The sequence below is a fragment of the Terrimonas ginsenosidimutans genome, from assembly GCF_022012415.1.
Lineage (GTDB): Bacteria > Bacteroidota > Bacteroidia > Chitinophagales > Chitinophagaceae > Terrimonas_A > Terrimonas_A ginsenosidimutans.
In genome coordinates this window covers 403,701-519,043 of the sequence record NZ_JAKLTR010000003.1, presented here as the reverse complement: position 1 = coordinate 519,043, position 115,343 = coordinate 403,701, and the positions used below count along the sequence as shown (strand labels likewise).

The window sequence follows — 115,343 nt, the reverse complement described above, 5'->3', positions numbered from 1 at the left end:
TTTTTTGTAAATGCCTCCCCTCCCAAAACTCCCAATGATCTATATTTGGTAAAACTCATCCTGACGCATGAAAAAAGGCATGGTATTTATTCTGATGTTTGCTTTGTCCATATCCAGTGGCGCTCAACAGAAAATAACTTCCCCTGGTCAGTTCAGAACCTATCCGGTGACTTCCGACAGCAACTCTGCATTTCTCCCATTCAAAGACATATTCGCGGCAAAAGATATCATCGGCCTTGGCGAGGCAACTCATGGCACGCAGGAATTCATGACACTGCGCATCCAGCTATTAAAGTTCCTGATCACAGAATGCGGATACAGGAACATCGTACTGGAAGCTTCTTTCGGCAATATGTTGTTTATCGACAGGTATTGCACTACTGCTGACGGCAACGCAGATTCATTATTTCATCAATTGGGTTACTGGGCATTTCATACTGAGGAATTCAAAGACTTTATCGAATGGGTGAAGAAATTCAATCGGAATATTACGGAAGAAAAACAAGTACATCTGTCAGGTATGGATATCCATAATCTCATGGATGGGATAGACTACCTGTACTCCAATTTATCCCAGCTATCGATCGATAAAAAAGAAAAGCTTGAGTCTATACTTCTACCCGCGATTGAAAAATTCGGCCGCGGTAAAACTATTGTCAGCGGCAGCGCATCGCCGGAAACACTCGAAGCATTCTCCATTATCAGCAAAGAATTGAAAGAGTTTTTAAGGCAGGACACGTCACTCAGCAGCAGACTGACGACCCGGGAATTCGGCATCTGGAAAATGTGCTCAGACAATCTTGCGTATGCAATAGATCTTCCACGCAACGGTATGTTCTACCGCGACAGTTGCATGTTTGAGAACACCCGCCAACTGATCTCATTAAACCATCAAAAGACAGTTATATGGGGACACAATCATCATATCGGACGTTATGATTCGCTGACCAGAGATCCAAATTTGCGTATGATGATCGGCGAAAGATTGCATCTTGCATATAAAGATCAATATTACCCTATTGGATTTCTATTCAACAGCGGATCATTTCTTGCGCTGGAAGAAAAGCTGACAGACAAGGGGCGGAGATATCCTTACCTGAGCACCTTCACCTTCCCACCGAACAAGTCCCATAAGGTTTCCAATGCGCTGGCAACTGTTTCGAAATACCCCATTTTTGTCAGGTCTGAAGAGAACGTGCATTCTACATTAAGTAAACCTCAACCGTTTTACGTTTCAGGTTCTATTTACGGTAATAAATGGGTGAGAACGGCTTATCTGACCCCTACTATTGTATTCAGCGCGTTCATTTTCGTTCCACAAACCAGCGCAATCAAACAACTTGATGACGCATTGCACGCGACAAAGAAATAGCGTCGGCAATAGGTTCTTTGAACAGATGGTGGTAAAATACTGTAATGAATAAACGGAGGAAGGAAGCAGGCCTAAAGATAGGGATGCCTGAAACCGGGGAATTTCCGCTTACGGTCATTTAATTCCTGCATTTTCTTCTCGTCATTTGATGAATCATATTGCCTGTCGCGACCAAAGAAAAATTCATTCTCATGAAAATAAAAAAGGCACCAGTTAAGCGTTCTGTCAAATACAACAATATCATACCCGGGGAAGATGAATGAGGAATAACGCATGACCATTTTCCAGGAAGTAACGATTGCATGCCGGCTATGCTCCAGCAAGAATACCGGGCTTGAAAAAGGAATGCCTCTATGATATAACCATTTTTTTAACGCCTTACGACCTTCTTCTGTCGGGGAGAATCCGCGAACATTCTCGACCGACTTAAAATTCTTTTTTTCGAAGGGATCCCATCCGCCGCCGGTAATGAGCCCGGCATCATGAATAAGAGAAAACAGATAATCAGTGGCCTCATTATTCAGGAAATGCACCTGATCTCTCACTTCATCCGGCAGGGCACTAAATTCCGCAGCATTGCCAAACGCTGTCCAGTCCTCAGGAAGCGGTACGGTAAATTTCAATATGTTATCAAGATCGACCAATTGTGATCACCAAGATAGTACGATCGGTTCAGTTTTCAGGCCAACAACTGGTCTAAAAAGTTTTTTCATCAGCAGATGGGCCATATATAGAGGGAACCGCAAGATCATTCAACCGCATATACACGGTCAGCTGGCCGCGATGGTGAACCCAGTGATTGATGTCTTCTCCGAGACTTTGCAGTTTGGGAGCGGTATAAAGTAGCTGGCCATTATTTTTCAACGTAAAATCAGTTTTCAGCTGTTCCTCAGTCACGTTTTCCAGTGCATCCGTTGCTTTCTTTATATTCTCGTCATAATAGGCCAATAATGCCGCAGTATCGCTTAACGGAAATTGTTTATGCGTCGCAAAATCAATATTGGAGTCGACGATAGTGATTGCGATCCAATTGGGAATATCGGCAACCAGCAAAGCGAGGTATCCCATTTCCATGGATTTCGGATGTGGTTTGAACTTGTAGGTTGATTCCGGGATCCTTTCAAGGCATTTGCGGGTTGCTGTATTTTCAGCCTTGATCTCCTGGATATAGTGCTGAATGATTGATTTATGGTCCATGTTAAGTTGATTGATTTGATTTTGAAGGACAATCCTCATGCCAACACAGCCAGACAACCAAATGACTAAATCCTCAACTCAGGCTCATAACTGACCCAAATGGATTCATCGTGCGCCCCGGGGCCAGGCACGACAGGGCGCGCTACGCCCCATTCACCGCCGCGCGCGACGGCCAGAAATGGGCATACGACAGCAACCGCATTGCTGCGTTTGACTGTCGTCGCCCACTTTTCATCTGTATAATTCCACAATTCCTATCTCACTATCCCTTTTTTGATCATACTAATAAATGAAAAAAAACGCACCGCCCTTTTCAGGACTGCCCTCCTCCACCAGTCCTGAAAATGACGGTGACTAAGAAATTTCTCTGTTGTAAATATCGCTTTATACAAAAGCGAATCCATGGGAAAAACACAACATCTCGCGGGAAAATAACTGAAGCATAGCGATGAATAAACGATTGATAACACACGCTGAAAAACCAAGATCCCAACTTTTCAATTTGATCCAAACTCGTTGTGAACTGGAAGGATTCGCAAAAATGAATAATATCTCCTATCGGCCTGATCAGGTAGAAGCATTAAGCCGATAACAATCAGGCTAACACAACAGGTTATTCCCCAGGAATAATAATTTTCCCCGGCATTGACCAGCCAGCAAAACAAAAAACCCCGTCGGTGACGGGGCTTCAATTTCTTCCAGTTTGGTGGTCTGGTTTTTCATAGTGTACTGGAAGCGGTTTCAAAGGATTTGGATTGGATTTCAAGGATACGGATCAAAACTGCTTGCTATAAGAAAACTGAAAAAAGAACTAAGTGGCTTTTCGGGAACTGGATCTCTCGGCTTTAAAAGGATATTGGATTGATACCTGTTTATAAGAACAAAGTAACGAAGAACCTGAGCGCTTAAAAATAGTCTGACTTATGATTAGATTGTAGGAACAACGCTACACATAAGTAGATCTTCCTCCCGTATCGGTTCAAACAATTATAACACGAGCGATGACGGTCTTTCCATCAGCAGACAGATCCGAAAATCAAAAAGCCCCGTTAATAACGGGGCTTTAATTTCTTCCAGTGTGGTGGTTTGGTTTTTCATAGTGCTGGAAGCGGCTTCAAAGGATTTGGATTGGATTTCAAGGATACGGATCAAAACTGCTTGCTATAAGAAAACTGAAAAAAGAACTGATGGTTTTTCGGGATCTGGATCTTTCGGTTTTAAAAGAATATTGGATTGATACCTGTTTATAAGAACAAAGTAACGACGATTTGAAGCGCTTAAAAATAGTCTGCCTTATGATTAGAATGTAGCGGCTAAGCCACACCTGCGTAAATCTTCCACCCGTATAAGCTCAATGACCCTGTCTAACACAGAACAGGATATTTCGACAGCAACCAGTTGCGCGCGCCGGCAATAAAAAACCCCGTCGGTGACGGGGCTTCAATTTCTTCCAGTTTGGTGGTCTGGTTTTTCATAGTGTGCTGGAAGCGGTTTCAAAGGATTTGGATTGGATTTCAAGGATACGGATCAAAACTGCTTGCTATAAGAAAACTGAAAAAAGAACTAGTGGTTTTTCGGATCTGGATCTTTCGGTTTTAAAAGGATATTAGCTCGGTGCCTGTTTATAAGATCAAAGTAACGAAGAACCGAAGCGCATAAAAATAGTTTGACTTATGATTGGAGTGTAGCGGCAACGCTACAGCTGCGTAAATCATCCACCCGAATGCGGTCAAACCGCTTCTGCCCGATAGATTTTGAATAAGTTAGGGTGCATCCATGCCCGAACCGGATCTCGCCATTTCAAGAATATGCGAAAACGTTCATTCTTCCGGCGCAATTATTTTCAGAAATCCAGCTATTAATCTTATTTCCTGCCGCAGGGCACTTCCATTCTTCTGAGACCGGACATGAACCCCTATTCCAGCCTGTTTGTCCCCGGATTCCGTGGCCAGCAGAGGAGGTTTCGGGAAGGGAATGAGGAAGCAAAGGAAAGAAATCGGGGAGAAAAGGTGTTCCCGGCTCCACGGTGAGGGTGACCAAACTCCGGTCATTCCGCCCCTTTTTATATAAACTCCTAATAATTATGCTCAGATTGATCGCAACGCAGCCAAAGTATAGATTTAATACCGGATGAGCAGCGTTATTTACGAAACTTTCATATATTTACGAACATCTCGTAACTAAAATGGAAAGACTTACAGAACACGAAGAAAAAGCAATGATCGCGATCTGGTTGACAGGCCCTGGCTTTATCAAAGACTTCATGAACAATATGCCTAAGCCGTTGCCGGTATACACCACGTTCGCTTCAACCATAAAGAACCTGGAGAAGAAAGGATATCTTAAAAGTGAAAAATTCGGAACAGCCATTCGGTACAGCTCCAAAGTAAAAGAAGCGGATTATAAAAAGAAATTTATGACAACCGTTGTAAATGACTTTTTCAAAAGTTCTTACAAAGATGTTGTCGCCTTTTTTGCGAAGGAGAAGAAAGTTAGTGCCGATGAGTTGAAGGAAATTATCAACCTGATCGAAAACCCGGAAAAATAATATGCAAGCCCTGCTGATAATATTGCTTAAGATCAACATCGCCTTACTGCTCTTCGCAGCAGCCTATTATTTTGTTCTGAGGCGTCTTACTTTCTATTCCCTCAACAGGAGCTTTCTAATGTTTGGGATCATCTTCTCATCGATCTATCCATTCATAGACCTGACTGAACTTTTTTATCAGCAAAAGAAAATACCAGTTGCCGTAACAAAATGGATCCCTGCAATAAATCCGCAGGTAACTGAAGACGTTTACTGGAAATGGATGATCGGTGCCTTCTGCATCGGCGCGGTGGTAATGGCGATCCGCCTTACCCGCCAGTTCATTTCACTGTATCTGCTTCACAAAAGATCCGTAAAAGACGTGATCAATAATACGGAAGTAAGAATTGTTAAGGAGCAATTAAGCCCCTTCTCTTTTTGGAAGAACATCTACATCAATCCCACATTGCACAAAACAGACGAACTTGAACACATTATAGCTCACGAGAACATTCATGTCGGACAACTCCATACCGCCGATATCATTCTTGCTGAGATCAGTGTGGTCTTTTACTGGTTCAACCCCGGGGTATGGCTTATGAAAAAAGCCATCAAAGAAAATCTTGAATTTATTACAGACGAAAAAGTGCTGAAAACGGGGACGGATAAAAAAAGTTACCAATACAGCCTTCTCGATGTTGGACAACTTAAACCAGCCAGCACTATCACAAACAGCTTCAATCTTTCCGATCTTAAAAAACGGATCAGAATGATGAATGCAAGACGTTCATCAAAACTGACGTTGGGACGTTATGTATTTATACTTCCATTACTCATCTTCATTTCGCTCGCATTTACTATCGCTAAAAAGGAGATCAGCCAATCGGAAGCAGCTAAAGAATCGTTGCGATCAGTTCCGGTATTAACAACCGCCATCGCTCCTGAGCCCGAAAAAAATATTCCTCCTGCACTTCCTGAGCGCCCGCGTGCTAAACAGCAGGTGACAGCAAAAGAAACCTCGTCTGTTGCTGCCCAAAACAGGGAAGGCGGGTCAATACGCATCACCTCCACTACCCTGCATGAACGCCTTAATACCCCGGCTTCTGTGCCTGCTGTTCGCCAGACTGTAATAGGGCATCGTTTATCGGATACGGCACACACGCAAAATATGATGCTTAGAGCCGATCCACCGGTAAATGACAATGTGATCACCGTTCAGGGTCACCCACTCGAACCGAAGGCGGCCGCAATACAGGAAACTTCAAGATCAAAAGATTCGACATCCGGCAATCCATCGAACGCAAATAACAATGTTGAAAGGGTCGTGATCGGTTATAAAACTCCCAAAAGAAACAACTAAACGTATAGCCATGCTGTATGTCAGGGAAGTTCTCCCCGAAGCATATGCCCGGTAGGACTATATCCATATAGATACCGTCCATCCTGAGTGATCATAAAAGAGGATATATAAGCACTCAGAGTGATCTTCCTGACCGGATTTCCTTTCCAGTCGTAAACATAGAGGCACCGTCCATTATCGCTTAGCCTGTCTTCATGCAGATGCCCGGCATATAACAAATACAGATACTGCTGCGTTGCGAATCCATTCACAAATGCAAACCGGGTTGAGTCTATACGTTCCATTGCCCAAATATTACCCGTTTTAATAGGACGAAAGACAACATCGAAATTCTCCGGACCACTTATTATCCTGCTTGTTTCTTTTTCCCTGTCGAAAAATTCAACGCGATCGGTAAACCGGCAGGCTAACGCAATAACATCGCCTCCCGGCCTCGTATACAAAAATGATTGATACGCCAACCGCCAGGAGTTAAAGGGGATCTCCGCCGGAGCTGTGCCATAAGAGCCGTAGCGCTTCACCACTTTACCTGTAGACAATTCGAGCTCATACACCTTATCCGGTTGATCGTCCACACCAGTTCCTGCAACATAGCCGCTATCTATCATTCCTACCCAATAAAAATCTAACGGAAGCTTATGTTCGTGAACACGGATATTTCCGTCAACAGGCGTTCTATCAAAGCCGGCTGCGATCACGATCTTATTAGTCAGAATATCATGCACCCACATCCTGCTTCCCCCGAGAAATCCGGATGACATCGCCCCTGCAACTTCATTGACCTCCATCCCCTGCCTTATATATTCCTTCCCTGTTTTCTTTCCTTTTGCAGAATACCCGGTAAGATAATAAGCAGACGAGCCGTTCTTGTTACGAATATAAAAAGTTGAATCGACCAGGAAGATATTGCGGGCTGCCACCTTCCCCAAGCCAAATACAGGTTGCAGATCCAGATGCATCTCCTCCGGAAACCTCGTGAAAGTTGAAACGACTGAGGAATCCTGAGCCATCGCAAAATTTCCTAACGTAAGCAGTACACAGAAACAGAAAGATCTTTTCATAATTGATATATAGCTGACGATTTAAAAAAAGAAAGTAGCTTTCAGCATTGCCATTCGCCCCCTGATATTAAATGAATTTGCAGCAAACCTGTTTGACAGAAGTGAAAAATATTCGTACCGTCTGATATTCCCAAGATTGGTCAGATCCATTTCAAAATCGGTTTTCCATTTAACCATCTTGTATCGAAGGTTCGCATCAACAAAAACGTAATGTATATTCCTTAAGCCCGGGCGCTGATTATAGGTTTCCCATCCCTTTACGGTCAAAAAAAGGCTTTTCACAGGAGAGTACCCCAATGTAACCCTTTGAGTAAGCCGAAGTGCTTTGCTTGCCAGGGGCGATCCCTGGGAAGATTTTGACGATAAACGACTGTCGCTCCACACCGCAAAGCCATTGTAAGCAAACGTCAGCCTGTTCCAGAATTTCGCATCCATGCCTCCGGTCAATTGGATAGTGTTATTGACAAACGGAAGTCTTTCCCCGTTGAGGAACTGGTCATACCAGTTTTTCTGGAACAGTAACCCCATTGACACTTTTGTCTTCAATGAAAAAATATACTTACTGCCGCCACCGTATGCCGAAAAACTGCTTTGGTCATTTTCATATGGAAGCAATATGGTTCGCTGCACGTTATCGGTGATAATCCCTGATAAGATCGAGTTTGCCTTTACCCGGTTGTATTTCACCTCACCATTCAGAAAGAACATAGTGATCGATCGTTGAAAATGGTAGTTGAGCTTTGCTCCCGAGCTGGACCTTTCCTGCAATTCCGCATCATTTGCCTGAAGGTTCCTGTAACTTGACAGGATCGCACCCCGATACACACCGGCAATGTTGCCAAGATTATTGGTATGGTTCAGACTAAGTTCAATATGATCCTCCGCAGCAACCGACACCTTTAGCTTTGCTGTGGGATTTACAAAAAACCGGTTGATACCCTCATCAAGTTTGTATTCTTGCTGCATATACCGGATCGACTGCCAGTTTGCAGGAACCGATAAACTCACCTGCCAGTTTTTCTTGGTTAAATAATAGCTTGAATTCAGGTAAATACGGCTTCTACGCCAGCCTAATGCGTTTCCCGGATCATGAGTGTATTCGGTAAATACGTTATTTACTTGCTGTAGCAATAATAAAGAGTTAAGATCCTGCTGCTCGTTCATTAGCCCGGCCTGTAATGCGGCATTTACTGTTGATTTTGATGGCCGGTAAGTTATCGACGCATGACTAAACCAGGTGGGAATGCTTGCCGTTTGCAGTATGCCGTTGAAGGTCTTTCCTTCATTCAACACATCTGCATTTAAGCCCTCATCAACAGCTAATGTTTGGGGACTATTATAGTAATTGACATACCAGTTGAATCCCCATACACCTTTTCTGCTGGCTGGTATCCATGCTAGCGTATTGGTGATATCTGTCACATTTCCCCGAAGCTGCTGGCCAAAACCGAGGCCATTCAGATCCATCTGGCTATTGTTTCTGTCTTTGTTAAAATTGACGCGCAAGACATTATCAAAGAGATATTTCGTCCTATTTGCCCTTACACTCAGAACCGTACTTATTGCATTTTTCTTCCGGATGGCGTTTTGAATTTCCGAGTAACGGATCGTATCGTTTTGAAAATAATTTTCAACGAAGCCGGTATAGGCAAGCTTGTTACGGTCCAAATGCCCCAGGAAATTCAACCGCCATTGCCATTCATTTTTTGTATTGAAAAGAATATTTGCCGTTGCGGCTCCTGAACGATTGATAAAATAATTACTGCGTGGAATATCAGGGTCTCCCACTGTGCCTGCTGAAAGTAAGGGAGATGGGCGCGTATTCCCTTCTGTTTCCAATATGGAAGCCGCCCCGAACTGTGTTGATTCACCGGAATAATCTACTCCGCTGTTATTTCCCTTTAAAGTATTCAGCATTTTGAACTTCCTGTTGAACATCATTGTATTCGCAACTCCCTCCCATTGCGCCGGCAGGCCCGCACCCAGCATCGCCTGCCCTGAAAGATGGGTACTGTTCTCGTCTTTCAGTACAAGGTTGATAACAACATTATCAGACATCACACGGTCTTTTAAAACCTTAACTGCCTGGTGATGCTGGATCACTTCAATGGACTTGATCATGTTCTTATTGATCGCTTTTGTTGCAATCTGATAGCGGCCTGCCATCAGGTTATCACCATCAATATAGAGGTCCGAGATAGGTTTGTCATTGAAATAGATCATTCCATCTTCTCCAATACTTAAACCAGGTAAACGTGCGATCACTTCACCAATATTCCTGTCTTCATCCCGTGCAAAGAAATTTACATTATAAGCAGTAGTATCTCCCACACGGGTTACGGGCCTGTTCATTGCCTTTACCTCAGGAAGCGAGATCACTTTATCTGACAGATTGAAATCGTATACATCCTTATCCGGTTGCAATAGCTGTTTTGAGACATGATACTGCAGGTTACTGATTTCAACTCCGGCATTATACAGATCCATTGTGTCAGCAACGGGTATACGATAATACCCGTTGACATCTGTATAAGCAAAAGCCAGGATCCTGCTTTCCCCGTTTTTCAGAAGAACCGCTATATGAGCTACAGGCTTACCGGTCTCGCCCGTCACTTTTCCGGAGAGCTGACGCTGCTGGCCGTAACCCGATACATGCATGGCGACGAAACAAAAGATGAAGAACAGGAATCTCATTATTTTGTACGTTCGATGGGGTTATTATAACTGGTTTCTTTCTTCTTTTTATTCTCCTCGATCAGCCTTGCCGCATCATCACCCATTGTCATTTTTCCTGAATGGTCACGATATGCAAGCCTGACGGGTGCATCAAGTGAAAGCTGCGACTGCATGCTGGCTGATGGATTCTGGAAATAAGCGTCCTCGGCGCGTCTGAATGCCACATCTGTAACTTTTACCAGCTTTCTTCTTTCGGTTCCGGTATGTTCTGTGGTATCCTTATTGATCGATTTGAATACAAATTTAACTTCCTGCTTATCATCCTCTGCTTCCAGTATCAAACCGGGCAGGCCAGACAATTTCCATGGCCCTGTGGAGAAAGAAAGTTCGGGAGTGAACCATGCTGTATATACACGTCCGGCATACTCCCCGGTTGCACGCTGGCAGGTATAGGTATCGATCTTTCGGGTATCGTTACTGATCTTCCAGTTTATCTTCGGCAATGTATATTCAATCAGGTAGTCATTCATACCCAGCGATGCGGTGACGTTCAATTTTTGCTTCGACGGCTGTTGGAACACTTCCGTACTTGTAACGCCATAAGCATTTACGACAGCCACAGGCATGCCCACTGCAACTCTTACCGGTGCGCTCGAAGGAGCAGCCGCGGCCTGACGCATTTTTTTCACCTCCGCACGGTTTGCATTGTTAACATATTTGCTGAGTGTCGGTCCAACGATCAGTAACATCTCCTCTTTAAATGGGTTGCTTCGGTTATTTGTATCACTTACATGCACCGCATCATAAATAACACACACAACAGACGACTCCCGTTCCTGCGCAAAAGAAAAAGACGATAAACAAAGGGCTATCAAGCCGGATAACAAAGCTTTTTTCATATACTATCAATTTAATTACGAATAAACCGTATTGTTACGAATACTTCGTAAACATACGAAATATTCGTACAGTTGAAAATTTCTTTTTTAAACTGAGGAATTGCGGGTGTCGGGAGTCATGGAACGCAAAAAGGTCTGGCCGTTCAACTAATTGAACGGCCAGACCTTTTACGTTATTAAGATAGATCCGTAACTTCTAATTTCTCTTCCGAACTATACCCCAGGAAACGTTGGAATCTATGAAATCTCTGAAACTCATCCCCTAACCTCCGGCAACTCCGCCAAGCCGATCAAAAAGTTTCATTGAGATTAAGGAAGAAACCTCTGCTTCCATAAGCGCCGAATGCATAATCGAGACAAAGATTGGTTCTTGTTGCTTTATTGAACAACACCCGGAGCCCAACACCTCCACCGGGCTGCCAGCGGTCAAAAAGTTTTGTCCCCATTTCATCATTGGCTGTTTGCATATTTACAAATGCCACGCCGCTGATGAATTTATTATTGAGGATAGGAAAACGGTATTCTGATTCGGTATAAAAAAACTGTGTACTTTTGAAATAGGTGATCGTATATCCGCGGCCACTTCTGCCGCTTGCGTCTTTACCGGTACCCGGCAATTCAAGGTAGGGTAATGCACCTCCAAGAAGATAGGCGCCCCAATGCCAGAAAGCGATCACATGAGAAGGATCACGCTTTGACAAACTCCAGTATTTACGTACGTCGGTTGTAAGCTGCGTTGCATTCTTTGAGCTGCCAAGCCATTTCTGATTGAAGCGAATACTGGCGTCTGCATAAATTCCTTTATATGCATTGTTCTGATTATCGCGGTTGGTATACGCAACGCTGAACAATAATCCATTGGCCATGTAATGATCTCGGTCAAACCCATACCTGTCGCTGTAAATGTTATACGGAGTAGAATCGGTTTTCGAGATCTTATCGCGGATATTTCTTCTAACATCAAAAGACACACCCGCTCCGACAAAGATATTTCCTTTGATTTGTTTGTAAATTTTTTCACGGAAGCTGTAGAACTCGGCGTTCAACACGTATCCCTTTCTGTCGGGATTACTCAATATCTGATCCTCCGCGGAACCGTTGTCGGCTGCATTGCCGATCCCGAGACCGAAATCCGGCAGCACCGTTCTTGCTGCGATCAGGCTTCCCTGTAAATTCCATTTATTTCCCGGAGTAAAAACATTGTGGCTTAAATAAAAATAGATGATCCCTTTTGTCGTAACAGAGGCGGAGGTAGCAGCAACAGACATATAGGTTGTCGTGTCTTTCCCCAAAACCTTTCCGGCAACGGCTTTCACCCCGATCTGTGCCCCGATCGTCGGGTTGCCTGCTATATTCGGCATAATGGTAATGCTTGATCGCTTTCGATACGGGTCCTTTACCCTTCCGGGGTGGAATACATTTCGGAAAAGATCCGATACATCATACTGTTTTTGCATGAATGTGTCAACACGCACAGCAGGCTTAAGCGTATCTGTGATCAGCGAATCTTTGGTGATCGTATCTGCCGGATTAATCGTTTGTGCATTTGCCGTAAGTACAAGGCAGATCATTGCACAGAGTATCCACCATCTTCTCTGTGATGAAAATAATGTCTGCGCCTTACTGCCTGCCTGAAATGTTGAAATCCCTGTATTCAAATCCTTTCCCTGATTTTGACCAGTGTGGATACAAATTTCAAACCAATGTCATTTGACTCCCTCTACCTTATCTTTTCCTGGCGGCGGACTGCCCGATCCTCATTGGATGAATGCCCCAAAAGAAGACCTTCGCATCCGTGAGGCCCACGAACCGCCATCGATCTTTTTTGTCGGGCAAACCGTCAGACCGAAATAGTTAGCACACTTCTGACGTTATACGTACAGCTTTGTTAATTCGGATAATTCACGCCTGTGCACCAGCGATTTGAGGTAAATCCGCAGGAAAGACGCTGAAATCTACGAAGCTGTTGTTAAAAGAGCGGCAGGGGCTTTAATTCCGCACGCTTTTTGATTATTTTTTCGGTTCTAAAACTGCCATCTTCAAATTCATTCCATGAAAAAATCGGTCAAGATCTTCTGGCGTATCTGGTTTATCGGAATAGCCGCGTTCATCCTTTTACTGGTATTGATCAATTTCGGCGTATTCGGAAAAATGCCTTCGCTTGAAGAACTGGAGAATCCCTCAGTCCTGCAGGCATCAGAAGTATATGCCGCTGACGGTACACTGATGGGAAAATACTATGTAGAAAACGGAAACAGGAGCATTGCGAAGTACAGGGATATCTCACCCCATGTGATCAATGCGTTGATCGCAACGGAAGATAAACGATTCTATGATCACGCCGGCATAGATCTGAAAGGCACTTCCCGCGCAATATTTCTCTTGGGTACACAAGGCGGTGGTAGTACGATCACACAGCAACTGGCGCTCGCTTTGTTCAACAAACGGGCAAAAGGAAAAGTTGAACGCGTTGTTCAGAAATTGAAAGAATGGATCATTGCCGTAAAACTTGAAAGGAACTTCACGAAAGAAGAGATCATTGCTCTCTATCTTAATACCATTCCCTTCTCCGATAACGTATATGGGATCCGCAATGCATCCCGCACATTCTTCAAAAAAGAACCTGATCGCTTGAATGTAGAAGAAGCTGCATTGCTCGTCGGAATGATCAATGGTCCCGGGATCTTTAACCCGCGTGTATATCCGAAGAACTCAATGGAGCGCCGCAATCTTGTAATATCCAGGATGGCAGAGAACGGGAACATTTCACCGGGAGAAGCCACAAAACTTAAAGCGATCCCGATCAAACTGAATTATGCCAGGCTCGATGAAAATACCGGCTATGCGCCCTACTTCCGTGAAGTGCTGAGAGATGAGGTAAAAGAGATGTTGAAGGATATCAAAAAACCTGATGGAAGCAGTTATAATATTTACAAAGATGGTCTGCGTATAATCACCACTATCAACCCGCGTATGCAGCAGTATGCAGAGGAAGCAGTAGCTTCTCACATGCCGGTACTGCAGCGTTCTATGAATACGCAGAACAATATCAAAAGCGGCAGCATCTGGAAAGATCATGAAAATGTGCTGGAAGCGCAGATGAAAACCAGCGACAGGTGGAAAGAAATGGAAGAAGAGGATATCCCGGAAAAAGAGATCAAAGCTAGTTTTTTCAAAAAAACAAAAATGAAGATCTTCGCCTGGAATGCCAGTAACGAAAAAGATACGGTGATGACGCCATACGACTCTATCAAGTATCACCGTCAGATGGTGCAGGCGTCATTCATGGTAACAGATCCCGTTACCGGAGAAGTGCGTGCCTGGGTTGGTGGGATCAATTTCAAAACATACAAGTTTGATCACGCCAACCTGAAAACCAAACGCCAGGTGGGTTCAACAATAAAACCACTATTGTATACACAGGCGATAGAAGAGCGCGGCTTTAATCCGGATACAGAAGTACAGGATGTACAACAGGATTTCGGCCGGAACAGGCTGGTGCCTGCTACATCCAGAACCTGCAGCGGCCGGACGATGACGATGGCCTCAGCACTTGCATGGTCCAAGAACTGTGCAACGGCCTATATCATGAAACAGGTCGGGCCGGAACAATTCGCAGAATTTCTCGGGAGATTGAACCTGCCCACAAAGGTTGACCCAAACCCATCCATCGCACTGGGAGCCTGCGAGCTCTCTCTTTTTGAAATGATGTGGGGTTACAGCATTTTCGCCGGAAGAGGCTATTCCACAAAACCATTCTTCATTACAAGGATCGAAGATCATAATGGCAACATTTTAAAACGTTTTGATTTCAGCTCAAACCGTAAAGAAGCCGTCAGTGAGATCACTGCCTATAAAATGGCCCGTATGATGCAGGGAACGGTTGATATCGGTACTGCACGTGGATTAAGAAGCAGGCTTGGCGCAACAGAAATGGGCGGCAAGACCGGTACCACCAACAACAACTCCGATGCATGGTATATGGGCTATACGCCGCAGTTACTTGGCGGCATCTGGACTGGTTGTGACGACCGCTTTATCCGCAATGAAAGTACCGCAGTATCCGGTGCGGCAGCGGCCCGTCCGATCTGGGAAGCATTTTTCAAGAAAGTTTATGCAGACAGAACCCTGGGGATAGATAAAGACGCCATTTTCAGTGTTCCTGCAAATCTCGAAACAGCAGTTGGCGCCGCAGATTACATGCCTGTTGACACAACAGCTGATCCTTCCCAGTACGAAAATACAGGTGCTCCAACCGGGGAAGATTATTATATGGAAGGATATAGTGACGATAAAAAGAAAGACGACAAAAAGGATAAAAAGGACACTACCAGTAAGCCCATACGCAGGCAGGAGGAGGAATAGAACGAACAGGTTTGCAGCAGTTTAAAAGTTGAAAGGTTTAGCAGTTGAGGTCGCTATAAAGACGATATCCGCCTCAACTGCTAAACCTTTCAACTTTTAAACTGCCAAACGCTCTATCTTTAAGAAAGAATCAACCCATTATGACAAGACGCCTTCATATGAAATTCACACAGCTGGGCGTCATCGTCATTGCCTGGCTCTTCCTTGGTTTGATGATCGCATTGCATGATCATCTCGTCATGCAGATGCATAGCTCACTCGGCCCGGCAAAAGATTATTCACTATTCTCTTCTATTATCGTTAATATGGTAGCGGCTTTGGTTGGAGCATTGCTTGGCGGCGGTTTCCTTGTCTTTTACATCAATGAAAAATATCAGAATAAGCCTTATGGCTATACCGTGGCAGCAGTGACTTTATCATTCATTGCGATCATCTTATTGATCAGTTTTGTGCTCGCCGCAATTGCTTATCCCGATCGGGCCCGGTTGTTTAAGAACGGACTGGTCTGGGCTGTGATAGTAGCGATCACTCAATTATTACTACAGATCAACAGTAAATTCGGACCCGGAATATTCTGGAAACTGATCCGAGGTAAATATAATACACCACGTGAAGAGAAACGTATTTTTATGTTTCTTGACATCAACTCCTCTACCACTATAGCGGAGAAACTTGGCGACAAAAAATACCATTCGTTCCTTCGCGATTTTTATGCAGATATTACAAACCCTATTCTTGATAATAAGGGAGAGATCTATCAGTATGTGGGGGATGAGGTCGTGATCGCCTGGAAGTATTCCGAGGGCGTTGAGAAGAACCAATGCATCCAATGCTTCTTTGAGATCAAGGAGCACATTCTATCCTTAAAAGAAAAATATCTTTCTAAATACGGCATCTGGCCTTCTTTCAAAGCCGGCATGCATTGCGGAATGGTGGTGGTGGGAGAAATCGGGAATATAAAACGCGACATCACCTATTCCGGCGATGTGCTGAATACCGCAGCCAGGATACAGGGTCTGTGCAAAGAGTTTAAAAAAGAAGTGATCGCATCTGCTGAACTGATCGATGAGCTTCAGCCTTTGAAAAAATTTGAAGCACTACCTTTAGGAAGCATTAAACTAAGAGGAAAGGAAAGAGAAATCCCACTGATAGCCATCTCACCGTCTTTACTATAGGCTATTCTCGATCACATAGATCTAAAAAACTTTCCGGTAATGCCTGCCTTGGTAAAAAAACACTATCATTGTTTAAGTCTCCTGATCTGTTCAGCCGCATTTATATTCCCCGCATCAAGATCCAACGATTTCTGATAATATCTTATCGCCAGTTCTTTATTACCCTTTTTATCGTAGGCCTCAGCCAGGCTGTCCCAAGTGTTCGCAGATGCCGGATAATCTTTGGTGTTCTGTTCAAACACAAGGATCGCATCATCGGTCTTATTCAGCCGTAGCAACTTGTAACCAATGCCATTCATAGACACTTCCGGGATCTGTTGACTGAGCTCTTTATCCCGGTTCCCGAGATATTTTGCGAGTGCGGTTGCTGCACCGCTATCGATCGCCGTTCGTATCAATTCTTTCACAGCGGGGTTGAATCGTTCATAATTCAGCCAGGCGAGTGCCGGGGTGAATTCACCCATTGCTTCTTCCAGAATGCGGTCTGCTACCGCCAATCCATTTGCGCTGTTGGTGAAGTAGAGAAATCCATCTTTGCTGCTAAGATCCGCTTTCATATAACACTTGCTATCTCCCTGATCTCCCCAGTGCCAGAAGCTCTTTCTTTTGCCCACGATCTCCAGCCCAACACCAAGCCCCCAATACAATTCAGGAAAAGCCGTACTGTCAACCCTGATCTGTGGAGTGAACATTTCCAGCCATGTTTTCTTTTTAAGGCCGGTACCGTTGAGTAAAGCGATCATGAATTTCGCGTAATCACCTGCTGAAGTGTGCAAACTGGCGGCTGCATTGAATCCTTTCTCTTCCCAGCGCGTCGATCTCATACCCTGCCAGTCATGCCGGAAAACGTGCCGGTAAGCAAATGTATCCTGCCAGGAAAAATAGCTATTGCCCATTGCAAGAGGAACAAATACCGCATCATGCATATAGCTTTCGAAATCTTTTCCGCTAAGTTTTTCCATTACTTTGGAAAGATATACAAAGCCTTCGCCGGAGTAGCTGAACCGTTCACCGGGATTGAATTCGATCGGTAGCGTTGCTGCATTAGGCGCCCGCCAGTTAGGAAACCCGGCGCTGTGAGACAGCACACGGCGGGCTGTAATCAACCTGATGCGTGGATCATTACCTATCTCATAATTATTTCCCAGGTAAGCATTAAGAGGTTTATCAAGATTGAGCTTTCCCTGATCAACAAGTTTTAATGCACCATAAGCCGTCATCACCTTGCTCAGTGACGCTGCTTCAAAAAGGGTGTTCTCATCGACAGGCACTTTTGTTTCAGCGTTAGCGAGACCGAAACCTTTTATCCATTCAACCTTTCCTTTCTGTATCAGCACAGCCTGAAGCCCCGGAATGTCCGCAGCATTCATCCATGCGGGAAGATGTAATTCGAGGGAGTCAATGGTCTCGGCAGTCGTCCTGCCGGAAGGCTGGGCGATGACAGCCAATGAAAAAGCCATCATCAAAGACAGGGTAAGGGTGTTTAGCGGTCTCATAACTGCAAGTTAGGACGGTTTTAAAAGCAAAACGGAAGAAATCATGCAGACCGGCATTTCCGGTGCCATATGTTGTTGAATCGACAGCAGCGCAGGCTTGATTCATCAGGGGGCCGGGAGTATCGCAAAAAAAGACCGCAGAACAGCTTATCGCTATTTGCGGCCCGGATCGATTCAATGTTTAAATTGAAATCGCGGAAAAGATAGATGCATACCGCGATACATCGAAACGGACATACGTGAAGCGGGTATTTTTCAGCATGAAGTAACAAAAACAACTGCCAAAACGCACTCGATCCATTATTAAGTAAGGAACAATAAAACCGGTAGATCTATGAACGTACAAGTATTGTCATTGATTTCGGGCCATGGGCGCCCAGTACAAGAGATTGCTCAATGTCGGCAGTCTTGGAAGGACCGGCAATAAAAACACCGAACCCATAGGCATCATATGCTACCCGCTGGTAAGCCTGGTGCATATCCGCCACGAAGGAAGCTTTATCCAGCAGTACCACAAGATGCTCCGCGATAAATGGAAGCACGCGGATGATAGTATCCTGTTCCGTTACCCAGACGGCGCCATTCTCTGCTACACCAAACTGTGCTTCAATAACAGCGATATCCACGTCTTCCAGGGAATGATGATCGAGCTGCGCGTGATCATGCAAGAAAAACGCCTCAAGCGATCGTATGGATGAGACGACCCGGTTGGCAGACGGGAATAACTCTTTCAGCTTTTGCGGGACTTCTTCGTCAGGCTCCATCAATACGACACGGCCTCCGATACCCTGAAGCACCTCGGTAAATTTATGAACGTCTCCTGCGGCTGTTGATGTCAGATCCGCCGGCATGGGAATGAGTGTTGGTTGCGCTGCCCTCACACGTTTTAATATTTCGTTGCGACTGCTCATTATTTCTTGTCTTTATTCCTGTTTGTCTTATACCACTCGGTGAATGATTGCTTCGGCGCAGCAGGCATATTCCGTTGTTTGTACCAGGGATTCATTTTATTATTCACCAGCCATGGAGCGATGCGCATGATCCGACGCGCCCATTTCCCGGCAAAGGAAAACAAACCCGGCTTTGAAAGAGTTGCCGCCATTGTTTTCATCGCTACAGTTTTTGTTTTGGGAGAATATCCTTCTTTCGTCAATACCTGGCGCCATTTGTAGAGTTGATCATGGATATCGATCTTCACGGGACATACATTGGTGCATGATCCGCATAAAGTTGACGCGAAAGGGAGATCAGCATATTGTTTCATGTCAAGATTCGGCGCCAGTATGGAACCGATCGGCCCTGCAACTGCCGTATGATAACTATGTCCGCCGCTTCTGCGGTAAACAGGACAGGTATTGAAACATGCCCCGCAGCGGATACATTTCAGCGAATTGCGGAAATCTTCTTTTGCCAGTTGCTGGCTGCGGCCGTTATCAACAAGCACGATATGCAATTGCTGTCCCTGGCGGGGTTTTCTGAAATGGGAAGAATATGTCGTAACAGGTTGCCCGGTTGCGCTGCGCGCCAGCAAACGCAGGAAGACGCCGAGATGCCTTCGTAAAGGGATCAGCTTTTCAATACCCATGCAGGCAATATGCACATCACTTAGATGGGCGCCCATGTCCGCATTGCCTTCATTGGTACACACAACAAATTCACCCGTCTCTGCAATGGCAAAGTTCACACCGGTAATGGCTACACGCCTGGTAAGAAATTTATCCCGTAAATGGATCCTTGCCGCATTGGTCAGAAAAGAAGGATCCGCATTGCCCGCCGGTGTGGCAAGATGCTTATGAAACAACTCGCCTATCTCTTCTTTCTTCCAGTGAATGCAGGGCAATACGATATGGGAAGGAGCTTCATTTGCCAGCTGGACAATGCGTTCACCAAGATCTGTATCCACCACATCAATACCATGCGTTTCCAGGTAAGGGTTCAGGTGACATTCTTCTGTAAGCATGGATTTGCTTTTCACCAGTTGCGTAACCTTATTATCCTGTAGGATCTTATGAACGATCTCATTATGTTCTTTCGCATCCGCGGCCCAATGCACGATGGCGCCATTGGCGATAGCATTGGCCTCAAACTCTTCGAGATAGCCGCTGAGATTCGATAATGTGTGAGCTTTGATTTGTGAAGCCTGACTGCGCAGGCCTTCCCACTCTTCCCCGAGCGACCATGCAGCTTTATCACGTTTCTGCCTGATCCACCATAAAGTTTGATCATGCCAGCTTACACGCGCCTCATCTTTATTGAAACGCTCTGCTAATGTGGAGTGATTGTCACGTGAACTCTGCATGATATAACTCTCAGCCGTTAACCGGCATTTAATATTTCAGCAATATGTTTTACTTCTACAGCCGACTTTTGTCTTTTTAAGATGCCCTCAAGATGCATCAGGCAACTCATATCGGCACCCGTGATAAATGATGCTCCATTCCGGGTATGATCACTCACACGATCCTTTCCCATCTTTGCACTTACAGCCTCTTCCATCACACAGAACGTTCCGCCGAATCCGCAGCACTCATCCTTCCTGTCAAGATCTACCAGTTCGATCCCATTAACCATACCCAGCAGCTTTTCCAGTTTGGAGAATGGCTTTGCAACAAGTTCTGACATTTGGGAAAGCATCAGCCCACGCTGACCATGACAGCCCTGGTGAAGTCCTACCTTATGAGGAAACTTTGCATCCAGGTGTTCAACCTTTAAAACGTCTGTGAGAAATTCAGTGAGCTCATACATAGACGCCCTGACCTTTGCCGACGCCTCATGGTCTTTTCCATGCAAATGATGTTTGATATGAAGAGCACAACTGCCCGATGGAGAAACGATATAATCAAATTCGTGGAAATTCCGCATGAACAATTCATCGGTAGCCGATGAAAGATGTTCATAGCCCGAATTGGCCATCGGCTGACCGCAGCAGGTTTGCTGCAAAGGGTACACTACGTCACAGCCAAGCTTTTCCAGCAATTCAAGACTTGCTACCCCAACCTGCGGATAAAACTGGTTCACATAGCAAGGGAGAAATAAACCAACCGTCATAAGGTTTCAAAAGTATTGCATTGGGACCGGAAACTGTCCTATACTGTTATGAGCTAAGAGTTTAAAGGAGAAAAATAAGAAAAAAAGAGGAATGATCGAATCAGAATACCTAATTGATCTCCCTCTTTTCTTTCTTCTACCTGTTTTATCATCTTAGCTCCAGGGCAATGGTGGATCGCTTTTATCTTTTGGCTGGTTTTCCTGGTCTTTGGCGATTTTCATATCACGGGTATTTTTCTGAACGGCGATGGCGGCAAAGATGCTAAGGACGAAAGACATCGCATAAAAGCCCTTTTCACTCTTGGTCAGATCAGCATTCCACAGGCCTACTGTGAGCAGTATAACGGCAAGAATGGTGGAAAACCACGCAAGTCCATAGTATATATTGGTAACAGGTATGCCTTCCAACTGGTCGCGGACGGCTTTCTGGACAGAGATAGCAGCGAAGAGGCCAAACATTAACACGGTGAAATAGTACCCTTTCTCATTCAGCTGCATTTCCGCATTACCCAGGCCGATAAGATAGGCGGAGATACCCGCGAGCAGAGCAACCCATGAGGCGCCGATAAAGGCTGCTGAAGGCTGCTGACTTTGTTTTCGTTCCATATATGTGTTTTATTACACCAAACATATAGCGGGTGGCGGCGGGGATTTTTGACGGAAGTCAAAAAATAGCGGAAGGATTGTTAAAGCGACGGGAGGTTGACCGACCGCCCCGGCGTGGCCGATGGCCGATGGCCGATGGCCGCATTTGGATGAAAGCTATTGCTGGTAATTGGTATAGGGTATTTACACTAGTAGGTATATGTATTTTCGGTCATCGGTCATCGTTCATCGGCCATCGGCCATCGAATGAACTTCGGCAAAATCTTTAACTAAACGACATTGGATAAGAAACAGCTGTCAATCAATCCGTTCCCGGAGAATAGAATGAATGATCGCCAGACATCGAATTGCGTTCGATCACTGAACATGGAATTCCTTAAAACCTGCTTCTGATCCTGCTAAGTGTCTCCTGGCTTATGCCGAGGTAAGAAGCAACCTGTCCGAGCGGAACACGTTCAAGAATGTGTGGAGTTTGAGAAAGCAGCTGATCATAACGTTCTGCCGCTGTTTTAAATTGAGCATTTACAAATCTCTCTTCAAGGCGGATATAATATTTCTCGTAGGCGATCCGCAGAAGCCGTTCTATTTCATGGAACCTGCCCAATAAAGTGGTGAGTGTATCCTTTGAAATGGACCATAACACGCTTCCCTCTAATAATTGCAGGTTTTCGACCGAGGGCTCTCCCGTGATAAAACTGTGAAAAGAAGTCACGAAATCGTTTTCAAACCCAAACCAGTGTGTGATCTCTTTATCCTCCAGCGTATAATATCCGCGAAGGGCACCCGTTTCGAGAAAATAAAGATGCCGGCAAATACGTCCTTCCGTTAGCAGATATTCATTACGGGAAAGTGTGAGTTGGTTGAAGCTGTCAGTAAGAGCTGCTTCAGCTTCGGAACTTAAGCGGCTGTACTGCCGCAGATGGTTGATCAGAGATTCCATATAACGCTAATGTTCACGAATTAACGCAAATTTTCGCGAATCTGCCTTGCATTATCCGTCAGCTCTTTTATTACCTTTTTTTTCCTTTTCATCCTTTTCTTTGCTGAACTTTCGCAAGGCCTTTTGGAGTTTTACGATCGTCTTATGCAGATCACGCTGATGCTTGTCCATAACCCTGGACGTCTCTTTTGCAGCTGAATCAAATAAATGATTCGCCTTGTGCAGGTTCATGTTAAAAGCGCCGGCCTGTTCATCCAACCGCTTGATCAACTCCCATATATTTTCCTTTTTACTCATACCCGACGAGGCGCAAATTTTGCGCCATGCCCGGCTGAAAGATCGTACTGTCCCGAAGCCTCATTACCATATTTCATCTGTACCGGTACCTTGCCGCCCATCAATTCCACAGAATAACGCAGCTGAGTGCCGGCACATTCTACACTAAGTGTTACGAAGAAGAAGACACCATTCTGATGCATGGCTTTTCCGATAACCTTTGTAGAAGTTGTTCCCCAATTAGTAGCATCACTTGCATCTCACGGCCTTTCACATTTATTTTCTTCCGTTAGCATGCTGTTTGTACTATTTATCGTATGACATTCCAACAATTCAATAGACTTACGCCAACGGAAAAGGAGATCGCGATGTGGTATATCGGGGTTCCTGTGGCTGACCGGTTCGATAAGATCTATCGCTATCTGTTATTTCAACTGGATGCGTTCTATATTGAAATAGCTTACGCGGTTAACCTGAATGTGATCACACGTCTTACCGCGTTTGACAACACAGATCAACTTGAGCCTTATCTGGAAAATATCCAGATCGATCTTAATTGGGAAGATAATCAGGCAAACTGATCATTGTTCCGGGTACATTCACGGCCTGTCCTGACCAGGCTCTTCACTACTGCGTCCGTTATTTCCGGCACTGCCCATACGCAAAAATTTCTCATGCCAGCATAGAACAAGTGGCCAGATTTGCATACTGCGCTTTTTGTAGCATTCAGTTTGCCCGTCATTCCATTATAATTCCGTCGGCTGAAGTGTTCACAAGGACGAAATAGACCTTTATTGATCAGATACTAAGGTGTCGGCCGATACACACCAACCAGATCCACAGCCTGCGTGTGAGCAAGCGAACTTTTTTGAACAATGTTGTATTACCTTTGATCAAACTTATCCATGCAAAAGGATTTCTACATCAACGATCAATTCCTGGTAAAGCCGGGAACCAATGTCGTGATCGACGGAAAGATCTCCCGGATCTCCCGAATTTCCCAGCGCACCATGCAATTGCTTTGTACGCTGGCCAATCATGCCGGGGAAAGTATCAGCAAAGATGAATTGATCCGTATCGCGTGGCGTGGTAATAATAATGAAGATGCTTTTTCACAAAGCATTATAGAATTACAACGACTACTCCGTGTAGAGAAGAAAGATATGCTGCGTATTGTACCAGATAAAACATACAGTTTACAGGCGACGATCTCCAATGCGGACATTGATGACCTGAAGCGCGAAGCAGGCGCTACGACTCCTTATTCCGCCGCGCAGGCTGCAACAAAAAAATGGATCCTGATCCTCTCTATACTCATCGTGATCCTCGCGCTGATATTTGTACTGTTCAATTACACATGGAAAACATCCCCCTCCTCATCACTGGTAATATTCTGACGGACTATATTCCCCTTTTAACTCCTATTAACGATCATAAAAGAGCTGCCGCTGTTGCGTGGAAATATATACCCAAAACAGGCGGAATACCCGGTTGAATAAGCTTATACCTGGCCAGAAACAGGTTGATGAACCGGATATTTTCAATGGCACGATTATTCCCTTTGAGTAAAAAAAGCCACTATGGGAAGCGTAAAGGATCTTGAGCAGAAACCAGCTATTAACAAATTGAAAGAGCTGGCAGAAGATGCGAAACTCTGTATGTTTATGACGCGTCTTTGCGGTGCACCCTTTAACACAAGACCGATGGCCACGCAGTCCGTGGATGATGACGGTACAATGTGGTTTTTCAGCGCAGCTGATAGCTCGAAAAATCTTGACATTGCAAGGGATAACCGTGTGCAGATCATTTATTCCAACCGTTCAGCATCCGAATTTTTATCTGTTTACGGCACTGCTGAGATCATTGTCGACAAAGCAAAAGCGAAGAAGCTCTGGAATGTTTTTCTGACTACCTGGTTTCATGATGGGCCGGAAGATTCAAACCTGACATTGATCAGGGTTAAACCACTCGAAGCATACTACTGGGATACAAAACATAATAAAATGATCCAGTCGATGAAGATCGTTGCAGGCGCCATACGTGGAAAAATGATGGACGACGGACTGGAGGGAAAGTTAACCGTGGTCTGATTCCAGGCAGTTTTTTTGATCTAGGGCCTCCGAGGTAGGCAACGGACCGCAAAGAGCGCAATGAATGTTACTCTCGTTACAATTCATATTCTTGCGTCCTTGCAGTCCGTTGCATTGTTTGCGTTACTCCTTCGCCAGTAGATCAGGTAATAATTTTACCAGTTATTCTGCTGATCAGCATTCGTCCTTTCCAGCGGCTTCGGCGGATTTGCCCTCCAGTTCCTGTCGTATCTTACAAAAAACGCCAGCCAGCCCGTACGCGCTACCCGCATGATCCATGGCTGCAGCACGATCAATAATACCGCATTGAATCCCATCCAGTAGAAGAAACGGCTGTCGTTCATACTTAAGCCGACAACAATCCACCAGGCTACTAATGACGCTACACTGATCGCAATAGAAAGCGCATAGCTGATATAGCTTGATCCATAATAGAAGCCCACTTCGATATCGAACGGTTGCTTACATACTGGGCATTCCCTGTGCATCTTCATCGTGGACTTCAATTTATAAGGATTCGACTCGGAGAACATCTTTCCCTTTCGGCAACGGGGACATTTGCACAGCATCAGGTTAAATATACTTGGGACGGGCTCTTTATTAGCGGCCACTCTCTGCAAACGAATATCTTCCATAAAATAGTTTTAATGTGAATAAGCCGACCGGAATGCTTCGGGCGTTACCCCCGCCTGCTTCCGGAAGAAACGGCTGAAATATGAATTATCCTGGAAATTGAGTTCATAGGCAATTTGTGCGATGCTGAGATCCGCATTCACCAATAATCTTTTTGATTCGAGCATTACTCTGTCGCGGATCAATTCACCTGCCGTTTTACCGGCCATCTCCTGGCAAAGCGCATTGAGATGATTGGGCGTGACGTAAAGCAGATCGGCATATTCCTTGGGTAACCTGATCGTTTTATAATGCTGATCTATCAATCTTCTGAATCCCCGGAACAACATCTCTTTCTGGCGCGATACAGAAGCAGGAATACTTCCTCGACCATCACAATACTCCTCTATCAATAACAATAATTCAGTCAGCCATAATTTCAATTGATCACCTCCGGTGTTCAATCTCTTCAGCATGGCTTCCATTATCCGGATAGCTTCCGGATGCGCAGCAACCGGTAACTGGCAAACACAATCCGCACTGTCACCACTAAAAAAACTGAACTGCTCCAGGTAATGCTGATCCAACAGGAACGACTTCAGTAATTGCTCCGAAAAATTGATCACATACCCTTTGGGCGTGCCTTTAAAATGCCAGCTGTGTACCTGGCCCGGTATCATGAAGTAGACCTGGAAAGGCTTCACGGTAAACTCTGTAAAGTCGATCGTATGCCCACCCTTTCCTTCAGTAAAAAGTACCAAATGATAAAACGTATGACGGTGTGGTGCATGCAACCGCTGGTAATGCTTTTCCAGGTAAGATTCCAATCTCTCCACCTGCAGATCTTCATGCTTTTTCTCCTCCTTTACGAGGTGAAGCAGGTTAATTACCGGGATCTTTTGTTCTGCCATGTTGTTATCAGTTGACATCACAAAGGTAAAACATGACGGTCAGGGAGAATTATCCAAAACGTGGTTTGAATGGTACTTTTCAACGATTCATATGGCTTTATAGTTCCCGCAGATTTTCCCTTACTGTTGGTGAAAAGCGCTTCAACGCATGTATGGATTTCTATTCGGATCCGCAGATCTCGCAGATCAGTACTTATAGCAAGGAGATATCTGCGTATCTGCGCGTCCTCCGCTTAGATCTGCGGAAACTCTACGCCAGTAGTTTTTGAAAGCGCACAGTATGTTCACAATGAAGCAAATCAGCTATCTTCACAGCAGTCAAAATCCATGATCATGAATGCTTACCTCGTCAGCGCCGCCATCCTGCTAGCCTTATCCTTTCAACCGTGTAAAAACAATTCACGGGAAGCAGGACCGTCTGCTAAAAAAAATGAAACAAACGTTGTCAATTCCCGCATCATAACCGGTGCTGATCAAACAGAAAAGTACATTCCATATCTCAAAGGGAAAAGAATAGCAGTACTTGCCAACCGAACCTCAAGGATCGGCGACAAACATCTTGTGGACAGTCTGCAGGCGAGAGGAATTAATATCGTGAAGGCTTTTGGCCCGGAGCATGGATTCCGTGGAAATGCCAGCGCAGGCGTTTCCGTTGCTGATCAAAAAGATCCTGCAACAGGCATCCCCATCATTTCCCTTTATGGCACGAAGAAAAAACCCAGCAAAGAAGATATGGCAGATGTGGATATCATGATCTACGATGTGCAGGATGTTGGATGCCGCTTCTTCACCTATATCAATGTACTGGCCGCTATAATGGAAACCTGTGCCACGTACGACAAGGAACTGCTGATCCTCGACAGACCCAACCCAAACGGCTACCTGATCGACGGACCAATCCTGGATATGTCTCTAAAATCAGGTATCGGCATGTTTCCATTGCCGATCAGTCACGGTCTCACCGTTGCTGAATTTGCGCAGATGTGTAACGGAGAAGGATGGCTTGCCAATAAAGCAAAATGTCGCCTCAAAATCATTCCTGTTGCGGGTTATGAACACAATATGATGTATGAATTACCAGTAGCGCCTTCACCAAATCTGAATACTCAACAGGCGATCATGTTATACCCCTCTACCTGTTTGTTTGAAGGCACTTATCTCAATCATGGCCGCGGCACTCAATTTCCTTTTACGGTTTTTGGAAGTCCGGAACTCAAAGGCAAATACACATTTTCCTATACTCCAATATCCATCAAAGGCATGAGCGAAACTCCTTTGTTCATGAATCAGGTTTGCTACGGCCTTGACCTTCGCAATTATGATGTAAAAAAACTGGTCAGCTCAGGCAAGATCAATATCCAATGGATGATGGAATTGTACAAAGCTCATCCGTATAAAGAAAAATTCTTTGATTCAAAACTCAGTAAAGAGATCAATGATATAGGGAAACTTGTGGGTTCCCCTCTGTTCAAAAAGCAGATCGCTGATGGCGTTTCTGAAGCAGAAATTCGTAAAAGCTGGGAGCCCGGACTGGGCAGCTACAAAGAAATGCGGAAGAAGTACCTGCTCTACAAGTAATACGCGCATTATTTTTCTTGCTGTCAACAAAAGGATTTTTATTTTGAGGTATAAACCAACCGCATGCGAACCAGCCTGCCACTGCTTATCCTCCTGATCTTTCATGGTCATGCGATGGCACAGCCATCGCCCGGTTTTGCATCAGTGGACAGCTTTGCGATCACTGTCAAATACGATAATGACATTTATAATCTGACCAAAGAACTGACTGCCCCTTACAAGGGCGACGTACAGAAAGCACGCTCCGTCTTCCGATGGCTTACCCACAATATCCGGTACGATTATAAGCTATTCAATAAAGGAGGTGTTAAAGGGCCTGTCTGTAAAACAGGAGAGAACTGCGAAGAGGTCTACCGCAATTGGGAAAGGAATTATTTCCACAATGTATTGAAGAAAAAGAAGGCCGTCTGTGATGGATACGCACGCGTGTATAAAAGGATGTGTGAGATCGCCGGACTACGATGCGAGATCATAGGCGGCTACACCAAATCAAAGCCCTACCAGGTGGGAATCATGGGCATTGCTGATCATGCATGGAATGCTGTATGGGTCGATAGCGCGTACATCCTGCTCGATGCAACCTGGGCCGCAGGCTATTGCAGTGAAGATGAATCAACTGGAAAGCTAACCGGCTTTACCAGGCAGTTCAATGAATATTACTGGATGACTTCATTCCCGGATCTGTCAAGAAATCATTTTCCCAAAGATCCAAAATGGATCTTCGCCAACAATTATACAGAAGAAAAATACGCGAACAACCCGTATTATGCGTCTTCATTGCTGGGCAGGTTACAGTTATTGTCTCCGGCATCGGGCGTCATAGAAGCAAAGAAGGGAGATACCATCCACTTCCGCTTTGAATACACGGGCACGCCGATGTTGCTACAATTAAACACCAATATTTTCAGAAACCATGACGTTCTCAAAACAAAAAAACTGTCGCGAAAAAGATCTGTTTCGGAGGTCGATACACTCGCTTAAAAAAAACAGAAGTATATCAGTTATACCCGCACAGGAAACTTGTACCAGTTTGATTATATTGTTCCGGATAATTCGCTGTACTATATGGAACTGCTTTTTGACTATCGCCGGGCGATGCGATTCAAGGTCAAAACTGCTAAAACATAAACCTATTTTGTACTATCGGCGGTGGTAGCCGCAGTATCTCCTGCTTGCGGAGGAATTGCCAGGCTGTCTGTTGAACGATCCTTTGGCAGCACTATGCTGTTCGCCGTGTCTGTGCCCGGATGCTCATTATCTGCTTCATTATTACAGGCTGAAAAGCCGATCACCACTATCGCAACTGCCAGTATCTTTTTCATGGTTATTTTTTGTGTAATTTTTCCAACAACCATGCCGTATGGCAGGCGATCACCTTCTCTTATAGAAATATAATTTCACCTCTTTGATGAACGGAGGGCGCTCACTTATGGTAAAAAATCCGGAATTATCGTTTCGGAATACGATCGCTTCACCCTGCGGTTCTTTTACATAAGAAATACGTAATGGCGGGGAATTCAATATTTCGTTTGCAACAGCATTGGTTGTCAATTTCCAATAATAAACAGCTGAATAGGTCTTGATCAGCACCTCGCTATTAGTGGGAGACATTGCAGCGCCAACTACTTTCCCGTAAGGAAGCCGTCCAACAAATTCTGCCTTGTTGAATGATGTTGTACTCTGCGGATACGGTATCCTGTAGATCGCAGAGGAAGAGTCCTCTTTGGACAAGATGAATATATCTTTTGAAACGTTATCAATAAACATAGCCTCCGCATCATGCGTCTTATCAGGATATGTAAATGCTATCTTTTCGAATTTCGTCACTTCATCGTCTGTAGATGTTGGCTCTGGAAATCGATAAATAACGAAGTGCTGAACGGAAAGGTTGTTATTCCCGATATCGGCGAGATAAATATAATTCACTTCAGGCTCAGGGCCTTTCGCCAGGGCAAGCTCTTCCCAGTCCCGGTTTCGTATCCCCTTGAGTGTTACATGTTTTTTCAATTCCCCCGAATGTGACATCAGGGACAATTGAGTCGGGTTGCCACTATCTTCATGCAACCAAAGGTAACCAGGATTCGTTTTGCTGTCCGCCGCACCGGATACTTCATCAACCTCACCCGGCTTTACAAGATGCTCAACAGGAGTTTCGTCAAACACACGCGTATTACCTACCTCCTTTTTGGAACAGGCGGTTGAAAGACAAAGAACAAAGATGTATAGACTTAAATAACGCATACAGAACATATTAAACAATATTTTCGGCGGCTGCGGACAACTTTTCAGTTTATAAAAACATCTTATCTTCAACGCCGGAAATTCTTATGAAGCTTTTACTACAGGTAATATTGTTTTTTCTATCAATTCACCCAAGTTCTGCAGGGGAAATTTTGCAAGATCGGCATCAGTCAATTGCTCACGCAGATGCAATTGAGCAATTCTGGAAATGGTTTTCAAAAAATGAATCCCGCCTCCGGGCTTTTGAAAGTGATCCTGACAAGTATTTAATGGAACTTCTTGAGCAATCGCGTAAGATCAAACGTGGCTTAGCAATAGAGCTTGAGCCGCCGAAGAATGGCATCATCAATATGACAGTGTCGGCGGATGGCAATGTGGAGCTCTTTGCTCTTGTAACAGAAGTCGTAAGCAGATCACCGGCGATCAAGGGCTGGAAATTTATCGCGTTCCGGCAGCGTATGCCATCATCAGTGGTCAAAGAAATGAATATGAAGGTGGGACCGTTATTGCTGGAGCCTTCAAAAATGAAATTCTTACCCGTTGTTGAACATGGCAAGCTGAATGTTATCATTTACGCAGACGGGGTTACTGCTGAAAACTATGAACAGATCGCATATGCGGGGCTGATATTACTGGACAGTGTCCTGGGGGAATACGACGCTGCCACAAAAGTTGAAGCATTTGATTTCCGGACGCTGCCGGAAAAAGGAAGAGAAGGCCCTGTACCTCAACCATTTCTGGAATTGGCCAAATTCGTGGATGACTTTCATAAAAACAAGCGATAGCCCTGCTTCGCCAAAGCATTAAAGACCGATATTCGCAACGTCCCCACAATGCACCACCCATTGCGGGAAAACCCCAATGATCAGTTTTTTCCAACGGCTCTTCAGCCTTCCCTTACTGAATACCTCACGGCAAACAGTGCTGATCATGCTTTGCATCTTCCCCTGGTCACTTCCGCTGTGCAATTACATCTGGCTTGGCCCCGTCTATTTCACTGACTGGAAAGTATTTATAACCGGAACGATCCTCGGGTTCATCATCTGCTTCGGCCTTTTACTTGTACAAACAGCTGGCGTAAGACGGATCATTTTAAGATTTCCAGAGTTCCGCCACACACCGAAACGCGTAATACGTGAGCTTTTATTGCTGATCATCATCTCTCTGATCGCTGACTTTTGCGCTATCGGCGTTTACAAACTGGCTTTCCCTTTCTTTGATACCAGCAACGGCTCCCTGTACAGGATCATGGTCATAGGATTTGCCGCAAACATCTGCTGTGTCGGCATCTACGAATCTTATTACACCCTTATGAAATGGAGGGAAAAGACCATCCAGGCTGAAGCGTACAAAAGAGAATCATTGTTGGCTCAACTGGATGTATTAAAGAACCAGGTTAATCCGCATTTTCTTTTTAACGGGCTTAATACACTTTCATCGCTGATCAGCGAAAACCCGGTTGCTGCAGAAACATTTGTAAACGAATTCTCCAAAGTCTACCGCTATATGCTGCAGATCAATACAAGCGGACTTTGCACACTCAAGCAGGAACTGGAATTTATCCGCTCTTATTATTTCTTACTACAATCGAGATACAGCGAAGGGCTGGAACTGGAAGTAAACGTGCCGGGAAACGCCGAAGAATATTATCTGCCTTCATTGACACTGCAATTGCTTGTTGAAAATGCAGTGAAGCATAACAGTGTGATGAGATCAGCGCCTCTTCACATTATCATAGAGAAGATTAGCACGGGCAAGCTTCGCGTTATCAATAATGTCCAGAAAAAACTGAGGGCGCCATTATCCAACGGGGTTGGGCTGAATAATATCCGGTCGAAATATCAGTTGCTGGGTAAGCCGGCACCCGTGATCAGCAATACAGGAAGCCATTTCAGTATAGAACTCGTATTGCTTTCGGAAGAAGAAGTGCAGCAACTGCCGCATGCCCGGGCGGTATAACGGATCGGAATAACGTAGCAGTATCGCAAAGTACGCTAAGAAACCGCAATGAGCGCCAAGATAACTCTGCGTTCTTAGCGGTTTCTTAGCGCACTTTGCGATACACCTCGCCACGCAAATTTCAGGCAATCCTACCTGCATCTGCCAGGTGCTGGATCTTAATATTTTCGAGGTTTTGTAACACGTCAATTACTGATCGCCCCTTTTCTGTCAGATGATATTCTATATGCAAAGGCTTTTGCTTTACCACGATTCTTTCAAGCAAGGCAGCCTGCTCCATTTCTTTTAGCGCAATAGATAAGGACTGTTTGTTCGCCGAAGGTAACTGACGTAACAAACTGTTAAATCTTACCGGTCCGAATGTTGCCAACAGGAAGATATTGGCTTTCCATTTGCCGGACAAAAGTTTAAGGCTATTGATCGCCGGGCATTCTTCCCAACTATGAGCGATAAAAGGAGTAGTCATCTTTTTTTGACTTATTGTTCAGATCACTCAATGACCTGAGCTTTGATAAAAATTAATTCAACCGATATGGATTCAACAAACGACCATCCGCTATTTCAGCCAGCAGGGCTTGGAGATATACAACTGAGCAATCGCATCGTAATGGCCCCAATGACCCGGTCCAGGGCAATTGACAATCAACCCGGCGAACTGGAAACAAGATACTATACCCAAAGAGCAACCGCCGGACTCATTATTACGGAAGGCACGTCTCCCTCTGCGAACGGTATTGGTTACGCACGTACACCCGGCATCTATACGGCTGAACAGGTAAATGCCTGGAAAGCAGTAACGGATGCAGTTCACCAACAGTCGGGAAAGATTTTTGTTCAACTGATGCACGTGGGAAGGGTGGCGCATCCTCACAACCTCGTCAGCGGAGGAAAGACACTGGCTCCGTCTGCTCTCTTACCACAACTGGAGATCTGGACTGACCAGGCTGGGCTTCAACCAGTTCCGATCCCTCAGGCTATGACCGCAGCAGAAGTAAACTTAACTATTGAAGAATACGCAGATGCGGCTGAGAAAGCAATCGCGGCCGGCTTTGACGGGATTGAGATCCACGCCGCCAACGGCTATCTCCCTGAACAATTCCTGAATCCACATACCAACGTTAGAGAAGATCAGTATGGTGGTAGTTTTGAGAACCGCAACAGGTTTGTACTGGAAGTAACGGCCGCGATCATCAACAGGATCGGTAAAGAAAGAACAGGTATACGGATCTCGCCTTTCAGCAATTATAACGACATGCCTTCTTATGAAGAGACTACCCCGCAATATGAACATCTGGTGACAGAACTCAACAAGTTGCAGGTTGTGTATCTGCATGTGGTGGAACCGTCGGCGCGTGCTACTGAGGAAGGACAGGCATTACTCAGGTCGGTTCGTGATCTGTTTAACGGCACGATCATCCGTAATGGCGAATACACCGCGATAAAAGCTATTGAGGCGTTGGAGAGCAAACAGGCTGATCTGATTTCATTCGGAGCGCCATTTGTCTCAAACCCGGATCTGCCCTACCGTTTGCAGCATAACCTTCTGTTGACAGCACCGGATGTGAACACATTCTTTGCGGGTGGTGAGAAGGGATACATCGATTATGCTTTCGCAGAAGCTTGATATTAATTACGTGTAAGGAGTATCGCAAAGCACGCAAAGGAACCGCGAAGTGCGCAAAGAAATACTTAGCGTGCTTTGCGGTTCCTTTGCGCGCTTTGCGATACTTCCCACACCAGTGTGAGCACTGAATGGTACTATTATTGAAGATAAACGGTAAAGCACATAATGAAGAAGCCTATCCTGCTTACACTCCTGACCTGCATTTGCATCGCCGCAACCGCACAATCCCAAACAGACACATCAAAACGATATACAAAAGTCCCTTCCGGTTACCTGATGGTATTAAAACAGGGTGACGATATATTAAAACAACTGGAAGAATTCGCCATTGAAGAAAACATCCCCTCTGCAAACTTCACTGGAATGGGCTTTGTAAATGTTCAGTTTGGATTCTTTGATGCAAAGACAAAGAAGTTCATCCCGAAAGACTTCAACGATGTAGAGATGGCCAGCATGCATGGCTCTATTGCCTGGCAGGATGGGAAGGTGTCGATTCACACACATGGCGTAGTGGGCGATAAGAACTTCAACGCATTTGGAGGCCATATATTATCCGGCACTGTCGGCACCGGCTCACTCGAAGTGATGATCATTCCGCACGATAAAAAACTGGAACGAAAATTGAATACTCAATTAGGAGCAAATGTTCTTGACATAAGTGGAGAAAAATAATTCAATGTTGCGCCAGCAAATTGATCTCCGGCAATTGATCCTGATCATCCGAACAAGTAAGTCTCCTACCCGCTACAGCTCAACACACTTAGTTCTCTAAACACAGCTGCCTGAAAGCGATCAGCTTTTCGCTGGCAGTGTAGTGCCGTTACTACAGTTATCAGATGTTCCCCGACTACGTCACAATAAGGTTGGTGTCTATATACAACATCATTTTAACATCGTTCTTTTGTGCCGTCAAATCAATAGACAGGATTTGAGCAAGCCGTCCCTTATCGATCCTGTTTATAAATCTTTAAACATCTGATATTTTTTATGAGAATTAAATCTACGCTTTTAAGCGGTAAAGTTTTACTGCTTTTAGCAATGTTCCTGGGTTCTACCGTATTGGTCAATGCCCAGTTGAAAGTAGGTGACAATCCTACGAGCATCCAAAAATCATCCATCTTAGAATTGGAGAGTACACGTCAGGGTCTGTTGCTGCCGCGTTTGGCCGACACTACCCAGATCAACGCTCTCACTCCTCCTGATGGTATGATCATTTACCTGAATGGCGATAAGAGCCTTCGTTTGCGCAGTAATGGAATGTGGAAAAAGATCGCTGATCTTTCTGAAGCAGCCTCTAACTGGTCTCTCAATGGTAACACAGGTACTGACTCTACACTGAACTTCATCGGTACAGTAGATGGCAAGCCACTTGTAATGAAAACAAACAATACCGAGAGATTGCGTATCAACTCGAACGGTAACATCGGTATCGGTACAGCTACTCCAACAGCCAAACTGAACGTGGACGGATCTGTGAAGTTTGAGAACATGGCTGCCGGAACAACTGAACTGGATGTGCTCGTCATTGGTGCAGACGGGTCTGTAAGCAAACGCTCCATGTCTTCTTCCGCATTTGAGAACGCGATCCGCGCGATCAACGGCATTCAGAAACAAACTCTGAGCATCACTGCAGGCGCAAGCACGTCTACAGACACTGTGGCGATCGAGAACCGTGCTTCTGACAGCACCATCGCGATCCACCTGCCTGTACAAAATGGTTCTTCTGCTTCCAAACCTTACGGTTTCCTAACTTATTCTGACTGGCAGAAGATCCAGAGCGGTATCCAAACCATCACTATCGGTGCAGTTGCGGCTACTTCAAACGTTAATGGTGCTTCTATCTCTTCAGACAGTACTTCACGCACGATCATCCTTCACCCTGCTGATGAGACCAACGCCGGTATCGTTACAGCTGGCACACAAATTTTCGGCGGAAACAAAACATTCAATGGTACAGTTACCCTGAATAGCGTGGCGACCAACAGCACTGTTGACTCTGTACTCGTGATCGAGAATGGTGTGATCCAGAAAAGACAAGTGAGCTCTGCCGCTTTCGGTAACGCGATCCGCAGCATCAACAACAACCGTGATACGGCACAGACTATTGCTTTCCGCAACAGCGGTTCTGACCTGACTGTTTCTACGAACGGCGGAGACTCTATACTCCTGAATGTTCCTGATGCAGGCACTGGCGCACGTGGTGTGGTTACAACTGCAGTACAGACATTCGCTGGTTCAAAAACATTCCAGGATAGCGTTGCAGCGGCAAAAGCGATCCTCGTAGGTGGTTCCGGTCATGCGAACTCAACGGTACAGGTTGATGGTTCACTCTCAATGACGATCAAAACCGTCACCAGCAGCTACACGGCTGACGGAACAGATAACACGATCCTGGCTAACACAACAACAGCAGCGATCACCCTGACACTTCCTGCTCCTTCTTCTTTTGCTGGTCGTATCTATACCATCAAAAAGATCGGTAGCGGCGGTATCGACAAAGAACTCACTATCACTCCTACTTCCGGTACGATCGATGGTGGTTCAAACTATGTGATCTACAATGACTGGACCTTTGTAACGCTGCAAACAGACGGTACAAACTGGTACATCATCAAGAAATAATCAAACAAGTAATAAGTCCTTCCAAATCTATATCCTGTAACCTATGTTCAGTTTAAAAAGAACCGGAGTGGCCTTGTTATGCCTGCTGAGCAGTGCGGCTTTCTCCCAGCAATTACGCCTTGGGAAAACGCCGCTTGCCCTGCAGAAGTCAGCTATCCTGGAACTGGAATCCAATAACCAGGGGCTGTTACTTTCAAGAATATCAGATACAACACTTATAAACAGCCTGACGCCGCCGGATGGCATGGTGATCTATCACACGCCATCCGCGCAGCTGATGGTCCGCAGTAACGGATCATGGAGATCCCTTGGCACTACCGCCGCAATGGCCAACTACTGGAGCCAGGATGGTAATGCAACCGGTTCATTGAAGAAATTGGGAACCACAGATAACTACGGGCTAAGTTTCATTACTAATAACACAGAACAAATGCGTATCCAGAACAATGGATACGTTGGTATTGGTCAGGCCGCACCCGGCAACCTGCTTGAAGTTGCAGGTACCAATACCGGCACTGGTATTTCAGGTCTTCGCCTGAGCAACCTCGGCACGGCAACTCCTGCCGCTGCCAATACAAAAATGCTCACCGTTAATGCAAACGGTGATATCATCGTCGCAAATAATTCCAGCAACAATTCCTGGAGCATGGATGGAAACACCACCGGCGCGATGAAAAAATTCGGTTCAACAGACAACTTCGCTGTAAGCATGATCTCCAATAGCCTGGAGCGCATGCGCATCCTTGCCAATGGCAACATCGGTGTGGGTCTTACTACAGCAAATAACCTTTTTGAGATCGGCGGCACCAATACGTCAACAGGTGTTTCTGGTCTTCGTCTGAACAACCTTGGCACTTCAACGCTTGCCACGGCCAATACAAAATTATTAACGGTGAACAGCAACGGCGATGTTGTTGTAGCCAACAACCCCGGCGCAAATGCCTGGAGCCTTGATGGCAATGCGAACGGAGTTGTAAAGAAATTTGGTAACACTGATGCGTTTGACCTCAGTGTGATCACCAGCAATACAGAGCGCCTGCGCGTTCTCGCGAATGGGAATGTTGGTATAGGACAGGCAACACCGGGTAACCTGCTTGAAGTAGGTGGTACCGTTGCAGGTACCGGCGTATCTGGTCTTCGTCTCAGCAGCCTTGGCTCTGCTACTCCTGCCGCCTCTAACACAAAAATGCTGACCATAAACGCAAACGGAGATATCGTTGTAGCAAACAACAATGCTAACAATGCCTGGAGCATGGACGGCAACACAACCGGCGCGGTAAAGAAGATCGGTTCTACAGATAACTATGCAACAAGTTTTATCACGAATAATACGGAGCGCATCCGCGTCCTGAATACAGGGAACGTGGGTATTGGTTCTGCCACACCCGGCAATATGCTGGAAGTTGCCGGTACAACCGCTGGTACGGGCGTTTCCGGACTTCGTCTCCTGAATCTCGGAACAGCAACTCCCGCAGCTTCTAACACGAAGATGCTTACCATTAATGCAAACGGCGATATCGTTGTTGCAAACAACAACGCCAATAATGCCTGGAGCATGGATGGCAATACAGCAGGTGCTGATAAGAAGATGGGAACGGTCGACAACTTCGCCACCAGTTTTATCACGAACAACACCGAGCGTATGAAGATCCTCAATAATGGCAATATCGGGATCGGGCAGTCAACACCAGGCAACCTGGTGGAGATCAATGGAACAAACACGTCTACCGGCGTATCGGGTCTCCGGTTGACAAACCTCGGTACGGCAACTACCGCTACAGCAAATACAAAGCTGCTCACGGTGAATAATAATGGAGATGTGATCGTTACCAACAACCCCGCTTCAACGATGTGGAACTACACAGGTAACGCCGGCATTAACGCGGCATTGAACTTCCTTGGAACAACGGATGATAAACCGCTTATCCTGAAATCAAATAATACCACGAACGTTGAAATGGGTCGCCGCGGTACACTGGGCCTGACTCAGGGTTATACAGACTACAATGATGATAACGAGATGCTGCTGCACATGAAATCTGCGGTACAGTTCTATGCCCCGGCCGCCCAGTTCTATAAACCAAAGATCTATGTTGATGCGAACGGCAACTTCCGCACGAAAGGAAGTTCAGCCGGAACGGATTACTTCGAGTTCGGTGCCACAGGATCAAACAACGATGGCGGTTTTGAATTCATCATCGGAGATGATGGTGATGAGCCGATCGTTTTCAAAAGCTATAACTATCTCACCGGTATGTCAGAAATGATGCGTTTGCAAAGCGGCCGTATGGCAGTTGGCTCGAACGCATTCGATGCCACAAACCCGGAGAAGCTATTGATCGACGCAGGCAATACAACATCGTATAACCTGATGACAGGAAAGGGTTCTATCAATAATTACCTGCAGATCAACGTACAGAACCGTAACTCGGGCAACCAGGCAAGTTCGGATATCGTTGCTACCGCCAATAACGGAAGCGAAAGCGATAAGTATATCGATATGGGTATCAACTCAAGCGGTTTTAATAATAATGCTTATCCAATGATCGATGGCGCAAACAACGCCTATCTTTATGCAACCGGAAACGACTTCGTGATCGGAAACGGCACAGCAAGCAAACCTCTTCGGTTCTTTACAGGAGGCTTTGCTGCATCCAATGAACGTTTAAGAATTGACGGAAATGGAAACGTTGGCGTGGGCACTACCACCCCAACAGCTTCGATGGATGTGGCAGGTACGTACAAAAATGGAGCAAAAGGAACTGTACAGAAAAATACGATCAGCTTTGAAGCGGCGACCAGCGGTAACACTTCGCTTGGATCAGCAACACTTGTTGTAGTGGGCCTTGGCTATGCACCGGCTGAAACAGACTTTAACTTTACCATTCCTGCAGCAAACCAGCCAACCAGTACAAGGGCGACAGTGACAGTCTCTTTCGACCGTGATCTTCCTGCGAATATAAGTATATCAGCAGCGAGACTTACCAGTACAACCAACGTGAAGATCAGGCTGGCCAATGCTGGCACCGCGGGTCAAACACTGGCGAACGGAACCAAATTCTACATCACGATCACAGAGTTTTGATCTTATGCTCAAACTTTGCAGATATATCGTTTTCTTTCTAATGGCCCTTCTGTGTTTTTTCATGGCAAAAGCACAGCAAGGCTTCTATGTACCTGCATCGGGAAAAATATTCTTTGTTGGAGACTCTGCTACCATCTTCTCTAATGTAAATAACCAGGGAAATCTTGGTATCGGAAAGAATGCAACAGTAAACTTTTCGGGACAGAACTGGAGTAACAGTACACAGTCACGCATCACCGATAACACCAGCAATGGTACAGGCGTAAGCGGCGAAGGCGGCTGGATCCGATTTATGTCGGACTCATTGAAGCAGCAGATCTCTGGCGGATATAATGCCGCAACCCACAGCGGGCCATCTTTCCCAAAAATAAAAGTCGACAATAAACAGGGTATTGAGCTGCTTGATGGCAGCGCAAAGACCAGGAACGAGATCAGTTTTCAGCAGGGACATTTCTTCCTTAATGACAACATACTTGTATTGGGGAATAATGATCCGGGGAAAATAAACGGGTATGATTCTGCACGGTATTTTGTTACGGGAAACCGGGCCGACCGCGGATTGCTTATGCGGGAAAATATCCGTCGCAGTGATGGCACGGTGGTATTTCCTGTCGGAAGTTTATCCCAGGCTTATACACCGGCGGCTATTCGCAATGGAAGCCGCAACGGGGATGACTATTTCGTGTCGGTATTTGATAGTGTAAGACGGAATGGGATCTCCGGTACTACGCTGATAAATGAGTCGGTCAACAAAACATGGCAGATCGGCAAAAGCAGGTTTCCGGGATCAGGATCATCCGAAGTATTTCTTCAGCACTTAACCAGCGAGGAAGGCAGCATATTTGCAGCCAATCGTCAGTATGCCTATATATCTGAATACAGGAACGGCAGATGGGATACGGTGTATCCGCAACATCAGCCTATACAAGGTAATCTTACAACGGGAAGTCCTTTAGGCAATAGTGGCCTGAACGAACGGGTAATGATCTCTGATATATCAAAGAATACCTTGCTCACAAAATTCACCGGTAGCAAAGAGCTCTTCGTTGGATCATGGCTTTGGTTTAACGCCTTCCGCATTGATTCGATGCGTGTAAGAACATACTGGAAAACGAAACCGGAGATCAACGTCAATCACTTTGTGGTTGAAAGAAGGCTGAGTACAGAAACAGTGTTCAGTCAGGTCGGAAGCGTTCCAACCCAGGCGCAGAACGGATATAGCACTACCACCCTGAGCTATCAGCTGGTCGATATTCCGAACCGTGATAAAGGCATCAGCTTCTATCGACTGCGTTCTGTAAAAAATGATGGCACGTTCAGCTTCTCCGATACAGTAGCCGTAGCTCCTTATCCGGGAGAATACAATATCAATCTCTGGCCGAACCCATCTACTGGAAACTTCTTCCTGAGCATACATAAAACACTTCCTGCTAAAGCGGTGGTGATCTGGAATGCGATCGGTCAAAAAATAAAAGAAGAACCGGTGAATGGCCGAAGCATCATCCCGATGTTCCTGCCGATACAGGGTGCATACTTTGTGGGAGTCGTGCTCACAACGGGGGAAGTTATTGAAACGAAGAAGTTGATCATAGCAGGGAAGTAGGGTGTTGGGGGCGTGGGTTTGGGAGGTTCGTATAACTGGGCATCCCGTTACCGTCTTCGCGAGGCTTTAAACCTAACATCTGATAAGATCTTAAAGTGGCTAAAGTCGGAACCTCAGCGAACTGATCCAACAAACATCCCAAACCTTCCAAACCTCTGACACTTATAAAACCTCTGCCCTCCCCAATGTTAACTTTTACCGGAAAAGCAAAACTTAACATTGAATATTTCGGGCCAATGTTAATTTTAGGTTACTAAATCGTAAACTATTAGTATGGCAAAAGAAAAAGCGGTTTCTGCAAAGAAACAGGCACGTCAGCAAATCGTGGTGCAACTACAAACAGCTCTTCCTGGAATCCTGGAAGCATTGGGGCAGAAGGAATTCGACAGCCGTTTGAAAAAAGTATCAAAGATCCTTACAGAAGGCATCAAAGTAAAATCTCCTAAAAAGGCGAAAGAAGTAAAGAAGGTAAAGATCAAACAGGCAGATAAAGAAAAAGCCGCTTAGTTATATTCTTCCTCTTATCCGGCGTCTATCAACCGTTCACATAAGCCCAGGCTCATTGTCATACCCGCTCCACCGAGTCCGTTGATAATGGTCACACCAGCACCGGGCTGTAGCACAAGATGAGTTTCTCCATTCGTTAGTTTGGGATACACACCATTCCAGGTTTCCGTGATCAGGTTATTTTTAAAGCGGGCAAACTGCTGAAGGTAATCCAGGATCAGGTCATTGATAAACGCTTTATCAAAGGGGTCATGGGTCAGTCCATATTCATGTGAATCGCCTACCGTGAGCTCACCGGCACCATTCTGCGATACCATCACATGAATTCCCCATTTGATATGGTCTGGATATTGCGCTTCCAGTCTGCGCTTAAGAATATTCAATGAAGGAGCTGCTTTGAATGCGTGGTAATGCAACAGGGATAAGCCGCCACAAAGCGAGGGTCCGATCCGCCAGTTATCTGCCTGCGATTCGATCCTCATCATCTGCAATTTGCATTTGGTGATGGATTGCGCGGCATATAACTCCGGGTACAGGGTTTCGAAATCCGCGCCTGTGCAGATATATATTTCATCTGCATTCCAGGTTTCATTTCCTGACCTTACCAGGGGGTACTCCACCTGCGTAATAGCTTTGCCCCAAATGAACTGAACATCAAACTTTGCAGAAAGCCATTCAGGTATCTTGCGAATTGCCTCGCGCGGATCAACGATCAGTTCTTCCTGGCTGTATAAACCGCCGATAAGCTTCCCGGGTTTTACAGCAGGTGATCTTTGTAGTACGGCATCCGCGCTCAACAATTGATATTTTCTTCCCCGATAGATCTCACTCAACTCTTCGAGTACTTTCCATTCGTCTTTCTCATAAGCAAGATGAAGCGAGCCTGCTTCCTCATGCCAGATGTCGGCTTCGGTGCAGATCTGTTTCCACAATGATCGCGAAAGTTGGGCTGTTTCATAGGCAAGTCCGGCAGGCTGACCAATCGGCCATACCATCCCAAAGTTCCTGACGGACGCTCCAACAGCTCTCTGCTCCCGCTCGATAACTGTTACTTTATAACCTCTGACGGCCAACGCACGCGTTGTTGCCAGACCAACAATCCCCGCTCCTATTACTATCGCAGATCTCCCGGACATACTATGAAAATTTTTCTATGCTTTACTGTGATGATAACGGCCTCTGAAATACCTGTATGAGAACAAGACGCCTGCGATCCCCATTAAAGAACCGATCACAACGCCGTATGAATAGAACTCAGACCAGTTCAACTGCAATCGTATAAACTCTTTTGCCAGCATTACAGTCACACTTCCAAGATATCCAAACGCATCAGCAAAATAGATCAGAAAGCCCACATTGCCGGCAACACGGAATGTAGCGATCAATCGTTCAAAAAATATACAATTGAATGGAATGTATCCCATGTATAAACCCAGGCTGACCAATTGCATCCACGTCGCCCCATTCATCATTCCGTTAATGAACAATGCGGAAGAGATCCCTGCGATCAGGAACCCCGCAAGGATCACTACATGCACAAACGAAAACGCACGGATATTCTTCCTAATCAGCACCAGCATTCCCATGATCAGCAGGACCAGCAGGGAGGTATTCGTTTCTGTCCTCGTAAAAACAGAGTAGTCCGATCCGTACCCCAGCTCGTTCCAGATATTCGCCATATAGTTATCCCTGATATCACGCATGACCGTCAGGAAAAGATAGGTAACACTGGAGATGATCAGCCCTGCGCCAAACTGTTTCAGGAACTTTTTCCTGTCTGCAGACGTCATTGGTACCCGAACTGTCCGTTCCCGGCGATCATCATCATCCGGCGGTGGGATCCGCTCCAGCATTGACAGAAAGAATATCAGCGGAATAATGAAAACAAGTCCGGTAAAAAATGGCATCCAGTTCTCTGCAACATTCCATTCTACCATCAGCCATTTAGCTACTGTCCGGGTAAATCCTCCCGCGAAAATAAAACTGACAGCCATGACCGCTCCCATAAAGTCTGTTGTACGGCGCCCTTCGAGGTAGCTGAAGATCACGCCCCACATAAACCCAAGCAAAAATCCGTTAATGAACATTGGCAACATTCCCCATGGAGCGGGAAGTAATGCAAATAATAATAAGCAGATCCAGGCGCTGCCTGTCAGGATCATTCCTGTGCGGAAGCGTCCGAGTGATCTTAATTCGGAAATAAACCTGATACCATAAAACTTACTAAGCATGTATCCTACTACCTGACTGATGATAAGCAGGGTCTGGTAGGATATATTCCAAAAACGGAGGCCATCAAATGTCGCAACGGTAAAAGGCTTACGGTATGCATACACAGATGAATATGCCAGGAAAGCGGTAAGCGCCGCCAGTACGGCAATGATCATGCGTTTACCAGCGAGCCGCTGGTCTGTTGCTGCTATATCAGTCACGTGAAAGGATTAACGGGAGAAGTGAAGACAGATCAGGTAAAACAAAATCAGGGTCATAAGCGACCAGTTGTTCTGCGCTATAGGCGCCCGTTGTTACTGCCACAACAAGTCCACAGCCTGCATTACGCCCTTCGTTCACATCCACCTCCGTATCACCGATCTTTGCCACTTCAGCCGGGTCCGTGACACCTGCACGACGCATCAGCTCCTCTATCATTAACGGCTGCGGACGTCCATACTCCACTTCATCACTGGCGATCATATCATCAACCCACCCTTTCTGGCGCCACTGCAACCTGTTGATGATCGCATCCGCAATGATCCGTGGAAATCCTGTGTTCAATGCGATACGGATATTATGCTCTTTTAACTGTTGAAATACTTCTTCCGCATATGGCAATGCCATCACAGACGGATCATAGAGATAAAAATCCATCATCTCTTCTGTAAAATCTGTATGGATCGTTCCGGCATCGGCAATCCGTCCCCCGATCTTGGCGAGCAGCGCATTCACTGCAACGATCTTCTTCACTCCCATATACGGATATGTCTCCTGTAAGGAAACTTCATACCCGTTTCTTGTAAAAGCATTCCGGAATGCTTTTGCTACATAGTCCTCGTCTCTTAAGGTAGTTCCGGCGATATCAAAAACAACCAGTTTGATTGCCATGCATGTATTGTTTTGCGTTTTAAAAGTTTTTTTTCGGGGCCAACAGTTGACATTCATTCTTACTCAATCAGCAGAAAGATGATCAACCATCATGTTCCTGTATTTACTCAGTGGAGGGAGGGGTTGATGCTCCAGCTTCGCTTTCTCGTCCCACTGACGGAGACGGATATGCATATCAAAAAGCGGATCAGCTTCAAAAGCAGACGCCTCCTCGGCGGTCATACGGCCGCCCTGAAACGCCAGCGTTTTTCTGCTTGCCTCAGAAAGACGATTGTAATATTCTTCATTACTGAAAGTGAGATATCGTTTCGCCTGAACATGATTTCTGACAAGGCTGGCGATGTTTTCAGAAAAACCTTTCTCAAGCAGGAAGTCGGCACCAAGCTTTTCATGGTCCACTACCCCATATCCATCCATTTGTTTTACTTCCATGATATGTTCACACAGGTGACCGATATCATGAAAGAAAGCAGCGAGTATGATCTCTGTGTCATACCCTTCACTTTCCGCAAGTACAGCCGACTGGCACATATGTTCTATCTGCGAAACGGGTTCGCCTATATAGTCATCACCTCCAAATTTTTCGTAGAGGCTGATCACAAAATCTGCCGTTTGTTCAGGGGTTGATCTATCAGAAAACATCATAAATGATTATTTATCTAATGAAAGTGCTGGAAGAGTTTTGTGTGCCGGTTTAAACTCTTTACCCAATAGCGCCGCAATAGTAGCTGCGATCTGCCCCTGATAAGCCTGGGCTTTCTCTTTACTTTCGCCCTTCCTTTTCACAGATGGTCCGATAGCTGCAAACCACATTTCACTTGCCTCCGCAATACGTTGGCCATGATGTTTCCAGTTGCCATCTTTCGCGAGACCTCTGCCATGATCCGTAGTGATGAGCAGGGTCGTTTTATCTTTATAACCTGGTGTTGATTGAATGTATTGCCAAAGCTGACGGATCCAATCATCTGTATGCTGCGCTGCATCAAGATAGAAATCATACATACCGCCATGCGCAAATTCATCTGTATCCCCCAAACCGAAATAGATCAGTTTTGGACGATGCGCTTTCATGTATTCAAAAGCCAGGTGAAACGTTGCTACATCCACACGTTCGCCACGATGGAAGATCTTCGGCATTTCATGTTGCAGCTTGTTATACAACTCTTCACCAGCGGTGAGTTTTCCGGGAAGTTCGCGATAGCCATCGTTCACCAGCAACCCGGAACGCTGAGCATTAAAGATGTAAGAGTAAACATCCCATGAACCAAAAACAACAGCTTTGCCCTTGTATTCGGGAAGTTTATTCAGGTATTCAAAAACATTTTCGTTCCTGTTAGGGATCTTATCGTTTGAATTAACAGACGTATCGGGAAATCCTGTGAATATTTCATTGTAACCGGGATAGGAGAACCAGTAAGGGTTCGCGTTGTTAAAATAGTTACCATACTGCCGATTGCCAAGCAGAACACCCTTTGAAGCAATTTCTGACCAGAAGAATGGCAGTAGTTTCTTTCTTCGTTCATCAGCAGTCGGAGCCCAGAAATTTTCCTTTACGTAATCAGTGCTGTATTTGGCAGCAGTATCAAATGTAAGCAGGCTGTCTGCGCCTCCGAATACTTCCTGCCAGCGAAGACCGTCCATCGTCACCACAACAATGTTTTCCGATCTGCCTGATTGAGCAAAGGAAGTAGTAATAATTAAAATGGTTGAAAGGCCAAGTAACAGTCTTTTCATACTATTTAGCTTTATGAGTAAGTTGTTTATTCGATTTTGATCTGTAGGGACCGAAGCTGGACTTTACCCGCAGATCGTTTGTTGTATCATCGAGGACGATCACATAGTAAGTCTCGCCACCAGGTAGTACACGCACGAGTACGTGTCCCTGCTGACTTTTATAGGAATGATCGATCAATGAACCGATCACGAGACGGTTAGCTTCCAGCATATTTGTCGCGAAGAGATCGCGTGGGCCACTATAGATATGCTGATTGGTCATCCGGGCGAGCACTTCATGCCCTGGATGATCTGACGACCATGTTTGTCCGATCCAGACAGAAGGCTTCAGTGTTTTCACCATATATTCATTTACCGCATCGCGGTTCCCGTGATGATCAGTCACAGCCACATCCACCTCTCCCACTACACGTGCTATGGGTGTCTCCACATCGCGCAAAGGGTTATCACCCGGAAAAACATTCCCGGGGTTATCACCACCGGTATAGTAAGTGAACGGCCCATAATTAACCGTCAATGCAAGACTCAGGCTGTTTTCGTCTGGCCAGGTCTTTCTGTTTGAACTGTCAATGGGCGGAAAATGGGCCACGATAGTGCTGTCTTTACCATTCCAGATCCACTGATTGCTTTTTATATTCTGTATAAAAAAAGATGGATAAGCAGCCGGCTGATTACGTAGGACCAATTGCCGGTGACTGCCGGCCCGTAATGAAGAAGCTTTCATCCCGTTATGCATGGCTTCATCGAGCCATGAAAAATAGTTTTTCATCGTACGTCCAAACTCAATCTCACCACCGCCATATTTATCGGAAAACCTTTTCAGATCATAGGGATAATTGTATGAGGGGAAGCCACGATCGATCAGTTCATCGATCTTCATCATAGATCCTATGCCGGTCATTCCTGTAAGGATATATTTTCCTGAAGAAGATACAGGAGCTGTTGGATACCATGCCCCGAAATGGTCATCATGGAAGTGAGTGATCAATGCGTAATTAAGGTGGTCAGCAGGGGAAACCTGTTTGATATAATTCGCGATCCATTCATAAGGCTTACGCGATGAATCAGGTTTGATCGAAGCATTTCTCGGAGTGAAGGTGCGCTCATCGAGCGGAGATAATTCACCGGCATCGATCAGCATGGTGGTCGCATCAGGGAGGATCAGGAATGCGGCATTCCCTCTGCCTGTGTTTATATGATGGATATCCAGGTATCCCTTCTGCCACGCAGGCAATACACTTCCCGGCACAGGCTGCTGCGCGAGGGAACTAAAGCTTATCAGTAAAAAAATAGCTGGCAGGTAAAATCGCATACACTTGTTTTGAAAAAGAAGCAGGGCATAGACATGCCCCGCTGCATCTAACTAACTGCTTGTTTCAAAAAAAGAGAGTTTACTGCAACAACCACATTTTGGTGTTGACATCATCTGTTCCTCCCTGGCGCTTTACCGCTTCTGCCCTATTCTCAGGGTTCAGTGATTGAGCTGCCAACGGATAAATATATCTTACAGGAACTTTGTTACCATTGAGATTGCCGGAGCCAGGTATGATGGCCGGCATATTGGTCCTGCGCCAGTCAAACCACGCTTCAAGCCCATTGAAATAGAGAGACACCCATTTCTGCAAAGCGATCTTTGCGAGTTTCTCATCACCAGTGCCGGTATACGCCACTTTTGCCTGAGCCAGGTATCCCGCAGGCATATCGATGTTCAGGTTATAGGATGCCGGCACAACAGCTTTCCAGTAAGCGAAGTTCGCGTTGATCCCGTTTGCATAGTAGGTAGAAGCATCCCCCGTTGTGATCATTCCTTTTTCCCTTGCTTCCGCAAGCAGGAACTGCAATTCCGCATAGGTCATCCATAAAGCACGTGGTGCGTCTGGAACCGGCGCCTGTTGGTTGTTGTCGTTACAAACCAGGCAGGCGAAAGTGTACCCCACGCGGGATACTCCCTGAACACCACCGTTATAAGCAAGCGCATCCACATCGTTCAATCCATTAGGGATACCTTCCATTTTCGGCGTACCCGCGGCAACAGAGCGCTGGCTCGGCCTGGCGAATACATTGATACGTGTGTCGTTCAATTCAGCAAGACGATCAACCAGCGTTTTGCTCACACGGAACTCATCAAAAGATCCAACGCGGTTGCCATACAGCGGCCACTGGTAAGGTGCAGCCGCCATGTATTTCAGCTCTGCGTTATCACTATTCCCTTCAAAAACAGGATTTGCGGATGGATTACTGATGATCGCCTGTAGATCAGCATTCACATTTTTCTTTTTCGAGATACGCATCATGTAACGGATGCGAAGCGAATTGGCAAGTTTCCGCCATTTAGCGATACCAGCAGGGCCTCCACCGAAAAGGATATCCCCGCTCAGGTTCGCTCCTGAAGTTGCGAGCGATTCATTGGCTTTTTTCAGGTCAGCAAGGATACCACTATATATATCTTCCTGCTTATCATACTTAGGTCGATAGATCGCCTCTGTTTTACCTTTACCAGCTTCTGTATAAGGAACGTCTCCGTAAGCATCCGTCAGTTGAGCAAACATCCATGATTTCAGGATGAGTGAAACGCCGTAATACGGGTTTGATGCATCATTATTTGTGATCACAAAGATGTTCTGAAGGTTGCGGTAATTATCATATACCACGTTCCAGATATCGTTTCTTTCATTCCAGTTATAGCGGTCTTCATTCACAAACTGGATCTTTGCATGATGCTGGGCAACGATGTTGCCAATACCCCAGGCTTCATTCACCTGTCGGTCCATCATATTTTTGATCACACCACTGATGAGAAGATCTGCTGTTACAGCGGTTGGGTTGTTCTTGTTATCGTTTACGTCTTCAAAATCTTTGGTACAGCTTGCCAGCGTTGTAAGCAGTAACGCCGGTGCCAGGAATATTTTCAGAAGTTTCATGTCTTTTCTTTTTTTGATGAGGGTTAGAGTTTGAAGCTAAGATTAACACCGTAGCTGCGTGAGCTTGGCAGGCTCATGTTCTCAATGCCGGGAACAGCTGTTCCACCTGAGTAACCCATTGTTTCAGGATCCACGTGAGGCACTTTATCCCACAGGAACAGGTTTCTTCCTACCAGGGAAATAGTTGCGCCACGGATCGGCAGTTTACCAAACACTTTGTCCGGAATGGTATAACCGATCTGCAGTTCGCGCAACTTCACAAAAGAAGCATCATACATTACACCTTCGGCAATACCACGGCCGTTCGTCCATGCACCATGCCATTCTCTTGCTGTAAGCTTTTTTGTATTCGGAGTAAAACCGCCAGCGCCATCAGCGACAACACCCTGACCGATCACACCATTGCCTGGTTTTGTAAGATCATACCCGTCTGCACGACCTTCGAGTGTTTCCATAATAATCCCACCTTCGCGGCCAACTGTCTGCGTGAGTGAATTCAGCACGCCACCCTGGCGGATGTCAAACAGGAAGCTTAAACGAATTCCTTTATAGCTCAGTGCACTTCCAGCACCCATCAGCCAATCAGGATTGTAATTACCCATGAGCTGACGGTTAGTTGTTGGAACAGGGCGACCGTTTGCTGCGAAAACCATTTGACCAACGTACTTGCCAGAACCATCATAATAAGGTGCGTTCTGATCAGTGTTCTGTACACGTGCAAAGCCAATACCGTAGAGATTCCCCATTCTTTCACCAACTCTTGCTTCAACACTTACGCTGTTCATACCAGCCATTACATAGTTATTAAGACCGTCGCTCAGTTCCAACACTTCACTTCTGTTGGCAGAAAAGTTGATGAATGCATCCCAGCTAAAGTTCCTTTGTTTGATGATCGAAGCATTCAGCATTACTTCCACGCCATAGTTCTTGATCATACCCGCGTTGATCTTACGGGAAGCATAACCCGAAGTAGGATCGAGAGGAAGGTTCAGGATCTGGTTTTTTGTGCGGCTTTGATAATAAGTGATATCAACACCGATCCTGTTATTCAACAGGCGGATATCTGTACCAAATTCATAAGCAGAGCTGATCTCTGGCTTCAGGCTCAGATTCGCCAGGCTGTTTGTTTCGCCATAGATCTGTGAAGAATTGAAAGGTTCGCTGCGGTTATATGTCTGCTGGAAAGAGAAAGGATCAGTATCGTTACCCACCTGCGCAAAACTTGCACGAAGCTTCCAGAAGCTGAACACCGAAGGAAGGCGAACGATATCACTCATCACTGCGCTTGCCGCTACGGAAGAATAGAAATAACCGTTGCTTTCAACACCCTGGCTTTTCAGATCTTCCGGGATTGTAAGCGAACTGCTCCAGTCATTACGACCGGTAAAATCCAGGAACAGTTTGTTTTTCCATGACACACCTGCTGAACCATACAGGCTATTGATACGTTTCGCAATATTTGTTTGCTGAGCGACCAGTGCTATACGGGAGTTGTTCAGGCTATAGATACCCGGAATGTTCAACTGGCCAGCTGCCTGTTCATTGAATCTTGAAGTCTGGCGCATCTGGTTGCCACCAACTGTAGCATTGATCGCAAAATCCGGATTGATATTTTTATTGAATGAGAAAAGGAAGTCGGAGTTGCGCTCTTCATTCACGATACCCACTTCACGGTACTCACCAAAAGGGAAACGCTGCGTGCTGAATGCCCGTCTGTACTCACGACGTTCATTGCTCCAGTCTGTTGCAGTACGCAATTGCAGGCTCAGCCAATTGGTAAAATCATATTTCAGGTTAACATTGCCAACGATCCGATCATAATACTGTCCGTTCGTGTTTTCCATAACGGTCAGGTAAGGGTTATCGTGGTAGTTATAGTTCCAGCTATACTGACGCTGATTTTCCAGGCTGTATGGACGCGAGCCATCGAGGCCCATCTGCCAGAGTCTTTTCATATCGCTTACTCTTACAGAAGCGGGCAACCAGCAGTTGAACAGGTACATCAGGCTTTCTGTACCATAGCTGATCGAAGGGCGGTTATCACTTTCACTTTTGATATAGCTTACAAAAGTGCGGACAGACAATTTCGGTGTAAGATTATAACCACCGGATACAGAAACTGTATTTCTTTTAAGGTCCGTGTTTGGCACCATTCCTTTCTGATCAAGATTGGTGTAACTCAAACGGAAATCACCTTTATCATTGCCCCCAATGAGAGCAACGTTGTTGGTGAATGTATTTCCTGTATTAAGGAAGTTCTTCAGGTTGTCCACATCAGGAGTCCAGGCAGTCGGAGTGATCACCGTTCCCGGCGTGTTCAGATCGCCGCCAAAGAACTGTGTAGGCTGACCATTCAACGTGCGCGGGCTATTGAATTGCGGGTAAAGCTGACCTCTGAAAGAAGGTCCCCAGCCTTCATCTGTTCCGTCGGCAAGTCCGCCGCCGCCGCCATTCACGAAGGCAAAGTCTCCGCCACTACCATTACCCTGACCATACACTGTTTGATATTCAGGAAGTTTCAAGGCAGTTTCAAAAGTAAGGTTGCTGTTTACTTCAATACCAATGCCTTTCTTTTTGCCACCACTTTTTGTTTTGATGAGGATCACGCCGTTCGCGGCGCGTGAGCCATATAACGCAGCAGCAGCGGGACCTTTTAGAACGCTCATGCTTTCAATGTCATCAGAGTTAAGAAAGCTTGCGCCATTGCCAAAGTCCACTTCAAGGTTCCCCCTGCCTGATCCGCCGGAGATTGCATTGCTGATGGGAACACCATCTACCACATACAATGGTTGGTTCTTATTAATATCGACTGAGCGCTCACCACGAATGGAAACTCGTGCAGAACCGCCGATGCCGGAAGGACTACCCACCACTGTTACACCAGCAACTTTACCTGCAAGCTGGTTTACAACGTTGGTTTCCCTTGCAACGGTCAGGTCTTCACCTTTCACTTCCTGGATCGCATAACCCAGTTTCTTCTTGTCTTTTTTAATACCGAGTGCTGTAACAACTACTTCGTTCAGATCCTGAACATTTGCTGTGAGTTGTACGCTGGATGACTCACCAGCTTTTATTTCACGCGTACCAAAGCCAACGCTTGATATCACAAGGATATCACCATCATTGGCGGAAATTGTGAAGGAGCCGTCTTCAGCGGTCATTGTTCTTTTGTCTGTGCCTTTTACTACTACAGTAGCACTGGACACGGGCTGATTATCCGGAGACAATACTTTACCAGCGATGTTCTTTTGAGCCATCGCAATACAGGAGATTGTCAGGAATAAGAATGTCAGGATAATCTGGGCAAAGCGAGGATAGTTGGGATAATGCATATCTCAATCAGTTTGATTTGGTTTGTCGATGCCGCGAAGGTGGAATTGTAATGTGAACTGATTCTTATACTAAGATGATCTAATGATTAAGAAAACTTAAACAGAATGGAACTTTGGGAGTATTGATAGATACTTATTTATCCAACCGGCGTAGGAGGAACGCCGCGAACGCGGCGATACGCGGAGAGCGCGGCGATACGCGGAGAGCGCGGCGATACGCGGAGAGCGCGGCGATACGCGGAGAGCGCGGCGATACGCGGAGAGCGCGGCGATACGCGGAGAGCGCGGCGATACGCGGAGAGCGCGGCGAAATACAATAGCTGCTCTTTTCGTTGCGTCCGCCGCGTATCGCCGCGTTCGCCGCGTTCCACTTATGCCAATCAGATATTTGAAAGTGCTTTTTATAGTGAGTACTCAGATCACTCTTTGATTTTCAACGCTGCTAACAATTTCCGGAAGATCTCCGTATTCTCATATACACCGCTGAACAAATGCGATTGCGGCCCATAAGCAAAAACGGGAACAGGAAGTGCCGTATGTCCACCAGTTGAGAACTGGCCACTGATATATCCTTTATTATAATCTCCGCCAACAAGCGTCAAACCGCCCGTTTCATGATCGGCGGTCACCACCACCAGCGTTTCTCCATTAGCATCTGCAAATTCCATTGCTTTACCAACCACCTGGTCAAAATCCATCAGTTCGGTTACTACAAAAGGAAGTTTATTTGCGTGTCCGCCATGGTCAACCTTTGCGCCCTCAAGCATCAATAAGAATCCATCTTTATTCTCTGACAATACGTTGATAGATTTTGTGAAAGCATGTTGCAGCCATTCGCCGCGTCCTTGTATTCTGTAAAGCCCAGCGATCGAATCAATAAGCATCCATGGTTTGGCGGCGCCGCCACTCACCTTGTCAAACGAGCTCACCAAACTGAACTTTGTCTCTACTGCTTTAAGAAGGGAATCCTTCAATGAAACCGGAGCTTTGCCCATGATAAGATCAACATTGGAAGCCAGCAGATCTTTTAGCATACCTGAGCTGTTGCCTCTATCCGACTGATGGCCATAAAAACTCGCTGGTGTTGCATCCGTGATATCACCACTGGTTACAACGCCCGTTTTCATTTTTTTCTTTCTCACCAGGTCCGTGATCAGCACAAGCGGCTTGCCTGTATGATCAACACCAACGGCCCTATTGTTAGTTTTTACACCCGAAGAAATGGTCGTTGCTCCTGGAGCAGAATCAGTAATATAATTATCGTAAGAGCTAGTCTTGGATAATCCAACATATCGCATGTTGAACACATTCAAGGCGCCATGGTTGGTGGTATATCCTGCATACCATTGTGGCAAACCCGTTCCATCTCCGATCAACAAAATGATATTTTTTACCTTCTTATCTTTGCCATCATTCCGGTAGGTGGGTCTATACGGCTTATAACTTTCTTTTGATGTGTACGTGCGATCTGCCAGCTGAGAAAGAAACTTACTAAGCCCCCTGACCTGATCAGTATTGATATAATCAACGCCAAGTCCAATAAAGCTCTGCCAGCTGTTCAGGATATCAGGAGCATTCCAAAAGCGAACCTTCTTATTGAGTGCGTGTGCTTTTCTAATTGCTGACTGCACTGCTTCCAGATCCTTTGCCACCATTCGTTCCAATCCATTCCACTTTGAATAGGAAGTGAAATTATCACTCAGCATTACGATCTTTTTCAACTGATCTTCAGTATAAGTTTTTTTCAATTCTCCATCGAACATGATCCACGGAGGGTAAGAAGCATATAGTTCAGGTGCAGGCCGGCTGCCCGTAATGACGATCTGTAAAGAAGGGTTAGCTACCAGAGCCGGAAACTGCATCAGTTTCTCCACCAGTTTATCCAGCAAAGGATCGGCGGGCGTCTTTAAATCAATCAGTAACTGAAGTGTCCTTTCCTGGTTTGCATAAACATATCCTTTATTACTGATCGTGCGATCCGAAAGCGGCTTCAGGTAAAGCGAATCCAACAGCCATCCACGGGAAAGCTGCGAGCTGTCATGCGCTACGACGATCTCACCATTTACCAGGAACACATCCACTTCTATCGACCCAAATCCTTCCTCCCACGCCATACGGAAGGGAGCTTCGCTTTCATAGTCGTTATGCGAATGAGCATTGGCAACAGAATAACTCGCAGGCTGAGCCATCAGACCCAGCGGTACAAAACAGATCAACAGGATAAATAAATTCTTCATCATAAAAATAAAACCAGCCCCAAAAAGGAAGGATGAAAAAAGATGTGACGAAAAAAGTTTCAACAAATATAACGTGCTATCCGGCAAACATATTAAAAGCCTGGCCTTCGCAGACCGGATCAGGTTACGATTTTATTATGTTAATGTTAATAGGTGATAAAAGAAGTCACCCCGGGGAACCGGGGCGACTATCACATGAGAAAACTTGCCGATATAGTTATTTAATCATTCAAACCGGGCTCGAAATTAGGAAGGGCATGTAAAGGGAATATTATGGATAGGTTATGGGAGTTTTATGATTGAAAGGAAGCCTTTAGCATGCCTTCGGGTTGAATGAATAGATTTACTGGCGTAGGGGAACGCGGCGGCCGCGGCGAACCGCAGAGATCGCGGCGAAAACAGCCTGGGAAATATTGTATTTCGCCGCGCTCGCCGCGGTTCGTTGCGTTCGCCGCGTTCCTCCTACGCAAGACTATCGAGGATATGACCCTTACCTCTTCCGCAACAACGCTTCCAGATAATAGTAATCCGCATAATTGATCGGAACATCGATCTCGCTGTTCGCTGGCTTATTTCCGGTGCTATGAATGAGAATGAATCCTTTATTCTCTCCAATCGCAGAGCGATAGCTTTTAGTAAGACTATTCATGATCTTATCTGCAAAAGCCTTATACGTTTTCTTCTGCATACTATACCCGCTCAATTCATACAAACCGGATGCGATCACAGCTGCTGCAGATGCATCACGGGAAACGGATGGAATACCCGGATCTTTAAAATCCCAGTAAGGAACAGCGTCAGCAGGCATTGCCGGATGTTTCAACAAATAATCCGCAACGTTCTCGGCTTGTCTTAAATACACCGGATCTTTTGTTTCGCGATAGCACATCGTGTACCCATACAATGCCCAGGCCTGACCTCTTGCCCATTCTGATTCGTCGCTGTATCCCTGGTGCGTTACCTTGCTGCGTACTTTTCCGGTGATCGTATCATATTCCACTACGTGCCAGGTGCTGTAATTATCACGGAAATGATTTTTCATAGTGGTGTTGGCGTGAGCAACAGCGATCTTATAAAAAGAGGAATCTCCCGTCAGCTTTGTTGCTTCAAACAGCAGTTCAAGATTCATCATATTATCGATGATCACGGGGAACTGCCATTTCTCTTTATGATGATCCCAGGAACGGATCGCGCCGGTAACCGGCCTATAGCGGGTAATCAGCGTTTTGGCTGATTGAATGATGACTTCTTTATAGTAGGGATCTTTCGTCAGTCGATACCCATTACCGAAACTGCAATAGATCTTAAAACCCATATCATGCGTAACGCCGTTGAGCTTTTCCTTTTCGATCAATCGGGTGAAACTATCTGCTTTCTGTTTCCATTTCTGATCTCCGGTCAGTTCATAGAAATACCAGAGTTCTCCCGGGAAGAATCCGCTTGTCCAATCGCCGGACGCCACCAATTTCAACTTGCCTTCTTCCACTGTCCGCGGCGAAACCAGGTTAGCTTTTCCTTCACGCGCATTGGGGATCTCACTCAGCAAAACAGCTGTTTGCCTTTCCGCATCTTTTACAATTGCCGACAGCTTTTGTGTACAAGCTGAAAATACGAGTAGCGACGAGAACCCAACACTAAATACAATACGTTTCATACTATAATGTTTATGATCAACCTCAGATAATATTATAACCAGATCAGCGGATTTCTGACCGGCAGATTTCTGATCACTTCAGCCTCCTCCGGCGAATGATCCAGTGCTTTCCAGGTTTGCAGCCATTGCTTGTTGTTAAACCTTGCCGTACCAAAAACAAGAAAAGGCTGCGCGACCGGCCAGTTATTCCAGTACATCACATCCTGCTGAAATGTCCATTTACTCTTGTCCTTTATAAATGGATATAAAAAGTCGATTCCTTTTTTCATATTCCTGCCATCCGGCAAAGTGAAAGACCAGAGATCATCTTTGGGAGTGGACAATACCTGGCAGATCGTAGTCATCGCATCAAGGTTGAAGATAGAATACCCATAAGGCTTGGTGCGCCTCAGCTCCAGCGGAAAACTACCATCAGCAGCCATTTGCTCAGGAAGCAGTTTGGATTTGAACCGGTCTTTACAAAAATCCAGTACTCTTTTATTATTGGTGAACTGTGCGAACACTGCCACCTGCATCACCCAACAGGTGCCATGATTATTTTTCGCCTCGAGTTCCGCTTTTCCATATGGATGTGTTTCCAGCCATTGGATGTAAGCTGAAAACCATTGCTGAAAGAAAGACCATGAAGTTTTGTCCATTGCTTTGGAAAACTGGATCGCCATAAGGCCTTTCACTACTTCCATCAGTTGGATCGTATCGATGATGCCGATGCCTCTTCCCGTTGCACGGCCTTTGATTGCTTGCGCGAACAAGAGTGAGGGGTTCATTCTTGTTGCAGTATCGGTAAACCACGCATTGCAGTGCCGGATGATCTGCCTTGCATATTTCTCATCTTTGGTGATCGTATAAGCGGACGCCAACGATCCGATGACTCGGCTGAAGCGGATCATCGCTTCGCGGTGCGCGACGAAGTTGTCCGGATTTGTCAGGCCATCTCTTTGCACATACGGACTATCCACATGCGCAGGATCTGGCCACCAGTAATCTCCCTCCGAATAGAAATCATGAATTCCACCGGCGCTACGTGACGCGCGGCTTGCAGTTACGGTGACGGGCTCAAGAAGCAAAGCGGAATCGGCCTGCCTGATCACTTGAGCATGCAGTGTACTGATCACTTCTTTTTTTATCTGCGGAGAAAAAACTGTCTCTGCGCGGAATGAAAGAAAGCACACACAAACCAGTATAATAAATATTCTGTTCATGTTGATTTAGTTTTTATAGAGTTCATCCCATTTCACACCTGCTTCCTTCGACTGTATCTCAAACAATGACGATGGTTGCAGGCCTTGCTTATTCTGCCCTTCCCATACAGCATCGGGTCTTCCTTTCAATCGTCCTTCATATTTTTCGCCTTTCAAGCCGATCACATAATTCTTTCCGGATACCCAGGGATCCTGGATAGCTGCTTTTGATACGGTGCAGTTCCAGATCACCTGGTTGGCCCCAGCCCACCCATGACCCGTTCCCCAGTTACCCCGATCCTGCACATTGATCTCTCCATCGGTTTCGATATTATCATACAATGTTCCCACTGCCCAACGATGATGCGGGCCAATATCGGCGTGCGTTTTTTCCGCCTTACTCCGGAAGAATACATTCGGCCCTAAAACTTTTGCACCAGTCACATAATCATGACGCCCATCGGATGCATAACAATCGACAAAAAGATTCTGCTGTCCATCATTGTTAAACGAATAACGGCGTCCGCCGGTGATCTGTGATTTAGCATCGATAGATCTGCAATGCTGGACAGTGATATTTTTGCTTTGCGAACCGAGGTTCACACAGGAATAGCCGAAGAAGGTTGCCTGTACATTCCTCACCCAGCCATTTTCCACTTTATTGAATGAAACCGCATTCCATCCATGATCTTCATCCACATCACTGGCGTATTCAGATTCAAAAGAAAGATCCTCCACACCAACTTCAGTAATACGACCATTGAATGAATACTGATAGACCTCACCGCCACCATATTGATCTTCCATGGCCATCACAACAGGATTGTCGATGAAGATGCGATTACCTTGGATCTTTGTTATCTGTCTTTCAAAATGCAGATCATACTCTTTAGCCGGCCATTGCCTTGTTCCGGAATCCCGTACTTCAATCTGATCCATTTTCAGATCCGTGATCCATTTTTGCGTACCGGGTCTGAATACAACAATCCGGTCTCCCTGTTTCAAATCTTTTGCATCTGTAATCATGAACGATTTTGCTCCAACAGGCACATACCTGTCCGTGATGCGTTTTCCAGTACCGGGAAGTTCTTTCAAATTACCTGAACCGGAAACGGAGATAAGCGATCGTTGCCCTTTGCCTGTTGCAATCAGTTTGGTTTCATCGCCCTCACCGCGCAGAACGATTCCGCCGGCACCGACCTTTATCGTTCCCGATATTTTATACGTTCCTTTCTTTAATAAGATCGCTCCCCGAAATCCGTTTGCGGCAACCGGCATTTTGGATACTTCGTCAATTGCCTGCTGGATCACAGCAAGGTCATCACCTGCAGATGGCGTTACGGATTTTACGACTTTCACCAATGGGATCTGGCGTTGCTGGTGATAATAGCCCACCCCACTGAAATCAGGAATAATATTTCCTTTTTCATCTGGTTTGTATTCCAATCGTCCATCCTTTCCGGGGTGGACAAATGCGGATGTCCATTGAGCGCGCAATGACATGCAGATGAAAGAAAGTAGCAGAACTGATATGATTCGATGCATTCGTTATAAATTTTAATTCCATTCGAGGCATGATTGGCGTAGCAGTAACGCGGCGGACGCAGCGACACGCGGCGAGCGCAGCGAAATACAATGTCTTCCCTTTGGCTGTTTCGCCGCGTACGCTGCGTATCGCCGCGCCCGCCGCGTTCCCCAATCCGCCAATCTTATCATAGATCTATAAACACAGTCTTGAGTCCCTCTGATTTTACACTGATCTTATTCACCGCATTATTTGCCTTAACACGGATCACCGCTCTTCCATTATACAACTGCACATAACGCGATCCGCTCGAAGTCCCCAGGTCATCGATCAGCTCTCCATCTCCGATCATACCGAAACGAACAAATGCTGCGGCATCCAAACATTGAATGCCTTTATCATCCACCAGCTTCACCTCTACAGTGGCAATGTCTCCTTCCTGCTTCACTTTCTCCAGTATCATCTTCGCAGGCTTTCCCCATTTCTCCGTTTCATACCGGAAATGAACAGAATCTTCTACCTGTACCTTTTTTTGTTTTGCGATAACTTTTACTGAATTATCACCCTTGTTAAAGACTACATCCCAGTGTAATCCTGCCGCTGGAAAAGATTGTACATTCCGTTTCTTTGCGCCATAGCTTTTACCATTCACCCAAAGCTCCGCTTCATCACAATTGGAATAAACTTTCACGGTCTTTGCTTCACCTTCATCACCCCAGCGAACCGGCCATGAATGACCGTAGATGTGGACCATTGGCTTGGTTGTCCAGTATGACTGGAAGACATAATAACTTTCCTTTGGTGTAAAATCCCTTTCCACCACACCTTTCTGGTTCATATAAGGAACAGGATTATCCGGCCTGATGGGAGTGGCGAAATCTTTGAATACCCATTGCGCAGAACCTGTCAACCACGGCATGTTTTGTTGTTCTTTCAAATGCCAGTCGAACAGGTTTACGATATAGCTTTCACTCCAGTCTCCATCTTTTGAAACGCGCGCATTACCACCAAAAAGAGAAGCATCACCGGCACGTTCGTCACCACCATTTCCCGTGCGGATCTTTTGCAACTGGTTATCCGGGTTTTCAGAATGCCGGCCTGCATGACTATCACCTCCCCATTCCGCATGAAAGAAATGATCAGTCTTTCCATATTCAGCTTCTGTGATCGATCTGTATTCGGTATAAACGCCGCGGTACCAACCAGCCCAGATAGAAGGGGAGTAGACGTCCACGATGTCTTTACAAAAATCACAACGGCGGATAGAGGTAAGACGGGAGTCATCCAACTTATGCGAAAGATCATGCAGCTCTTTCATGAACACACGGATCTTTTGCTGATCGAATTCAGGAAAATCACCGGGCCAGTCATTTTCATTTCCCAGTCCCCAAAGGATCACCGATGGATGATTATAATGCTGCTCGATCATATTCGTGAGCATCCGTCTCGCCTGTTCTTTGTAAATATCTCCACCCAAACCACCCCGGCACCAGGGGATTTCTTCCCACACCAATAAACCGAGACTGTCACAAAGATTCAACGCGATACGTGATTGCTGATAGTGCCCAAGACGGATGAAGTTCACGCCCATATCCTTCATCAGTTTTATCTCGGTACGGATCATCTCTTCCGTCATCGCCGCACCAACACCTGCATGGTCTTCGTGTCGGTGCGTTCCATTTAACAAAAGTCTTTTGCCATTCAGCATAAATGGCCCTTTCTTCACAAACTCAAAATGACGAAAACCGATCCTTTCTGTCAATACACTGCTATCGTTCCCATTTTTTATCGTCACTGATACAGTATATAGCTTCGGATTGTCAGTTGACCATAGCACCGGAGATCTTACAGAAAATTCGTTGAGCAAAAGATCACCGGATAAAGACGACAGCTCTTTATTGATCTGAGCGATCATCTTTCCGCCCGGATCAGTTAAGCGGACCGTTGCATTACCGCTATTCTTTTTTGCCGGATCATACAATCTTGCCTTTACCACGAGCTTGCCCAGTTTTCCTGCATTGTCCACCGTTGGCAATGCAAAGATCTTATCAATAGAAACCGCCGGTGTATATACAAGGTTCAGATACCGGTATAGCCCTCCATAAACAGTAAAATCCGAAAGGCTTGAAGGGATCATTTCGAGGTCACGGGAATTATCGGTCCTGATCACCAATGGCACTTTCCCTCTGAATTGCTTATTAAAAACATCAGTTCTTTTAAATGCCTCAACCGCATCGGTGATATCAATAGTAAATTCATCGTAGCCACCAACATGGCTGCCTACCTTCACGGTGTGAATGTATACATCCGTTTTTTGTCCTGCTCCTTCGAAATGCAGCAGCACACGTCCGCCAGTGTAAGGGTTGTTGACCGCGAGTTGGGTTCTGTACCAACCCGGTCCCTGGTAATAGTTCACATCCGGATCAACAGCATCACGCGCATTCATGCAATGCGGCAGTGAAACCTTTTCCCAGACAGGCATTTCCTCGGGATTGCCTTTCCCAACAGGACGTACCGCCTCCCAAACGCCGCCGAGATCCATTCTGACAAATTCCCAGTTACCCGTCAATCGCGCGGATTGCTGCGCATTCGCTGCAGAAAAAAAACACAAACAGATCAGGGAGAAAAAAACAGTCTTCAGTTTCATCATAGCTCGATTATCGTTATCGTACATTTATAAAGGCATTCTTATCAATCCATCTTTACAACCTGTAATGCGTTCAGTACAGGCTCGCCTTTGATTGCTTTAAACACAAGCGTGATACCTTTTTCATCCTTTACATCAATGCGCGCTTTTTTCGATACCGCAGTGGCTACGCCATATTGCTTTGCGATATCAAAATTCTCCAGCACGGGTTGATCATTGATCAGCACAGTGAAGATCCTGGAAGTGGAGTCTTCTGTTCTTGCGGAATTCTCCAGGTTATAAACCAATCCTTTTACAGCGCCGCCCTGTAACTCCGCGAAATGAAGTGTGAGTTCATACGTTCCCTGCGGCACATCGAGCTTGTATTGTTCTATTCCTGTTTGCTGTGTCTGGTAGAGCGGATCATCATCCGTTGCGGCAATTGCACGATCTGAGCCGTACGGAAGGCGCGTATTACCCGTGAGTTTAAATACCTTCCCGCCAAGAGATCCCCAGGCACCGGCACGATAGGGCTGGTCGGGGATCCAAACCTGTTTTCTATTCTGATCGATATAATAGCGGTCAGCACCCAGTAATACATTCAACTGGCGGAAAGGATATCGCTCGTCTTTTAATGAATAAGGTATCATGGTAAAGTTGATATCCATTTCATCCGAATACCATTTCCCCTCCTTATATCCTTTTGTCAGGATTTTATTCTTCCCATCAGCGAATGGAACAGACCATGCCGTCAACGATTCAACGACGGCATTCTTTCCAATGATCTTGCCGTTCAATAACAATTCAACAGAATCAAGATTGCTGGTCACCTGCAGCGGCTGCACGCACAAGCCTGTACTGCTGTCAGCAATGCCGGTTCGTTCAATCCACGAAGAAGAAGTGATCTTAATAAAAGGTTCTTTCGTCAGTACTGCCTGGTATAAATAATACGGATCCTTTGCAATACGATCAGCAGTCAGCAATCCCTTGTTATTCATATGAGGCATTGTTTCTCCCCTTGTTTCAGAATTGAAGTCAGCCAGGTTCCAGATCATCGCGCCAGCCACAAAAGGGCGCTTCAGCATTTCATAGATATAATACTGATGGAACCTTGTTGTGTATTCAACACTTTTATCAAACTTGATCGGCTTAAAACTGCGGATGCGCGGATCCGCATCTGCTCCATATTCGGAAACAACCAGCACTTTATTCGGCAGTTCACGATGATGACGTTCCAGGAAAGAAGGAAAATCTTCCATCTTTCCACCATACCAGCCGGAATAAAGATTCCAGCCAACAACATCCGTGATGGCGGTGAGGCCGGCCTGTCGATACTTTTCAAAATCACCATGATGCGCGATCATTGTTCCTCTATACGGATCCGTCTTTCGCGCGATGCTGTCCATCTTCTGCGCAAGTTTCTCGATAGATTTTAAATAGACCTGCTGTCGCGGTTTGTCATTGTTATATCTTCCCTGCAACAGGATCTCATTCATGTGACACCACATCACAACAGAAGGATGATTAAAGTTCTGCCGGATCATTTCCATTTGCATATCAAGGCTGTTCCGGTAGAACTCTTCACTTTCAGTGATCTCATTGACCAAAGGAATTTCTACAGATGTAAGAATTCCCAACTCATCACAGGCGGCAAGAATTGAAGGATCCTGCGGGTAATGCGCCACGCGAAGAAAGTTTCCTCCCATTTTCTTAAGATGCTGCATATCTTTTCTTGCGAGCTCATCAGGAACGGCATTGCCTAACCCTTTATAATCCTGGTGACGGCTTGCGCCAACGAGCTTGTATGGCTTGCCGTTCAGATGAAAACCTGTAGCGCCATCAAAACTGAACCAACGGAAACCGACGGGTTGCGTCAGTTCATCCAGCTTTTCACCGGTTGCCGCATCTGTAATGGAAATAGAAAGTGTATACAGAAAGGGGTCTTCGGGCGACCATAAACGCGGCTGACGGACAGCCGGCATCTGCTGCCTGAAGGAAGCATCCTTACCAGGCTCCACCGTTAGCTTTGCTTGCTGAAGAGAAACCTGGTTGCCCTTTTTGTCTTTCAGGACAGTGACAATGCTTAGTTTCCGCAGCGCACTACTTTTATTGGAAACATCTCCTTTTACTTCAATTGTTGCTTTTCCCGCACTTACCAGCGGCGTTGTTATAAACACCGATTGAGAACCCTTTGCATCAAAACTGAAATGCACGGCATCAGCTGCTACGAGGTACACATCCCTGTAGAGTCCGCCATAAAAAGTAAAGTCGGCAGATAATGGCGGAAGATTTTCATTATAACTGTTATCAACTTTTACCAGGATCTCATTGATATTGTCTTTTCCATCAAATTGGAGGTAAGCGGTTGCCGGAATAAAAAAACCGGTATAACCACCTTTGTGGCTGCCTGCTTTTTTCCCATTGATAAAGACTTCAGCTTCCTGGCCGGCGCCTTCAAAATACAAGGCCACATCACGATCACGGAATGATGGATTCACCGCGATGCGTTTTTTATACCAGCCAACACCCCGGTAGTAACCGGGAGCATCATCCATTACATCCAGCGCATTCCAGGTATGTGGCACCTGGACCATCTGCCACTTGTCCTGCAAAGTATCTTCCGATGATCTCCCTTTATGAAATTGCCAGTGATCATTGATGCTTATCACGGTTCTCGCGGGTGACTGTGCCTGCGCAAAACCCGATCCAGCCAGCAGAAACACTCCACTGAAAAGCCCTGCTCTAATCTTTCTTTTTAAAATAGATACGTCTGAAATTAAATCCGCCTTTGTTCGCATAAACTCTTATTTGTTGAACACCTTTTTCCAACCGGACTGATTGTGGTGCTGATGTCTTCCATTGCTGCAATCCGCCAGTATTTTCCAGCGGCTGCTCGTTGATCAATGTTTTCTTTCCTGAAAGCAGCGATATTCTTGCACTATCATTTGCCGTCGATATTTCGAAGCTTACATTGTAATTACCAGCTTTTGGAACGTTCACGGTATACTGCAACCATTCGCCATCCTCGATACTGAAGATATGCACAGCAGTTCCTTCGCGTTGGATATCTACTCCATCATTACGATAAGCACCACCGCGATTACCACGCGTATTAACGCCTGGTGTATAATGATAGCTGGCTGTATCCCTGTCATAATATGCAAGGCGCTGCCGCCCCATATCGAAGTCTACCGCTTCAATAGTTGTGTTATCTGTGATCTGATGATCTTTGAATGGTTTTGTTTCGGCCGACTGCACCTGCCGGAACATTGCATCTACCACATCCTTATGGAATACATTATTCTTGATTTTCAGATTCTCCAGCAACTGCGTTAATGTTTTCCATGCTTCCTCTTCAGTTGGCTTTGGCCCTTTCCCTGACCAGAATTCCAGCAATTTTGAATACCCTTCCGGCGTTCGTATTTCCAGGGGATTATTGATGTTCATTTTCTTATTCTGCCACCATGCCCAGCCGATATCATTTGACTCAACAAGTTTGATACATTCATAAAACCAGGTATTGGAATTTTCGCCGGACTCACCAAGCCAAAGTGGCACATTGTACTGATCACGCAATTCCAGGAAACGTTTGATCGCGTCAACTGTATTGAAGTTTCCATATTTATGAAAACTCAGTACCATATTATCATCCCAGGTAGGAAGTACGCCATTGTAGTTGTTTCCAAATCCATTTCCTTCAATGATGATAATATGTTTGTTATCTACTTCACGGATGGCTTTTGTGATATCAACCATCAGTTTCCTCAGCGGCTCATTCTTTTTTTCATTGGTGCCGCGAACATCACCTTTGGGATCTTCGAAACCATAGTTGGGTTCGTTGATGATATCATAACCTCCGATCCATGGCTCATTGGCATAGCGCTCCGCCAGTTTTCGCCAAAGAGCGATGGTCTTTTGTATTGCTGCCTCGCTTTCCCAAAGTGTGGGTTTTGACGGATCACGGTCAGCGATCGGCAGATCATTTCCCTGGCCGTTTGGAGCGGCATGCAGGTCCAGGATCAGGTAGATCTTATTTGCTTTACACCAGGCCAGTAAACTATCCGTCATTGCAAAACCTTTCTCGATCCATGTATTTTGTCCCGGTGTTTTCTCTTCGTCTACCGGCAATGTATACAGGTTGTAATGAATCGGTAGCCGCATGGAATTGAATCCCCAGGCAGCCATTGAATCGATATCAGCTTTTGTGGTATGATTCGCCAGCCAGCTTTCATAGAATTGTTTCGTTTTTTCTTCGCCAACAGCTTCCTGGATCTTTGCTTTGATCTTATACTGCTGACCGATATTGGAAAGGCGGAACATATATCCTTCCTGCAACATCCATCCTCCCAATCCCATACCTCTCAGGATCACCTTTTCGCCCTTCTCGTTTACAATAAGTTTCCCTTTCGCTTTTAAAAATCCCTGGCCCCAAACAGGCATCAGGCCGTTAATAAATAACAGTGAAAGAATTATGGTGAATATTTTTTTAAACATAATTGTTCGTTGGAAATAAAAAGATCAGATGTTTTTTACCAGATATAGGTTGCCACCGCACCAGGATTTAACTCCGCAACAAATTGCTTGTCGTTAGATGAGATAGAAAATTTTGTCGCCTCCTTCCCTTTGTTCATTACAATCAATACCGTTTTTTTATCCGGCGTACGGAAAGCGACGTTGGGCAAACTGTCCATCGTATTTGAACCGATCCGCACAGAGCCCGGCCGCACATATTTTGCGGCATGTGCGATGATATACCATGCGGGATTTTTCTTCACGTTGTCTTTATCGATCGTAATAGCGCCGAGACAGCGATCACAACCGCCGCGATCAGTATGCGGCTGCCACTGCGGATCAGACGCAAGGTTCCATTCAATTACGGTACGTGACCAGTTACGGCTCGCGCCAATGATCAGTTTGCTGATATGCTCTCCAATATCACGCTTCATATTTCCCGGAGCGCCAACCCATTGTTCTGTGAAATAAAGATGCCGGTCAGGATGTGCGTCATGCACTTTCGACATAGCATCGATGGTTCCGCCGTAAAGATGAAAGGCAGAACCATCAATGTACTTCTTCGCTTCAGGATCATTCAATATAGAGATAGGATATTCAGGTTTATCGCAGTTGTGATCATACACAATGATCTTTGTTTTGATGCTGGCCTTTTTAAAGGCAGGACCAAGATGATTCTTTACAAATTCTGCCGTCTCGGGAGCAAGCATTAGCAAACTTGGATTATTGCCGGGATGCAAAGGTTCATTCTGCACTGTGATCGCATCGATCACGATTCCTTCCTTCTTCATATCCTGTACATATCTTACGAAGTAACGTGCATAGGCAGCATAATACTCCGGCTTCAGGCTTCCACCTCGCGTATCGCCGTTTGTTTTCATCCAGACGGGTGGAGACCATGGCGAACCCATGATCTTGATCTTCGGATTGATCTTAAGAATTTCCTTCATTACGGGGATCACATCCTTTCTGTCCTCGCCCAGATCGAACTTCTTCATCAGCGTATCGATCTCCCCTGTCGGCAGATCATTATAAGAAAACACTTTTTCATTCAGATCTGAGGCGCCAATACTCAGACGGATATAACTTGTTCCGATCTCATTCCCTTTCACGCCGAACAGTTCCCGCAGCAATGCAGCTCTTGCAGTTGCACTCATCCGGATGATGTGCATCGCGCTTCCGCCTGTCAGTGCATATCCAAATCCATCGATCGACTGATAAGTCTCCCTTTCGTTCACAGCGATGACAGGAAGATCAGATCCGGTTTTATCAAACTGGAATGATTGAGATTGTTTTTGAAAAAGCTTATTCTGGTCAACATCGGTCAACCAAACTTCGGCTTGTTGGGCGTGTACACCGGCTGAAACAACCAGGCATACAGCAAGTATAGTATGTTTGATAATATTTTTCATAAAAGCAATTCGTTTCTATGCTGGTTATTTAATGATCAACGTGGATATTGAATGGGGCAGGCTTTCCGTTTCCGCCGCTTCTCCATTGACCCAGAGTTTATAATTCAGCTTCTCGTCTGACTGATTCATTACGATCACAGCTATACTTCCGTCAGTGTTTTGAAATGCAGTGGTCTGCAATTTGGTTCTGCTGGAAGATGCGCCGATCCTTTTCGCACCGGGGCGGATATATTTGGAAAAATGGCCGAGATAATAATAGGCGTTCGTATAGATCAATTTTCCATTTTTCGTATCCGCGTGAATGGGTGCGAAACAGAAGTTGCCTACATGGTTCGGGCCGCCATGTTCATCAAGAAGAATATTCCAGTCGGTCCAGGCAACTGTTCCATTATTAAAGTCATTGATCATTGAATAGCCATAACGTTCGCCAAGCGACCAGTTATTTACGCTATCGATATGAAATTTCTCTTTGCAACCTTCGGTAAAGATGAGGTTCTTATCCGGGAATGCCTGGTTCACTAAACGAAGATTGTCAAATTGCATAGGACCACCGGTCCATGTCTCATACCAGTGAAAACCGATTCCCCAAAGGTATTTGGCAGCTTCTTTATCATTCAGGATCACGCTGGCTCGTTGATAAAGCAGGTCGCGGTTATGATCCCATGCGATCAGTTTTTTACTCCTGAGGCCTTGCTTCTGCAATGTTGGTCCGAGAAAGTTTTTGATAAAGTCACGCTCTTCCTCAGCCGTGAATATGCAGGACTCCCAGCGTTGCTTTGCCATTGGTTCATTCTGAACAGTCAGTCCCCAAACCGGAATGCCCAATGCCTCATATGTCTTAATGAACTTAACGTAATAATTAGCCCATGTTTGCTGAAACTCTGCCTTCAGTTTGCCGCCCTGCAGCATGCTGTTATTGTCTTTCATCCAGGCGGGTGGACTCCAGGGGCTGACATACAGCGGCAATTTGCCGCCGGCTGCAGCAATGGCCTGTTTAATAAAAGGAATGCGGTACTGTTCATCATGCGCAACACTGAAGCTGGACAATTCCTTATCATTATCCTTTACATATGTATAGCTACCGCTGGAGAAATCGCAACTATGAATGGACGTTCGTGCAAGAGTATAGCCGATGCCTTTTTGCGGATCGAAATAGGCCGTTAGCAGTTCCTGCTGTTTGTCTTTTGGCAGGAGAGCAAAGGTTTCGGCTGAGGCGTCTGTAAGTGCAGCCCCAATGCCGGTAAAGGTCTGGAACTTATTGGCCGGGTCAACAAAAATGCAGGGTTCCGTCTCCAGGGGCTGCTTATGGGTTTTGAAGGACAACGTGCCTCTTGCAGACAGACGGAGATCACTACCGGCGGCCGTGGTGATCACCGACACCGATTTCGACTGCCCAATAGCCGCGGAGAGAAATGCAATAAAAGATAAAGAACAGATGATTCTTTTCATACAGAGCAACTGTTTGTTTTTACGGTCTGATTGAATAAATGCGTTAACTGATAACGCCCGTAAAAAATGAAAGCAGAAGGTATATGTCCCCCGGTTTAAACGGGGAACGCTATCAGCGATGGACGGCTTTTTTGCTACTCACAGGAATATCTTTACTGGCATGGCGGACCTCCACCTTACAGTACCTGTTTTCTGAGCTGAGCTGATCCATGGCCTTTGCTGCTTCCGGTCAAGCGGGCGTCAAATTATTGAGTTTTTCGGGAAAAAAATTTCCTTTTCAAGAAAACGATTTCGAAAATCCAGGCTGTGCCGTATAAAAAGCGAAGCCGGTTTTCTGATAATTTGCCCTATCATCGCTGCTGAACCAAACTGTCACTGCCTTTTGTATAGACCGGTATAAATACCAGAATATACCAAACGAAGAGATCTTTTGGCGAAGTCCGTTACATTGAAGCATTGTGTTACACATACTTTAGTAGTAAAAAAATGACCGGACAGCTTGCGCTGACGTGCTTTCTTGCTAAAACTGCTGGCGTTCAATTTACTGCCGTTGCCTGCTTTTCCTCATTTTTCAGCTACTTCATCACTACGTCAGTCATAGATTTTAATGCATCTCTAAAGCACATGAAATTGTTTTACCATACATTACTCTTGCTGGCTCTCGGCACCGGCATGCGCGCACATGGGCAAATGGCCGCTTCCCGGTTCAACGTTCTTGTGCTGGCAGAAAACGGCGGACACCATGTACGGTTCTCAGCCGCCGCCGGCAAATGGCTGGACCAGTTAGCCACAGATAGCAGCTTTTCTGTGACCTATATCAACAACACAGATTCCATTACCGGGGCTTTTTTAAGCCGGTTCCGGTTGTTCATTCAGCTGGATTACCCGCCTTATAACTGGACACCTGAAGCTGCCGCAGGATTTACAGATTATATAGAAACTGGCAAAGGCGGATGGATCGGACTTCACCACGCTACCCTGCTTGGAGAATTTGACGGCTTCAAACTCTGGGATTGGTTCTGGAAGTTTATGGGAAGGGTTCGTTTTAAAAGTTATATCCCTGATTTCGCTGACGGCACTGTACGGGTTGAAGACAGTACTCATCCGGTTATGAAAGGGCTTCCCAAAGCTTTCAGGATAGAAAAAGAAGAGTGGTATACTTATGACCGAAGTCCGAGAGCCCATGCCCGGGTGCTGGCAAACGTTGATGAATCAAGTTATCACCCGGATTCGGACAGGAAAATGGGTGATCATCCGGTCATTTGGAGCAATGAAAAAATGAAAGCGCGGAATATCTACATTTTCATGGGCCATTCTCCGGATCTTTTTCAAAACCCTATTTATGTACGGCTTTTCAGGAATGCGATCTTCTGGGCTGCCGGAAGCTCCGCAAAAAACCAATAACGTTTGCTATGATCAAAAACATTTTGATATTGAGCTATATGATCGTCCTGGGTCAGTCATCCGGTGCACAAACTCCGGTTGCGGAAATTTCTGTGAACCAGGTGGCTTATGATACCCGCGCACCAAAGATTGCTGTGGTGAGTGTATCCAAACGCATCGATGGGCTGAAGTTCCAGGTCCTCGATCTTTCAAAGAAAAAGATAGCGGAAGCCCGGCTGTATCCCGTCACGGGAACTATCGACTGGGCGCCTGCAAAGGTTTATTACCAGGGCGAATTCACTTCGTTGCAGCAACCCGGAGAGTATATCACAGCGGTGATCTCAGGAAAAGACACCAGCTTTTCTGCACCGTTCACCATAGCGGACAATGCTCTTTCCCGGCTTACCCTTCCGTCCATTATTCATTATTATAACAAACAACGGGCAAACACATCACAGGAACAGGAGGCGGACAAACAGGTGCTCCTTTACGGGAGCAAAGAAACAGTGGATATACGCGGCGGCTGGTGTGACGCATCCGGTGATATCAGTAAATATTTTTCGCACCTCGCGTACACAAATTACATGCTGCCCCAGCAAACCCCGCTTGTTACCTGGTCAATGATCAACGCCAGGGAAAAAATGGAATCCCTGCTGAACGAACTGGGCAGCAAACCTGCACTTGAATCAGAAGCATTGTGGGGGGCTGATTATCTCATGCGGTCTCTTTCTTCAAAAGGTTTTTTCTACATGACGGTCTTCAGTTATTTCAAACCGGATCCGAAGGAAAGACGGATCGTCGGGTTGTTAGCAAACAGCGTCACCACATCAGACTATCAATGCGCATTCAGAGAAGGTGCCGGTATGGCCATCGCTGCACTTGCGCGTATCTCCCGGTGGAATAAGGAGGGCGAATTCTCATCCGCTCAATATCTTGACGCAGCGCGCAGAGCTTTTGCTCATCTGCAGGAGAACAATCTTCGCTATACCGATGATGGAAAAGAAAACATACTGGACGACTATTGTGCACTGATGGCTGCTACGGAACTTTGGATCGCGACAGGAGAAAATACCTATCGTGGTGAAGCAAGAAAACGGGCCGGAAATCTTTGCAAACGAATTTCACCTGCAGGATACTTCATTGCAAACGATAATGGCCGGCCTTTCTGGCACGCCTCAGACGCAGGAATGCCTGTTATCGCATTAAGCCGCTATTTACAAAAGGAAGAAGAAATGGGATTCCGGGAACAAGCCATTCAAACGATCAGGAAGTTTCTGAACTATCAATTGAAAATAACGAATATCGAAAACAATGCTTTCGGCTACGCGAGGCAAACATTTATTTACAACAAAAAGATCACGGAAGGTTTTTTTATACCACACGAGAACGAGTCAGGCTGGTGGTGGCAGGGAGAGAATGCGAGACTGGCGTCACTGGCAACAGCAGCAATGGCAGGAGGAAAGCTCGCGTTCAGGGATGACGAAGTAACACAGGAACAGCTTCGCAAATTCAGCTGGCGGCAACTATCCTGGATCCTCGGCTGCAACCCCTATAACATGTGCTTTATGTATGGGTTCGGAAAGAACAATGTTCCCTATATGGCGTCCATGTTTGGTCATGGGTCTGAGAAAGGCGGGATCTCCAATGGCATCACTGGCAAAGACGGAGCGCCCGATGGATCAGGGATCGATTTTAAAAAAGAAGCCGGGGGAAATGAATGGCGATGGACCGAACAATGGATCCCCCATGCTGCATGGTTTTTGCAGGCACTGACCGCATTGAACGATTAGATCATTACACTAATATTGTCTTATGGTAAACATATCAAAGCTTTTTCTTTTATTCAGCATTCTACTGATATCCTGCGGAACAAATAAAGTAACCAATCAAAATGTCGCAGCGAAACGATATGCTGTGATCGGTTATGTGGCAGGATATAAAGGGTTGATCAAACCGGAATCGATAGACGTTGCGAAGCTGACACATATCAACTATGCATTCGTTGATATAAAAGATAACCGGGCCTGGCTGCATCATGAAAAAACAGATACAACAAACTTCCGCTTATTGAATCAACTAAAAAAGATCAATAATGGTTTACGGATCATGATCTCCATCGGCGGTTGGTCATGGAGCAAGAATTTTTCTGATGCAGTATTGACCGACACTTCCCGCAACGCATTTGCCTCGAGTGCCGCCGCGATCATTCATCAGCATAAATTAGATGGAGTAGATATAGATTGGGAATATCCGAACATGCGTGGCGACGGGAACGTATTCAGACCGGAAGACAAACAGAACTATACATTGATGTTTGCAGCACTCCGGCATGCTTTAGACAGCATCACATCCATTACCGGTCAGCGATATCAGCTCACTACCGCAGTAGGCGGCTTTGCCGGATTCATTCAACAAACCGAAATGGCAAAAGCGCAGGAATACCTTGATTATGTTAACCTGATGACATACGATTATAGCTGGGGATTGGCCGGTCATCATACCAATCTTTTTGCGTCAACCGGAAATCCGAATGAGAATTCCGCAGACAAAGCTGTCAGAGATTTTATGGCGGCAGGTGTGCCCGCCTCTAAACTCGTCGTTGGCATGGCATTTTATGGAAGAGCCGGCATCGTGGAAAGTACAAAAGAAAATGGGTTGAACCAGAAGATCGTCAGCCCTGCAAAAGCCGGTGGTTTCACTTTCTTAAAAGACAGTGTGATCGGCATGAACGGATTCGTACGGCACTGGGATGATAAAGCGAAAGCACCCTATCTGTTCAATGAAAATACCAGGCACTTCATCTCTTATGATGACGAAGAATCGATAAAACTGAAATGCAACTATGTTGATCAAAACCATTTAGGCGGTGTCATGTTCTGGGAATATTCTTCCGACCCGAAAGAATACTTATTGAAAGTAGTGAATGAGGCGCTCAAAGGGAAATAACAGCATCATGGACTGCATAGATAAAAAACAAACGGGATTAGTCCGGCATCTTACCGTCTTACCCGTAAGTACGGTAAGATGTCATTTATAGTTTTAGCCACAAGTTATGACTGTCCAGCGTTAAACACCGCTGAATACAGTAAACCCTCCGTCAATCACCACGGTAGAACCGATGACGAAAGAAGACTCTTCACTCAGTAACCATGTGAGTGCGGAGTTCAATTCCTTTGGTTCACCGAATCTTCCAAGCGGGGTATTATTGATAACGTCATTCCCTCTTTTAGTAAATGTCCCGTCTGAATTGGTCAATAATGAACGGTTTTGCTCCGTCAGAAAAAATCCGGGGACTATGGCATTCATCCTGATCTGTCCCTGGTGCCTTTTTGCAAGTTCAACGGCAAACCATTTTGTGTAGTTTTCAATGGCAGCTTTCGCGAGACTGTAACCGAGTACTTTTGTTAATACCGTTTTCGCCGATACAGACGAGATGTTGACGATCGCACCAGCCTTACTTGTTTCCGCGATCGCTTTTCCGAAGATCTGCACAGGCAGTAAAGTACCAAAGAGATTCAGGTTCATCACCTGTTGCAGGGCAGACATATCCAGAGAGAACAGGTCTTCTTCCGGTTGTACAACAGCTCCTGGCATATTTCCTCCGGCTGCATTTACCAGTCCGTCTATTCTCCCGAATTGATCTATGATCACTTTTTTTGCCTCAAGCAATTGGTTTTCCTGCAATACATCAGCGCTGAGGCCGATCGCGACTCCTCCTTCACTGGTAATTTCGGCAGCTCTTGCTTTCGCTGTTTCTCCGTTCCGGCCGATTATTACGACAGATGCGCCAGCTGCGGCCAGTGCCTTATTCATACTATAACCAAGGATCCCTGTTCCTCCTGTGACCACGATCACCTTCCCTTCTAATACCCGTGAAGCCGTCATTCGTTATTGATTTACTTAAAAATGAGGGATAAAGGTTGACGGTTTTTCTGATAAAAACAAGCTTTAACGTGATGGTCGGGCAGACGATCTACGGAAACGATTTCACACAATGCCCCTCCGGTGCGTTATCTGTCCGCCGAAACGTTAGCCAGGACGGACTCCGGCCCGGCACCAGCCCCTTCCCCAAAAATCCTTAACTTCCCTTCCATAATTTTCAACCATGCCAACAACTGACAAACAAAAAACATCCTCCTTCCTTTTATTCCCATGGGGCCTACTTTCTATCATACTGATCCTGGCTCTGAACCTTTCGCTAAGCGATAGCTGGTTCCGTGATAACTGGAGCTGGATCACGCTTGTATTAATTATCCCCGCGGCGATTTTTGAGAACTTTAAGGTTGGTTATTCCACGATGAAGATCATGTTCAGAAAAGTGATCTATTCCCTTCTATCCTTTCTTCTTGTAGGTATGGCATTTGGCGCCGCACTCGCCGGATGGCAATTGGAAAGATTCCAGAATATCACCAATATAGACAAGGTAAAATTACCGTGGTATGTATTGCTGGCATTGGTAGTGATGTTGCTGATCCAGATCGCGCAATTGTTCAGCATGCTGAAAGCTGTAAAAAGGGAGTTTATGCAACTGGACGGAGATCAGTGACAAGATCCTTTATTTTCTACCGGCTTTCGAGACCTGGATCATTCATCCTTGTCTATCGATAAGCAGCTCAAACAATCACTATCCTTATATTCTCCGTCAGTTTGATCCTCAAGACTTTTTAGAATCTATACAGAGAAAGGGATGCCCCGAACAGAGGTACGGGGAACTACAAACCGACTATTCGTCCGGGTCAGGCGACTAAATAAAAAGAGGCTGCCTCAAAGTTTGAGACAGCCTCTTTTTATTTTAAGGTCGACTACTAATTAGTTAGTATCCCACCACAGTCTGGTGTTCAAATCATCTTTACCTTGAGCAGCTACGGCAGCATCGTAAGCCGCCTTGTTAATGTTCGGCTCGCTGGTTGCATAAGCTTGTCTGACAGGAATACCACCAAGGTTAGCAGTTGCAGGAGCTGGAGTAAGAACAGGGAAACCTGTGCGTCTCCAGTCATTCCAGGCAGCGTTACCATTAAGGTAGTTGTGAACCCATTTTTCTGTGATGATCTGCTTAACTGCATTGGCAGCGTCATAAGGAACTTGTGCCATATAAGCGTTGTAATCAGTTGCATTGTAAACACCGTTCATCTCCCATGATGCTCTGATTGCATTCGCATAAGCTGTAGCAGCAGAAGCATCACCACCAGATATATAGCCGATTTTATACGCTTCAGCCATCATGAAAAGCACCTGAGGATAGTTATACAACCTTGCAGGAGAAGTCATTTGTCTGAAAGGGTCCCCAATACGGCTATAAGTACCAGGAATGTTTACAGCACCGGCAACACCGTAAGGCAGGCCTACGTATGATCCGCTCAAAGATTCTGCATAAGCAGTAATACGACGGTCGTTTTTAGGCAACATGTAATCAGTCAATGTTTTGCTGATCGCATAGTCGTTACGTGCACTTACAGTGTAGTTGCTGTACCATGGGTTATAAAAGGTTGTAGCAGCACTGTTATAAGCCCATGTCATGTTGTCGGCATTGCTTTGGATAGTTGCAGCAGCATCTGCGATAGCAGCAGCAAACTCCGTTTTACCTCTGGTAGGATCAACATTGGAAATACGCAGTGCCATGTCCATCCGGAGAGTGTTGGCAAACTTTTTCCACCTGAGCATATTACCAGCGAACATCAGATCACCCTGAACACCTACAGCAGATGTGTTGATCATTGCTACAGCTTCAGTAAGTTTTTTGAAGAGATCATCATAAACCGCTTGCTGCAGATCGTATGCAGGAGCCAGGTTAGTAATGTCTAACGACTGAGAATAAGGGATCGCACCGAACCTGTCAGTCAACCAGTTATAATACTGGCATGAAAGAATCGTTGCTACGGCTTTCTGATTAGCAAGATCACCCCCGCCTGCAGTTTCAGGTGCTGATGCGTCAACAAATTTCAGGATTTGCTTAAGATCATAAAGCGGTCCCGTATAAGTTGCGCCCCAGTCGAAGTTAACCGTGTTATACCATGAAGCTCCCGGGTATGGACCTTCAGAGAGATATTGTGCGTAAAAATTTGCAGTGTTATTACCGAAGAAAATTCCTGGAATGCTTAACTGTGCATTCGCGAGCAACATCCTTGTTCTTAATTCAGTTGGCGAAGGGTTTGCAGGGTTGATGTTCATATCCCCGAAATCCTTTTTGCAAGAAGACAGGCTGGCTGTAAAAAGCAGCGCCATCAGAACTTTGCTATTTAAAAATTTCTTGATCATAATTACAGGATAATTAATAATTGTAAATCAATTTGCTTCACTTATTCACTTAATTAAAAGTTGAATTTCACATTGAAACCGAACTGGCGTGTTTGGCTCAACTGACCAGACTCACTCCAGGAGCCTTCCAGCTCAGAAGGATCAACACCAGCAGCTTTTGCAGGTGCGGAAATCAGCCATGGGTTTGTTACGAACAATGCCAGATAGATATTCTTAGCCTTGATTGCCTGAGCAACTGATTTAGGGAAAGTGTAACCAAGACGAATATCACGGATCTTGATATAATCAGCATCAAACAGATAATTCTCTGTATTTCTTTGCATGTTAGTGTAGAACTGAGTACGGGCAGGAACATATACAGTTCTTGCATTACCGTTACCGTCGCTGCCTTCAACTTTGTAACCACCGCCGATAGATGGATAATCTCTCCAGGAGAAGCCTTTATCATTTATACCAATAGTTTCAGGAGAAAGACCCGCACCCATATTGTAATACTTGGTCAAAGAGAAAATCTTGCCGCCTTTTTGATAATCAAGGCTAACAGCCAGATCGAGGAATTTGTAACGGAAAGTATTTACAAAACCACCAGTCCAATCAGGAAGAATGTTGTAAGGCAACTCTACGTTCGTATTCATCTGAACTACACCGTTAGCATTGATGATAGGGAGGCCATTTTTCGGATCGATCTGGTAAGTACGACCATATAAAGTACCCCACTCTTTACCCTCGACGTGATAAACTACCGCACCACCATTAGAACCGTATGTAAGCTGTTTAACCTGGTCTGTAATTTTTACGATTTTATTGCTTGTAGTTGCCCAGTTAAATGCCGCATCCCAGCTGAAATCCTTTTTAGATGCAAGATTAGCCGTAACAGAAACCTCTAAGCCTTTATTTGTGATCTCCCCTGCATTGATCAGGACGCTGCTGAATCCAGTCGCACTTGGTATATTAACCGAAAGGATCTTATTGATATTCTTATTGTAATAATACGTCACATCCAATCCGATCTTGTTTTTCAGGAACTTCAACTCTGTACCAACTTCATAAGTAGTCTGCAAAGCCGGCTCAACAGGAGCATCCTGGTTGGAGTTTCCATAAGAAACAGTAGGAATTCCATTGAATGGAGTACCTGCGGACAGTTGAGTCGCTGTCTGAGCAAAGTCAATGTCTTCACCCACTTGCGCGATACTGGCCCGCACTTTACCAAAAGAAAGCCAGTTGCTCACAGATGAGGTTTTAAGCAGATCGGTAAATACAAAGCTCAAGCTTCCCGAACCGTATAAAAACTTATTATCCATTGGGAAAAGTGTAGATGATACATCCTGACGGATTGATCCATCCAGGAACAGGTAATTCTTATACCCGAAAGTAGCCCGCGCATAATGGCTCCATACTTCCCTTCTTGAGAAGGAGTTAGAGACACTGGCTGGTTGAAGTGAAGCCCTGATGTTAAAGAAGTTTGGTACAGAAAGACCGCCTACAGTATTTGTGCTCATCGCACGGTTGGTGTTCCGGCGGATATTCATACCAGCCATCGCATCCACGGTAAAGTCCTGACTAAACTTCGTTTTATACAGGAAGTTGGTTTCATAGTTCATTTCAGAATTCTGGGTTTGACCAACGCCATAGTAGGGTTGTTCAAGACCGCCATTAGCAATACGGCTGTCAGATGTACTGTTTAAAGAGTAACGACGCGCGAACGCATTCCATTTAAGACCTTTGAACAGATCAACCATTACGCCCACATTGGCAGTAAGGCGCTGAGCTTGCGAAGTCTGATAGTTATACTGCGCAACATACCATGGGTTATCCCAGTATTGCGGAGTAGTAAGTGCAACGGTATTATTCAAACTGTTCGCCGTGTTTGGATCACCGATGTTCCATGTAGTGATACGTCCATCAGGAGCGAAAATATAGTCGCGCATGCCCTTGATATCTAATTGACGCTGGAACCATTGGTTGAAGCCCTGCGTGATGTTCAGTCCGTCATTACGATAACCTTCAAAAGGCTGACCATTGCGATCATCATACGCGTACTGGATATCCGTCATAAACGATACCTTTTTGCTTACGTCGAAGGTTCCACTGAAACCCAACTGGTGCAACATACGTTTAGAATTAATCTGGATCAGAGAACGATCCTGGTTCTGATAAGACAACCTGGTAGTATAACCATTGCCACTGCTGGTCAATGCAACATTTGTTGAGAAAGTCTTACCTGTCTGGAAGAAGTCACGCACGTTGTTCGGATGGGCGTTCATTGTGCTTAACTGACCGAACTGATCCATTCCCTGATACCAGCTGATCGCTTCACGATATTGAGAAGTTCCGTCGATACGCGGTCCCCAGCTTTCATCAGCTCCATATTCCAGGATTTTCTGACCATTCCATGAAGCCCATGAAGCAGGATGTCTGGCAGCATTGTAACGGAAAGTATACCAACCGTCACTGGTAAAGTTTGTAGCAGGTGCCACAGTTGTAGAACTATAACCTCCCGCATATTCATTCTGATAATCTGGTATCAAACCAAGTTTTTCCAGAGCAAGGCCAGTCTTGAATTCGACAGAGGTACCACCACCTTTCTTTCCTTTTTTTGAGGTAAGCATCACAACACCATTAGAAGCACGAAGGCCATAAAGTGCCGTTGCAGCGCCACCTTTAAGAACAGACACGTCTTCGATATTATCCATGTTAACAACGGTGATATCAGATATTACCGTACCGTCCAGTACATAAAGAGCGTCGTCCATACCAAATCCTTTTGGACCTCTGATCAATACGCCCGCATTGTCGAATGTAGAAGAAGGAGAGCCAAGCAGTTTAACACCGGCAACTTTACCCGCAAGAGCGCTATTTACGTCAACGCCATTACCGAAAGTCAGGTTATCACCGCTAACGCTTTGCGTAGAATAACCCAGCACCTTTTTCTCCCGTTTAACGCCAAGGGCAGTTACTACAACTTCATCAAGCGTTCCGGTTTTCTTCACATTAATTGCAAGTGTATTACCCGCAATTACAGAAGCCTCAGTGATTTCGATACCTGCAGCAGAAACGGAAAGAACATCTCCGTTCTTTGCTGTGATCTTATAGAAACCATTTTCATCGGCAGTAACACCGGTCTTTGTCCCCTTAATCATTACTGATGCAAACGGGATGGGGGATCCTGTTTCATCCTTAACCTGACCCGTGATTGTCCGGGTTTGTGCGAATGCTGCAGCAGTTAGCAGCACCAGCAACACAAGCAGTGATGCAAGTTTTCTCATGTTAAAGTTTTGGGTTCGTTCAATGCCCTCCGGAAAATAATTAGTCTATCAGCCCGCCGGAGTTCAGGCCAAAAAAGTATAGATACGCTCTCGCGTACAAAGCTTATTTGTTAATCACATGGCAATAAAACGGAGGAAACAGTTCAACTGTGCATAGGGGGATACTGCAGATATAGCTGATCAAAAAGATAGCTAACCCATTGCTTTTTCAGAGCTGTTGAACAAAATACTTCCTTAACCTTGGCCGGTTTTAAGAGAAAACCGGTGTAATAATAGCGTTTCAGTGGATGGTTGGAGCAACCAAGATATTAATAAATACTTAACAAAAAATTTTTTTTCGAACAGGAATTCCATTTTCAATAAAAAACAAATACAAGAAATTGAAAGTCATACTTAAATAAAAAATATCAATTATCAAATTACATAATACAGACCAACTTTGTATCTTCCTGCGTAAATTTAGAAATATCATTATAATTATAAATTATTTACAGGCAAAAAGCAAAAATTACATCCATAATAGAAATCTAACTCACCTTAGAATAATATATAATATTAATGAATTTGCCGGGGGGAGTCAAAAAAAATTCGTGCCAGAATTAACTCGCGCTGTTAAACAAAACCATTTTCCTGTAATTAATCATGACCAAACTGCTATTATCCACCTTGTTTTTCTTCAAATTATCTGCCGCATGCGCACAGGATAATTTGAAGAGAACGGCAGACCCTGTTTTCCTGCCAGATTCATTTTATATAACCTTCAGGGAGCATCTCCCGTTATTTAATGGCCGATTATTCATCGGCTACTCCCCCTCTACTGGAGGCCATCCATTTTATCCAAAAAATAACTGGGTACCTGCTGTTATTAAATATGATGGAGTCTGGTATAACGCGCAAGCGATGTACGATGTTTGCAATAAAGACCTTGTTGTTCAACACTCGGACAGCACATCCCCTTTCATTGTCCTCCCGGAAAGACTCGAACAATTCACGCTTGACCATCGCAACTTCGTCCATCTTGATCAAACAACAGATCCCAGGCTTACTCCGGGATTCTATGAAGTGGTAACTGAAGGCGCTTTTACATTTATTGCAAAAAGAGAAAAGATCATTGAAGAGGAAATCGTAGACAGAACGATCGAACGAGAATTTGTTGTCACAGACATGTTCTTTGTCAGGAAAGACAACAAATTCTTTCGGATAAAAAAGAAAAGTGATCTTTTAGCTATTATAAAAGATAAAAAAACAGCCATACTAAAAAGCATCAGGGAAAAGCAAATCGATATCAGAAAAAATCTTGAAGAAGCGATAATAGTCGCTGCAGGCTTCTACAAATAGATCCAGTAATGCTCAATAAAAAAATACTTCCGGCTCTAGGCAGCTTGCTGATTATTAGCCAGGCGGCTAATACGCAGGAAAAAGGGGTTACTATCACCGCAAAATATGACAGCCTTCCCCGAAAAGAACTGCTTCTCCAACTGGAAAAAAAAACCGGCTTCTTCTTTTATTTTGACTCGGGGCGACTAGACACCAGCAAGATCAGTTTTCAGGCGAATGATGAGGCCCTTGAAATTGTGCTGAACAAGCTGATGGACGGCACTGCATCTACCTTTGCCATCGACTATCCAAACAAAAAAGTTTATATCACGCAACAAATCAAAATCCAAACGACACTACCGCGTGGATTTTATGCCGATGGCGATAATATCGCTGCAGGCAATACGACTGCAGACAGCAGTAAGATGCTTTATAACCATCGCGTATCCAAAACAGAACAAAAACTGCGCTTCGAGGTTGGCAGTGGTAATAATGGAGGCAAACCCGTTGCGCTGATACAGGGCATTATCCGCAACGGAAGAACGGGAGAGCCAATGAGCAACGTGTCCATTCTGATAGATAATCGTTACTCAACAACCTCCAATCAATATGGAGAGTATTCTGTGAGCCTGCCAACCGGTGACTACCCGCTGAGTGTTGTGGGTATTGGAATACGTGAACTTACCGCAGAGATCACCGTTCACTCAGATGGCAAGCTCAATATTGACGTTCAGCAGCAGGTGCCCACATTACGCGAAGTGATCGTTTCTGCCCGGAAGACAAGTAATATCCGCAGTACAAGTATGGGGACGGCCAAGCTGGACATTACCAGCATCAAACGAATTCCGGCTCTATTTGGCGAAACAGATATCCTGAGAGCCATTACGACGCTACCAGGCGTAAAAACAGTTGGTGAAGCCAGCACCGGCTTTAACGTCCGCGGAGGATCTACTGACCAGAACCTGATATTATATAACGAAGGAACGATCTATAACCCCTCGCATTTCTTTGGAATGTTCTCCGCATTCAACCCGGAAGTGGTTAAAGACGTCGAACTCTTTAAGGGAACGATCCCCGCAAAATACGGAGGCCGTCTTGCATCTGTACTCAACGTAAACAACCGCGAAGGAAATAAGAAAAACATCACCGGGTCCGCAGGCATTGGCGCCATTACAAGCAGACTGCAGGTAGAAGGCCCGCTTGATAAAAACAAAACCTCTTTTATCGCTGGCGGCAGGACAACATATGCTAACTGGCTGATCGGGCTTCTGCCCGCAGAATATGAAAAAAGCCGTGCATCATTCTATGATATCAATCTTGGGATCAGTCACAGGATAGACAGCTCCAACAATCTTTATTTCTCCGGCTATCTGAGCAACGACAAGTTTTCCCTGAATAATGACACAACTTATAAATACACCAATCGTAACTTTTCACTTAAGTGGAAACGTACATTAACAAAAAGACTGCAGGGGGAACTGATCGCTGGATATGATCATTATGAATTCGAAACGGCCAGTTTAAATAATGAGACAAATGCATATTCCCTTGCATTCAGAATAAGGCAAATGTTCACTAAATTGAACTTCACCTATTTTAAAAATGCACAGCACTCGTTCGATTTCGGCATAAGCTCGTTGCTTTACAAACTTGATCCCGGAAGCTATACACCCGGAAAAGCGGGATCGCTGGTAGTAACCGATATCGTTCAAACCGAACAGGCACTCGAAAATGCCGCCTACTTTACACATATTTACAGCCCAACACCAGACCTTTCTTTCAGTACGGGCCTGCGCTACTCTCTTTACTCTTTCCTCGGCCCCAAACAGGTCAACTACTATGCGCCGGGTGAACCGAAGAATGAGAACACGCTCACATCCACTGTTGATTACAAAAGCGGGAAATTCATCAAAACGTATGGCGGACCGGAGATCCGGTTCTCTACCCGGTATGCATTCAACCCGACCCTTTCTGTCAAAGCAGGCTTTAACTCGCAACGCCAATACATACATATGCTGTCTAACACAACAGCTATTTCGCCAACCGATATCTGGAAACTCAGCGACCCTAACGTAAAGCCGCAACGTGGAGAACAGGTATCAGTGGGATTATATAAAAATCTTAAATCTAACACCATTGAAACCTCAGTGGAATTCTACTACAAACGGATCCATGATTATCTTGATTACAAACCGGGTGCAAAACTTGTGTTGAATCATAGCATAGAAACTGATGTTATCAGCACAGAAGGAAAAGCCTATGGAGCCGAGCTGATGATCAGAAAAACAGTAGGCAAACTGACCGGATGGATCAGCTATACCTATTCAAGAGTCCTTCTTCGTTCAACAGCACAGGATCAGCAATGGCAGATCAACAACGGCAGGGAATATCCCGCAAACTATGATAAGCCACATGATGTAACACTTACCAGCTCCTTCAGGATCAATCACCGTTTGGGACTTTCTATGAACTCCACCTACAGCACAGGAAGACCGATCACTTACCCTATAGGAAGATTTTACTATGCCGGATCAGCACGTGTACTTTATTCAGACCGGAACCAGCACCGCATTCCTGATTACTTCAGAATGGACCTTTCTGTTAATATCGAAGGAAACCACAAAGTGAAAAAGCTGACTCATAATTCATGGACAGTCGGCTGTTATAATCTTCTTGGAAGAAAGAATCCTTACTCTGTATACTTTGTATCGGAAGATGGTTCAGTGAACGGATACAAATTATCCGTTTTCGGAAATATCATTCCATTTATCAACTATAACATCCGCTTCTAGCATGATAAAGAAACTATTTTTCGCAGCTTTACTGGTGGTATCCACACTGGTAGCGTGTAAAGAAAAATTTGACCCGCAACTGCCATCACCTGGCGTAGGATACCTCATCGTTGAGGGAAACCTTAATCCAGGAAATGATAGCACCGTGATCAGGCTGACACGCAGCTACAGTATGCAGGGCAGACCATTGCCACTGGCTGAAATGAACGCCACAGTAATAGTAGAGGGCACCGATGGCAGCACACAACCTTTATTGATGACGAGCGCAGGTTTTTATACAGCCCGCAGGCTTAACCTGTCTTTCACCCAACAATACAAGGTGCGCATTAAAACGGGAGATGGGAAAGAATACCTGTCGCAACTCATTACTCCTCTGACAACTCCGTCAATCGACAGTATTGGACTTAAACGGAATGAAAGCGGAGCGTCCTTTTACGTAAATTCAAAAGGAACCGAAAACCAATCAAAATACTATCGCTGGGACTATGATGAAACCTGGGAAATAAATTCTTACTATAATTCTTTGTTGATCTACCAGGAAAACGCGAACCTGGTACGGGATCGCCTGCCCGCTGAAATGGAGTTTCAATGCTGGAAATACGATACGTCTTCCACCATCCTTCTCGGCGCATCCACCGCCTTGTCGGCAAATGTGATCAATGAAAAAACACTTCTGACCATACCTAAGCTTGACGAAAGACTTGCCGTCAGACACAGCCTGATGCTGCGCCAATACAGCCTGAGCAAGGATGCATATAATTTCTACGAGTTGATGAAGAAAAATACGGAATCACTGGGAACACTGTTTGACCCTCAACCTTCCGAACTGAGAGGAAATATCAGCTGCATAAATGACAACAATGCGATCGTGATAGGATATATCACCGCATCTACGGTCAGCTCAAAGAGGATCTTCACTACCCTGCCAGACTGGATCTATCCGCAGATCTGCGAGTTGGATACCGTTCCACTTGATAGTATTCAGGACTTTTTTGTTGGCGGGGGGATGATCCCCGTGCTTACGGGATACACTCCCCGCGGCACAGTTGACTATTACCTCGCCTCTCCGGGTCCGTGTGTTGAATGCACCCGCAGAAGAGGAAACTTAGCAAGGCCTAACTTCTGGTAAGCTTTTATTTCTCTATAATTATACCGTTAAATCGCAATGACACAAAAGCCAACATCAGCAACAATAAGACGCACAATCACATTCCTGTTGATCATCGGTGCATGCATTGTTCTGCATCATTCGGCTTCCGGGCAGCAGCGCGGAGATAAGATCTATGTACACACTGATAAAGATGAATACCTGGCAGGAGAACTGATCTGGTTCAGGCTACACTTCGCAGACGCACTGTCGCTAAAAACACCTGGCGAAGAAACAACCGCCTACACAGAGCTGGTTGATGCCAAAGGCAAATCCGTGCTGCAGGGAAAGCTGCCAACTGGCCATAATGGCGGCGACGGCTCTTTCTATCTGCCTCCACAACTTCCTTCAGGAGCCTATACATTTGAAGCATACACAAGCCAGATCAAACAATCCGGCTCAAAATATTATTTCAGAAAAACTATCCGCATAATCAATACAATTTCCACAAGCAAAGTGATCCCTGTTGCACAAAAACAGGCCGTCGCATTTATCGGATTCTTTCCTGAAGGCGGAAATGTATTGGCGGACCAGCCTGCAAAATTCGGATTTTGTGTACTCGATCCTAACACCAAAAAAGGACTACAAGCCAGCGGGGTGATCACTGATGAAAAAAATGACACCCTGACCCACATCAGTACACTCCGCTTTGGATTGGGGCAATTCATATTCACTCCACGGAAGAATGTAAAGTACCACGCCTCCGTGATACTTGCAGACGGAACGGTGATCAAAAAAGAGTTCATACCGCAGATCACCGGAAACCCTTACGCTCTGTCTGTGAATGAACAGAATGGCAAGTTTGTGATCAAAAGCTACTTTAAGCCTGTCAGCCCGGGCATATCCACAAAAGCCTATCTTCTCTTTCATGCACAAAGCCAGTCAAAGCATCTTGCGGAGATCGACTTTAACAACGGCTTTCACGAGTATCAAATAGACAGAACAAAGCTTGGAGAAGGTGTTACCAGTATCACACTGCTTGATGCGAACAAACAGCCTGTTTGTGAACGATTAATATTCACCGCTCCAAAATCCGCAAGCAGCGCCCTCGGTATCACAACAAACAAAAACATATTTGGCAAGAGAGAAAATGTGCGTATAGAGACGGCGCTGATCAATACAACGGACACCACGCAAAACTTTAACGGTTCTTTGTCTGTTACCTGGAAGCCAGCTTCACAGAAAGACGAATCATCAGGTATTTATGAATACATGTGGCTGACTGCCGGCCTTAACGGAGTGGTAGAGGCTCCTTCATTTTATTTCTCCGAAGAAGCAAAACGAGAACCACAGTACCAGGAAAACCTTCTTCTCGTTCATGGATGGAGATATTTTGATCCTGCTGGGCCAAGCACAAAACCGGTCTTCGAATCTAAAGCCGAACTCAAAGGGCATACCATTACTGCACGTGTGATCGATAACTGGAACAATATGCCAAAACCCGGAGTATTGTGTGCATTATCAACGCCTTCATCACCGTTTGGATTTTATACGGCAACCAGCGACAAAAATGGGATCGTCCGGTTTATCGTTGAAAACTATTACGGTCCGGGAAGCATCGTAATCAAAGCACATAATTCATCGCCGTCATCATCCTGCAAATTCGAACTCGTCAATCCTTTTGGAGTGGTTGCTAATATAGATTCACTGTCTCCTGGCCTTGTATTAGATGAAGCAGACAGCACGTCGCTCATTGCACGCAGCATTGCCATGCAGGTGCGCAATACATTCCAGTTTGATCAACTGAATGAGTTCCAGATCCCTTCAAGGTCAGACACTTTCCCTTTCTTCGGAAAACCGGAATTCAGCTACCTGCTGGACGATTACACGCGTTTCTCCACAATAGAAGAAGTATTGAGAGAGTATGTCACATCCATAATGGTATCTCTAAAGGATAGTAAGCTTAAACTTAGCATTTTTGATGAAAAGACGAAAGCTTTCTATAGTGACGGAACACTTGTCTTATTAGATGGAGTACCGTTGAATGACGTGAACCAGATCTTCAACTATGATGCCTACAAAGTAAAAAAAATAGACGTCGTGCCAAGACGTTACCGGTATGGAGGAACGATCTACAATGGTATTGTAAGCTTTGAAACATACAAAGCTCAATTTGATGCGATAGAACTGGACCCATCAGCATTTACCGTGGACTACGAAGGGCTGCAACTGAAAAGGACTTTTCATTCTCCGGTTTATATGCCAGACGAGAAAGGTGATCCTCGGATACCTGACTACAGAACAACTTTACTATGGCAACCTTACCTGGAGCTAAAAAGTAATGGGATCGGTAAAATGATCGACAGCTATTCATCAGACTTCCCCGGCACATACGAGATAGTAATCAATGGGGCAACCACAGGCGGAGAACCATTACAAAAGGTCGTAAAATTCGAGGTAAAATAAGGCCGTAAACTGGCTATGGAAAAATTGTCTTTGCTGCTGCTTTCAGAAAAGGCCAGGTGGGCAAAGAAGAAGTGATCTTTAATTCATCTGCCAATGTACTTTCATTGTCCAAAAACCTTAACACACGGCGCGGATCATTCCTGCGAAAAAGTGTAGAGAAGATCTGTTTGCCCGGTAGTTGATCATGATAAAGAATGTGCAGTAATGTATTATCGTAAAACCTGAATCTCGATGGTGGTTTGGGAATGGAAGAAAGCGGGCGTTCATTGATCAACGCCTGAACGATCTGATCTGATTGCTTCTGAATAAACCTGAATGTATACCCGGTGGAAGCCTTCGTTTGTCCGCCAGCCGTTCCGATATTGTATATGCCGTCTTTATAAAAATGATGAATCCGATTGCTCATGGGAATGATCCCGAATTCCTGCTCCTTCACCAGGAAAGTGCTAATACCCAGGTATTCGTTGATATAACTCTTTAACCCTTCATCATACTGTTCATCCTTCAATAGTGCCGGAGTAAATAGTGTATACTCCACAAGCGCCGCATGTTCTGTAAATGGCAATACGTACACAAAGCTTGTCCCGTGTCGCTGATCAATCCGGAAATCCATCAGCGTTGCCTTACCCGGATCGAAAAAGGGTGTCTCCGTTTCTATCACCCAACCTTTAAAGTGCTGAAGCAGTACAATATCTTTTTTGGATCTCTTTTCTTTGAGCAGGGAATTGAACACGACCGGATCACCAAGATCCATTTCGCGGTCATCTATATGCAAGATCACTTTCCCGTTTCTGCGGGCAAGACCTTTCACTTCACCAAACAGCTTTTCAACCTGCGGGTGTCTTGCGATCTCACTGAAACAATACGCATAAAAATCGACCCCGCGGATCATTTTGTATTGATAGGGAGAGACATCCAGTGTAGCAGTAAACCCTTCACCAAAGAAATCAAGGTGTGACCATTCCCTGTATACCAGTTGTTCAAAAAAGCCAGGCTCCTGCTCCCAGAAACACCAGGTTCGGTCGTTGGTTTTCACCTGATCTTTATCTATAAGTAAAATTTTCTTGTCGGTAAATTTGCCACTTTTGAGCATCCGTAGAAGCAGGCTCAACCCGGCGCATCCTGCACCTGCAATTACGAAATCATATTTGGATTGAGTAGTCAATTACAAGGGGACGATATTATTCAGTTTCCGGAGCATACTGTACTTTTCGGTTACCAGCCATAAGGCGCTTATCCCTGCGGATCTTATCCCAGTATTTCTTTGCCACCCACAGCATCCCAAAACTTTCCCCCTCTTGCTTGCCGAGGTGTTTATGATGCATCTTATGTGCCCAGCGGATGGCACGGACATACGTATTATTGCTGCGGGTAAACCACTTGAATCGTTGGTGAATGATCACATCATGCACCAGGAAGTAGGCAATGCCATAGGCCATGATGCCAAACCCGATCGCCTGCATCCACCAGATATCGCTATAAGTACCTTTAAAGATCAGGAAGATGCTGGGTATCGCAAATATGATAAAGAATGCATCATTCTTTTCGAAAAACCCCGGCTGCACCTGGTGATGATCTTTGTGCAGATACCACAGGAAACCATGCATCACAAACCGGTGCGTCAGCCATGTTACGCCTTCCATTGCGATGAATGTTCCGATCAATACTAATATGTAGAATATTACTAACATTGAGCAATCAGAAATTAAAAAGTCAAAATTCAAAGAAAAAAATCAGGCCCAGGAATGTTCAAACAAAAGTTTAATACAAAAAATCACTTTTCACTTTTCACTTTTAATTTTTACTTATACTTCCCTCTCCACCATTCTTCTATTCTCGGAAATGCTACCCGAAACCAGGCGGTGTATATCTCCGGCATGGATCCGATCGTTTCAGCAAGATATGACATTGGACGGTAAGCATAATCCAGCACTTCGTCTTCATTGATATCGATGGTGCCTTCGTATTCGCCGACGAATACATGATCAAATTCATATTCTGTCAGGCCATTATCAAAATCTGCTTTGTAAACAAAATCGAATACTTTCTGAAGCGGAAGATGGAAGCCCATTTCTTCCTGTAATCTTCTTTCAGCGGCAGCCTGTGTGTCTTCTGCAGGTCGTGGATGACTGCAACAGGTATTTGTCCACAAGCCTCCGCTATGATACTTATGAAGCGCCCGCTGCTGAAGCAGCAGTTCACCTTTTTTGTTAAATACAAAAACACTGAACGCACGATGCAGTAATGCCTTCTCGTGCACTTCCATTTTCCCGGCTGTTCCTAATTCCTTGTCCTGCTCGTCAACCAGGATCACTTCTTCTTCTATCATCGTAGCTGATTGCATTTGCCTGCAAATTTAACTATTAACGTGCCAACGTTAAAAACTGCTTTCCATTTCCGAAATGGAGCCTGTCTGTGGGGCAATGAGCCGCAGTTTATTTTTCAGGCCGGCTCTGAGGATTATCAATACTTTATGGTAATCAGGAATACGTACCCGCTGATGCAGTATCGTTGAAGGCTGCATCTTCCTGATCTTTCTGAAAAGGGATAAATAATATTTGTACGCTACATATACTCCAAACCTTGCCTTAAGCGGCAAATGGGTAATGCCACGGTAAGCTGCCTTGAAATCCTGATGAATATCTTCTTCAATGCGACGTTTATCTTCCGCCGTGAAATTATTGAAATCGCAACACGGAAAATACACACGGGCGAGACCGTTATAATCTGCCTGTATATCTCTGAGAAAATTCACTTTTTGAAACGCGGCTCCCAACGCCCGCGCAGGTGTTTTCAGTTTTTCAAAAGCTTCCTTTTTTCCTTCGCAAAAAACCTGCAAACACATCAAGCCAACTACCTCGGCAGAGCCATAGATATAGTCTTCATACCCTTTTTCATCATATACTTTCCGGTCAAGATCCATTTCCATACTGTGGAAGAATGCATTGATCAGGTCATGATCGATCTCGTATTGATTGACCGTGAGCTGAAAACTGTGCAGCACCGGGTTAAGACTGATCCCCCGCGCGATTGCAGCAAATGTTTCTACCTTAAATTCACTCAGCAAACGCTGTTTATCAAACTCATGAAAAGTATCCACTATTTCATCCGCAAGCCTGACAAAGCCATAAATATTACAGATCGGAGCACGCAGATCTTTATGCAAAAGCCTGATAGCAGATGCGAAAGAAGTGCTGTACGTCCTGGTAATATCCTGGCTACATGTTTGACTGGCCTCATGAAAAAGGTGGATCATCCCTTATAGTTTGATAAATGATTAAATTTTGGAAGTTATTACAGAGTTGATGCGTTTAAGATACGTTATATCAGGTTCAAAAATGGAGCCAGCTGACGATATATTTTTCTTGTTGAATGTTTCGGAATGGCCTGTTAAGATTACTTAAACACAACCGGCTGTATAGTGGAAATCATAGCTCCGCCGCAGCTGCTGCATTGATCATCCAGTGCAAAATATACACAGTTCAGGAAATCCGTTTCGCAACTTCTTTTGCCACCACTTCCCCACTGATCAGGCTTGGAGGAACGCCAGGACCCGGCACTGTCAGCTGACCTGTGTAAAACAGATTACTTACTTTTTTGCTTCTGCAAGATGGTCTGAAGATCGCTGTTTGTTTAAGCGTATTTGCGAGGCCATATGCGTTGCCCCGAAAGGAATTATAGTCATTTACAAAGTCAGAAACAGAATAAGACCGTTTGAACAGGATTGAATCAAGGAGAGATTGACCGGTGTGTTTTTCAAACCGGCCGGCGATAAGCTGGAAATATTTTTCGCGGACGGCTTCAGTATCACCCTCCAATCCTGATGCGATCGGAATAAGGAACACAAGAGCGTCTTTATCAACAGGCGCAACGGATGAGTCTGTCTGCGAAGGAATACTCACATAAAACAATGGTGAAGTCGGCCAGCGGGGAGTCTTGTAAATTTCCTGGCCATGCTGATCGAAAGGAACATCGAAGAATAAGGAATGATGAGGCAGAGGGTCCAGTTTTTTATCCAGCGCCACGTAATACAATAAACATGACGGAGCCATCACCCGCTTGTTCCAGTATTCAACAGAATACGAACGGTGAGCCTCACCTAACAGGCTCATTTCTGTAAAATGATAATCAGCTCCGCTGATCACAGCGTCGGCCGTGTACAGATTATCAGCAGAGGCAACGGCAGTCGCCTTTCCATTCTTCACTTTTATTTCCTGAACCGGTTCGCTGAACACAAACTTCACACCGAGCTCAACAGCCAGCTGATACATGGCTTCAACTACTGAATACATCCCACCCTGCGGATGCCAGGTGCCGCCTTTGATATCTGCATAATTCATCAGGCTGTACAAAGCCGGTGTTTCGGCGGGCAATGCTCCAAGAAAAAGAACAGGAAATTCCATCACTTGCCGAAGCCGCGTATTACTGAAGTATTTCTCTATATGCTTTTTAATGGAAGTAAAAACTTCCAGTTTAAAAATACCTTTGATGGCTTCCCAATCAATGAATTCCAGAATGGACAATCCGGGCTTGTATACCAGGTTCTGAATACCTACGCGGTATTTATAAGAAGCCCCATGCAAATAACGTTCAAGCTTTTCCCCGCTGCCTGCTTCGATCAGCTCAAATTCGTTTTTCAGTGCATCGAAATCGGCATGAAGGTCTGTAAAGCTATCACTCCAGTAAATACGGTAAGAGGGGTCCAGGCGATGAAGTTGGTAATAGTCACTTACTTTTTTGCCAAACTGTGCGAAGTATCTGTCAAAAACATCCGGCATCCAGTAAAAGCTTGGCCCCATATCAAAAGTGAAACCCTCATGGGAAAAACGTGCGGCCCTCCCTCCGGGCGATGCGTTCTTCTCCAATACAGTAACATCCCAGCCCTCTTTTGCCATAAATGATGCAGCAGAAAGACCTGCGAAGCCACTGCCGATAACGATCACTTTCTTTGGAGTTGACATTCAAGCAAGTTAAAGGTTTAAGGGTTTAAAAGTTTAACCGTTTTAAAGTTTTACGGTTTACAGTAGTGCTTGATCTATTGCGTTAAGAGATAGCAATGGGACCAAAAGAAAAGTTCAAAGGTTTAATAGCTTTCAAGCCTGAACTCAAACTTTGAAACTATTAAACTTTTGAACTTTTAAACTAAAATCTTCTGCGGACGTTTTGTTCCGTTAGAACCGATTCAGTCTTTCTTTGAGCAGTTTCCGCGCAAAGTGAATACGGCTTTTTACTGTACCGAGAGGTTCTGCCAACACGTCGGCGATCTCCTGGTATTTGTAACCGTCAAAATACAACTGGAATGGAACTTTGAAGATCTCAGGCAACTGATGAATAGCTGCATAAATTTCTTTGATCCTTAAATCGCTTTCCGCAGCGTTGCTGACAGAAGCCTGCTTCAAGTTGATCAGGTAATCATTCGAGGTATTATCAAAAATGGTCTTTTGTTTAGCCTTTCGACGATAGTCGTTGATAAAAATATTACGCATGATCGTGAACAACCAAGCTTTAATATTTGTACCTACATTATACTTCTCTTTATTTGCTAAAGCCTTGTATAAAGTCTCCTGGTAAAGATCATTAGCCGCCTCACTGTCCCTTGTCAGATTAATGGCAAAGGGCTTGAGAAAGTCGGCATTCTCAAGCAAAACCTCATTAAAATCTGTAGTGGGCATGTTTTGTTTAATTTTTAAGGCCATAAAGTTAAACAAAGTGTGTTTCGAAAAAAAATAATCTTTACGAGTTTAACATTCCTTTGGTTCTCAAAGCCTTGAAATAAAGTCCATCATTTCATGAAAACACCTTTTCAGCTCCACTCCTTCCGGGATCTCCCGATCGTATTCCTTTGTCGGATAACCAGATATGATCGTTTTAACTCCCGGCAGCCTGGTTTCGATATTGTTCACCAGCTTTTCCAGGTTTGCATGCTGAAAGCTGCTGATCAGGTGAACAAAAGCCAGATCGGGTTGCATGGTATCAGCAATACTGGCCACATCGCCCATCGGCACATTGGCGCCGAGGTAGATCACACGCATTCCCTGTTTTTTCAACAGGTAGCATAGAAAAAGCAAGCCCATTTCATGATATTCCTTTTCGGGCAGGAATAACAGGCAGGTTTTGCCTTCCGGATTGCAGGGTAGGCCATCGATCCCTACTATCAGTTTCTGGCGGATGATATTTGTTACAAAATGCTCCTGGGCCGGCATGATATGACCCGTTTGCCAGAGGATGCCGATCTTCTCAAGAAAAGGGAAAATGATCTGCAAAACACCATTTTCGATCCCGAAATTGCAGATATACTTGCTGAGGGTTGTTTCAAATTTATCAGTCTGCAGATCCACCATATCCTGCACGAGTTCATTCACGATGATCTCCTGCATTGCTTCACTGTCACGAAGTGATAATACCTTCTGACAGATCTCCTCCTGGCACATTTTGTCAATGTGTGAGATCTTATAGCCACATTTATTCAGCAGGGCGATATTGAGCAGCGTTTTTAGCTCCTCGTTGCTGTAATAGCGGATATTCGTACAGCTGCGCTGGGGTTTGAGCAGATTATAGCGCTGCTCCCACATACGGATCGTGTGGGCCTTGATCCCTGAAAGATTCTCCAGATCCTTTATGGTAAAAGCGCTCATAACCTGTATTACAAACTGGCAACAGAAAAGTTCAGCGTAGCCAGTCCAAAATTATTTAAAGTTTAGTATTCAATACCTTAGATGTATTCAACCAGTCCTTGAACTGGTGATTGGGCTGGTATTTCTTTAAGGCTTCGAGGTGGCCCGTATGATGGAGATCTGTACCTGCCATATCATAGAAATCGTTTTTCAGCAACCATGCCGCGAGGTCGCTGACTGAGCGTCCATATCCACCTGAAAGCGATAAAAGGTTCAGCTGAAAAAGACAACCGGCATCTTTAAGCTCCACGAAGAAATCCTTCTGATGCTGCAGGTATACATAGCGTTCAGGGTGCGCCAGGACAGGCTGATATCCGCTCATTTGCATTTCAAAAAGAATGTCTTTTACATTCAGCGGGGCAAAGGCCATCGAAAATTCGGTCAGTACCATATTTCCGCTGATCTTAAGTAAAGGCTCCTTTTTCTCCATCAGCTGCATCACATGTTCATCGAGAAAGTACTCTGCGGCAGCGGCAATTTCAATCCCGATGCCTTCCTGCTGCACCGCTTTGCGTACAAGATCAAGTTTCTCCTCTATTATGGAGCGTGTATTCTTGTACATATCCCACATAATATGTGGCGTAGTGATCAGTTTCTGATAACCCAGCGCTTTCATTCCCCGGATAAGTTCAAGCGAATCTTCAAGTGTTTTAGCCCCGTCATCTATTCCCGGAAGAAGATGCGAGTGCATGTCCACTTTTAAAGCGGAGAAGTCAAATTTCTCTTTAACGGATGATGATCTGGAAAATAACTTGAACATAGCTGACTGCTTAGCAGGATCGAAAGTATCTTAAAAGTTTAATAGTTCAACAGTTGAATAGTTTAAAGGTTTCAGAAGTTTTTGGGGATCGACAATCCCACCCCTTTACGGGGGCATTAGAGGCTGAGGCCATGGCACAGCCAAAATCGTGGAAAACCACCAAATACGCAAGTAAACTGGCTCTTGGAAGTAAGGATCAATAAAAAAGCCCACGATCACATCGTGGGCTTTCCCGGTATAATTTCCGCCATTTCCAGTAAAAGTCTGATCCGGCTTGCTGCTTATTTCGTCTTTGTCATTCCTCCAGACAAGCCTAACAGAACATGACCCGAAAGAATGAGTTTGGCGGATCTCTTTCCAATTTATCCTGCTTACTTCTGCATCCCTGGTATTAAAAGCTTCTTGGCGGCAGTGAAGGAAATATCCGATACACCAGTTCACTCTTTGGTGAAATGATCTGCCATGCTGTAAGAAAAAGGATCATGAAATCCGTATAGAAAGAAAAATGTTGCTGATACCAGACCTCTACAGCCCCCTTGTATGGCAATATCACCAGGCGGTAACATTCATGCGGAGGGAGTGAGCTCTGCGTAATGATCAGTTCTTCATCTCTGAATACAACGGACCCGATTCCTGTCAAACCAGGTCTCGCACGATATACTTTTTCTTTCATCTCATCTGAATATCTGTCAAACCCCGCCTTCATCAGCGGCCTGGGACCAACAAAAGACATGTCGCCTTTTAGGATGTTGATCAACTGTGGCAATTCATTCAGCTTGCTCATCCGGAGGAATTTGCCCATGAAGGTAACACGCGGGTCATTACGCGTGGTAACATCCCCTGAACCCATATTCGGGCTGTTCTTAAGCATCGTTGCGAATTTCCAGATGCGGAAGATCTTGTTGCGATACCCCACCCTATCCTGCAGGTAGAAAACTTCATGCTCGCCGGTCAGCAACAGCAGGATCACGATCGGAATGAGCAGTGGAGAGAGAATGATCAGCGCCAGCAATGAAAAAATAATATCGAAGAACCGTTTTATAATTGAATACATAGATCAGGATAAAGCTTGTTTTATCTCACGGACAACAATCTCCAATTGTTCATCAGTGATATTGGTTGAACTGGGTATACTCAGGCAGGTATTGTAAATATAATCAGCCGCATCTTTTTTGGTGATATAAGGGCAATCCTTATACATCGGCAGTTTGTTCATCGGCATCCAGAAGCGGCGGCTGAGGATCTTATTTGCATTAAGATGGTTCAGCAACTGTCCTTGCTTTTCGGTTTGTATGGTAAACAGCCAGCCATTGGCTTTTACCTCAGGAAGCTCCTGCTGAAACCGGATATCTGCAACGCCATTCAACTCATCTTTATAAAATGAAACAACTTCCTGTTTCCTTTCAAGAAAAGACGGCAGCAATTCCATTTGAGCTACACCAACAGCTGCAAGAATATTTACCAGTCTGTAATTATAACCCACCTCATCATGATAATATTCATCAGGACTGGCTTTCGCAGTTGTGGTAATGTGTTTAGCATGTTTTGCCAGTGCTTCATCGTCGGTAACGATCACGCCTCCGCCACCGGTTGAAATGATCTTATTTCCATTGAAGCTGAAACAGGCCAGAGGGCTGAATGTACCCGCATGTTTTCCCTTGTAGGTGGTACCCAGTGCTTCTGTCGCATCTTCCACAACAGGAAGCGGATACTTCGCAACAATGGACAAGAACCTGTCCATATCGCACATATTTCCCAGAATATGCACCGGCATAATAGCGCCGATACGGCGTCCATCTTTTTTATAGAATAACTCCTGTCCTTTCAGTTCTGTTTGTTCCGATAAAAATTCCTCCAACAGATCAAGGTCCATTTGCCAGTATGCAGGATCAGCATCGATCAGCAGTGGCTCTGCTCCAACATATTTTATTGAATTGGCCGACGCAACAAAGGTCAGGTTTGAAACGATGACATAGTCGCCGGTTTTCACTCCCGACAGCAGTAGTGAGATATGCAAAGCAGCTGTGCCATTCACGGCTGCCACTCCATATTTCGCGCCAGCAAAGTCTGCAACCATCTGTTCAAACTGGTTCACATAAGAACCAACAGAGGAGATCCAGCCTGTATCGAGGCAATCCTTTACGTATTTCCATTCATTACCTGCCATATTGGGCAGGCTTAGGGGGATCAGTTGCTGATTACTCATATACTTTTTTTCCTTGTTCGAGATACTCGTTATACCAACCAATAGTTTGTTTCAGGCCATCCTTCCAGCTTACTTCCGGTTCAAAACCGAGTTGTGTTCTTGCCTTTGTAATATCCGGGCAGCGACGGGAAACAGAACCCGGATACGTTGGGGCATTCTCATATTCCCCGTTGAAGTGCATGAGTTCTCCGGTGTAGTGGATGAGCTCTCCAATAGAGATCTCTTCCTGTGTTCCTATATGATAGATCTCACCGTTAGTATTTGGCTGTTCCATTGCCAGAACGGTTCCTTTTACCGCGTCAGTAATATAACAGAAAGCGCGTGTCTGATCATGCCCATAAACCTTGAACGGAGTTTCTCCCTGTCTGAACCGGATGGCCAGATGAGGGATCACATGTTTGAAGCCCATGCGCGGACCATAAACATTGTGGTAACGTACAATAGTCGTTTCTATATTCAACATGCGGCCATAGTTCAAAAACCCTGACTCGCCAAGCATTTTTGTCACGGCATAAGTGAACCTCGGATGCCCGATATCCTCGATACAAAGCGGCACCTGTTCAGGCGTAGGAATGGTGTAACCAAATGCATCCACTGTACCCGCGTAGCATTCGCTTGTTGAGGTGAAGAGTACCTTGCCTATTTTGGCGCGGCGCATCCATTCAAGTGTATTATAGATAAGAGCAGTATTGATGCGAATGATCTCATGCGGAATAGAATTGGCGTTATCAACACCCACCACAGATGCCAGCATATACAACTGATCATATTCCTCATCTAATTGATCATACGCTTTGGGGTCTGTATAATCTCCCGCGATCACTCTAACATTATGCTTGTTCACCAGTTCAGTGAAGAGTTCATCCTGCTTGCCTCTTGCAAAGTTATCAGCTATCGTTAACGAATAATCCCTGTTCTCGGCCAGGAACCTGGTTATATTAAATCCAATAAAACCTGCTCCGCCTAATAGTAAAACCTTTTTGCTCATGCTTGTTAGTTTATTGTTACGTCGAAATACCGCTTATGCGCTCACTGCGTTCAGATCGCCACGGCCGATCACGCGTACGGTATGTTTTTTTGATAATGTTTCAATATCCTCCCTGGTGAATACCCCGATGGTATCATAAATAAATGCGGGTTCCTGCTCCAGCAGTTGCTGGATCAACACGGGATTATTTCTGTAGTCTTTGTGGCCCGTTGTGACCACTATTACATCGTATGGCTCTTTCAACAGTGCCGGCAGATCCTGCGTCACATCCAATTTCCTTTCCTCCCAGTAAACAACATGCGGGTCATGCACAGTAATAGTGCATCCGGCCTGCTGCAACTGATGATAAAAACCATATACAGGTGTATACCGGGTATCGCCTACATCATTGAGGTAGCTGACGCCTAGCAACAAGGCTTTCTTTCCCGCGAATGAACCGGGGAACTGTGACCGTAAAAAATCAAAGGCATAGTATGGCATGCGGTCATTGATCCGTACGCCCGTTTCACTCTGATGCAAAGGTTCTTTACTACCGAAGAGATTCATCTTTGCCCAACTGGCCATCAAAGGATCTTTGGTAAGGCAGTAGCCGCCCACTCCAAGGCCTGGTAACATGATGTTCTTATGTGTTGGTCTCATCCGGATGGCATTCACCACTTCATAGATATCCACGCCTGCTTCTTCTGCAAAACGGCTCCATTCTACCATAAAGGCGATGTTCATCGCGCGATAGGAATTCTCGAGCACTTTCGCCATTTCTGTTGCATGTGTGATACCCAATCTTGTTAAAGGATACTCGTCTGTCCGGATAATGGTGCGAAGGAATTTCTCTACAGCATCCGCGCTCACTTCATCCACACCTGAATAAACACGGTAAAAATTTTGTATCGAGTCTACATACTTCGGCCCTGGCATTACTCTTTCATAAGAGTGTCCAACCCTGACCACATCAACAGGCAATCCTCTTTGCTGTAACTTTTCTTCGATCAGCGGTTTTACAATTTTTGCGCAGGTACCAGGAGGAACAGTTGTTTCAACCAGCACCAGCACATCCTGCAGGCAGTTATCACCAATGCTTGCAATGGCTTTCTTGAATGGAGTAAGATCCATGTCAAAACCTTTCAGCTCGCCATTTTCTACTGACTGCTTTTGTACATCCAGGTTAATATCAACAACGATCACATCTGCCTTGCTGTATGCATACGGATCGAATGTTGCATAGAGGTTCTTTTTCTCCCGGGCCTGTTTGTAAAAGATGCCGATCTTGGGATCGTCTGCAATGACCGGGAAGATGCCCTCATTAATAGATTTGATCTTCCACCAGGAAGCAGGCGAAGGCAGATCAACTCCGATCACCGCATACTCTTCCGTAAGCGCGTTTGCTACGACCAGGCTCATTACCGCACCAACAAAACCAAGCCCCTGTACGATCACCACTTTTTTACCCGGGTGCCCGGCTATGAACTGATCAATGCCTTCCTTATCTGAAGGATTCTCAGGGATATTATACTCTTTGCCTGTTATCGGGCTGATCGATTTCCGGACAATTGCTTCACTTGTCATACGCCTATTGTTAATTTAGACCTGCTCTGACGCAGGCTTTGCTTAAACGTAAAAAACTGGTTTTATCTTGCAGGATTTCCAAATATCTGTGCTCCATCGGGCACATCACGGGTAACGACGCTTCCGGCGCCGATCACCACACCTGTTCCAATAGTGATCCCCTGGCGGATCACAGAACTGGCTCCAATAAAAGTATTGTCCCCAACGGTCACATTACCGCAAAGTACAGCTCCCGGAGCAATGTGTACATACTCTCCTATCCTGCATTCATGCTCAATGATACTGCCGGTATTACAGATCGTTCCGGTCCTAACAACAGCCAGGGCGTTGATCACTGCTCCCGCTGCTACAAGCACACCATGATCTACCGTTGCGGAAGATGCGATAGTCGCCCCAGGATGGATCACCGTGATCGCCGGACGGTTCACTGCCGCTCCAACAAAATCACAGATCTTTTTGCGGATGGTATTATCTCCAACAGACGCAAAATAATCGCTGGCAGACAATTGCGCTGTTGCCTCCCTTTCCTTTCCAAGGTAAGCCAGGTCAAAAGGATTGTTTGTTTTCATTTCCTGATCGCAATAAGCGGTTACCCGCCTGCCCGAAAGCTGTAGTGCATCGATCACTACATAGGCATGGCCTGAATAGCCGATAATGACAACAGGAAGATCTTTTTCGCTCATTGGGTTATTTGTTCAGTAATTCGCGATAACGTTTTTCTATACGTGAATGGACTACACGCTGATCATAGTGATCATTTACTTTGTTATAAAGCCTGTCAGCATATTCCTTCATTTGCTGAGGACTTTCCACGGCCCGTTTCATCAGCCGGGCAAGCTGCTGCTGATCTTTTACGTCAAAGATCAATCCGGTTTCTTCATGCGTAACAATGTCAATATTGCCTTCTATCCGCGAGCAGATGATCGGGCAATTCATTGCACCGGCCTGCAACAGTACATTCGGAAACCCTTCCCTGTGAGAGGGGTGTATGAGTAGATGCGAAATATGCATGAAATATTCAACCTGTTCGTTCCATCCCGCCTGGATTATTCCCGGGTGGTCAGTGATCAGCCGGCGTGCCGCATCGGAGATCGGATCGAGCTCGTCCTCGAAAGCACCAACGAGTATCAGCCTGAGCTGATCGTTCGTTCTATATACTTCTTCAAAGGCATGCACCAGTTCGTCGATCCCTTTATCTCTTACAATTCTGCCCACGCTCAGTAAATAGAAAAAATCTGTATCATAGCCGATCAGCTTTTTCGTTTTCTCCAATTCCTCTTCTTTGAGTGCCGCCGCGGAAAACCGTCGCAGGTCGATCCCATTACTTGATCCTTCCCCGATCACTTCCAGTTTAGACGACCTGACAAGCTTGTTGTTCTGTATATAGTCTTTCAGTGAAAAACTGTTTGGCCAAACATGTGTTGCGGAGGACATGGTCAGTTTTTCCATGAAGACAAGTAATTTTCGGGTAAATCCCTGCGCCGTCATAAAACGAAGTCCGGCAACTGTATGTATTCTGACCGGCACGCCAGCAAGTTTTGCCGCAAGCATGGCGATCAGGCCGGCTTTTGGTGTGTGCGAGTGAACGATCTCCGGTTTTTCTTTCTTTAGAAAGCGGTAGAAAAGCCAAAGAGATTTGAGGTCAGCAAGAGGGGTCATCTTCCTGGTCATCGGGATGGTCTCGTAACGGCATTGCTCGTTGTTGATCACATCATTTTTCTCCCTGCCTTCACTACTTACCATCACAACGTCGAAACCGCTATCCTTCATGTACTTCATCTGGTTGCGCAGAAGATACTTTAAAGACAGCGGAGCTGTTGTAGTTCGGATCAATTTTGCCATCTAGCTTATGAAACATTGTCCCGTTGCAAAACGGGAGTGAGAGTTAATTTTATTTCAAATAGCACTTGCGATACCAGACTTCCAGCGCAAAAAGTGTCCAGATCATTTTTGCACGTTTTTCCTCACCGCAGTCAAGTTTTCTATTCCAGATATCCTCAATAAATCCAGGTTGTACAAATTGCCTGCAATATGCCTGCGGAGATAGTATATAATCCGCGATCATTTCTTTAAGCAGTCCGTCAATCCATTTCTTCAAAGGGATCTCAAACCCTCGCTTGGGTTGGTTGATCAGTTCTGCAGGCAGATATCTTTCTGCCAGTTTACGAAGCAGGAATTTGGTCTGACCTCTTTGTATTTTAAATTTATCAGGAAGAGAAGGAACATATTCAAGCAATTCCCTGCTTAAAAGAGGACTTCTTCCTTCAAGGGAGTGCGCCATGGTGGCGATATCCATTTTCACCAACAGGTCACCAGCCAGGATACTGTCAAAATCAAGGTGCATGATCTTTTTCAGGCCGCTTTCGCCGGATTGGTTCACCTTTTCAAAGTCTATCTGCACTTTGCGCAAATAGTTCAGGGAAGTGACCAGCCTGTTTTCATATCCTTCAAAGCTATCAATGGTTGCGGAAAGGTAGGCCGCCAGGCCATCCTTCCGTGCGAAGTCGATAAGCCGGTAGATATAGTTATACTTCGACTTCTTATTATTTGCCACGGGCATGATGTTATGCATCAGCCGGGCGGGATTTTTGACAATAAACCCTGAATTGAAGAAGTCAAATTTTGCGAATGGAACATACCGGCGATAGCCACCGAAAAGTTCATCGCCGCCATCACCATTAAGGATCACGGTGAGGTGTTTTCTTGCTTCCCGGCTAACATAGTAGCTGGGAATGGCAGAGCTGTCAAAAAAAGGCTCTCCGTAATTGCTGAGTATCTTTTCAATGTCGGTCGCGAGGGAGTCGAAGGAAATGCGGATCTCGTGATGATTGGTGCCATAGCGTTCGCTGACCAGCCTGGCAAGAGGGCTTTCATCATATTCTCCTTCGAAGGACACCGTGAAAGTCTTCAGTTTGTTATTGTATTGCGTGGCAATGGCCGATACGATACCGCTATCGATGCCGCCACTGAGGAAAGAGCCGACTTCCAGGTCGGAGGATTCAACCCTGCGTTTAACAGCCTGGTGGAGCATTCCATCAACTGTTTCTAATGCCTGGTCAAAGTTTTCTTCCCCTTGTTTTTTATAGATGGCGGCTATATCCCACCACTTTTGGAGCTTCACTTCAACCGTGTCAAGAGATATAGTGGCGATGCTGCCGGCGGGCAGTTCCCATACATTTTTGTAAGGTGTAGCTTCTTTGTAGAAATATCCCATTCGGACATATTGCCGGAGATGTTCCTCGTTAATGGATAGCTTTACCTGCGTATTGATCGCATTCAGTTCACTGGCAAATATCAGATGTCCGTCGTCTTTGTAATAGTAAAGTGGCTTTTTGCCCGCCCGGTCGCGGACGAACAGGAGTTCCCTTTTTTCCGTATCGAGGATGCATAGTGCAAACATGCCGTCAAATTCCTGAAAGCATTCTTTTCCAAGCCTGGCATAAGCGTGCAAGATCGTTTCAGTGTCTGAGCTGGTCTGGCACTGCAACTGATGCCTGGTCCTTATTTCCTGGTGATTATAGATCTCCCCGTTAAAAATGATGGTAAACTGCTGATAGTGCATCGGTTGGCCTCCGCCAGCCACATCAACGATAGCCAGGCGATGATGATGAAGCTCTACATTGCCTTTACGGTAGGTTGTTTGCTCATCCGGCCCCCGATGGTACATCGTTTTTGTCAGGGTTGGGATATCCAGAGCATAATTAATTGAACCGGCGATTCCACACATGAAATTAGAATAAACGTTTACTAAAAAAATACGAAGGAGAGAATTTACCGGATTTATCCATCACCAAAATAAATGTAAGAAGGTAAAATGAGACGCAAGGTAATTTATAGCGTACAAGCGCGCCGAAATTGGGTGTTGTGATACCAATAATTCCACCAAAGATCAGGCTGAAGGCAAAACAGAAGGTGATCACCGGGTCGGAAAATATTGTCCTGAAAGTTGTTCCAACCCCCAGCCTTCTGAAACACATGATCGTTAGCGCTGCAAAGGCCAGTGCTTCAAGTGCGGAGAAAAGCATGAGTGGCGAGCGGACATCCCAGGGGAAAGGGCGGAAGTAGGTGTTAACAAGTCCCAATGGGGCATACAGGATCAGGCCTATCCGCGATTTAGGAGCTCCATCTACGGCAAAATTTGATCCGCTGCCTTCATCCGTTCTGGAAAAAACATTCTGCTGGTGCTGGATCGCCGACACCAGATTCCCGGGCGAGAGTTGTGCATTCGCCTCTGTCTGCGCGACGCCCCGGATTGCAAACAGGGAAGCCACCAGCGCGAGGATCAAAAATGCTCCGGTCACAGCCTGCCGCATATCCTTCCGCTGGATCTTCTTTCTTTCCTGCAGGAAAAACCAGACGAAGAACCCTCCCAGTAGACTGAACAGAATATAAGGTTTCAGATTATACAGCAGGAAGGTCGACAACAGTATGTATATAACCGCCACGGTCATTTTCTCTCTTTTTATAAAAAGCGCATGGAGATAGTAGAGCAAAAAACCCATTGCACCAAGGCAGATTGGGTCCTTCAGTAAGGATACTCCCCAAAAAAGAACGGACGGCAGGAACAGGGTGGCGTACGCAATTTTTTTCACCAGGTGAGGGTACAGCCCTGCAAATAATTTGAAGACCTTCCAGGAACCGAGAAAAGCAAAAAAACTGATGCAAAAGGAAATACAAAGAAAGCTTTTATTAAAGATCAGGGAAAAAGGTAATCCGAGCTTTGATACCATATATGTACGCGACTCCAGCATATAATACCGGATCGACCACGATGAACTATAGTAAAAGTAATTGTACATCTTATCGCCCGGTTCTAATTGGACCTTCGAGTAGATCTCTTTTAGCACCGATTTATCATCAATAGCAGCGCGATGCATGTCCAATACACCCTGGTAATAGTTAAAGCTGTCTCCCATACCATAATAATATACCAGCACCAGAGTGTAGATGATCGCGCAGACAAACCGGATAGTCAGGGCGGGCATGATATACTTCGCCATTTCAGTATTCCGGTACTTTCGCTTCATAATAAAAGCAAGCAGATACAGGATCAGCAGGCATAACGGTGCGAGATAAAAATCAGCACCTGTCAGCATGTTATATGCGTTATATACGGGCATTGTTTCAGGATGGTCAGGTCAGAGGTACAGCTTTGTTCTCATGCATCGCTTTGTACACCCCTTCCATTTCATCTGTCATTCTTTTTAAATTAAAAAAACCGGTAAGACGCTTATAGCCGGCTTCACCATATTCGTGTATCGCATGTTTATCCTGCGCAAGTTGCAATATTTTTTCCGCCAGCCTGTCCTCATCTTTCAATGGAACCAGCAGGCCTGAAACACCATCTTCGATCACTTCGTTCATTGCAGGAACGTTAAAGGCCACAATAGGCTTCCTGTGCAACCAGCTTTCGAGAAGGATCAACCCGAAGCCTTCCCAAATGGATGTCACCACCGTGAATTGGCAGTTTTCCATTAACGAGTGCGGATTCGGCACATGCCCCATAAAAACCACTACATCCTCAAGATCATTTTCTTTGCTTAGTTGCTCAAGTTTGTTACGCAGCGGTCCATCTCCGGCAATGACCAACCTGAGATCCGGCCTGGTCTCTTTCACTTTTTTCCATGAACGGATCAGGTATTCATGTCCTTTGAATCCTACTAACCGGCCCGTTATTAATACGTAAGGATAGTCCGGGATCTGAGCCGAAGTATTCTCATGTACGGGCGGAGACAGGGTCAGTCCATAATAGATATTTCGTAATCGTGTCGGTTTCACAATATTTCCCTCCAGAAAAACATTGTACAAACCCTTTGAAATGGTTACGTTAAAATCTATCGCGCGACCGGCAATTCTCTCTATCCAGTAAAATGCGTCCTTTTTCAAAAAGCGGAAATCGTACCCGTGAACCGCCATATAGGCCGGGCTAAAACCATGTTTAACGCTAACCAGCTTCATCTTCCTGTGCAGAAAGGTCTTGACCATTGCCATCAAAAAATCCGCATGTACCAGGTTTGCCTGTACCAGATCATACTTATTGTCCTTGATAAGCGTTGCAACCTTCCGGACCAATAGTGGTGACACACTTTTGTGTCCGTAGATCTCATGGGTCTTCACTCCGTAGTCCGCCAGGTGAGACACAAAGGTCTTGTTGCGATGACCATGTACAGGGTAGAAGCACAACATTTCCACATCATAACCTCTCGCCTTAAGTTCCGGCAGTATCTGAAGCAGATATAACTCTGACCCGGATACTCCGTTCATTTTTTGAGCAAACAAAATTTTCATTATTAAAGATTTCTGATTTAAAGAATAAATCAGGTGGCTTTACGTGTAAGAAATCTGCTGACACGGTGCAGCATGGTGGAGGGAAGGAATAACAATAGGCGATATGCCACTAGCTTACCAGCAGTAAGCGTCTTTATTGGATAATGGTTCAATATAAACTTGAATAGTCTCTTAAATTCTTTCCGATCACCCTGAAAATATAGTGTGCGGAGTCTGTGTTCCAGAAAATAAAACAGCAATAACGCTCCATCAAAACTTCTTTTTGGCGTCTGATACACATAACCCGGTTCCACAAACAACCCAAGCTGTTTCATTTGTTCTATCTGAGGCGCTGCCTTGAGGGTTGCAAGTACCCGGCTGAAAATAAGCTGATTGTCAGTCAGGAATTTTTTATTAAACCCGCTCACTGATTTACTAGCAGCATGCAAACGGAAACGGGAAAACACATCTTCCACCTGCAAGATCTTATAATGAAGTCCAGCTCTTACAAAAAGATCAGTGTCCATCGAAAAATGAAGGGTTTCATCCAGTAAGCCTTGTTCGTCAAGCAGCTGTTTTCGATAAAAACTTGCTGGCTGCGGCATACAGATATGCGCGATATACCTGTTTTCGAGATCCGCTGTTGACAGATTGGTTGACGTAAAGGAAGTGATCCCTTCTCCAAAATATTCAATGCGACCATGGACGAGGGCAACATCTTTATGTTGATTAAAATACCCTGCAATAGCATGCAAAGATCCGGGCATCAATTGGTCGTCGCTATTGATCCAGTTGATAATATCTCCGGTAGCCCTCCTGAAACCCTTATTGATCGCATTACTTTGTCCAGAATCTTTCTCGGAGATCCAGTAAGTAATCCGGTCTTCGTATTTTTTTATCACTTCCAGGGTATTATCCGTGCTACCTCCGTCGATGACAAAATATTCCAGATGAGGATATCCCTGATCGAGAACAGATTTTATCGTATCCTCGATGTATTGTCCCTGGTTAAAAGAAGGTGTAACAATCGTAATCCGCGGATAGTTATCTGTTCTTCCTTCGAAGCTTGTCATGTTGAAATTTTCCTGTTGTAAACTGGGGCATCAAATCGAGATGTCTGCAAGTGTCTGCAAATCGAGAACCAATCTCTTTTGGTCTTGTTATGATCTGAGGCGATAAAATATTCTCCGAAACAGTTTTTCCAGACCAAGGAAAACCAGCGCTTTTTTCAGAAAGTCGAATGGCCCCCCACTTAAAAAAACAGTCTTCCATGACTTATCAACCATCAGCGTCAATCCCTTGATGGCTGTCGCATTATTCTCCCTGGCTTCCGCGTCGGTCAGAAGTGGCATGATCAGCTCTCTCATTTTCACTTCCTCCTTTCGCATATAAGATGGATCCTTGCTCATATTATCAGGGTGCCACCGTACAAGTGAATAAGTGTGCGGCGTATCGTGATATTGAAAATATGCATTCATTATAACACATTTCAAAAGAAAATGATAATCTGCGACAGCACTTATTTCATTTTCAAATAAGCCTACCTTATCAACGACACTTCTCCTGAAAAGAGTACTGCTCAAGTGAGAAAAATTCCCTTTCAGCACCTGCGCAAGAAAGCTTTTTCCATAACCACTTACCTTGGGCATCCATTCTTCGTTCTTTCCCCAATAGGTGAATTTACGGTCAGCTTCATCATACGGTCTTGTCGTGAAATACCGGATGCTTCCGTAAACAACATCGGTCTCAGGATTCTCACTAAATAGTCTTATCTGTTCTTCAAACTTTCTACTCTCCAGTAAATCATCTGCATCGAGGAATTGAACAAATGAACCCTTGATTTTCGAAAGGCCTCTGTTCCGGGATGTGCCTAATCCTCCATTAGGATATTTGTAATACTGTATGCGCGAATCCTTCTGAATATATGGTCTTACCACCTGTTCTGTATTGTCTGTAGAGCCGTCATCAATGATGATCAGCTCCAGATCCCGGAACGATTGATTACATACACTTTCTATAGTTTGCCCAATTAAATGGCCATAATTAAAACAAGGTATAATAACAGATATCATTTCTGTTCGGGTATTATAGCTTCCGCAGCTAAGTAGCCGGGCGCGGGTGTTTGATGGTACGTAAAATACTTCTTGAGATTAAGCAGAGGCTTTTCTATGATTATCCAGGACAGCCTTGACACTGCCAGTAATGCGGCAAAGCAAATTAACAGGAACAGGAAATCAGCTATATAGTATGGCATATACGCCGAAAGTTCAATATTCAGAAGGGAAAACACCTTGTATAGAAGTACTTTGACAAAGGGGTGATAAAGATATATTCCATAGCTGATCTTACCCATTTCTATAAGATATCTATTGTTCCAGATGAATCCCATCGCAGGTGTACGGCCCTGGTCATCGCGGTAAATGAGATGGGTCAATACAAAAAGAGCCATGATCCCGTCAAGGATCCTAAGCGTTACTCCAAACAGGGGAAGCAGGGACATCCAGATGGAAACGTAGTACATCAAAGCAAGCGGAGCAGCTACTTTCAAAACCGTATAAAGCTTTTTTATTGCTTTTACATTATTCACTTTTAACCATGCAAGGAAAGCTCCCGCGCCAAAAAGATGAAAGCAGGTCAGCGTGATCAGAAATCCATAATCAACATTTCTTAATGCGATATCACTTATGACACCTATCATAGTAAAAGCAATGATAATCACTACTGAGTATCGGCCGCGTATAAATAACAGTGCTGCAGGCCATATAAGATAAAATTGCTCCTCAACCGCGAGCGACCATAAATGCCCTCCTAATCCCTCCAGAGTCTTGATGTTGAAGAAATAGAAGTTTGTGGTATATGTAAAAAAATATGCAGCATTAAAATTAAGCCCCGGCATCCCTGTGAAAGCCAGTAATGCCAGCAAAATCACAACCATATAATATATGGGAAAGATCCGTAAGGATCGTCTTATATAAAAATTCTTAAAGATGGAGCCAGCCGATTGTACACCTGCATCCAGGGTCTTTTTATTTTCCAACAATATCCACGTGATCAAAAAACCGCTTAATACAAAAAAAATCTCCACACCAAATGCCGCAAAGCCAATTCTTGAAAGAAAATAACGCTGTGGCATCCAGTGGTTAAAGATCACCATACAAGCAGCGATAGCTCTTAGTGCATCAATTTGCTTAACGTACTTCATTGACTGCTATGCTTTTTATCCATGATACGTATTTTGCCACTCCCGAAGTAATCGAAGTAGCCTGCGTATAACCAAGTGAACTTATCCTTGAGATATCTGCACGCCATTTTAATGGATCTCCCGCCCGATTCACTCCTGAGAATACAAGTTCTCCTGAAAAGCCCAACTCTTTTGCCAACAGATTTGCCAGCCTGCTGATAGACACTTCTTCTCCGTTGGCGATATTATAAACAGACGCATTAAAATCTCCCTTTTCAAGCACGATATCCAGACAGCGTATGATATCATCAACAAAAATAAAATCACGGGTTTCCTGACCTGTACCAGAAAGATTTACCACCCCGGCTTTCGACTTCTGATAAATATCCCATAAGAGCTGCTTTTTCAAGCCGGGGCCATACGCGGAAAATATTCGTAGAGAGCAAACCTTTACCCCAAAAAAAACCGCGTATTCACTACAAAGAGATTCTGCCATCTGTTTATGTAATCCATAAGGTGATACAGGCGAGCATGGAGCATTTTCAGAGACCGGAATTGACAATGGATTACCATACACAGCAGCACTGGAAAGATTGATCAACCTGCATTCAGGCCTGTGTCTCCTTATTGCTTCAAGTATACGGCCGACATTATATGTATTCAGTGAGAAATCCCGCAAAGGATTAACGAGAGAGTCTGGAACACTTGCCGCTCCGCTACAATTAATACAAAAATCAAAATCGATTTTTTCAAAAGCAGCGTTGAAATCGCTGTTTGTTGAATCGATCAGTATATATCTTTTATCCGTATAGTCGGTAACCACATCGCATCCCCAACATTCAACATCTGGTTTTTGCGAGAAGTAATTCACCGCATGGCTCCCAATAAATCCTTTTGAACCTATAATTAGAATTTTCATTTACGCTTTTTTGGTCACGATAGTATTAAGCGTTTTCAAAAACGCGTTTCCGTAAGCTGCAATATCCTCCCTGTAATCATAAGCTATCAACACATTTGCAGACTGCGCATCTGCAATGCTTCCGCAAAGCTGATCCTCATTTGCTGCATTAAATAACCGGTACCATGGATAGGTTTGCAGCTGTTCACGATGAACTTCAAGATCAGATGCTATGATTTTTACGTTCAGAGATTTTGCATCTTCAATGACGGTGCTCCAACCTTCAAATAATGATGGTTGAATAACGGCTACTGATCTCTTCATCAACTGCAACTGATCTGCTCTGCTGATAAATCCCAAAAAAAGTACTTCCTTTTCGATAGCGAGTGTTTTGGCAAGGGCTTTCAGGTCATCGATATAAGTCGGATTCCGATAGTCGCGCTCTTTTCCGGTAAATACAACCTGAACAACCTGTCCTTTCGCCTTCAGCGAGGCAACAGCCCTAAGAACCATTTCATGATTCTTATGTTTCCAGAACTGATTGCTGCACAAGAAATAATTTTTCGCTACACCATACCGGTTGAGTACATCATCATTACCTTCCGGGAAACCGGTGTTGGTAACAGCAAATGGCAGAACATATTGGTTAAGCCCGTTAGAAGGATAGATCTCGTTAAAATTGTCTTTTGCAGAATGGCTACTAAAAACGATTTCCCGACCAATTTCCACGATTTGTTTCTGTATGTTTTTCCGCTTATCTATCTCCTCCCTGGAGAAGAAACCCGGAAGATAATGTTCCTGAAAATCAGCGATCCAGAAAAGACGATTTTTACAGAAGGAAAATGACACACCCGCCGTTGCAGGAAAAACAAGATCGATACCTGTGTAGACGCGAAATATCGTTTTGCCTATTATATTCTTCCAAATAAACGCCGGAGTGAAATTATTAATGATCCTTTCCGCCAGTGTAAGTTTCCTGTATCGCAGGTAGGCATATTTAGTCACCAATGCAAGTTGATCAAAAGCTTCTTTGTTCGTTGTAACGATGAGGACTTCCGGCTTCTGATCATCTTTCAGCGTATTCAATGCTGAAATGAGGTTTTGAATATAATAAGTACTCCCTATCCAATTTTCATTATAGCTATACAGGATAGCAACTTTTTTTCGCATCACTTTTTTTTATAAACTTACCGGCGATTAATCACTTCCGGTTTAGAAAAGTCAAAGATTAGGGCTGCTTTTCCCGATCATCGCGGTTAGCGCAGAAAAGTCATTTTCTTTCTCGTAAACCTCTTTACGGGCTAGAATCTCCGCAGGTTCAAAGAGGCTGAAATCAATCTTCATTAACAATGAAATCACTTCAGGTTCGAAGCGATATTTCACTACACGTGCAGGGTTACCCGTCACAATAGCATAGGCAGGTACGTCTGATGCAACAACCGCCCGTGCTCCTATGATCGCTCCTTTTCCTATTTTTACTCCGGGCATTATGAACGCCTCCGTTCCGAACCAAACATCATCTTCTACCAGGATCCTCCCTTTCGACCAGGTTTCAACAAAATGAATATCTTCAAATTTTGCACGGAAAGGGTATGTTGTAAATCTTTTATAAAAATGATTACCTCCGAGGAGAAATTTAACTCCGGCTGCTATCGAAACATAGTGCCCGATCTCAAGACCTTCATTTTTCTCCCCATAGCTTATGATATGCAAATCTCCATAACTATGTTTTCCGACAATTACTTTCTCCCGCGGGAAAAAGGTGCTTGCAATAGTATAGTTATGTGCATTGGCAGAGCGCCAGCTTCTGCGATGGGCTGTAAGCTGTAAATATCTCTTAACCTTGTCGTAAATGATCCCTATCACTTTGTTGATTGATTTATCAGATACTGATTGAAGAAACATCTTCAATCAACTGTACTTTGTGCGGGTCAGTTGAAAAACGCTTGTACATTAACCTGAATAGCCTTTTCCCTAACAGTCGGTATGCCCATTTGAACGCAACCGCAGCAGAAGGTTTTTTCTTTATTGCATTTCCAATATCCAGTAGTCGTTCCAGCACTTTCCCGTCATTTATATTATTCTGGCAAATAAACTGGTGTATCCTGGTATTAAAAGCCCGGGAAATCTCTTTTTTATATACCGGGTATAATAAACTTAGATCCTGTAGAACAAACAACGATTGAAAGATCACCTGCCGGTCATGCGCAGTAGCGGAATTCGCAGCCAGCCTGTAATACGCAAGAGAATCTTTTAAAGCGAAGAAAGAATAGCCTTCCAGCAATAGCTTTAGCCACAGGTGAAGGTCTTCTGCATTTTGTAATTCTGTTCTTTCGGAAAATCCGTTCACCTGCTCTATTGCAGTTCTCTTTGTAAGAACTGTAAGAATCGGGATGCGATTTGTCTCGAGAAAGTAGGCAAAGTCATGACTCCCTTTAAAATTTCCAGGCTGCACGCTCATTGAAAACGAATGATCTTTATTTTCCTGGAATGCATGCGCGTCGGAAAACACCAGGTCAACCATTTCTTTGTTTATGAGATCCACCTGTATCGCCAGTTTGTGAGGAACCCAAAGATCATCCGCATCCAGAAATGCTATGTACTCGCCTCGGGAGTTGCGGATACCATTGTTCCTTGCCTTTCCCTGTCTGCCATTTTCCTGGTAGATATACTTTATGCGTTCATCTTTCTCAGCAAATTTTTTTATTCTTTCTGCCGTTGCATCAGTAGAACCGTCATCTATGATGATCAACTCCCAGTACTGATACGTTTGCGCAATAACGGATTGTATCGATTCTCCAATAAAAGCGGCCGCATTATACGCTGGCATGATCACTGAGACAAGACGACTGTTCATATTCACTTTCACAACCTTGTTTTCATACATTTTTTTTAACAGGATCTATGTTATTCTTACACAGGAGGAATACTCCTTCAGCTAATGCGGTCAACTCCGGCGCCAATCCTTGCCTTCACAGCATTTTTCGCATACCGCAGGATATAACCACTGTATGCCAGATAGAACCTGATCTTTTCGATGAATGAAGCTTTTTTCAAATGACGACGGGAAAGCATTTTCCATTCAGGCATGAAATGATTAAATCCTCCGCCTGTTTTTGATTCATTATGGATAAGATAATACGAAAAAAGTGTACCGCTATATGTGAACGTATAGTCCTTTGTAAGACGAAGCCACAGATCCATATCCATTGCGTACTTCAGGTTTTCATCAAGCGGAAGTACTTTCCGCATAAGATCACCAGCGACAAAAATGGACGGTTGCGGGGGTAAAAAGTCGTCTTTCCAATAACGAAGCATTGATTCGAAAGTTGTAACCTCCGGTTTGACCAACCGGTCAGCAGCCACATTACTTTCATTATGGAGCATGCAATCACCGATCACGAGTTTTACTGATGGATCGCTAAACGCTTGGGCTACTTGCTGAAAAACGCCCTTTTCATACCAGTCGTCCGAATTTATCCAGGCATAAATATCACCTGTAGCTTTTGCAAATCCTTTGTTGAGTGCATCAGTCTGGCCTTTATCACGTCCGCTGGACCAATATGTCAGATGGTCTTCATATTTTTTTATGATCTCAACGGTCTGATCTGTACTCCCTCCGTCTATGATGATATATTCAAGATTAGGATATTGCTGATCTAATACTGAGCGAATGGTTTTTTCAATATACTGCCCCTGGTTAAAAGAGGGCGTTATGATAGAAATTTTAGGCGTCACAGGATCTTCATTTGCGTTTTATCAAAGCATACTGATGCAATTATTTATCTCATTCATAGAAAACCTTTTAAATTGCTGCCCGCCTATCAGCTTCAGCAAGCGTGACTCTGAGATGGTCCTGCCAGAAAGTTTTGAAGCCTTTCTGATCAGGGAAGCAGCTGCACCGGTCAGTGGCACAGGTATTTTCATGAGGCTGCCATACAACTCTGCGTACTTCTCACTGTATTTCTCGTATACTTTAAGCAATTCCGTTTGCCGTTTGTTTCCGCCAGTTCCCGTTTTATGGCTTTCATGAAAACGATACATGGATAAACAATCCGCCAATGCAAAAAAGGCGATTCCTTGTTGTTTTGCCCGCAGAAACCATTCCCAATCAAATCCGAAATGAAGATCTTCCTGCAAATCTCCCAACGTATCCCAAACAGTCCTTGTCCAGAACGATGAGGGTTGTATAATAAAGTCGTAGTTCTCCAGCAGGGAATGAGCCTGTTCATACACTACATTGCTGCCATAAGAAGTAATGCCTCTGTGATCTTTTTTAAAATGCATGCAATTGCCAAACCAGATCCCTCTTTCGCCTGCGTTATATTGTTTTGCCATTAACAATAAAGCTCCTGGCATATACATGTCATCGCTGTTCAACCAGGCCAGGATATCTCCGGTAGCACGGGCGAATCCCTTGTTGATCGCATGGCTCTGACCACTATCACGTTCACTTACCCAATAGGTGATTTCCTGTTCGTATTTTTTAATCACCTCTACGGAGCCATCGTTGCTCCCCCCATCCATAATTATATATTCCAGGTTAGGATATTTTTGTCCCAGGACAGACAGGATTGTCTGTTCCAGGAATTGTGCCTGGTTATAAGATGGAGTAATTATGGAAATTTTGGGATATACACTCACGATTTATAGAAAATGGTATTAACAAAAGTATCTGCATGGATGGTATACCCCTGAGCCAGGATCTTGTTAATAAGGTGCTGA

92 protein-coding genes (1 of these 92 only partly in view) are annotated in these 115,343 nt (G+C 45.0%); 26 read left to right on the top strand and 66 right to left on the bottom strand.

Annotated features, from left to right (window positions below; translation table 11 throughout):
- Nucleotides 1-67 precede the first annotated feature (67 nt).
- A complete protein-coding gene (locus tag LZZ85_RS07210; protein ID WP_237870111.1) occupies nucleotides 68-1,372 on the top strand; it encodes an erythromycin esterase family protein in 1,305 nt (434 codons plus the stop codon).
- A 71-nt stretch (nucleotides 1,373-1,443) separates the two neighbouring features.
- Here LZZ85_RS07210 and LZZ85_RS07205 read toward each other — a convergent pair whose 3' ends face one another.
- From LZZ85_RS07205 to LZZ85_RS28370, 3 genes are all read right to left on the bottom strand, one after another.
- Nucleotides 1,444-1,995, bottom strand: a complete 552-nt coding sequence (locus LZZ85_RS07205; protein WP_237870109.1) for a hypothetical protein — start codon at nucleotides 1,993-1,995, stop codon at nucleotides 1,444-1,446.
- Nucleotides 1,996-2,068: 73 nt separating this feature from the next.
- Nucleotides 2,069-2,569, bottom strand: coding sequence for a DinB family protein (locus LZZ85_RS07200; protein ID WP_237870107.1), 501 nt, complete (start codon nucleotides 2,567-2,569; stop codon nucleotides 2,069-2,071).
- Nucleotides 2,570-3,169: 600 nt separating this feature from the next.
- Nucleotides 3,170-3,292 carry a hypothetical protein gene (locus LZZ85_RS28370; protein WP_255724009.1) on the bottom strand — a complete coding sequence of 41 codons (123 nt, stop codon included), beginning with the start codon at nucleotides 3,290-3,292 and terminating at the stop codon, nucleotides 3,170-3,172.
- A 1,462-nt stretch (nucleotides 3,293-4,754) separates the two neighbouring features.
- Here LZZ85_RS28370 and LZZ85_RS07195 point away from each other — a divergent pair.
- Together LZZ85_RS07195 and LZZ85_RS07190 are read left to right on the top strand one after the other, a co-directional pair.
- Nucleotides 4,755-5,117, top strand: a complete 363-nt coding sequence (locus tag LZZ85_RS07195; protein ID WP_237870105.1) for a BlaI/MecI/CopY family transcriptional regulator — start codon at nucleotides 4,755-4,757, stop codon at nucleotides 5,115-5,117.
- A 1-nt stretch (nucleotide 5,118) separates the two neighbouring features.
- Nucleotides 5,119-6,456: a M56 family metallopeptidase gene (locus tag LZZ85_RS07190; protein ID WP_237870103.1), complete on the top strand. Its 1,338-nt coding sequence runs from the start codon at nucleotides 5,119-5,121 to the stop codon at nucleotides 6,454-6,456.
- Between the two features lie 20 nt (nucleotides 6,457-6,476).
- On the opposite strand, the gene LZZ85_RS07185 is transcribed toward LZZ85_RS07190, so the two are convergent.
- The 4 genes from LZZ85_RS07185 to LZZ85_RS07170 all read right to left on the bottom strand — a co-directional run bounded on the left by LZZ85_RS07185 (nucleotide 6,477) and on the right by LZZ85_RS07170 (nucleotide 12,750).
- Nucleotides 6,477-7,517: a BF3164 family lipoprotein gene (locus LZZ85_RS07185; protein ID WP_237870101.1), complete on the bottom strand. Its 1,041-nt coding sequence runs from the start codon at nucleotides 7,515-7,517 to the stop codon at nucleotides 6,477-6,479.
- Between the two features lie 21 nt (nucleotides 7,518-7,538).
- Complete coding sequence (locus LZZ85_RS07180) at nucleotides 7,539-10,211, bottom strand: carboxypeptidase-like regulatory domain-containing protein (protein WP_237870100.1); 2,673 nt, start codon at nucleotides 10,209-10,211, stop codon at nucleotides 7,539-7,541.
- Entirely contained in the window at nucleotides 10,211-11,092 is an 882-nt protein-coding gene (locus LZZ85_RS07175) for a GLPGLI family protein (protein ID WP_237870098.1), read from the bottom strand. Before LZZ85_RS07175 ends, LZZ85_RS07180 begins: the two co-directional genes overlap by 1 nt.
- A 290-nt stretch (nucleotides 11,093-11,382) precedes the next feature.
- Nucleotides 11,383-12,750 carry a BamA/TamA family outer membrane protein gene (locus LZZ85_RS07170; RefSeq protein WP_237870096.1) on the bottom strand — a complete coding sequence of 456 codons (1,368 nt, stop codon included), beginning with the start codon at nucleotides 12,748-12,750 and terminating at the stop codon, nucleotides 11,383-11,385.
- 394 nt (nucleotides 12,751-13,144) lie between these two features.
- Here LZZ85_RS07170 and LZZ85_RS07165 point away from each other — a divergent pair, with 394 nt between their 5' ends.
- Nucleotides 13,145-15,457 (top strand): transglycosylase domain-containing protein, encoded by a 2,313-nt coding sequence (locus LZZ85_RS07165; protein WP_237870094.1) that lies wholly within the window; start codon nucleotides 13,145-13,147, stop codon nucleotides 15,455-15,457.
- 140 nt (nucleotides 15,458-15,597) lie between these two features.
- Nucleotides 15,598-16,632, top strand: coding sequence for an adenylate/guanylate cyclase domain-containing protein (locus LZZ85_RS07160; RefSeq protein ID WP_237870092.1), 1,035 nt, complete (start codon nucleotides 15,598-15,600; stop codon nucleotides 16,630-16,632).
- A gap of 65 nt (nucleotides 16,633-16,697) precedes the next feature.
- Here the strand turns inward: LZZ85_RS07160 and LZZ85_RS07155 are convergent, their stop codons facing one another.
- The 7 genes from LZZ85_RS07155 to LZZ85_RS07125 form a co-directional block, all read right to left on the bottom strand.
- Complete coding sequence (locus tag LZZ85_RS07155; RefSeq protein ID WP_237870090.1) at nucleotides 16,698-18,128, bottom strand: serine hydrolase domain-containing protein; 1,431 nt, start codon at nucleotides 18,126-18,128, stop codon at nucleotides 16,698-16,700.
- A 332-nt stretch (nucleotides 18,129-18,460) separates the two neighbouring features.
- Nucleotides 18,461-19,039: a LutC/YkgG family protein gene (locus LZZ85_RS07150; RefSeq protein ID WP_237870088.1), complete on the bottom strand. Its 579-nt coding sequence runs from the start codon at nucleotides 19,037-19,039 to the stop codon at nucleotides 18,461-18,463.
- The gene (locus LZZ85_RS07145; protein WP_237870086.1) at nucleotides 19,039-20,427 is read right to left on the bottom strand and encodes a lactate utilization protein B; all 1,389 of its coding nucleotides are present in this window, start codon (nucleotides 20,425-20,427) and stop codon (nucleotides 19,039-19,041) included. The genes LZZ85_RS07150 and LZZ85_RS07145 overlap by 1 nt, the downstream gene beginning before the upstream one ends.
- Nucleotides 20,428-20,444: 17 nt before the next feature.
- On the bottom strand, nucleotides 20,445-21,176 hold the full coding sequence (locus LZZ85_RS07140; RefSeq protein WP_237870084.1) for a (Fe-S)-binding protein: 732 nt from the start codon (nucleotides 21,174-21,176) through the stop codon (nucleotides 20,445-20,447).
- Between the two features lie 153 nt (nucleotides 21,177-21,329).
- Nucleotides 21,330-21,782, bottom strand: coding sequence for an inner membrane protein YiaA (gene yiaA / locus LZZ85_RS07135; protein ID WP_237870082.1), 453 nt, complete (start codon nucleotides 21,780-21,782; stop codon nucleotides 21,330-21,332).
- A gap of 376 nt (nucleotides 21,783-22,158) precedes the next feature.
- Nucleotides 22,159-22,722 (bottom strand): Crp/Fnr family transcriptional regulator, encoded by a 564-nt coding sequence (locus tag LZZ85_RS07130; protein ID WP_237870080.1) that lies wholly within the window; start codon nucleotides 22,720-22,722, stop codon nucleotides 22,159-22,161.
- 51 nt (nucleotides 22,723-22,773) lie between these two features.
- Nucleotides 22,774-23,019: a hypothetical protein gene (locus LZZ85_RS07125; RefSeq protein ID WP_237870078.1), complete on the bottom strand. Its 246-nt coding sequence runs from the start codon at nucleotides 23,017-23,019 to the stop codon at nucleotides 22,774-22,776.
- Between the two features lie 296 nt (nucleotides 23,020-23,315).
- Here LZZ85_RS07125 and LZZ85_RS07120 point away from each other — a divergent pair, with 296 nt between their 5' ends.
- The 3 genes from LZZ85_RS07120 to LZZ85_RS07110 all read left to right on the top strand — a co-directional run bounded on the left by LZZ85_RS07120 (nucleotide 23,316) and on the right by LZZ85_RS07110 (nucleotide 25,088).
- Entirely contained in the window at nucleotides 23,316-23,579 is a 264-nt protein-coding gene (locus tag LZZ85_RS07120) for a hypothetical protein (RefSeq protein WP_237870076.1), read from the top strand.
- A gap of 324 nt (nucleotides 23,580-23,903) precedes the next feature.
- Nucleotides 23,904-24,395: a winged helix-turn-helix domain-containing protein gene (locus LZZ85_RS07115; RefSeq protein WP_237870074.1), complete on the top strand. Its 492-nt coding sequence runs from the start codon at nucleotides 23,904-23,906 to the stop codon at nucleotides 24,393-24,395.
- Between the two features lie 183 nt (nucleotides 24,396-24,578).
- Nucleotides 24,579-25,088: a pyridoxamine 5'-phosphate oxidase family protein gene (locus tag LZZ85_RS07110; RefSeq protein WP_237870072.1), complete on the top strand. Its 510-nt coding sequence runs from the start codon at nucleotides 24,579-24,581 to the stop codon at nucleotides 25,086-25,088.
- Nucleotides 25,089-25,243: 155 nt separating this feature from the next.
- Here LZZ85_RS07110 and LZZ85_RS07105 read toward each other — a convergent pair whose 3' ends face one another.
- Nucleotides 25,244-25,582 carry a DUF983 domain-containing protein gene (locus tag LZZ85_RS07105; protein WP_349291736.1) on the bottom strand — a complete coding sequence of 113 codons (339 nt, stop codon included), beginning with the start codon at nucleotides 25,580-25,582 and terminating at the stop codon, nucleotides 25,244-25,246.
- A gap of 150 nt (nucleotides 25,583-25,732) precedes the next feature.
- The gene (locus LZZ85_RS07100) at nucleotides 25,733-26,611 is read right to left on the bottom strand and encodes a helix-turn-helix domain-containing protein (protein WP_237870070.1); all 879 of its coding nucleotides are present in this window, start codon (nucleotides 26,609-26,611) and stop codon (nucleotides 25,733-25,735) included.
- 333 nt (nucleotides 26,612-26,944) lie between these two features.
- On the opposite strand from LZZ85_RS07100, the gene LZZ85_RS07095 reads away from it, so the two are divergent.
- Together LZZ85_RS07095 and LZZ85_RS07090 are read left to right on the top strand one after the other, a co-directional pair.
- Nucleotides 26,945-28,189 (top strand): exo-beta-N-acetylmuramidase NamZ family protein, encoded by a 1,245-nt coding sequence (locus LZZ85_RS07095; RefSeq protein ID WP_237870068.1) that lies wholly within the window; start codon nucleotides 26,945-26,947, stop codon nucleotides 28,187-28,189.
- A 63-nt stretch (nucleotides 28,190-28,252) separates the two neighbouring features.
- The gene (locus LZZ85_RS07090; protein WP_237870066.1) at nucleotides 28,253-29,170 is read left to right on the top strand and encodes a transglutaminase domain-containing protein; all 918 of its coding nucleotides are present in this window, start codon (nucleotides 28,253-28,255) and stop codon (nucleotides 29,168-29,170) included.
- A 149-nt stretch (nucleotides 29,171-29,319) separates the two neighbouring features.
- On the opposite strand, the gene LZZ85_RS07085 is transcribed toward LZZ85_RS07090, so the two are convergent.
- Together LZZ85_RS07085 and LZZ85_RS07080 are read right to left on the bottom strand one after the other, a co-directional pair.
- A complete protein-coding gene (locus LZZ85_RS07085) occupies nucleotides 29,320-29,511 on the bottom strand; it encodes a hypothetical protein (protein WP_237870065.1) in 192 nt (63 codons plus the stop codon).
- A 49-nt stretch (nucleotides 29,512-29,560) separates the two neighbouring features.
- Nucleotides 29,561-30,430, bottom strand: coding sequence for a hypothetical protein (locus LZZ85_RS07080; protein WP_237870063.1), 870 nt, complete (start codon nucleotides 30,428-30,430; stop codon nucleotides 29,561-29,563).
- Between the two features lie 152 nt (nucleotides 30,431-30,582).
- On the opposite strand from LZZ85_RS07080, the gene LZZ85_RS07075 reads away from it, so the two are divergent.
- Both LZZ85_RS07075 and LZZ85_RS07070 read left to right on the top strand, forming a co-directional pair.
- The gene (locus LZZ85_RS07075) at nucleotides 30,583-31,215 is read left to right on the top strand and encodes a hypothetical protein (RefSeq protein WP_237870062.1); all 633 of its coding nucleotides are present in this window, start codon (nucleotides 30,583-30,585) and stop codon (nucleotides 31,213-31,215) included.
- Nucleotides 31,216-31,291: 76 nt separating this feature from the next.
- Nucleotides 31,292-32,389, top strand: a complete 1,098-nt coding sequence (locus tag LZZ85_RS07070; protein ID WP_237870061.1) for a sensor histidine kinase — start codon at nucleotides 31,292-31,294, stop codon at nucleotides 32,387-32,389.
- Nucleotides 32,390-32,510: 121 nt separating this feature from the next.
- Here the strand turns inward: LZZ85_RS07070 and LZZ85_RS07065 are convergent, their stop codons facing one another.
- Entirely contained in the window at nucleotides 32,511-32,855 is a 345-nt protein-coding gene (locus tag LZZ85_RS07065; RefSeq protein WP_237870060.1) for a winged helix-turn-helix transcriptional regulator, read from the bottom strand.
- A gap of 66 nt (nucleotides 32,856-32,921) precedes the next feature.
- On the opposite strand from LZZ85_RS07065, the gene LZZ85_RS07060 reads away from it, so the two are divergent.
- From LZZ85_RS07060 to LZZ85_RS07035, 6 genes are all read left to right on the top strand, one after another.
- Nucleotides 32,922-34,013: an alkene reductase gene (locus LZZ85_RS07060; RefSeq protein WP_237870059.1), complete on the top strand. Its 1,092-nt coding sequence runs from the start codon at nucleotides 32,922-32,924 to the stop codon at nucleotides 34,011-34,013.
- A 165-nt stretch (nucleotides 34,014-34,178) separates the two neighbouring features.
- Nucleotides 34,179-34,685 carry a PPC domain-containing DNA-binding protein gene (locus LZZ85_RS07055; RefSeq protein WP_237870058.1) on the top strand — a complete coding sequence of 169 codons (507 nt, stop codon included), beginning with the start codon at nucleotides 34,179-34,181 and terminating at the stop codon, nucleotides 34,683-34,685.
- A 315-nt stretch (nucleotides 34,686-35,000) separates the two neighbouring features.
- The gene (locus LZZ85_RS07050) at nucleotides 35,001-36,635 is read left to right on the top strand and encodes a phage tail-like protein (protein WP_237870057.1); all 1,635 of its coding nucleotides are present in this window, start codon (nucleotides 35,001-35,003) and stop codon (nucleotides 36,633-36,635) included.
- A 43-nt stretch (nucleotides 36,636-36,678) separates the two neighbouring features.
- On the top strand, nucleotides 36,679-39,720 hold the full coding sequence (locus LZZ85_RS07045) for a beta strand repeat-containing protein (RefSeq protein ID WP_237870056.1): 3,042 nt from the start codon (nucleotides 36,679-36,681) through the stop codon (nucleotides 39,718-39,720).
- A gap of 61 nt (nucleotides 39,721-39,781) precedes the next feature.
- The gene (locus tag LZZ85_RS07040) at nucleotides 39,782-41,323 is read left to right on the top strand and encodes a T9SS type A sorting domain-containing protein (RefSeq protein WP_237870055.1); all 1,542 of its coding nucleotides are present in this window, start codon (nucleotides 39,782-39,784) and stop codon (nucleotides 41,321-41,323) included.
- Nucleotides 41,324-41,596: 273 nt separating this feature from the next.
- The gene (locus tag LZZ85_RS07035; protein WP_237870054.1) at nucleotides 41,597-41,830 is read left to right on the top strand and encodes a hypothetical protein; all 234 of its coding nucleotides are present in this window, start codon (nucleotides 41,597-41,599) and stop codon (nucleotides 41,828-41,830) included.
- Between the two features lie 14 nt (nucleotides 41,831-41,844).
- Here LZZ85_RS07035 and LZZ85_RS07030 read toward each other — a convergent pair whose 3' ends face one another.
- The 17 genes from LZZ85_RS07030 to LZZ85_RS06950 form a co-directional block, all read right to left on the bottom strand.
- The gene (locus tag LZZ85_RS07030) at nucleotides 41,845-42,966 is read right to left on the bottom strand and encodes a TIGR03364 family FAD-dependent oxidoreductase (RefSeq protein ID WP_237870053.1); all 1,122 of its coding nucleotides are present in this window, start codon (nucleotides 42,964-42,966) and stop codon (nucleotides 41,845-41,847) included.
- Nucleotides 42,967-42,981: 15 nt separating this feature from the next.
- On the bottom strand, nucleotides 42,982-44,262 hold the full coding sequence (locus LZZ85_RS07025; RefSeq protein WP_237870052.1) for a DUF5690 family protein: 1,281 nt from the start codon (nucleotides 44,260-44,262) through the stop codon (nucleotides 42,982-42,984).
- A complete protein-coding gene (locus LZZ85_RS07020) occupies nucleotides 44,255-44,932 on the bottom strand; it encodes an HAD family hydrolase (protein WP_237870051.1) in 678 nt (225 codons plus the stop codon). The genes LZZ85_RS07025 and LZZ85_RS07020 overlap by 8 nt, the downstream gene beginning before the upstream one ends.
- A gap of 63 nt (nucleotides 44,933-44,995) precedes the next feature.
- Entirely contained in the window at nucleotides 44,996-45,577 is a 582-nt protein-coding gene (locus LZZ85_RS07015; RefSeq protein WP_237870050.1) for an HD domain-containing protein, read from the bottom strand.
- 6 nt (nucleotides 45,578-45,583) lie between these two features.
- The gene (locus tag LZZ85_RS07010) at nucleotides 45,584-46,666 is read right to left on the bottom strand and encodes a sulfatase-like hydrolase/transferase (protein WP_237870049.1); all 1,083 of its coding nucleotides are present in this window, start codon (nucleotides 46,664-46,666) and stop codon (nucleotides 45,584-45,586) included.
- Nucleotide 46,667: 1 nt separating this feature from the next.
- Nucleotides 46,668-47,978: a ComEC/Rec2 family competence protein gene (locus tag LZZ85_RS07005; protein ID WP_237870048.1), complete on the bottom strand. Its 1,311-nt coding sequence runs from the start codon at nucleotides 47,976-47,978 to the stop codon at nucleotides 46,668-46,670.
- 79 nt (nucleotides 47,979-48,057) lie between these two features.
- Nucleotides 48,058-49,587, bottom strand: a complete 1,530-nt coding sequence (locus LZZ85_RS07000; RefSeq protein WP_237870047.1) for a SusD/RagB family nutrient-binding outer membrane lipoprotein — start codon at nucleotides 49,585-49,587, stop codon at nucleotides 48,058-48,060.
- A gap of 23 nt (nucleotides 49,588-49,610) precedes the next feature.
- On the bottom strand, nucleotides 49,611-52,919 hold the full coding sequence (locus LZZ85_RS06995; RefSeq protein WP_237870046.1) for a SusC/RagA family TonB-linked outer membrane protein: 3,309 nt from the start codon (nucleotides 52,917-52,919) through the stop codon (nucleotides 49,611-49,613).
- Between the two features lie 419 nt (nucleotides 52,920-53,338).
- Nucleotides 53,339-55,159 (bottom strand): alkaline phosphatase, encoded by a 1,821-nt coding sequence (locus LZZ85_RS06990; protein WP_237870044.1) that lies wholly within the window; start codon nucleotides 55,157-55,159, stop codon nucleotides 53,339-53,341.
- A 487-nt stretch (nucleotides 55,160-55,646) separates the two neighbouring features.
- Nucleotides 55,647-56,810: a glycoside hydrolase family 88 protein gene (locus LZZ85_RS06985; protein WP_237870042.1), complete on the bottom strand. Its 1,164-nt coding sequence runs from the start codon at nucleotides 56,808-56,810 to the stop codon at nucleotides 55,647-55,649.
- A 32-nt stretch (nucleotides 56,811-56,842) separates the two neighbouring features.
- Nucleotides 56,843-58,012, bottom strand: coding sequence for an alginate lyase family protein (locus LZZ85_RS06980; RefSeq protein ID WP_237870040.1), 1,170 nt, complete (start codon nucleotides 58,010-58,012; stop codon nucleotides 56,843-56,845).
- Between the two features lie 6 nt (nucleotides 58,013-58,018).
- On the bottom strand, nucleotides 58,019-59,536 hold the full coding sequence (locus LZZ85_RS06975) for a hypothetical protein (RefSeq protein ID WP_237870038.1): 1,518 nt from the start codon (nucleotides 59,534-59,536) through the stop codon (nucleotides 58,019-58,021).
- Nucleotides 59,537-59,703: 167 nt separating this feature from the next.
- Complete coding sequence (locus LZZ85_RS06970) at nucleotides 59,704-62,166, bottom strand: glycoside hydrolase family 2 protein (RefSeq protein WP_237870036.1); 2,463 nt, start codon at nucleotides 62,164-62,166, stop codon at nucleotides 59,704-59,706.
- Nucleotides 62,167-62,207: 41 nt separating this feature from the next.
- Complete coding sequence (locus tag LZZ85_RS06965; RefSeq protein ID WP_237870034.1) at nucleotides 62,208-64,940, bottom strand: glycoside hydrolase family 2 TIM barrel-domain containing protein; 2,733 nt, start codon at nucleotides 64,938-64,940, stop codon at nucleotides 62,208-62,210.
- A complete protein-coding gene (locus LZZ85_RS06960; protein ID WP_237870032.1) occupies nucleotides 64,885-66,636 on the bottom strand; it encodes a cellulase family glycosylhydrolase in 1,752 nt (583 codons plus the stop codon). Before LZZ85_RS06960 ends, LZZ85_RS06965 begins: the two co-directional genes overlap by 56 nt.
- Before the next feature lie 35 nt (nucleotides 66,637-66,671).
- Nucleotides 66,672-68,066 carry a glycoside hydrolase family 30 protein gene (locus LZZ85_RS06955; protein ID WP_237870030.1) on the bottom strand — a complete coding sequence of 465 codons (1,395 nt, stop codon included), beginning with the start codon at nucleotides 68,064-68,066 and terminating at the stop codon, nucleotides 66,672-66,674.
- A gap of 24 nt (nucleotides 68,067-68,090) precedes the next feature.
- Nucleotides 68,091-69,515 (bottom strand): glycoside hydrolase family 30 protein, encoded by a 1,425-nt coding sequence (locus LZZ85_RS06950; protein ID WP_237870028.1) that lies wholly within the window; start codon nucleotides 69,513-69,515, stop codon nucleotides 68,091-68,093.
- 624 nt (nucleotides 69,516-70,139) lie between these two features.
- On the opposite strand from LZZ85_RS06950, the gene LZZ85_RS06945 reads away from it, so the two are divergent.
- From LZZ85_RS06945 to LZZ85_RS06935, 3 genes are read left to right on the top strand one after another with little or no spacing between them, the layout of a single operon-like run.
- Entirely contained in the window at nucleotides 70,140-70,919 is a 780-nt protein-coding gene (locus LZZ85_RS06945) for a ThuA domain-containing protein (protein ID WP_237870026.1), read from the top strand.
- Nucleotides 70,920-70,927: 8 nt separating this feature from the next.
- A complete protein-coding gene (locus LZZ85_RS06940) occupies nucleotides 70,928-72,688 on the top strand; it encodes a glycoside hydrolase family 9 protein (protein WP_237870024.1) in 1,761 nt (586 codons plus the stop codon).
- Nucleotides 72,689-72,710: 22 nt separating this feature from the next.
- Complete coding sequence (locus LZZ85_RS06935) at nucleotides 72,711-73,844, top strand: glycoside hydrolase family 18 protein (protein ID WP_237870022.1); 1,134 nt, start codon at nucleotides 72,711-72,713, stop codon at nucleotides 73,842-73,844.
- Nucleotides 73,845-73,964: 120 nt separating this feature from the next.
- On the opposite strand, the gene LZZ85_RS06930 is transcribed toward LZZ85_RS06935, so the two are convergent.
- Nucleotides 73,965-74,783, bottom strand: coding sequence for an SDR family oxidoreductase (locus tag LZZ85_RS06930; RefSeq protein ID WP_237870020.1), 819 nt, complete (start codon nucleotides 74,781-74,783; stop codon nucleotides 73,965-73,967).
- Nucleotides 74,784-75,003: 220 nt separating this feature from the next.
- On the opposite strand from LZZ85_RS06930, the gene LZZ85_RS06925 reads away from it, so the two are divergent.
- Entirely contained in the window at nucleotides 75,004-75,444 is a 441-nt protein-coding gene (locus LZZ85_RS06925) for a hypothetical protein (RefSeq protein WP_237870018.1), read from the top strand.
- A gap of 263 nt (nucleotides 75,445-75,707) precedes the next feature.
- On the opposite strand, the gene LZZ85_RS06920 is transcribed toward LZZ85_RS06925, so the two are convergent.
- Nucleotides 75,708-77,153: a SusD/RagB family nutrient-binding outer membrane lipoprotein gene (locus LZZ85_RS06920; RefSeq protein WP_237870016.1), complete on the bottom strand. Its 1,446-nt coding sequence runs from the start codon at nucleotides 77,151-77,153 to the stop codon at nucleotides 75,708-75,710.
- Nucleotides 77,154-77,206: 53 nt separating this feature from the next.
- Nucleotides 77,207-80,419, bottom strand: coding sequence for a SusC/RagA family TonB-linked outer membrane protein (locus tag LZZ85_RS06915; RefSeq protein WP_237870014.1), 3,213 nt, complete (start codon nucleotides 80,417-80,419; stop codon nucleotides 77,207-77,209).
- Between the two features lie 642 nt (nucleotides 80,420-81,061).
- Between LZZ85_RS06915 and LZZ85_RS06910 the strand changes: the two genes are divergently transcribed.
- The 4 genes from LZZ85_RS06910 to LZZ85_RS06895 are packed head-to-tail and all read left to right on the top strand — an operon-like array spanning nucleotide 81,062 to nucleotide 88,081.
- Entirely contained in the window at nucleotides 81,062-81,757 is a 696-nt protein-coding gene (locus tag LZZ85_RS06910) for a hypothetical protein (RefSeq protein WP_237870012.1), read from the top strand.
- A gap of 8 nt (nucleotides 81,758-81,765) precedes the next feature.
- Nucleotides 81,766-84,528: a TonB-dependent receptor gene (locus tag LZZ85_RS06905; RefSeq protein ID WP_237870010.1), complete on the top strand. Its 2,763-nt coding sequence runs from the start codon at nucleotides 81,766-81,768 to the stop codon at nucleotides 84,526-84,528.
- 1 nt (nucleotide 84,529) lies between these two features.
- Entirely contained in the window at nucleotides 84,530-85,657 is a 1,128-nt protein-coding gene (locus tag LZZ85_RS06900; RefSeq protein WP_237870008.1) for a DUF4249 domain-containing protein, read from the top strand.
- Nucleotides 85,658-85,693: 36 nt separating this feature from the next.
- Nucleotides 85,694-88,081: a hypothetical protein gene (locus LZZ85_RS06895; RefSeq protein WP_237870006.1), complete on the top strand. Its 2,388-nt coding sequence runs from the start codon at nucleotides 85,694-85,696 to the stop codon at nucleotides 88,079-88,081.
- A 13-nt stretch (nucleotides 88,082-88,094) separates the two neighbouring features.
- Here LZZ85_RS06895 and LZZ85_RS06890 read toward each other — a convergent pair whose 3' ends face one another.
- The 27 genes from LZZ85_RS06890 to LZZ85_RS06760 form a co-directional block, all read right to left on the bottom strand.
- The gene (locus tag LZZ85_RS06890) at nucleotides 88,095-89,246 is read right to left on the bottom strand and encodes a lycopene cyclase family protein (RefSeq protein ID WP_255724008.1); all 1,152 of its coding nucleotides are present in this window, start codon (nucleotides 89,244-89,246) and stop codon (nucleotides 88,095-88,097) included.
- A gap of 16 nt (nucleotides 89,247-89,262) precedes the next feature.
- Nucleotides 89,263-89,772, bottom strand: coding sequence for a sterol desaturase family protein (locus LZZ85_RS06885; protein ID WP_237870004.1), 510 nt, complete (start codon nucleotides 89,770-89,772; stop codon nucleotides 89,263-89,265).
- A 110-nt stretch (nucleotides 89,773-89,882) separates the two neighbouring features.
- On the bottom strand, nucleotides 89,883-90,425 hold the full coding sequence (idi, locus tag LZZ85_RS06880) for an isopentenyl-diphosphate Delta-isomerase (protein ID WP_237870002.1): 543 nt from the start codon (nucleotides 90,423-90,425) through the stop codon (nucleotides 89,883-89,885).
- A gap of 33 nt (nucleotides 90,426-90,458) precedes the next feature.
- Nucleotides 90,459-91,337 (bottom strand): phytoene/squalene synthase family protein, encoded by an 879-nt coding sequence (locus LZZ85_RS06875; protein ID WP_237870000.1) that lies wholly within the window; start codon nucleotides 91,335-91,337, stop codon nucleotides 90,459-90,461.
- Between the two features lie 226 nt (nucleotides 91,338-91,563).
- A complete protein-coding gene (locus LZZ85_RS06870; RefSeq protein ID WP_237869998.1) occupies nucleotides 91,564-93,042 on the bottom strand; it encodes a phytoene desaturase family protein in 1,479 nt (492 codons plus the stop codon).
- A gap of 210 nt (nucleotides 93,043-93,252) precedes the next feature.
- Nucleotides 93,253-93,753: an RNA polymerase sigma factor gene (locus LZZ85_RS06865; RefSeq protein WP_237869996.1), complete on the bottom strand. Its 501-nt coding sequence runs from the start codon at nucleotides 93,751-93,753 to the stop codon at nucleotides 93,253-93,255.
- A gap of 87 nt (nucleotides 93,754-93,840) precedes the next feature.
- Nucleotides 93,841-94,716: a MerR family transcriptional regulator gene (locus LZZ85_RS06860; protein WP_237869993.1), complete on the bottom strand. Its 876-nt coding sequence runs from the start codon at nucleotides 94,714-94,716 to the stop codon at nucleotides 93,841-93,843.
- A gap of 55 nt (nucleotides 94,717-94,771) precedes the next feature.
- Nucleotides 94,772-95,515: a tyrosine-protein phosphatase gene (locus tag LZZ85_RS06855; protein ID WP_237869991.1), complete on the bottom strand. Its 744-nt coding sequence runs from the start codon at nucleotides 95,513-95,515 to the stop codon at nucleotides 94,772-94,774.
- 391 nt (nucleotides 95,516-95,906) lie between these two features.
- Nucleotides 95,907-96,569 (bottom strand): sugar transferase, encoded by a 663-nt coding sequence (locus LZZ85_RS06850; RefSeq protein WP_237869989.1) that lies wholly within the window; start codon nucleotides 96,567-96,569, stop codon nucleotides 95,907-95,909.
- A 3-nt stretch (nucleotides 96,570-96,572) separates the two neighbouring features.
- Nucleotides 96,573-97,721 carry a LegC family aminotransferase gene (locus LZZ85_RS06845; RefSeq protein ID WP_237869987.1) on the bottom strand — a complete coding sequence of 383 codons (1,149 nt, stop codon included), beginning with the start codon at nucleotides 97,719-97,721 and terminating at the stop codon, nucleotides 96,573-96,575.
- Entirely contained in the window at nucleotides 97,714-98,709 is a 996-nt protein-coding gene (locus tag LZZ85_RS06840; RefSeq protein ID WP_237869985.1) for an NAD-dependent epimerase/dehydratase family protein, read from the bottom strand. Before LZZ85_RS06840 ends, LZZ85_RS06845 begins: the two co-directional genes overlap by 8 nt.
- Before the next feature lie 33 nt (nucleotides 98,710-98,742).
- Nucleotides 98,743-100,272, bottom strand: a complete 1,530-nt coding sequence (locus LZZ85_RS06835; protein ID WP_237869983.1) for a nucleotide sugar dehydrogenase — start codon at nucleotides 100,270-100,272, stop codon at nucleotides 98,743-98,745.
- A 62-nt stretch (nucleotides 100,273-100,334) separates the two neighbouring features.
- Nucleotides 100,335-100,955 carry an acetyltransferase gene (locus tag LZZ85_RS06830; RefSeq protein ID WP_237869981.1) on the bottom strand — a complete coding sequence of 207 codons (621 nt, stop codon included), beginning with the start codon at nucleotides 100,953-100,955 and terminating at the stop codon, nucleotides 100,335-100,337.
- 4 nt (nucleotides 100,956-100,959) lie between these two features.
- Nucleotides 100,960-102,114, bottom strand: a complete 1,155-nt coding sequence (locus LZZ85_RS06825; protein ID WP_237869979.1) for a glycosyltransferase family 4 protein — start codon at nucleotides 102,112-102,114, stop codon at nucleotides 100,960-100,962.
- Nucleotides 102,115-102,163: 49 nt separating this feature from the next.
- Nucleotides 102,164-103,999 (bottom strand): asparagine synthase (glutamine-hydrolyzing), encoded by a 1,836-nt coding sequence (asnB, locus tag LZZ85_RS06820; RefSeq protein WP_237869977.1) that lies wholly within the window; start codon nucleotides 103,997-103,999, stop codon nucleotides 102,164-102,166.
- A gap of 4 nt (nucleotides 104,000-104,003) precedes the next feature.
- Nucleotides 104,004-105,392, bottom strand: a complete 1,389-nt coding sequence (locus tag LZZ85_RS06815) for a hypothetical protein (protein WP_237869975.1) — start codon at nucleotides 105,390-105,392, stop codon at nucleotides 104,004-104,006.
- Nucleotides 105,393-105,405: 13 nt separating this feature from the next.
- Complete coding sequence (locus LZZ85_RS06810; protein WP_237869973.1) at nucleotides 105,406-106,560, bottom strand: glycosyltransferase; 1,155 nt, start codon at nucleotides 106,558-106,560, stop codon at nucleotides 105,406-105,408.
- A 29-nt stretch (nucleotides 106,561-106,589) separates the two neighbouring features.
- Complete coding sequence (locus LZZ85_RS06805; RefSeq protein ID WP_237869971.1) at nucleotides 106,590-107,612, bottom strand: glycosyltransferase family 2 protein; 1,023 nt, start codon at nucleotides 107,610-107,612, stop codon at nucleotides 106,590-106,592.
- A gap of 87 nt (nucleotides 107,613-107,699) precedes the next feature.
- Nucleotides 107,700-108,611, bottom strand: a complete 912-nt coding sequence (locus LZZ85_RS06800) for a glycosyltransferase family 2 protein (RefSeq protein WP_237869969.1) — start codon at nucleotides 108,609-108,611, stop codon at nucleotides 107,700-107,702.
- On the bottom strand, nucleotides 108,608-109,741 hold the full coding sequence (locus tag LZZ85_RS06795; protein WP_237869967.1) for an acyltransferase family protein: 1,134 nt from the start codon (nucleotides 109,739-109,741) through the stop codon (nucleotides 108,608-108,610). The genes LZZ85_RS06800 and LZZ85_RS06795 overlap by 4 nt, the downstream gene beginning before the upstream one ends.
- Nucleotides 109,728-110,639: an NAD-dependent epimerase/dehydratase family protein gene (locus LZZ85_RS06790; protein ID WP_237869966.1), complete on the bottom strand. Its 912-nt coding sequence runs from the start codon at nucleotides 110,637-110,639 to the stop codon at nucleotides 109,728-109,730. Before LZZ85_RS06790 ends, LZZ85_RS06795 begins: the two co-directional genes overlap by 14 nt.
- Nucleotides 110,640-111,788 carry a glycosyltransferase gene (locus LZZ85_RS06785; RefSeq protein ID WP_237869964.1) on the bottom strand — a complete coding sequence of 383 codons (1,149 nt, stop codon included), beginning with the start codon at nucleotides 111,786-111,788 and terminating at the stop codon, nucleotides 110,640-110,642.
- 51 nt (nucleotides 111,789-111,839) lie between these two features.
- Entirely contained in the window at nucleotides 111,840-112,484 is a 645-nt protein-coding gene (locus LZZ85_RS06780) for a CatB-related O-acetyltransferase (RefSeq protein WP_237869962.1), read from the bottom strand.
- Between the two features lie 16 nt (nucleotides 112,485-112,500).
- Entirely contained in the window at nucleotides 112,501-113,505 is a 1,005-nt protein-coding gene (locus tag LZZ85_RS06775; protein WP_237869960.1) for a glycosyltransferase family 2 protein, read from the bottom strand.
- Nucleotides 113,506-113,552: 47 nt separating this feature from the next.
- On the bottom strand, nucleotides 113,553-114,356 hold the full coding sequence (locus LZZ85_RS06770; RefSeq protein ID WP_237869958.1) for a glycosyltransferase family 2 protein: 804 nt from the start codon (nucleotides 114,354-114,356) through the stop codon (nucleotides 113,553-113,555).
- Nucleotides 114,357-114,377: 21 nt separating this feature from the next.
- On the bottom strand, nucleotides 114,378-115,262 hold the full coding sequence (locus LZZ85_RS06765; protein ID WP_237869956.1) for a glycosyltransferase family 2 protein: 885 nt from the start codon (nucleotides 115,260-115,262) through the stop codon (nucleotides 114,378-114,380).
- Nucleotides 115,259-115,343: the 3' end of an FkbM family methyltransferase gene (locus LZZ85_RS06760; RefSeq protein ID WP_237869954.1), read on the bottom strand. The gene runs 590 nt beyond the window's last position; 85 of the gene's 675 nt are visible here — the last part of the coding sequence; the start codon falls outside the window, past its right edge — the gene reads right to left on this strand; the stop codon is at nucleotides 115,259-115,261. The genes LZZ85_RS06765 and LZZ85_RS06760 overlap by 4 nt, the downstream gene beginning before the upstream one ends.

Excerpts from the sequence above, each read along its gene's own strand:
- LZZ85_RS06835 (WP_237869983.1), bottom strand. The coding sequence starts at position 100,272 with ATGACAAGTGAAGCAATTGTCCGGAAATCGATCAGCCCGATAACAGGC.
- asnB (WP_237869977.1), bottom strand. The coding sequence starts at position 103,999 with ATGTGTGGAATCGCCGGTTCAATTAATTATGCTCTGGATATCCCAACC.
- LZZ85_RS06785 (WP_237869964.1), bottom strand. The coding sequence starts at position 111,788 with ATGCGAAAAAAAGTTGCTATCCTGTATAGCTATAATGAAAATTGGATA.
- LZZ85_RS06845 (WP_237869987.1), bottom strand. The coding sequence starts at position 97,721 with ATGAGTAATCAGCAACTGATCCCCCTAAGCCTGCCCAATATGGCAGGT.
- LZZ85_RS06905 (WP_237870010.1), top strand. The coding sequence starts at position 81,766 with ATGCTCAATAAAAAAATACTTCCGGCTCTAGGCAGCTTGCTGATTATT.
- LZZ85_RS06900 (WP_237870008.1), top strand. The coding sequence starts at position 84,530 with ATGATAAAGAAACTATTTTTCGCAGCTTTACTGGTGGTATCCACACTG.
- LZZ85_RS07055 (WP_237870058.1), top strand. The coding sequence starts at position 34,179 with ATGAAGAAGCCTATCCTGCTTACACTCCTGACCTGCATTTGCATCGCC.
- LZZ85_RS07060 (WP_237870059.1), top strand. The coding sequence starts at position 32,922 with ATGGATTCAACAAACGACCATCCGCTATTTCAGCCAGCAGGGCTTGGA.
- LZZ85_RS06950 (WP_237870028.1), bottom strand. The coding sequence starts at position 69,515 with ATGAAAAGAATCATCTGTTCTTTATCTTTTATTGCATTTCTCTCCGCG.
- LZZ85_RS06795 (WP_237869967.1), bottom strand. The coding sequence starts at position 109,741 with ATGAAGTACGTTAAGCAAATTGATGCACTAAGAGCTATCGCTGCTTGT.
- LZZ85_RS07195 (WP_237870105.1), top strand. The coding sequence starts at position 4,755 with ATGGAAAGACTTACAGAACACGAAGAAAAAGCAATGATCGCGATCTGG.
- LZZ85_RS06985 (WP_237870042.1), bottom strand. The coding sequence starts at position 56,810 with ATGAAACGTATTGTATTTAGTGTTGGGTTCTCGTCGCTACTCGTATTT.
- LZZ85_RS06910 (WP_237870012.1), top strand. The coding sequence starts at position 81,062 with ATGACCAAACTGCTATTATCCACCTTGTTTTTCTTCAAATTATCTGCC.
- LZZ85_RS06930 (WP_237870020.1), bottom strand. The coding sequence starts at position 74,783 with ATGACGGCTTCACGGGTATTAGAAGGGAAGGTGATCGTGGTCACAGGA.
- LZZ85_RS07085 (WP_237870065.1), bottom strand. The coding sequence starts at position 29,511 with ATGAAAAAGATACTGGCAGTTGCGATAGTGGTGATCGGCTTTTCAGCC.
- LZZ85_RS07120 (WP_237870076.1), top strand. The coding sequence starts at position 23,316 with ATGACATTCCAACAATTCAATAGACTTACGCCAACGGAAAAGGAGATC.
- LZZ85_RS06825 (WP_237869979.1), bottom strand. The coding sequence starts at position 102,114 with ATGGCAAAATTGATCCGAACTACAACAGCTCCGCTGTCTTTAAAGTAT.
- LZZ85_RS07200 (WP_237870107.1), bottom strand. The coding sequence starts at position 2,569 with ATGGACCATAAATCAATCATTCAGCACTATATCCAGGAGATCAAGGCT.
- LZZ85_RS06790 (WP_237869966.1), bottom strand. The coding sequence starts at position 110,639 with ATGAAAATTCTAATTATAGGTTCAAAAGGATTTATTGGGAGCCATGCG.
- LZZ85_RS07095 (WP_237870068.1), top strand. The coding sequence starts at position 26,945 with ATGAATGCTTACCTCGTCAGCGCCGCCATCCTGCTAGCCTTATCCTTT.
- LZZ85_RS07100 (WP_237870070.1), bottom strand. The coding sequence starts at position 26,611 with ATGGCAGAACAAAAGATCCCGGTAATTAACCTGCTTCACCTCGTAAAG.
- LZZ85_RS07190 (WP_237870103.1), top strand. The coding sequence starts at position 5,119 with ATGCAAGCCCTGCTGATAATATTGCTTAAGATCAACATCGCCTTACTG.
- LZZ85_RS06875 (WP_237870000.1), bottom strand. The coding sequence starts at position 91,337 with ATGATCCACCTTTTTCATGAGGCCAGTCAAACATGTAGCCAGGATATT.
- LZZ85_RS07050 (WP_237870057.1), top strand. The coding sequence starts at position 35,001 with ATGAGAATTAAATCTACGCTTTTAAGCGGTAAAGTTTTACTGCTTTTA.
- LZZ85_RS06840 (WP_237869985.1), bottom strand. The coding sequence starts at position 98,709 with ATGAGCAAAAAGGTTTTACTATTAGGCGGAGCAGGTTTTATTGGATTT.
- LZZ85_RS06815 (WP_237869975.1), bottom strand. The coding sequence starts at position 105,392 with ATGCCCGTATATAACGCATATAACATGCTGACAGGTGCTGATTTTTAT.
- LZZ85_RS07015 (WP_237870050.1), bottom strand. The coding sequence starts at position 45,577 with ATGATGTTTTCTGATAGATCAACCCCTGAACAAACGGCAGATTTTGTG.
- LZZ85_RS06850 (WP_237869989.1), bottom strand. The coding sequence starts at position 96,569 with ATGTATTCAATTATAAAACGGTTCTTCGATATTATTTTTTCATTGCTG.
- LZZ85_RS06810 (WP_237869973.1), bottom strand. The coding sequence starts at position 106,560 with ATGAAAATTTTGTTTGCTCAAAAAATGAACGGAGTATCCGGGTCAGAG.
- LZZ85_RS07115 (WP_237870074.1), top strand. The coding sequence starts at position 23,904 with ATGCAAAAGGATTTCTACATCAACGATCAATTCCTGGTAAAGCCGGGA.
- LZZ85_RS06995 (WP_237870046.1), bottom strand. The coding sequence starts at position 52,919 with ATGCATTATCCCAACTATCCTCGCTTTGCCCAGATTATCCTGACATTC.
- LZZ85_RS07185 (WP_237870101.1), bottom strand. The coding sequence starts at position 7,517 with ATGAAAAGATCTTTCTGTTTCTGTGTACTGCTTACGTTAGGAAATTTT.
- LZZ85_RS06775 (WP_237869960.1), bottom strand. The coding sequence starts at position 113,505 with ATGTATGAAAACAAGGTTGTGAAAGTGAATATGAACAGTCGTCTTGTC.
- LZZ85_RS07080 (WP_237870063.1), bottom strand. The coding sequence starts at position 30,430 with ATGCGTTATTTAAGTCTATACATCTTTGTTCTTTGTCTTTCAACCGCC.
- LZZ85_RS06830 (WP_237869981.1), bottom strand. The coding sequence starts at position 100,955 with ATGAGCGAAAAAGATCTTCCTGTTGTCATTATCGGCTATTCAGGCCAT.
- LZZ85_RS06915 (WP_237870014.1), bottom strand. The coding sequence starts at position 80,419 with ATGAGAAAACTTGCATCACTGCTTGTGTTGCTGGTGCTGCTAACTGCT.
- LZZ85_RS06865 (WP_237869996.1), bottom strand. The coding sequence starts at position 93,753 with ATGCCCACTACAGATTTTAATGAGGTTTTGCTTGAGAATGCCGACTTT.
- LZZ85_RS07090 (WP_237870066.1), top strand. The coding sequence starts at position 28,253 with ATGCGAACCAGCCTGCCACTGCTTATCCTCCTGATCTTTCATGGTCAT.
- LZZ85_RS06955 (WP_237870030.1), bottom strand. The coding sequence starts at position 68,066 with ATGAAAAATATTATCAAACATACTATACTTGCTGTATGCCTGGTTGTT.
- LZZ85_RS06990 (WP_237870044.1), bottom strand. The coding sequence starts at position 55,159 with ATGATGAAGAATTTATTTATCCTGTTGATCTGTTTTGTACCGCTGGGT.
- LZZ85_RS07210 (WP_237870111.1), top strand. The coding sequence starts at position 68 with ATGAAAAAAGGCATGGTATTTATTCTGATGTTTGCTTTGTCCATATCC.
- LZZ85_RS06980 (WP_237870040.1), bottom strand. The coding sequence starts at position 58,012 with ATGAACAGAATATTTATTATACTGGTTTGTGTGTGCTTTCTTTCATTC.
- LZZ85_RS07065 (WP_237870060.1), bottom strand. The coding sequence starts at position 32,855 with ATGACTACTCCTTTTATCGCTCATAGTTGGGAAGAATGCCCGGCGATC.
- LZZ85_RS07045 (WP_237870056.1), top strand. The coding sequence starts at position 36,679 with ATGTTCAGTTTAAAAAGAACCGGAGTGGCCTTGTTATGCCTGCTGAGC.
- LZZ85_RS06870 (WP_237869998.1), bottom strand. The coding sequence starts at position 93,042 with ATGTCAACTCCAAAGAAAGTGATCGTTATCGGCAGTGGCTTCGCAGGT.
- LZZ85_RS07180 (WP_237870100.1), bottom strand. The coding sequence starts at position 10,211 with ATGAGATTCCTGTTCTTCATCTTTTGTTTCGTCGCCATGCATGTATCG.
- LZZ85_RS07125 (WP_237870078.1), bottom strand. The coding sequence starts at position 23,019 with ATGAGTAAAAAGGAAAATATATGGGAGTTGATCAAGCGGTTGGATGAA.
- LZZ85_RS07160 (WP_237870092.1), top strand. The coding sequence starts at position 15,598 with ATGACAAGACGCCTTCATATGAAATTCACACAGCTGGGCGTCATCGTC.
- LZZ85_RS06855 (WP_237869991.1), bottom strand. The coding sequence starts at position 95,515 with ATGTTCAAGTTATTTTCCAGATCATCATCCGTTAAAGAGAAATTTGAC.
- LZZ85_RS07110 (WP_237870072.1), top strand. The coding sequence starts at position 24,579 with ATGGGAAGCGTAAAGGATCTTGAGCAGAAACCAGCTATTAACAAATTG.
- LZZ85_RS07155 (WP_237870090.1), bottom strand. The coding sequence starts at position 18,128 with ATGAGACCGCTAAACACCCTTACCCTGTCTTTGATGATGGCTTTTTCA.
- LZZ85_RS07020 (WP_237870051.1), bottom strand. The coding sequence starts at position 44,932 with ATGGCAATCAAACTGGTTGTTTTTGATATCGCCGGAACTACCTTAAGA.
- yiaA (WP_237870082.1), bottom strand. The coding sequence starts at position 21,782 with ATGGAACGAAAACAAAGTCAGCAGCCTTCAGCAGCCTTTATCGGCGCC.
- idi (WP_237870002.1), bottom strand. The coding sequence starts at position 90,425 with ATGCAATCAGCTACGATGATAGAAGAAGAAGTGATCCTGGTTGACGAG.
- LZZ85_RS06885 (WP_237870004.1), bottom strand. The coding sequence starts at position 89,772 with ATGTTAGTAATATTCTACATATTAGTATTGATCGGAACATTCATCGCA.
- LZZ85_RS07000 (WP_237870047.1), bottom strand. The coding sequence starts at position 49,587 with ATGAAACTTCTGAAAATATTCCTGGCACCGGCGTTACTGCTTACAACG.
- LZZ85_RS06895 (WP_237870006.1), top strand. The coding sequence starts at position 85,694 with ATGACACAAAAGCCAACATCAGCAACAATAAGACGCACAATCACATTC.
- LZZ85_RS07105 (WP_349291736.1), bottom strand. The coding sequence starts at position 25,582 with ATGAAGATGCACAGGGAATGCCCAGTATGTAAGCAACCGTTCGATATC.
- LZZ85_RS06960 (WP_237870032.1), bottom strand. The coding sequence starts at position 66,636 with ATGTTTAAAAAAATATTCACCATAATTCTTTCACTGTTATTTATTAAC.
- LZZ85_RS06970 (WP_237870036.1), bottom strand. The coding sequence starts at position 62,166 with ATGATGAAACTGAAGACTGTTTTTTTCTCCCTGATCTGTTTGTGTTTT.
- LZZ85_RS06860 (WP_237869993.1), bottom strand. The coding sequence starts at position 94,716 with ATGAGCGCTTTTACCATAAAGGATCTGGAGAATCTTTCAGGGATCAAG.
- LZZ85_RS07145 (WP_237870086.1), bottom strand. The coding sequence starts at position 20,427 with ATGCAGAGTTCACGTGACAATCACTCCACATTAGCAGAGCGTTTCAAT.
- LZZ85_RS07130 (WP_237870080.1), bottom strand. The coding sequence starts at position 22,722 with ATGGAATCTCTGATCAACCATCTGCGGCAGTACAGCCGCTTAAGTTCC.
- LZZ85_RS07175 (WP_237870098.1), bottom strand. The coding sequence starts at position 11,092 with ATGAAAAAAGCTTTGTTATCCGGCTTGATAGCCCTTTGTTTATCGTCT.
- LZZ85_RS07005 (WP_237870048.1), bottom strand. The coding sequence starts at position 47,978 with ATGCGATTTTACCTGCCAGCTATTTTTTTACTGATAAGCTTTAGTTCC.
- LZZ85_RS06935 (WP_237870022.1), top strand. The coding sequence starts at position 72,711 with ATGGTAAACATATCAAAGCTTTTTCTTTTATTCAGCATTCTACTGATA.
- LZZ85_RS07070 (WP_237870061.1), top strand. The coding sequence starts at position 31,292 with ATGATCAGTTTTTTCCAACGGCTCTTCAGCCTTCCCTTACTGAATACC.
- LZZ85_RS28370 (WP_255724009.1), bottom strand. The coding sequence starts at position 3,292 with ATGAAAAACCAGACCACCAAACTGGAAGAAATTGAAGCCCCGTCACCG.
- LZZ85_RS06940 (WP_237870024.1), top strand. The coding sequence starts at position 70,928 with ATGATCAAAAACATTTTGATATTGAGCTATATGATCGTCCTGGGTCAG.
- LZZ85_RS06925 (WP_237870018.1), top strand. The coding sequence starts at position 75,004 with ATGCCAACAACTGACAAACAAAAAACATCCTCCTTCCTTTTATTCCCA.
- LZZ85_RS06945 (WP_237870026.1), top strand. The coding sequence starts at position 70,140 with ATGAAATTGTTTTACCATACATTACTCTTGCTGGCTCTCGGCACCGGC.
- LZZ85_RS07165 (WP_237870094.1), top strand. The coding sequence starts at position 13,145 with ATGAAAAAATCGGTCAAGATCTTCTGGCGTATCTGGTTTATCGGAATA.
- LZZ85_RS07010 (WP_237870049.1), bottom strand. The coding sequence starts at position 46,666 with ATGAAAAGACTGTTACTTGGCCTTTCAACCATTTTAATTATTACTACT.
- LZZ85_RS07035 (WP_237870054.1), top strand. The coding sequence starts at position 41,597 with ATGGCAAAAGAAAAAGCGGTTTCTGCAAAGAAACAGGCACGTCAGCAA.
- LZZ85_RS07040 (WP_237870055.1), top strand. The coding sequence starts at position 39,782 with ATGGCAAAAGCACAGCAAGGCTTCTATGTACCTGCATCGGGAAAAATA.
- LZZ85_RS06975 (WP_237870038.1), bottom strand. The coding sequence starts at position 59,536 with ATGCATCGAATCATATCAGTTCTGCTACTTTCTTTCATCTGCATGTCA.
- LZZ85_RS06920 (WP_237870016.1), bottom strand. The coding sequence starts at position 77,153 with ATGATCAAGAAATTTTTAAATAGCAAAGTTCTGATGGCGCTGCTTTTT.
- LZZ85_RS06805 (WP_237869971.1), bottom strand. The coding sequence starts at position 107,612 with ATGACAAGCTTCGAAGGAAGAACAGATAACTATCCGCGGATTACGATT.
- LZZ85_RS06800 (WP_237869969.1), bottom strand. The coding sequence starts at position 108,611 with ATGATATCTGTTATTATACCTTGTTTTAATTATGGCCATTTAATTGGG.
- LZZ85_RS07030 (WP_237870053.1), bottom strand. The coding sequence starts at position 42,966 with ATGTCCGGGAGATCTGCGATAGTAATAGGAGCGGGGATTGTTGGTCTG.
- LZZ85_RS07140 (WP_237870084.1), bottom strand. The coding sequence starts at position 21,176 with ATGACGGTTGGTTTATTTCTCCCTTGCTATGTGAACCAGTTTTATCCG.
- LZZ85_RS06965 (WP_237870034.1), bottom strand. The coding sequence starts at position 64,940 with ATGCGAACAAAGGCGGATTTAATTTCAGACGTATCTATTTTAAAAAGA.
- LZZ85_RS07150 (WP_237870088.1), bottom strand. The coding sequence starts at position 19,039 with ATGAGCAGTCGCAACGAAATATTAAAACGTGTGAGGGCAGCGCAACCA.